Source organism: Actinobacillus delphinicola, from assembly GCF_900638385.1.
GTDB lineage: Bacteria > Pseudomonadota > Gammaproteobacteria > Enterobacterales > Pasteurellaceae > Actinobacillus_C > Actinobacillus_C delphinicola.
In genome coordinates this window covers 980,417-1,095,759 of the sequence record NZ_LR134510.1, presented here as the reverse complement: position 1 = coordinate 1,095,759, position 115,343 = coordinate 980,417, and the positions used below count along the sequence as shown (strand labels likewise).

The following is a 115,343-nucleotide window of genomic DNA, read 5'->3' as shown; positions in this document are numbered from 1 at the left end:
TTAATTGCTCAAAAATTGCCAAACGCTCATCATCTCCCATAATTGCTTCAGAAACAATTCGTCCAGCTAATCCTGTTAAGGCCACGCCGTGTCCAGAATAACCATGAGCAAAATAAATATTCGGTGCAATACGACCAAAATGTGGAGTTGAATTTACTGTCATATCAATCGGACCTTTCCATTCATAATCCACTTTTACACCTTCTAACTGAGGAAATACGCGTAACATACCTTTGCGCATTGCCGCACTTAATGGCTGATTAGCATCAATATCACTACCGAATAACAAACGATTATCTGCACTTAATCGATAATAATCTAAAAGAAGATTGTTATCGCAAACGCTCATACCATTATTGATAAGACTATCGGCAACAGTTTGGCTAAGTGGCTCTGTTGCAATAATGCAACTTTCAACTGGTAAAATTTTATTCGCAATACCATGATGAACACTTTTCGGTAATTCAGTGATATATGCATTTGTTGCTAAAACCACATCTTTACAGGTTACTTTTGCTTTTGCCGTAATAACTTCTGCTCTTAAATGCTGTTGTTTAATATCTAAGACAGGTGTTTGCTCATAAATTACAACGCCTAGATCAAGACATGCTTTTGCTAAGCCTAAACAATAATTAAGTGGATGCAGATGACCAGAATTACTATCAAAAAGCCCACCAACATAGATATCACTACCTAGATGTTGTTGTAATTGGCTTTTATCCCATAATTGCATATTTTGATAGCCAAAACGTTCATGACTTTCTTTCTCAATCGCAATAAGATCGTCCATGCGACGATTATTTAATGCTAACGTTGCATATCCTTTCTTCCAATCACATTGAATATTAAAGTCTTTAACCCGTTCATCAATGATATCAATGGCTTCCAATGACATATCCCATAACTTGTGTGCCTTTTCTTCACCCACATGTTTGATATACTCATCAATGCCTTCTTCAAAACCATTGATCGCTTGTCCACCACTTCGCCCCGAAGCCCCAAAACCAATTCGAGCTCCTTCTAGTACGATAACGGATTTCCCTTTTTGTGCTAACTCCAATGCAGCTGATAAGCCAAAGAATCCTGCGCCTACTACACATACATCCGCACTTGCATCTTTTGTCAAAGCGGGACAAGTAATAGTTTGATTCTTGGTGTCAAAATAATAAGAACGGTAATGTTCCTTATTTGCAAATTCCAACATAAATGATTCTCAAGGTTTAATAAAAAATAGCGGCAAAAAATGGTACTCCCTTTCATTAATATGTCAATTTTTTATGAGGCAATCTAAAAAAGATCTGTTATACTTCGCGACAACGGTGGTATTTACAAAAAAATTCCACCTTTTTTACATAAATTCAACAATCGCCATTGAGCGTAGGAGAAAATAAAATTGAAAAAATTTATTTTAAAAGGCATGAAATCCTTAATGCTCACAGCGTGTGCATTAGTTGCTGTTAATGCGTCTGCCGCTGATAACGATCTTTACGTGTACAACTGGACAGACTATATTCCGTCTGATCTTGTAAGTAAATTCACTAAAGAAACTGGCATTAAGGTCATCTACTCTACTTTTGAGAGTAACGAAGAAATGTATGCAAAATTAAAACTTTTAGCTAAAGATGGCGAAGGTTATGATCTTGTATTCCCTTCAAGTTACTACATTGATAAGATGGCTTCTGAAGGTTTATTACAACCTATCGATCACAGCAAAATCCCGAATTTCCACTATATTCCAAAAGAATTTTTAAACCAAAGTTTTGACCCGAATAACAAATATTCGCTCCCTTACACTTATGGTTTAACTGGTATTGGCGTAAATAGCGCTTATATCGACCCTAAAGATGTGACCAGTTGGGCTGATCTATGGAACCCAAAATACAAAGGTCAAGTATTGCTAACAAATGACGCACGTGAAGTATTCCATATTGCTCTATTACTTGATGGCGACTCACCAAATACTCGCAATCCAGATCAAATTAAAGCGGCGTATGAACGTTTATTAAAATTAATGCCTAACGTTCTTGTATTTAACTCTGATAGCCCTGAAGTACCATTCGTACAAGGCGAAGTAAATATCGGTATGTTATGGAATGGTTCTGCGTATCTTGCAAACAAAGAAGATCCAGATATCAAATTCATTTATCCAAAAGAAGGGGCTATCCTTTGGATGGATAACTATGCGATTCCATCAACCGCGAAACACGTAGCCAATGCATATAAATTCATTAACTTCCTACTTCGTCCAGAGAATGCGAAAGAAGTGATTGAACGCATGGGCTTCTCAATGCCAAATAATGGTGTTAAAGCATTGTTAACACCTGAACTTGCTAACAACCCAATTCTATTCCCACCAAAAGCACAGGTTGAAAAAGGGGTTGTACAAGCAGACGTAGGTCCTGCGGTTGCAATCTACCAAAAATATTGGGAATTATTAAAAGCACAATTTGATAAGTAACCCATAACTTAACACCACAAACGCCTCGTTAGATGAGGCGTTTTTTTTAGATAAAAAATCACGCCTAATTTTTCGGAAAAATTTTTTATTTTTTCCTATTTTAAATATATCTTCCCACCCTACTTCCCTCATAAATTTAAAAATACATCACACCCCGCTTTTCTATAAAATTTTTATCCATAAACAAAAATCCCTGTAAGTTTACACCTACAGGGATTTTCTTATTTATAAATCGAAATTATAGGAATAAGTGTGCGAATAGCAAGCAGAAGCCTAAACTAAACGCCATACTTAATAAGCCTGGTAACATAAAGCTATGGTTAAACACATATTTTCCAATGCGTGTCGTACCCGTGGTATCAAAGTCGATACTTGCGATAATTGGACCATAGTTTGGAATAAAGAAGTAACCATTTACTGCAACAAACACCCCAATCAAAATTGGCGCAGGAATACCAATTGCAATAGCGATTGGGAATAAGGTAGCAACAGTTGCACCTTGGCTATTTACAAGCACAGAAAGAATAAACAGTGCAAATGCAAATGCCCATGGTGCCACTTCTACAAGGCTAGATACGGCTTCTTTTACTTCTGGAAGGTGTGCTTTCATTAAGGTATCACCTAACCATGCGATACCAAAAATCGCAATAACCGCACGCATACCTGCATGGAAAACTGAACCTTGTGTAATCGCATTGCCATTTGGCTTACAAATACCAATAATAATTGCTGCGACACTTAGCATGATAATTTCAATGCTGTTTGCCATACCCATTGGTTTTCCATCAAAATATGGACGAAGACTTGGAATGGCACCCATTAAAACGACCAATACCGCACCTAAAATAAATAACCAAAATGAAATTTTAGCGTTTGTACCAAGTTTTTCATCTTTAATATCATTAGTATCAAAATTTTCTTCTACATAACGTGGATCTTTAAGTAATTTTTGATATTCAGGGTCATCTTTTAATTCTTTCCCCATTTTATTCACAAAAATACACGCACAGAAAAGACCTAAAATAGTACCAGGAATGGTCACGCAAAGCACATTGCCTAATGTGATGCCCTGCGGTTCTAAGAAAGCTACAACCGCTACAACCGCTGCTGCAATTGGGCTAGCTACGATCGCAAATTGGGAAGCGATTACGGCCATTGATAATGGACGTTCTGGACGAATACCGTTATGACGGCTCACTTCAGCAATAACTGGTAGTACAGAATAAGCTACGTGACCTGTACCCGCCATAAAGGTAAATAACCAAGTTACAGCAGGCGCTACAAAGGTAATGTATTTTGGATTTTTGCGAAGCATTTTAGTTGCGATACGGATCATATAATCCAAACCACCCGCAGCTTGCATCGCTGCTGCCGCAGATACCACGGCCATAATCATCAACATTACGTCAATTGGCAATCCACCAGGTTGAAGTTGGAAACCGAAACACAGAATCGCGAGCCCAACGCCCCCCATAACACCAAGCCCAATCCCACCTATTCGGGCTCCCAGTAAGATACACAATAGCACCAGGGCAAATTGTATATAAAACATTAATGACATAAATTTCTCCTAAGTATGACTTTATAAAAAATAATAAAAAATACCTCATTGAGGTGTACAAAATTATAGCCTAATTTCCCCCTTCCTTTGTAATAAAAATCAACTTTTACAAAATTTTAAGCAACAATTATGCCATTTTTTTGAATAAAATTTATTAATCATTAGGGTTAAAATAATTCATATCTTCCAATTGTTTATTTTTTAATCTGTTACTTTTTTTCTATTATGAGAATTGATAGAATGAGCGAATTTTTACAGATAAAAGCAACCTATGTTATTACCAACTGAACAATACGATACGCTTCTCAAGCAAAAAGCAACGAAACTTCAAAACTTACTTTCCCCCTTCAACGCCCCTATTCTTACTATTTTTGCCTCAGCACCAGAACATTTTAGAATGCGTGCTGAATTTCGCATTTGGCATGAAGGTGACGATTTGTTCCATATAATGTTTGATCAACAAACTCGCCAACGTAAACGTATAGATAGTTTTCCTCAAGGTAGCTTATTAATTAATAAGATGATGCAGGCAATCATCCCACTTCTAAAAGAAAATGATGTATTACGCCATCGTCTTTTTCAAATTGATTACCTCAGTACCCAAAGTAATAAAATTATTGTCAGTCTGCTTTACCACAAAACCCTAAATGAAGAATGGGAAAAGGCGGCTACAGCGCTACGTATACAATTACAAAACCAGGGTTTTGATTTACAGCTTATTGGACGTGCTAGCAAACAAAAAATTTGCCTCGATCACGATTATATTGATGAAGTATTGAATGTGAATGGACAAGATTACATTTATCGTCAAGTAGAAAATAGTTTTACTCAACCCAATGCAGGAATTAACCAAAAAATGCTTGGCTGGGCTGTAGATTGTACAAAAAATAGTACGCAGGATTTACTCGAACTTTATTGCGGAAACGGTAACTTCTCTATCGCTCTTGCACAAAATTTCCGTAAAGTTTTAGCGACTGAAGTAGCAAAACCAAGTGTTGAGGCTGCACAATTTAATATTGCGGCAAACCATGTAGAAAATTTACAAATCATTCGCATGTCTGCCGAAGACTTTACCCAAGCCTTGAATGGCGTACGTGAATTTAATCGTTTACGTGGGATCAATCTTAAAGATTACGAATGCAATACGATCTTTGTCGATCCGCCTCGTGCTGGCTTAGATCCTGACACAGTAAAATTGGTTCAGGGTTATGAGCGTATCCTTTACATTTCTTGCAACCCATACACATTGTGCGAAAACCTCGAAACGCTTTGTCAAACCCACCGTATTGAAAAAGCTGCCTTATTCGATCAATTCCCTTATACTGATCACATGGAAACTGGCGTATGGCTCATCAAAAAAGCATGATTCAATTAATTTGCGAAACAACACGCCCCGATATTCGTGAAAATTTTTATACTTTGTGCGAAAACAAAGGATTAATCCACGATCCAGAGGCCGTGTTAGCCCTCGTGCAAACCGATGAACATTTAGAATTGCGTAAATTGGATGAACCCAAACTCGGTGCAATTTTTGTTGATTTTATCCATGGTACGCTTGCTCACCGCCGTAAATTCGGTGGTGGACGTGGTGAAGCAATTGCCAAAGCAGTGGGCATCAAAAAAGGGGAACTTCCAAGTATCATTGATGCGACAGCTGGTTTAGGTCGCGATGCCTTTGTACTTGCCGCATTGGGCTGCCCTGTAAGACTTGTTGAACGTCATCCAGTCGTGTGGTTACTCTTACAAGATGGACTACAACGTGCCTACTTGGATGAAGAATTAGGCGAATTTTTAAAACAACATTTGCAACTTCTTCCTGTTCACCATATTAAGGAATTGGATCCATCTACAGATTCAGCCGATGTGGTTTACCTTGATCCAATGTTTCCACATAAACAGAAAAGTGCATTAGTAAAAAAAGAAATGCGTGTATTCCAACATTTAGTTGGAGCAGATTTAGATGCCGATGAATTATTGGACCCTGCGCTTAATTTAGCAAAATCTCGGGTTGTGGTTAAACGTCCAGATTATGCTCCTTATATTAATGCGCAACGTCCAACCGTTTCTCGGGAAACTAAGAACCATCGTTTTGATATCTATGTAACAAAATAATTAGGTCAATTTTGCTTATTTTTAAACCGATAAGAGCAGAGATTTCTGCTTTAGGGAATTTTCCCGTATTTTCGCTGACAAAAGAAATGAGCATCCTAATTTTTCTAAAAGGAGAATAGAAATGAAAATGTTAAAAACTGCATTAGTGATTGCCCTGGCTGCGGGTTCTGCCTCTGCAACGTTTGCTGCAGATGATATGTCTGCCAACAATATGCTAGACATTGTGAGCTTCCGTACCGCTGTTAACAAGGAAGTAAAACACAATTACTGGCAAGCAACCGTTTTCACGCAAACGCAAAGCGATACTCTTGCAAAAGCCAATACCCAAGTTAACCAAACCCTACAAAAAGCCCTTGCTACGTTAAAAAATGAAAAAGATGTACAGGTGAAAAATAATGATATTTATAGCCGTGTTCATTACAACGACAAAGATAAGCAAGATGGCTGGATCGTAAATGGGAATTTAACCCTTCGTAGCGATAGTAGCGAAGCATTATCAAAAGCCCTAACGGATCTAAAAGGTACTATGGCGGTACAAGGTATGCAATCTGGCGTATCAAAAGCAAAACTTGCTAAATTAGATAACGAACTTATTCAAAAAGCGCTTGCTCAATTTAAGAAAAAGGCAGAGTTCATCACTGAAAGTATGGGTGCTAAAGGTTATAAAATAGTCTCAATTAACATTAATAGTCCGATGTCAGATAGCTATAACCCTCCATACATGTTCGCAGCAAATCTTCGTAGCAGCAACAGTGACACACCTGTGATGGGTAACCAAACCACCGACATTAAAGCAAGCATTGATGCGCAAATTCAACTCATTTTAAAATAAGTTGAAGAAGGTAAAATAATCAAATAAAAAGTGGCGTTTCCGATGGAAGACGCCACTTTTTTCGTAAAAATTTATGCTAATTAGGCTGGCAAAAATGGTAACTTAGTAAAGTTAATTCTTGCCATACATTTTGATTAAAGTCTTGTTTCACGGCACGTTCTAAGACAGCAAGTTCTTGAATAATTTCAAAAATTCTACGATATGTAAAACGCTTTGCTGCTTGAAGCAATAAATTCCGTCTATTTTGCCAAATACGTAATTCATCAAAACGAGCCCGTGCACCACTTAAATCAAGTGGCATATCCATATTGAACGTAGAATAAGGCTGCGTGATTTGCAAAAGCATCATGATCTCACGTTGCAAACTTCTTAACAGAATGACAGGTTGCGTATCATCTTGTTGTAATGCAGATAAAATCTGTTTTGCGCGAAGAGCATCTCCTGAAAGTAACGCATCTACCCACTGATAAACACTAAATACGGCAGACTGCTCTATCACTTGCTGAACCCGTGGTAATGTAATTTTACTCGCAGGATAAAGTAAACTTAAAAGCGATAATACTTGCTTTAATGCCAGTAAGTTTCCTTCATAGTTATAACACAGCAATTGGATACTTTCTTGATCGAAGGCTAATTCTAATTGACGTGCCCGAATACTAATCCACTGTGGGAGTGCCTCTAATGTTGGTGTTTGGCAATTTACCAACCAACTTTGTGGAGCAAATTTTTCTAAGGCGACTACCCACTTTTGCTTTTCTACATTTTTATTAAATTTTGGTAAATGTAAAATTAACAAACAATCTTCATTTAGGTGCTCAATCAATACCTGTAATTGATTTTGTATTGCCGCATTAAGATTTTCGGGTAATTGCAAATAAATAATTTGCCGCTGAAAAAATAGCCCCATAGATTGAACGCGCTCAAGAATACTGTCCCAATCTGTCGTATTCTCAATCGTTTGACGATATTTTTCATCGAATCCCTGTTCAGAGGCATACTGGCAAAGCATATCTTCAGCTTCAATCAGCAATAAAGGATCACTACCAGTCAAAATACATACTGGCGGTAATCCTTTCTGTAATGCAAAGCTGAGTTGATCGCTTGCAATTCTTCTCATGCTATTTTTCCACTTTATTTACTACAAGGCTTGGTTTTAATTTATCTTTTAATGCCATTAAACGATTAATTAATTGTTCCGCTGCTTGTCGTTGCATTTGCTTCCAAAGCACATCTTTTTGAGTGGTTTTTGCTAACGCTTCTTGTGGACTATCAAAGAAATTATGTACAACTTGTGTTGAAAGTGGATAACTTTCACCATTTGGCATAATAATACGTGCATTTGCTTTCACAACTAACAATTGTTCAGCTTCTTTCCCTGTTGCGAAAAGCGCTGAAACATCACTACTCTCTGTCATGCCATCAAGATAGAATGTTGGTACATCTTTTGTATTCTTATCAACAAGCTGAATCGCATTTAAACGTAATGTTTGGCGCATAATTCGAGCCATGTCCGAATACTTATCACCTGTTTCAAATTTCATCGTACGCAATTCTGGCGGTAACATTTCACCAGTTTTAAATTGAAAGCCACACGCACTTAGTACAGAAAGAAAAATACCAAGAAGGGCAATTTTGACTTTATTTCGCATAAATTTCTCTCGTTAATATGCTCGGTTAATAACCCTAAATCAGATAATTTTATAAGGGTAGCGATCACTCACTACCCTTAACAGTTTTATTGAATACAGCCTTATTTAGCAACGATGCTAATTAATTTACCTTTTACAAAAATGACTTTCAGTACATTCAATCCTTCCAAGAATTTTTGTACGTTTGCATCATCTAATGCAAGGGCTTTAATCGCATCTTCTTCCATATCGGCTGGTACAGTCAATTTCGCACGTACTTTACCATTTACTTGCACAACAATGATCTTCTCATCATCGATCATGGCTTTTTCATCTGCCTCAACCCATGGTGCAAAATCAACGGTACCTTCGTTACCAAGTTCTTGCCAAAGTTTGAAACAGATATGTGGCGTAATTGGTGAAAGCATACGCACAACGGCATTTAATGCTTCGCCCATTACGGCTTTATCTTGATCACTTTCCAATGGTGCTTTGGTAAGTTTATTCATTAATTCCATCACCGCAGCAATTGCAGTATTGAATGTTTGGCGGCGACCAATATCATCCGTTACTTTAGCGATAGTTTTATGGAGATCACGACGTAATGCTTTTTGATCTGCATTAAGAGCAGCTGGATCAAGAGCAACAGTGGCTGGATCTTTTTGGTAAGTTGCGGCTAGATTCCATAAACGACGTAGGAAACGGTTAGCCCCTTCTACACCTGATTCTTGCCATTCCAATGTCATTTCTGCAGGTGCTGCAAACATCATAAATAAACGCACAGTATCGGCACCATATTTTTCCACCATTTCTTGTGGATCAATACCGTTATTTTTAGATTTAGACATTTTGGTCATACCGCTATGTACAAGCTCACGCCCCTCACGATCTACAGCTTTAATGATACGACCTTTTTCATCACGCTCTAATAATACTTCAGTTGGAGATACCCAAATGCGTTCATTAGTTGGGCTGGTATAATAGAAGGCATCCGCTAATACCATCCCTTGGCAAAGTAATTTTTTCGCTGGCTCGTCAGAAGTAACAAAACCTGCATCACGCAATAATTTATGGAAGAAACGGAAATATAATAAATGCATTGTTGCATGCTCAATACCACCGATATATTGGTCAACTGGCAACCAATAATTCGCTTCTTCTTTGTCTAACATTGCTGTATGGCATTGTGGGCTGGTGTAACGTGCATAGTACCAGCTACTTTCCATAAAGGTATCGAAAGTATCCGTTTCTTTAAATGCTTTTTGACCTTGATATGTCGTTTCTGCCCAAGTTGGGTCAGCTTTAATAGGGCTAGTCACGCCATCCATTACCACATCTTCTGGAAGGATAATCGGTAAATCTTCTAATGGTGCGGGTACCACTTTGCCATCTTCAAGGGTAAGCATTGGAATTGGCGCACCCCAGTAGCGTTGACGAGAAACACCCCAGTCACGTAAACGGAAGTTTACTTGACGTTGACCAACGTGCATTTTTTCTAATTTTTCAATAATTCCAGCACACGCTTCTTCAAAGTTTAATCCATCAAACTCTGCAGAATGGATGAGCAAACCATGCTCAGTATAAGCTTTTTCAGAAATATCCAATTCACTACCATCTAATGGACGAATAACAGGATTAATCTCTAAGCCGTATTTTTTCGCAAATTCATAATCACGTTGATCATGCGCAGGTACTGCCATTACTGCGCCTGTACCATAATCCATTAATACGAAGTTAGCGACCCAAACTGGTACACGTTTACCAGTAAACGGATGCTCAACATAGAAGCCTGTCGGCATGCCTTTTTTCTCCATCGTTGCTAATTCAGCTTCTGCAACTTTGGTATTTTTACATTCATGGATGAAAGCTTGAAGTTCTGGATTATTTTTTGCTGCCTCTTCTGCAAGTGGATGACCCGCTGCGATAGATACATAAGATACGCCATAGAAAGTATCTGGGCGTGTCGTATAAACTGTTAATGTTTTATCACTATCAGCAAGTTTAAAGGTGATTTCCGCCCCTTCACTGCGACCAATCCAGTTACGTTGCATCGCTTTTACCATGTCAGGCCATTCTGGTAAGTTATCTAGGCCACCAAGTAATTGATCTGCATAATCAGTAATTTTAATAAACCATTGCGGAATTTCTTTTTGTTCTACCGGGGTATCACAACGCCAACAGCAACCTTCGTGCACTTGTTCATTTGCAAGTACGGTTTCATCATTTGGGCACCAGTTTACGGTAGAGGTTTTTTTATAAATTAAACCTTTACGATAAAGTTCAGTGAAAAACCATTGTTCCCATTTGTAATATTCTGGACGACAAGTTGTCACTTCACGGCTCCAGTCAAAACCGAAACCTAACATTTTTAATTGATTACGCATGTAATCAATATTTTCGTAAGTCCATTTTGCTGGTGCAGTTTTATGCTTGATCGCCGCCCCTTCCGCTGGCAGACCAAAGGCATCCCAACCCATTGGTTGTAATACATTTTTACCTAGCATACGTTGGTAACGTGCAATTACGTCACCAATCGTGTAGTTACGCACATGTCCCATGTGTAAACGACCTGACGGATACGGAAACATGGCGAGGCAATAATATTTTTCTTTAGTCGTGTCTTTAACTGCTTTAAATGTTTGGTTCTCTCTCCAAAACGTTTGTACAGCGGGCTCAATTAGCTCGGGACGATATTGTTCTTGCATAAAAATTTTAACCTTCAATAAAAAATCGCAGGGAGTCGCGATTTAACGATAAAAAATAACGTATAGAATAGCGTAAAATAGCCGAAAATCCTAGAGAATGCCGATGAAATACGCAGATTTATTCACGCCCCAATTTTCGTAAAAATTTTTACGAAAATTGGGGCGTAATTTTTAGAATTAACGTGCACCAAAAATAGCCGTACCAATACGCACCATTGTCGATCCGCATTCAATCGCTATTTTCATATCGCCTGACATTCCCATTGAAAGGGTGTCAATATTTTGTTGGGGAAAACTATTTTTAAGCTCAGCAAATAATTTTTCCATTTTCTTAAATACTGTTCGTTGCATATCAATATCTTCTGTAGCAGCTGGAATCGCCATTAAACCACGCAAACATAAGTTCGGTAGCTGCACAATTTCTTGGGCAAGATTGAGCATCTCCTGTGGCTTTATACCCGATTTACTTGCCTCGTCACTAATATTAATTTGAATCAGTACATTAAGTGGCTTTTGAGTCATTGGTCTTTGTTCACTTAATCTTTGTGCTATTTTCAATCTATCAATTGTCTGACACCAATCAAAATTTTCAGCCACTAAGCGGGTCTTATTAGATTGCAATGGACCAATAAAGTGCCATTCAAGCTGTATTCCTTTATCACGGAAATATTGAATTTTTTCAACACCTTCTTGGACGTAATTCTCTCCAAATGCATGCTGACCTGCTTCGTAAGCTGCTTCAATATCGCTTGTTGGTTTAAATTTACTTACCGCAAGAAGGTGTACATTTTTTCCAGAACTATAATCCTTAATTTCCTGACGGATCTTCAAAAGATTTTGTTGTATTGTCATACAGCTTCCTCCACTTAAAAGTTGATATCTTACATACTGGAAACAAATTATAGCTCATTTTTTTTAAGAAAAAATACAATATCGTTTTACTCAATTTTTTGGGCATATTCCACTGTTTTTACAAATAAAAATTTATAAATATATTTCACAATCCGTCAGTTATTTTTAATTTATTGTCTTTTTTATACATATATTTAATATTTAATAAAATATAACGATAATAAATAAAGAATTTATATATAAACAGAATAATAATGATGATAAATAGTTAACAATTAAAAATAATTATAAATAGTTATATTAATTATTTTTAATAGGTTTTATTAATCGAAATATACAAATATATAATATGATTACAATCACTATAAATAAATATCTTTTATTCCTAAATTTACTTGATTTTATAAATATAAAGTGATACTTATTTAACCAATTGAGTATATGAAAAATATATAGATCTATTTTTAAACGTAGTTTTTTGAATTACGTAACACTTAAATTTAATAGTTTTTAATAAATTTTGGAGGATAAACATGGCAACCTCGACAGTGAAAAAAATAGGTTTCTTAGGCTTAGCATCAATGGTTTTTGGATCTATTGTCGGCGGAGGAATATTTGATATTCCACAAAATATGGCAGCCCAATCTGCATTAGGGCCAGTTCTCATTGCATGGCTTATTACGGCAATTGGTATGTTCGCATTAGCATGGACATTTAAAATATTGTCTGATGAGCGACCTGACCTGGCAATCGGTATTTTTGCCTATGCACGTCAAGGATTTGGTCGATATATTGGTTTCAACTCGGCGTGGGGATATTGGTTAGCTTGCATTGCGGGAAACGTTGCTTTTGCAATAATGGTTAACGATTCGCTCGGTCACTATTTCCCTATTTTTCTTAAACACAGTTGGCCAACCTTTGTCCTTGGGCTCGCCTTTATTTGGTTCTACAATTTTCTTGTCCTTGCTGGTATCAAGCAAGCTGCAGCAATCAATACCATCACAGTTATTATTAAATTTATTGCGTTAATCGGTATTATCGTGGCAATGATTATTGTTACGCATATTGATTGGTTCCATGTTGACTTCTGGGGTAAACAATTACACTTAGGTCCAATTTGGGAACAAATTAAAGCACCAATGCTGGTTACTTTATGGTGTTTTATCGGGATTGAAGGGGCAGTAGTAATTTCTAACCATGCACAAAATCCAAAACAAATTGGTCCTGCCACTGTCGTTGGATTTTTGATTGCCCTTGGACTTTATGTCGTTTTATCCATTCTCCCATACGGAATTATGGCACAACCAGAAATTGCTAAACTCACCGATCCTTCTACCGGTTATATCTTGCAAACCCTTGTTGGTAATTGGTTCGTAGATTTCGTTACAATTTCTGTTCTCATTTCAGTTGGTGGTGCTTGGGTAGCTTGGACAATTTTGATGGCTCAACTTCCATTTGCCGCAGCTAAAGGTGGTACGCTTCCAAAAGTATTTTCAACAGAAAATGATAAAGGTGTGCCTGCAGGTTCTTTATGGATTTCTAGTATTGTTATGTCAATTTTTATGGGCGTAGCCCTACTCGCTAAAAATGTCTATTTAGCAAGTATCAATATTACTAGTGTCATTATCCTTCCATGCTACTTGCTAAGTGCCATGTATCTATGGCAACAAGCTCAGCAGAAAAAACTTTTTATTAATAATAAAAAACAACGCTATATCGCTTTATTTACAGGAATCTCAGCCACTATTTACTGCTGTTGGTTACTTTATTCTGCTAACTTAGCTTATCTATTAGCAGCAACACCATTATATGCAGTAGGTATTGTGCCATTTTGGCTTGCTGGTCGTGAAGAGGGTAAAAAATTCAATCAAATTTTTACTAAAGTAGATGCTATTCTTGCATTCATTATGATTGCATTAGCAATACTTAGTATTTACTTACTCTACACAGGTATCATCGTATTATAAATGTATAACTAATTAATAATATTAAGTATTTAGGTCCTATTGGATGAATATTCTCTTTTGAAGAAAAACTTGAGAGGCGGTTTATCTTAGATAACGCCCCTCCTTTTACAGGCTGCTAATACATCTTTCAAGATCAAATAGCAAAAAACAAAGACACATCACATGTGCTTTTATAGGAGAATGCTTATGGCAATTGTAAAAAACTTTCGTGTAGGTAAATGGTTACCGAAAGATGATCAAGTCTTAAATAATTGGTTAAAAAATATTACCAAAGAAGCAGAAACGGCGAATGAGAATCGCACGCTTCTCCCACCCGTTCAACTTTTTAAAGATCTTTTGGACGCTAAACCTCATCTAAAGAAATTATTAGAAGAGGCATTTGCTGAAGTTCCAAATACCCCTGAATATGCTATTGATGCGTTCGGTTATCCTGCAATCCATAATTTGGATCAAATGTATAAGCTCATTAATTTAATCATCCAACGCCCACCAGCATATTATGATAATGGGTTAATTGGTTGTCCTATCAATGCTTTATTTAACTGGGCTATGGGTACAAAAGCAGGCGAAGAATTTTTCTTAAATGCTGAAGTTAATGATGCTTTCCGTGCTATTTTAGATTATTGGGGACAATATCTTATGTCGCCCGCATCAGCGTGTGCATTAAATACTTCACCTACGGGATGGTTATGTCCATCTGCAATTGAAGAAATGAATAAATCTGCCTATGGAACAAGTTTTACTGAACTATTCCAATGCAAAAGCGATAAGGTTGAAGAAAAATTTGGTTTCACCTCATGGGATGATTTCTTTACTCGCCTATTCAACAAAGACGTTCGCCCTATCGCAGCTCCAGACGATTCTAAAGTAATTGCAAACGCTTGTGAGTCCGCACCTTATGAAATCGCAACAAATGTAAAAAAACACGCCCCTTATTGGGTTAAAGGTCAACCTTACTCTATGGCGGATATTTTTGATGATGAAGAACTTACCGATCAATTTGTAGGTGGTACTATTTATCAAGCTTATCTTTCTGCCCTTAGTTATCACCGTTGGCATGCACCAATCACTGGAACAGTGACCAAAGCCTATATTGTTCCAGGTATGTATTATCAAGCAAGCTATTCTGAAGGTTTAATTGCTGGTAAAGATAAAGATCCAGCTAGCCCAGATTGGTCCGAAGCCTATCTTGCTGAAACATCACCTCGTGCTATTGTTGTTATTAAGGCAGATGATCCAGATATTGGTTTGGTTGCGGTAATCCCGATCGGTATGGGTGAAGTATCTACCTGTCAATTGGAAGTCAAAGAAGGGGATCATGTAACGAAAGGTCAAGAAATTGGTATGTTCCATTTTGGTGGTTCAACCCATATTCTTGTTTTCCAACCTCAAGTCGAAGTCGAATTTGATCTCCATGGTCAAAAACCTAACTTAGAAGCAGTAAATATTCCTGTTTGTTCTAAAATTGCAACAGTGAAAAAGAAAACAACATCTGCATAATTGTTAGCTGAAAATAATAGAAGCTGCCAACGATAATATATCATTGGCAGTTTATAATTCTATGATGTTATACACGCCCACTAAACTTTTTAAAGAATAATCTTAATTTTCCAAGTACACCATTCGCTTTGTGGACACTCCGAATCCCACTCTCGGACAAGGATTTTTTCATAATAACTTGTCCATGTTCCGATAGACAAGTAAGAGGAAGACGCAATGTAGGGGACGCAATCAATCCAATTTCATAAGCAGCCCATTTAACTGGAATAGGATTACTTTCGACAAATAAATTCTCGTGCAAAGGCATTAGTTTTTGGTTAATTTTATCCGCATCATCTATTGCACCAGATAACGCCAATTCACACATTTGTGCCATTTCAGAAGCAGCAATATTATTCGTTACAGAAATAACACCTTGCGCACCATTTTTAATACTTTCCAAGCCTGTTGCATCATCACCACTTAATACGATGAAATCTTCACCTGCTAATGCTTTAATTTTTTGAACTCTACTTACATCACCTGTCGCCTCTTTAATTCCAATAATATTATCTATTTTTGACAAACGACCTACTGTCTCAGGTAATAAATCAACCCCTGTCCGTCCTGGTACATTATATAAAATCTGTGGCAGCTTACTACTTTCAGCAATTGCTCTAAAATGTTGATACATCCCTTCTTGCGTTGGTTTATTATAATATGGCGTTACAGTTAAACATGCATCAATACCAACATTTTCAAGTTTACGTGTTACCTCTATAGCTGCACGTGTAGAGTTTTTACCTGCACCCGCTATGACTGGTATTCGTTTTGCAACATATTCAACGACTTTTTTAATTACATTCAAATATTCATCGTCCGTCATTGTTGCTGCTTCACCTGTCGTCCCCATCACGACAATCCCATGTGTGCCAGAATTGATGTGATATTCCACAAGCGATTTTAATGTTACAAAATCAATCTCACCATTCGTATTCATTGGTGTAATGATTGCCGTCAAACTACCATAAAATAAAGGTAATTTTGTATTCATAAATGCTCCTTCAAAGTATTTTTTATGATTAAGAACAGGATTGAATTAGGATCGCAAAATCTTTATTTTTTGCAATTAATTTTTACAAAATTCAGAATTTATTCTGAAATAAAAAAATATTAGTCAGAAATACTAATTTTTAAGCATTCTGAAAGCCTTTCTTATTGCAGTTATTTTTTTTTAGTGTAATCTTCTCGGCTACATCTGTAGAGGTTGCGATTGTTATTAGTAATTTTTAAGAGTGGATAACGTTGACGAGAAGTAAAAGGAACAATCGCCGAGATTATTTGGAAGTCATTCCAAATGGTTGGGGGCATCACCGAAAGGTCTGTCACTGTCATAGTCTACATACAACTATGGAGCGCTACTGATTAGGTAAGATTTAATCTCTTGCCCTTTTTCTTCCATTTTAGTATCAATAAATCTAAGAAAGATTCAGTGGTTCTCCCTTACTAAAAAGGAAGAACAAAATGACACTTATCGACTATTCAAATAGTGCATGGTCGATTGCTCCAGCTGTTTTAGCGCTGGTCCTAGCAATCGCTACTCGCCGTGTAATTTTATCATTAAGCGCTGGTATCCTTGCCGGTGCTATTATGTTAGTTGGTCTTCGCCCAATTAATACCGTTACTTATCTCGTAAATAGTGTGGTTTCTCTCGCTTATAAAGGGGAATCATTCAACTGGAATACGATAAACATTGTTATTTTCCTATTACTACTTGGAATATTAACCGCGCTTTTAAGTGAATCAGGTAGTAATCAAGCTTTCGCTAACTGGGCAACTAAACATATAAAATCTCGCCGAGGCGCAAAACTGATGGCTGCCTCATTGGTATTCATTACCTTTATTGATGACTATTTCCACAGCCTTGCTGTCGGCGCAATCGCACGTCCAGTGACAGATAAATTTCATGTTTCTCGAGCAAAACTTGCCTATACACTTGACTCTACGGCAGCACCAATGTGTGTGCTTATGCCTGTATCAAGTTGGGGTGCCTACATTATCACATTAATCTCTGGATTACTTGCTTCCTACGCTATTACTTCTTATACGCCAATGGGTGCATTTATTATGATGAGTTCAATGAACTACTATGCACTATTCTCAATTGTCATGGTTTTTATTGTAGCTTATTTCTCCTTTGATATTGGTCCAATGGTCAAATATGAACGTGAAGCAGCTACACAAGTTGATGAAAATAATGAACTTGAGACAACCCGTGGTCATGTGCGTAATCTCATATTACCAATTATTGCTCTTTTATTGGTAACTATCACGGCGATGATTTTAACAGGTACTTTTGCCTTACATGAAGCTGGAAAGCCTTTTACCTTATTAGGTGCCTTTGAAAACACGACAGTAGGTATATCTCTAGTTATTGGCGGTAGCTGCTCTGTATTGACAGCCACTATTTGTGTTTTCAAAGATAAACTTGTGAATAAACGTATATATTGGAAAGCTTGGGGATTAGGTATCCGCTCAATGTCTGGTGCAATTTTAATCTTAATTTTCGCATGGACAATTAATAATGTTGTAAGTGATATGAAAACTGGGGTGTACCTATCTCACCTTATTTCAAGTAGTTTACCAATCGCTGTTATTCCCGCACTTCTATTCTTGCTTAGTGCAATTATGGCATTTTGTACTGGTACTAGCTGGGGAACTTTCGGAATTATGCTACCAATTGGTGCAGCTATTGCCGCTACTGCTTCTGTAGAACTTATGATCCCATGCTTATCAGCGGTAATGGCTGGGGCTGTTTGTGGCGATCACTGTTCACCAATTTCAGATACTACAATTTTATCATCAACCGGAGCACGTTGTGATCATATGGTACACGTTATGACTCAATTACCTTATGCAGCAACCGTAGCTTTTGCAAGTTTTATGGGATACCTAGCAATCGGTTACGCTGTCATTGAAACGCATAGTACTCTTGGAATTGCAAGTGCTCTTGGTTTTAGTACTACCGCAGCTGTAATGATTGGTATTATCTTATTACTCAAAAAACGAGATTAAATAATAAATTTATCTTGAAAGGCAAAGGCTAACCTTTGCCTTTTTTTATTTTTTAGCGTTAAATAGACACTCTCTTTTAATTAACAGGATAATCCATGCAAATTTTTGCTCCTATCTATCAGAAAACATTACAATTATCAAAACATCGCCATGCCCCATTTTGGTTGGGACTTGTAAGTTTTATTGAGGCTATTTTCTTTCCTATTCCACCTGACGTTATGCTTATGCCAATGTCCATGACTCAGCCACAAAAAGCGGTTCGTTTCGCTTTTATCGCAGGAATTTTTTCTACATTAGGTGGTATGATTGGATATGCAGTTGGATATTTTGCAGCTGATTGGGTTACTGAGATAATGCAACATTTTGGTTATGGTAATCAATGGCATACTGTCATGGGGTGGTTTGATAAATGGGGCATTGTTATCGTCTTTGTTGCAGGTTTTTCACCTATACCCTACAAACTTTTTACTCTTTCTACAGGTGTAATGCAAATGGCATTTTTTCCTTTTGTCATTGCCGCATTTATTTCTCGTATGGCACGTTTTCTACTTGTTGCTAAACTTGCAGCCTGGGGTGGTCAGCGCTTTGCTGACAAATTACAACGGTTTATTGAGATTATAGGCTGGTCCGTTGTACTACTTGCTATCATTGCAATTATCGTCATTCGTTAATTTTAAATTAAGTACGCTAATTTATTAGCGTGCTTAAATTTACCTATTAAGATAATCAAAAAATAAACCCTCAAATAATTTTTTAACCAATATTTAACATTTGTTTTAATAATATAAAATATTGTTCCCCCTCTTACCTCACAATACTATCTTATTAAAAAATAAGGTTTTTTCATCTATTTTAATCAAAAAAACACTCAATAAAAAGCCAATTATTCACCATTAGTAATTACATTTTTTTAAAAAAAATGTACTTATTAACCGCTTATCCTATTGCCCATAAATAGTTAGTAAATTACAATAAATAGGTAGATAAAATCACTCAATTACATTGTGGCACTTTTTTCTTTGATTTAATCAAGCCTTTTTTATACACATTAATTTAACAATTAGCCTGTTCCCCATAGCTTTTTAGATCGGAGGAAAACTAACAATGAGTGAACCCATTTATAGATATGTTTATTTATCAACTATTTCTGAAGGTTACATGTCTTAAGCAAACTATTTTTTGTTGTAATTTATGGAGATAATATGAAAAAGACTGTTATTGCACAAGCAATTGAATTCTATTGTTCTAGACGCTATAAAAGAAATTTTAACCATTTTTTAAAATTTACTTTTATGGCTTCCCTTGCTACTTTCATTGCGAATAGTGTTTACGCTGACGATGGCGTGTTATCCCAAGATCAAAATAATAATATTTATGTAAATTCATCCTCCGGGAATGCTGGTACTATCAATGGGGGTGGTGGAAACGTAATCATTAATACTGATTCTGAAAGCAATATATCAGGTGGAACTGCCAATACCATTATTGGTGGTCAAAATTTGAATATTAATGGTTCGCAAAACAATCTTAATACTCTGCTCGGCGGGAATAATAATACAATAGATGCTGATAATAATGGTAATACTATTGGAAACTCTGCCATCATTGCTGGACAAGATAATGATATCAAAGATAATTCTCTAAGTAATGCGATCATAGGCGGAAACAACAATACTGTAGGGGATAGTAATGCAACAACTACCCAACGTAGCGTTATCCTAGGCGGGGATCATAGTGTTGTTACTGGTGTAGGTTCTGCCATTGTGGCCGGCTCAACAAACCAAATAACTAATGCAGGCTCAACCAGCTCTATTGTTGGCGGACAAAATAATATTATTACAGGCACAGGTGATCCTACTGACAATAATATTAACAGTATGTCCATTATCGGCGGTGCTCAAAATAAAATTGATGAAGCAGGAAATACGGGAATTTTCTCTGGTTACAACAATACTATCGGTAAAAATGCAACTAACTCTGTAATTATTGGTGGAACGAAAGGGCATATTGGTGAAAATGCCCATGATAGTATTTCTATAGAAGGCGGATATATAGAAGGAGATACGGATTCTATTCCAGGTGCAGCCCAAAATAGTCAGGGAATCGGGCGATTAGGTAGAGGCCCCGATGGTAGTTGGAATATTCCTGCTGCTCCCGCACATGATAGTATAGCAATTGGGCGCCAATCTACTATTCTTGCACCTAACAGTATCGCTATCGGTGCAGGTAGCCAAGCTAATATGATGATGGGAAATCCTCATGACGATAAAAGCGGAGCTGCAGTAGCTATTGGTTTTAAAGCTAAAGCTGATTCAAGTAATGACGTTGCTATTGGCTCCTACTCTGAAGCGCAAAGAACCACTCGCACAATTGATAGAGTTTATCATGAAGCAGGCCCTAATCCTCATACCCATGTCCGCGATACCGTATTTGGTCCTGAACGTATGTTTGGTAATGATAAAAGTGATATTTTAGCAAGTACGTCTGGACTACTCGGTGCTGTTGCAGTCGGATCTCCTGGTGCGAATGGTAAAGAAAAAACACGCCAAATTACTCATGTTGCTGCAGGTGGAGATTTAACCGATGCAGTAAACGTTGCACAATTGGGGGCAGTTGCACACTTTTCAGAACGCGGTTTTGATATTACTGCCGACAAAGCAGACACTACTAAAAGCGTAGATACCACCTACAATACACCAAACAAAAATGTTATTAACGGTGATACTATAAATTTCACCGGAAAATCTGGCGTGGCAACCAATTTTGATCCACAACAAGGCGACGTTGTTACCAGTACAACAACAAAACTTACCCAAGACAGCGCTGGTAATAATATCAAAATTCATACTATCAATTTCGATCTCAACAAAATCACAGACGAAAGTCAGATCACTGCCGATGAAACTCATGTCATTTCTGCAGGTGCTGCCTTTAATGCAATTAAAAACTCTAAAACAACGCTTACTACTCAAAATGATAGCGGTTTAAAACTCACTCCAACAATCGGTGACGGAATGATAGGAAATAGTTATGCAATAAATCTTGATTTCCCATTCATTACCAATCACTTAAAAATGAATTATGAGGTTAATAATACTGGTAATAGTTCAGTAAGCCTCGCCCATGGTTTTGACTTTACAGGTGATAACAATGTTACGATTAAAGATGGTAGCAATGGAGAGATCCAATTTTCATTAAATAAAAATATTACCGTAGAGGATACCGTACAAGGAACCACAATCCAAGCAGGGAACAACCAACTAAACGCCAATGGATTAACTGTTAATAATGTAACAGGACTTGCAACCAACCAAATTGATAACACCGGTAATCCTGCTAACGGAGCAACCGCAGCCGATGCCGTATCTATCGGTAGCCTCACCTCTTATGTCGGTAATAAACTAGCAGGGCAAACGATTAGCTATAGCGCTAACGGCCAAAATGCACAAACAACGACCCTATCACAAGGCTTTAATTTCCAAGGCACACAAGACCAAACTGAAATTTCTACCGAAAAAGATGGCGTGGTTAAAATTGGTTTAGCGCAAAAATTAACAGACACTATCGCTAAAAATACTGCAACGGCAACGGCAGCCCAAAATACCGCAAATACTAATGCGAAAAATATTGGTAACAATACTCAAAGTATTGCTACAAATACTGGTAACATCGCTAAAAATACGAATGCGGTAAAAACCGCTCAAGATGCTGCAAATACCAATGCGAAAAATATTGGCAATAATACTCAAAGTATTGCTACAAATACTGGCAACATCACTAAAAATACGGATGCGGTAAAAGCCGCTCAAGAGGCTGCAAATACTAATGCGAAAAATATTAGTAACGATGCCGATAGTATCGCTAAAAATACCAATAGCATTTCTGACAACAGTAAAAATTTAGCAAGCCTCGGCAAAACATTAGACACCTTGCATTCTGCTGCAGATAAAGGTATCGAATTTACCACTGCAAATGGTACTAAAACCGTTAAATTAGGTGAAAAAGTTAATATTGCTGGCGATAGTAATATCCAAGTTTCTGCGAATACTAGCGGTTTAAACATTAGCTTAAACAAAGACTTAAATGTAGATAGTATTACTGCGAAAAATACAATTACTGCTGGATCTGTATCTGCCAAAACCGTTTCCGCAACAAATGGTGCAACACTCGGTCAAATCCATATTAATGGTAATAAAGTTACTGGACTGGCAACTAACCAAATTGATAACACCGGTAATCCTGCTAACGGAGCAACTTCATCCGATGCCGTATCTATCGGTAGTCTCACATCTTATGTAGGAAACAAACTAGCAGGACAAACGATTAGCTATAGCGCTAACGGTCAAAATGCACAAACAACAACCCTATCACAAGGCCTTAATTTCCAAAGCATACAAGACCAAACTGAAATTTCTACCGAAAAAGGTGGCGTAGTTAAAATTGGTTTAGCGCAAAAATTAACAGACACTATCGCTAAAAATACTGCAACGGCAAACGCAGCCCAAAATACCGCAAATACTAATACGAAAAATATCGATAATAATACCCATAGCATTACTACAAATACTGGCAACATCGCTAAAAATACGAATGCGGTAAAAGCCGCTCAAGATGCTACAAATACTAATGCGAAAAATATTGGTAACAATACTCAAAGTATTGCTACAAATACTGGCAACATCACTAAAAATACGGATGCGGTAAAAGCCGCTCAAGATGCTGCAAATACTAATGCGAAAAATATTAGTAACAATGCCGATAGTATCGCTAAAAATACCAATAGCATTTCCGACAATAGTAAAAATTTAGCAAACCTCGGCAAAACATTAGACACCTTGCATTCTGCTGCAGATAAAGGTATCGAATTTACCACCGCAAACGGTACCAAAACCGTTAAATTAGGTGAAAAAGTTAATGTTGCTGGCGATAGTAATATTCAAGTTTCTGCGGATACCCATGGCTTAAACATTAGTTTAAACAAAGACTTAAACGTAGATAGTATCACTGCGAAAAATACTGTAAAAGCAGAAAACGTCTCTACTACTACGATTTCTGCAAGTAATGGCGCAACACTCGGTCAAATCCATATTAATGGTAATAAAGTTACTGGACTGGCAACTAACCAAATTGATAATACTGGTAATCCTGCTAACGGAGCAACCGCAGCCGATGCCGTATCTATCGGTAGTCTCACCTCTTATGTAGGAAACAAACTAGTAGGGCAAACGATTAGCTATAGTGCTAACGGTCAAAATGCACAAACAACGCCCCTATCACAAGGCTTTAATTTCCAAGGCACACAAGACCAAACTGAAATTTCTACCGAAAAAGGTGGCGTGGTTAAAATTGGTTTAGCGCAAAAATTAACAGACACTATCGCTAAAAATACTGCAACGGCAAACGCAGCCCAAAATACCGCAAATACTAATGCGAAAAATATTGGTAACAATACTCAAAGTATTGCTACAAATACTGGAAATATCGCTAAAAATACGAATGCGGTAAAAACCGCTCAAGATGCTGCAAATACTAATGCGAAAAATATTGGTGACAATACTCAAAGTATTGCTACAAATACTGGAAATATCGCTAAAAATACGAATGCGGTAAAAACCGCTCAAAATGCTGCAAATACTAATGCGAAAAATATTAGTACAAATACCAATAGCATTTCTGACAACAGTAAAAATTTAGCAAACCTCGGCAAAACATTAGACACCTTGCATTCTGCTGCAGACAAAGGTATCGAATTTACCACCGCAAACGGTACTAAAACTGTTAAATTAGGTGAAAAAGTCAATGTTGCTGGCGATAGTAATATCCAAGTTTCTGCGAATACTAGCGGTTTAAACATTAGTTTAAACAAAGACTTAAATGTAGATAGTATTACTGCGAAAAATACAATTACTGCTGGATCTGTATCTGCCAAAACCGTTTCCGCAACAAATGGTGCAACACTGGGTCAAATCCATATCGATGGTCAAAATATTACTGGACTTAACGGTGCACAAGATATTAAAGACAGTAAAGATAAAAGTGCGGCAGCAAGTATTGGAGGAGTCCAATCTGCGATAAAAAATGCAGTATCTGGCTTAACCAATCAGGGCTTAACCTTTGCTGGTAACACTGGTAAGACTAAGATTGAACTAGGTAATATCGTCAACATCAAAGGAGCATCTACTCTACTTAAGGGAGAAACGCAGGGGGCAAATAATATCAATGTTACGGCAAGCTCAAATGGTTTAGCCATTACCCTTAACCCTAATGTTACCGTAGATGGATTAACCGCTAAAAGTGTAATCATCAAATCTGGTGGTAAAGTAACGGGCTTAGCAACTAATCAAGACTTTACAAATACTCAAGATGCACAGGACGCAGCATCTGTTGGTAGTGTCAAAAATTATGTAGATCAAGTTCTTACTGGTGATAAAGGTATTGCTAATGAGAAACTCACTTTTACTGACGGTAAAAACTCAACCTCTATTAAATTAGGTGGCTCAGTTAACGTATCTGGTGATAGTAATATCAACGTTAATACTAAAAATGGTATCCATATCTCATTAAACAAAAATGTAGCCGTAGATAGTATCAAAGCAGGTACTAATTCATTTAATAAAGACGGGCTAACCGCAAATAAAATTAGTGGCAATATCCTTGAAGGTACAACAATCAAAGGAACAACCATTACGGCTAGCAATGGTAAATTAACGAGTATCTTAACAAGCGATGGGCTTACAGCACCTAAAGTTACCATCACTAACGGGGGATCAGTAACTGGTCTTTCTACGAGCCAATTTACAAATGGAACTACAGCTAAAGGTGTAAATAATACAGATGCCGTATCCATTGGAAGTGTTATTTCTTATGTAGGTAGTAAACTTGCTAATCAAACGATTAGTTATGGTGCAAATGGACAAAAAAATAACCAAACTACTACATTCAACAAAGGCTTTAATTTCCAACAAACCGATGGTGAAACTACTGTTTCTGTTGCACCTAATGGAGTTGTTAAAATTGGTTTAAATCAAACATTTAAACAACAGGTAACTACAAATACATCAAATATTAAAGATCTTCAAGAACAAGTTACAAGAGATAATCAAGGCCTCCACGCAGCAATTGATAAAACAAATCAAGCTGTTGCTCAAAATGCAAAAGATATAAAGACAAATAAAGCTAACACAGATAAAGCGATTGATGAAAACAAAACCGCTATTGGCGAAAACAAATCAGCAATTGGTGACAACAAAACTGCTATCGGCGAAAACAAATCAGCAATTGGTGACAACAAAACTGCTATCGGCGAAAACAAATCAGCAATTGGTAACAACAAAACTGCTATCGGCGAAAACAAATCAGCAATTGGTGAAAACAAAACCGCTATCGGTGAAAACAAATCGGCAATTGGTGAAAACAAAACTGCTATCGGTGCAAACAAATCAGCAATTGGTGAAAACAAAACCGCTATCGGTGCAAACAAATCAGCAATTGGTGAAAACAAAACCGCTATCGGCGAAAACAAATCAGCAATTGGTGAGAATAAAACTGCTATCGGTAAAAACACTTCGGCAATTGGTGAGAATAAAACCGCTATCGGTAAAAACACTTCGGCAATTGGTGGGAATAAAACTGCTATCGGTGCAAACAAATCAGCAATTGGTGATAACAAAACCGCTATCGGTAAAAACACTTCGGCAATTGGTGAGAATAAAACTGCTATCGGTAAAAACACTTCGGCAATTGGTGATAACAAAACCGCTATCGGTAAAAACACTTCGGCAATTGGTGAAAACAAAACTGCTATCGGTAAAAACACTTCGGCAATTGGTGAGAATAAAACTGCTATTGGCGAAAACAAATCAGCAATTGGTGACAACAAAACTGCTATCGGCGAAAACAAATCAGCAATTGGTGAGAATAAAACTGCTATCGGTAAAAACACTTCGGCAATTGGTGAGAATAAAACCGCTATCGGTAAAAACACTTCGACAATTGGTGAGAATAAAACTGCTATAGGCGAAAACAAATCAGCAATTGGTGAAAACAAAACCGCTATCGGTGCAAACAAATCAGCAATTGGTGAGAATAAAACCGCTATCGGTGCAAACAAATCAGCAATTGGTGAGAATAAAACTGCTATAGGCGAAAACAAATCAGCAATTGGTGAAAACAAAACCGCTATAGGTAAAAACACTTCAGCAATTGGTGAGAATAAAACCGCTATCGGTGCAAACAAATCAGCAATTGGTGAGAATAAAACTGCTATAGGCGAAAACAAATCAGCAATTGGTGAAAACAAAACCGCTATCGGTAAAAACACTTCGGCAATTGGTGAGAATAAAACTGCTATAGGCGAAAACAAATCAGCAATTGGTGAAAACAAAACCGCTATCGGTAAAAACACTTCGGCAATTGGTGAGAATAAAACTGCTATCAGTGCAAACAAATCAGCAATTGGTGAAAATAAAACTGCTATCGGCGAAAACAAATCAGCAATTGGTGAAAACAAAACCGCTATCGGTAAAAACACTTCGGCAATTGGTGAGAATAAAACTGCTATCGGTGCAAACAAATCAGCAATTGGTGACAACAAAACTGCTATCGGCGAAAACAAATCAGCAATTGGTGAAAACAAAACCGCTATAGGTAAAAACACTTCAGCAATTGATGAAAACAAAACCGCTATCGGTGCAAACAAATCAGCAATTGGTGAAAACAAAACCGCTATCGGTAAAAACACTTCGGCAATTGGTGAGAATAAAACCGCTATCGGTGCAAACAGATCAGCAATTGGTGAGAATAAAACCGCTATCGGTAAAAACACCTCTGCAATTGGTGATAACAAAACCGCTATTGGTAAAAACACCTCTGCAATTGGTGAAAACAAAACGGCTATCGGTGCGAACAAATCAGCAATTGGTGAGAATAAAACCGCTATCGGTAAAAATGCCTCTACAATAGGTGAAAACAAATCAGCGATTAGCGCGAATAAAACAGCTATTGCTGGAAATACCTCTGCGATCGCTGCTAACAAAAAGGCGACGGCAGAAGAAATTAATGCGCTTAAAGATCAAGTAGGTAAAAATAATGGTAATTTGCAAACACAAATTAACCAAAATAAACAATCCTCAAGCAAAAATGCAAAAGCAATTGAAGATAATAAGACAGCAGCCAAAATAGCTGAACAAAATTTACAAAATCAAATAACCCAAAACCAAAAATCAAATACTGATCGTTATACTCAGTTGCATGGGCTAATTGTAAATAATCAAGGAAAGATTACTCACGTTGAAAATACCATTAAACAAAGCAACATAACAATTGCTAAAGGTCTAAATTTCAGTGGCGATCAAGGTAAAACAGTTAACCGTCAACTAGGTGAAACTTTCAACATTAATGGAGACAAGCAAAATATCTCCACAACAACTACAGCAAATGGTGTAGAAGTAAAATTAAATGATGATGTGAAAGTAAAACATAGCCTTACTGTCGGTAATAATACCGTTATTAATGATAAAGATGGTATAAAAACTAACAAGGTCGTAACTGGTGATACAACTATGGATAGTAATGGTGTAAGGGTTCAGGATAAGACTGGTGCATCCGCAAGTATTTCTGCAAAACAAGGCGTGACTGTTCATGGTCATAACGGTTCACAAGTTACAATTAAATCTAATAGTATCAGCTTTAGCAAGGATCATCATGGTACAATTCATAATGTCGATGTTGATGTAAATGATCCAACTTCTGTGGCAAATGTTGGTTATGTCAATAAAGCGATGGTAGCTAATGCCGCCGCAAATCAAGCATTAAATCAACGAATGGATGACTTAGATCATCGCGTTAACAAAATGAATAAAGATCTCCGTGGTGGGGTTGCAAGTGCCATTGCTATGGGATTCCTACAAACACCAGCCCTTGCCTCTCAAAGTATGGTGTCTGCTGCTATAGGAACATACCATTCACAAGAAGCAGTAGCCGTTGGTTATGGACACCGCTCTGATGACGGTAAAATGTCATTTAAGGTTGGCTTTAGCGTAAATACTCGTAAAGACCTCGGTGCAGGTGCGGGTATTGGATACGCCTGGTAATGAATAATAAAATAAAAATACCGCCAAATGGCGGTATTTTTTTATTTTCTCGATATACAGCTTTGTTCTGCTATTTTCCAATACAAAATGAACTAAAGATATTGCCGAGAAGATCATCGGACGTAAATTTCCCAGTGATCTCTCCAAGATCATTTTGTGCTAACCGTAATTCTTCTGCTAACAACTCACCTGCATGGAATTCAACAAGCTGAACAAGTCCCATATCTAGATGGATTAACGCATTATTAAGTGCTTCTAAATGGCGACGACGAGCGATAAAGCCCCCTTCAGTCCCACTTTGGTAGCCCATGGTTTGTTTTAAGTGATCACGTAAAAGCTCCACACCATGCCCCGTTTTAGCGGAAAGATGTAAAACCTTCATATTATCGAGATCAGCAAGCCCAGTTTGCTCGCCGCTTAAATCAGATTTATTGCGAATGACTGTCACTGGAATATGGTTTGGGAGTTTTTGTAAAAATTCTACCTGCATATTTTCTAGAGTTTGGGTTTCATCAGTACTGTCTAGCATTAATAAAATCGCATCAGCTTGCTCGATTTCTTGCCAAGCACGTTGAATACCGATCTGTTCAACTGCATCAGTCGCCTCACGTAAACCTGCAGTGTCAATGATGTGTAATGGCATGCCATCTAAATGAATATGCTCATGCAGAACATCTCGAGTTGTACCTGCGATATCTGTTACAATCGCTGCATCACGTCCCGCTAAAGCATTTAATAAACTTGATTTCCCTGCATTCGGACGACCAGCAATCACGACTTTCATCCCTTCACGTAAGATGCTACCCTGTTTTGCCTCTTGCTGAACGGCTTTCACTTGCCCAATAATTTCACGCAATTTACGTTCGATTTTACCGTCCGCAAGAAAATCAATCTCTTCATCAGGAAAATCAATACTCGCCTCTACATAGGTACGCAAGTAAATTACATTCTCAACTAATTCATTGATTTTATGAGAAAATTCACCTTGTAAGGATTTTAATGCAGAACGAGCTGCTTGTTCTGAGTTAGCATCAATTAAATCGGCAATAGCCTCTGCCTGTGCCAAATCTAATTTATCATTTAAAAATGCCTGCTCTGAAAATTCACCAGGTCGAGCTAAACGAATACCATCAATTTGTAAAATACGTTTTAACAACAAATCAAGAATTACCTGACCGCCGTGTCCTTGCAATTCAAGAACATCTTCACCAGTAAAAGAAAAAGGCGCTTTAAAATAAATCGCAATCCCTTGATCTAATACGGTTCCATCTGCTTCTTTAAAAGATAAATAATCTGCTTGGCGTGGCTTCGGACATTTTCCTAAAACTTCTTCCGCGACTTTTGTCGCAAGAGGACCAGAAACACGCAAGATACCAATCCCACCACGACCAATCGGTGTCGCTTGCGCAACAATTGTTTCTTTCATTATAACGTTCCTTTTTACATAAATTTTTCCGATTTTAGTGGCGTGTTTTAAGCCAATTTCTCGAAAAAACAAAATTTTTAGATAAAAAGAAAGGTATCTTTAGATACCTTCCTTCGTATTACTTAGCCATTATTTCGCTTTCTTTTTACGAGTATGTAACCCTTTTTTCTCAAGTTCACGATAAATAATTTGCTGTTGAGTAATGGTAATTAAGTTAGACACTAACCAGTATAGTACCAAGCCTGCAGGGAAGAACAGGAAGAATACTGTAAACACAACTGGCATGTAAGTCATAATTTTTTGTTGTGTCGGATCTGTTGTTGGGGTTGGCGACATTTTTTGTAAGAAGAACATCGATACACCCATTAAGATCGGTAAGATGTAATATGGATCTGGCGCAGCTAAATCTTGAATCCAACCAAAGAATGGCGCATGACGTAATTCAACCGCTTCCATAAACATATAGTAAAGTGCGATAAGAATTGGCATTTGTAAGAAAATTGGCAAACAACCACCAAGTGGGTTTACTTTTTCTTCACGATACAAACGCATCATTTCTTGGCTCATGCTTTGTTTATCATCGCCGAAACGTTCACGCATTTCTTGAATACGTGGTTGTAACATACGCATTTTTGCCATTGAGGTATATTGCGCACGTGTTAACGGATAAAGCAACGCTTTTACGATAATAGTCACGATGATAATCGCAATACCCCAGTTTTTAACAAGGCTATGAATGAAGTTAAGCAATGAGAATAATGGTTTAGAAATGAACCATGCCCAACCATAATCAAGTGTTAATTCTAAGTGGTTTGCCACTTTTTCCATTTGATCTTGTAATTTTGGTCCAGTCCAAAGTTTAGTATTAATAACTTTATCGCCGCCCGCTGGAATAGTTACCATTTGACCACGGAAGCCAATGATACCTACATTTTCTTTTTCATTAGTGAAGGTATAAAGTTCGTTATTTTGATCTTGTGGTGGAATCCATGCAGAAACAAAGTAGTGTTGTAACATCGCAACCCAACCCACTTTTGTATTCACGGCAAGATTTGATTCTTGCATATCTTTGAATGAATATTTTTTGTAGTTAGTTTCTGATGAAGAATAAGCACCACCCGTATAAGTCGGCATTACAAAAGTACTTTTGCTCTCAACTAAAGTGTGTTTTAACTGAGCATATGGTTCCACTTCGATAGCATGATCGGTATGGTTAGCAATATTGTAATCTACACCTACCACGTATTGATTCGGTTTTAATACGAATGTTTTTGTATAAGTTACACCATCTTTTGTGAAAGTAAACGGAACACGAAGTTCTTGTTGACCTGGCATTAATTTGAAATTATCACCATTCACTTGATAAAGCGCACGACCATTTACATTATCGCTACCGTTTTTACCAATTAAGCCACTTTGAGCAATATAAATTTCTTTATTGTTGTCTTGTAAAAGAGTAAATGGCTGTTTTGAATGTAAAGTTTGGCTATATTTTAAAAGTTGAGCATCAACAATATCGCCACCTAAAGTATCGACTTTTAAACGGAATACGTCATTTTCTAACGTAATAATACGCCCCTGTTGAGTAGCAGGTGCAGCAAGATCAGCGACTGTATTCACAGAAGATGAAGCGGCTGGAACATTTTCTGAAGTTTGTGTTTTTGCTGTTTCTACCGGTTTCGGTGAATGGTAATCCACATTCCACTCTTGATAGATGAGGAATGAAAGAAAGAGCAGCGCCAAAAGAAATAGACTACGTCTTGAATTCATCGTTTTTTCTCTTTTTTGTTAGGGTGAATATTAGGCGGTACGGGATCATAACCACCGTCGCATAAAGGATGACATTTTAATATACGTTTTAATGTAAGCCAACAACCTTTTACTACCCCATGTATTTTTAATGCTTCAATTGCATACTGGGAGCAAGTAGGGACAAAACGACAACGTGGTCCAATTAATGGGCTAATGACTAACTGGTAACCTCGAACTAAGCCGACTGCGATTTTCGTGCCAAGCGAATATGTCTTTGCCATAATTTATCCAACATCTTTGTTAATGTAGGGTTATCAATCTTCCCTATTCCCGCTTTTGCCACCACTACAAAGTCACATGCCGGAAGTTGATGTTGATGTAAACGGAAATATTCACGACACAAACGTTTGATACGATTACGGTCATGAGCACGTTTAAGATGTTTCTTCGGAACAGCAAGACCAAGACGTGGAATATCTAAATTATTAGAACGAGCAAGAATAGTTATTTCAGGCGTACTCGCACGTTGCGGAGCTTGAAAAACGTATTTAAATTGAACGGGGGTTAACAGACGTAACCCCCGATTGAAATCTAACTTAACCAAAGCGATAACGCTATACTATTAAGCTGATAAAGATTTACGACCTTTAGCACGACGACGAGCTAAAACTTGACGGCCGTTTTTAGTTGCCATACGAGCACGGAAACCGTGAGTACGGTTACGTTTTAAAACTGATGGTTGAAATGTACGTTTCATAAATTAAATCTACCTAAATGAATTTACTATATGTTAAGCAATGCTTAATATAATAGAAACAAAAGTTAATCAATAAAGAACGGCAATTTTAATGGGAAAATGTCCATTCGTCAAACAAGAAATAAACAAAAAGCGAGATTTCCCGCTCTTTGTTTAAAATTTTACAGGATTATAAAGTTTTTACCTATCTTCATCAAGCAACCTTTTTTACTTTTTTTCCGTGTTTATTAAAGATCTTTTTGTAACTTTATTGTAAAATCTACGATTACTTCACACTTTATTAGTGTATTTTTTCATACTTTTTTAATGTTTCGCTAGCAAAACCCATTTAATGAATATGATATCGCCAACTTTATGGCAAGACTGCCACTTACCTTTACAAGACCAGCTATCTATTGAAGATTTCAATATGTGGCTAAAACCGTTACAGGCGGATTACGTAGAAAACCACACGATGCTTCTCTATGTTCCTAATCCTTTTGTAAAAAAACACGTGGATACGCAGTATCTTTCACTTATCACTAATTTATGTCGCGCGTTGACCAATAATGAAAATTTTTCTGTTGAAGTGTTAGTGGGAGAAAAACCTAAAACAACAGTGCAAGCTATTGAACAAGAAGAATCTAAAAAAGTAACGGTTCAAAATGAAAAAAATAATTTCCGTTCTAATTTAGATCCTAACTATGTTTTTGAAAACTTTGTAGAAGGTAAATCAAACCAATTAGCAAGAGCTGCTGGCGAACGAGTTGCTAGTAATCCTGGTGATAAAATGTCTAACCCTCTTTTCCTTTATGGCGGTACAGGTTTAGGTAAGACGCACTTATTGCATGCCATCGGTAATCAAATCATGCAAAGTAAAGAAAATGCACGTGTTATTTATCTGCATGCAGAACGTTTTATGCATTCTTATATCAAGGCACTTAAAGATAAAAAAATGCCTGATTTTAAAGAGTTTTATCGTAATCTTGACGCTTTATTAATTGACGATATTCAATTTTTTGCTAATAAAGAAACAACACAAGAAGAATTCTTCCATACTTTCAATGCACTTTTGGAAAATAACCGCCAAATTATTTTGGTTTCAGATCGCTATCCGAAAGAAATTGAAAATATTGAAGATCGCTTAAAATCTCGCTTTGGTTGGGGGCTGTCAGTACCCATTGAGCCACCAGATTTAGAAACCCGTGTTGCGATTCTTTTGAAAAAAGCAGAAGAACGTAACTTCAATTTACCGATTGAAGTCGCAACTTTTATGGGGCAAAAGCTACGCACTAATGTCCGAGAATTAGAAGGGGCATTAAATCGTGTACAAGCCAATGCTGAATTTACAGGTAAATCAGTTACGATCGATTTTGTGCGTGATGCATTGCGTGATTTGCTTGCATTACAAGATAAATTAGTTACTATCGAAAATATTCAAAAAATTGTTGCGGAATATTATCGAATTAAAGTTTCCGACTTAAAATCTAAAAGTCGCAAACGCACTGTTACGCGCCCACGTCAACTCGCTATGGCTCTTGCCAAAGAATTGACCAATCGCAGTCTGCCAGAAATTGGCAAGGAATTTGATGGTCGTGATCACACCACGGTTTTACATGCTTGTAAAAAAATAGCGGAACTACGTGAAGAAGATCCAAATGTACAAGAAGATTGGACGAATCTTATTCGTACTTTATCTGTATAACGCCATGAAGAGGATACAAAATGCAATTTATTATTTCTCGTGAGAGTTTATTAAAACCATTACAACAAGTTTGTGGCGTGTTAACGAGTCGCCCAACCGTTCCCGTTTTAAACAATGTCTTATTAAAAATTAACGGTAACCAACTATCTATTACTGGTACAGATCTTGAAGTAGAACTTTCTACCCAAACTACCCTTATTTCAGCAACAGAAGATGGGGTTTACACCATTCCTGGGAAAAAACTGCTCGATCTCTGCCGTAGCTTTCCAGAAGATGCAGAAATTACCGTAAGTTTTGAAGAAGAACGTGCAGTAATCCGTTCTGGTCGTATTAAATTTGCCCTCTCTACCCTACCTGCGGAAGAATATCCAAATCTTGCAGATTGGCAGTCAGAGGTAGAATTTAATATTCCACAAAATCGTCTCCACCATCTTATTGATGCAACGCAATTTTCTATGGCAAACCAAGATGCGCGCTATTTCCTTAATGGGATGAAATTTGAAACTGAAGGTAATCTTCTTCGCTCGATCGCAACAGATGGACACCGCCTTGCCGTATGTACGATTGCCTTAGAACAAGAATTACCAAACCACGCAGTCATCGTCCCACGCAAAGGGGTATTAGAATTATTACGTTTGCTAACCAATAGCGACAATCCAACTCTAGTGCAAATTGGTACAAACAATTTACGTGTGAATTTAGGTGAAATTACCTTTACTTCAAAATTAATCGATGGGCGTTATCCTGATTATCGTCGTGTATTGCCACGCAATGCAACGCATATTATTGAAGGAAACTGGGAAGTACTACGTAGTGCTTTCGCACGTATGGCAATTTTGTCAAATGATAAAGTGAAAGCCGTTCGTCTTCTTATTAGCGAAAATCAATTAAAAATCACTGCTACCAACCAAGAGCAGGAAGTGGCAGAAGAAATTGTCGACGTAACTTATCAAGGCGAAGATATGGAAGTGGGCTTCAATGTTGCGTATCTCTTAGATGTGATGAATGCACTAAAATGCCAGCAAGTTCGTTTCCGCTTAACTGATGCCACCTCAAGCTGCCTTATCGAAAATATTGAAGACGATAGCGCAGAATACGTCATCATGCCAATGCGCATCTAATTTATGTCTATCTCCCGTATTATTATCCAAGACTTTAGAAATTTAGCGGCTGTGGATCAAAGCTTTGATCCCAGCTTTAATTTCATTATTGGTGATAACGGGAGTGGTAAAACCAGCCTTCTCGAGGCACTCTTCTATCTAGGGCATGGGCGCTCATTTAAAAGTAGCGTACAAAACCGTATTATCCGCAATCAACAACCCTCATTTACCATTCATGGTCGTATTCAAGAACAACATCATGAATGGTCTGTCGGTTTACAAAAATTGCGTCAAGGCAATACGAAAATGAGGATTAACGGTGAAGAGGCAAAAAAACTGGCTGATCTCGCTCATCTTCTTCCCATTCAAATTATCACACCTGAAGGGCTTAATTTATTAAATGGCGGACCGAGTTTTCGTCGAGCTTTTTTAGATTGGGGACTCTTCCACCACCATACTGATTTTTTTCATGCATGGAGTAAACTAAATCGCCTCTTAAAACAACGTAATGCTGCCCTCCAGCAAATTCGTTATTATCAAGAGCTTCTCCCATGGGATAAAGAATTGTGTGAACTTGCCCATCAAATTAGCCAATGGCGTGAAGCCTATGCGCAGAGCTTACAAGCTGCCATTTTACAAAGTTGCCAGCTCTTTCTCCCTGAAGTCGAAATTCAGGCAAGTTTCTATCAAGGGTGGGGAAAAGAGGAAGATTTTGCGACTATTCTTGCTAAAAACTTTGAACGAGATAAGCAGTTAGGCTACACCTATTCTGGTCCGCATAAAGCTGATTTTCGTTTTCGCGCAAGTGGCTTGCCTGTTGAAGATTTCCTATCGAGAGGACAGCTTAAATTGCTTATGTGTGCGTTACGCTTAGCGCAAGGCGAACACCTTATGCAACAAAAAAATCGTCATTGTATTTTTTTAATTGATGACTTTGCCTCTGAACTTGATGAGAAGAAACGCGCACTCCTTGCAGAGCGATTACAACAAAGCGGATCCCAAGTTTTTGTTACGGCGATCCATCATGATCAATTAAAACAAATGCAACCAGCCCAATCACAACGCTTTAGTATTAAAAATGGTGTGCTTCAGCCCCTATAATCACAAAAAATTTTACGAAAATTGGGGCGTAATTAGTGAAAATACTAATGCAAAATCTACATCGGCTGAATTAATTCAAGAATAATGCCATCTGGATCACGGAAATAAACCGCTTTACTTTTTCCAAGGTTTTCTTTTGAAAAATCAAAAAATTGCGGTTCAGAAAGAAATTCTACCCCTTTCGCAGACAGTTTTTGATAACAATCCTCAATGTCTTCCACATAAAAACATAATTCAGAAATGCTGGTTTGCAACAAATCAGGTGTTGCTTTTTCACAGATAGGATGAATAAATTGAATAAGTTCAACTGGTGGCGCACTCAATTCATCACTTCCATTTAAGTAAGCCACGTCAGCAATACAGCCTTCACAACGAAAAAGTTTATCCGTTGCTTCACCTTGCATACGCATCTGTCCAATAAATTTTAATCCAAGTACATCACGATAAAACGCAATAGAACGCGTTAAATCACTAACCGTGAAACCAATATGTAAGACCTGTTTTAACATAACACCTCAACTTAGATAAAAAATTGCCCGATTCTCATAATTTTTTACGAAAATCGGGGCGTATTAATAATAATTAGTAATAAGAATGCTCGCCACGTTCATGTTCAGTCGCATCTTTTGTACCCGTTAATTCACCTGGGAATTGGCTGAGTAACTCTTTTTCCACACCATCTTTCATGGTAACGTCCGCCATTGAGCAGCCGTTGCAGCCACCACCAAATTGTAAAATAGCCACGCCATCTGCGGTAATATCGATTAAGGTGATACGCCCGCCGTGGCTCGCTAATTGTGGGTTAATTTGAGTTTGGATCACGTAATCTACACGTTCAATTAAAGGTGCGTCATCCGCCACTTTTTTCATTTTTGCATTAGGTGCTTTTAATGTTAATTGTGAGCCTAATTCTTCTTCAACAAAATCAATTTCTGCATCTTCCAAGAATGGCAGGCTGATTTCATCTACAAACGCAGAGAAATTATCGTAAACCATTTCTGTATCGGTATCTTCTACTGCATTCGGTGGGCAGTACGACACGCCACATTCTGCATTAGGTTTACCAGGGTTAACCACAAAAATACGAATATTCGTGCCTTCTTCTTGATGAGCGAGTAATTTTTGAAAATGTGCTTGTGCAGCAGCTGAAATTCTGATGTTATCCATAGATATGCCTTAGGTTGTAATAGTTGATCTTTTTTATCAGATTATTAGAGACAATTTTAACCGTGCTACTGAAAAATGCAACGTAATAATTTAAGTACGAGCTAGTACCCAGATCATAATTTCTTCTACGCCTACTGTTTTAAATAGGCGACACATTTCCATTATGGTAGCCCCTGTTGTAAACACATCATCTACAATGGCAATACGTTTATAGCGGGCAACCTTCTTTTTCAAGCTAAAAGCCCCATCAATATTTTTCTTACGTCCTTTGGACGTTAAGCCCCGTTGAGTAGGCGTGTGTTTATGCCGTATTATCCATTCTGATTCGACTTTAATCTGTAACCATTTACCAAGCTGATTTGCAAGCAATTCACTTTGATTATAGCCACGATGCCATTTTCTTTTGTGATAAAGAGGAACAGGGATAATCACTTCTGGCATCGCAAAGTAACATTCACGCCGTGCATTTTTTATTTCTAAAAGTAATAAGCGTGCTAGGGTTTTATCTAAATAATAAGCTTGGTGAAATTTAAATTGGTAGATTAAATCTGATAAAGGGGAAGATAATTCACCAGCACGAATTAAACACTCCCAATTATATTCGGGACTGCACTTTCCACACCAATTCGTATAGTAAGGCGTTTTATTACCGCATCCCATGCAATAAGGGGGGTGGACAATGGCTTGCTGGCAAAAAGAACACAATCCATTTTTGGGTAAATGAATAGGACGATGACATATCCAACAACAAAAAATAGGCAACATTTTATTTCTCTGATAAATTCAGAAAAATAGTCTAATAAAATAACTTACTGAAGAATTTCATTATTTTTATCCGATCCTTGTCGCAATAATGCTAAAATTTTTCTTATTTTTATCACATTAAGGAGCCGTTCATATGGGACTTTCAAAAATTACAACGCAAGTTAAAGCCGTATTTTTTGATATTGATGACACACTTTACATGAAAACCACAGATACGCTACCTGAGAGCGTTATTCCTGCTTTAAAAAAATTAAAAGATGCAGGAATTATCGTCGGCATTGCAACTGGTCGTGTTGAAGCAGCCTTTCCCGAAAAAATTCGCCATCTTATTCAAGAAGTCGGTATTGACACTTTAGTGACTTCAAATGGTCAATTTGTCCAATGCCAAGGGAAAGTACTTCGCAATGCAGCAATTCCCAACTCCATTGTAAAACCTGTTATTGATTTTTTCCGCAAAAATCAAATTGATTACGCCGTGATTAACAATGATAAACTCGCCGTATCAACCCGCTCTCCTCGTGTTATTGATGCGTTAGATCCTATTACGCTAAATTACCAAGTCGATCCTTTATATTATGAAAATCATCCAATTTTACAGATTTTATCTTTCACCGATGAGTCGCAAGATCCTTTATTATTAAATTCTGGTGTATTTTCAACACTTAAACTGGTCCGCTGGCATCCTTATTCAATGGATATTTTTGAAACATCTGGTTCTAAAGCACGTGGTATTGAAACGGTTGTTCAATATCTTGGCTTTGGTATGGAAAATGTGATGGCATTTGGTGATGGGCTAAATGATTTAGAAATGCTAAGTGAAGTAGGTTTCGGCATTGCAATGGGAAATGCGCATGAAGAATTAAAACCCAAAGCAGATTTCATTACCAAAGCCGTTTATGAGGATGGAATTGAACATTTCCTTACTAAAAGCGGACTCATCAAATAAATATATTTTTTAAACTACTCTCTTTTTCCCTATTAATGCTAGAATAACAAAATTTATGTATTAAAGGGAAAAAGATTGTTTATGACCACCCCGTCCAATGCCACGATTTTTGTGATTAATCTTGCTAAATCGCAGGACCGTCGTCAAATGATCATGGATAAATTCGCCGCACTATCAGAAACTGTAAATTATCAATTTTTTGAAGGTGTGTACGGACAAGCAACACCAGATCATCCGCTTTTTAGCAAGCACAATGCGGCAAAACGCTTACTACGTAAAGGTAGTAAAACAACTCTTGGTCAATTAGGTTGTTTTGCAAGCCATTATTTATTATGGCAAAAATGTGTCGAACTCAATCAAGGAATTATCGTAATGGAAGACGATGCTATTTTATTAGATAATTTCCTCAATACTTATCATTTTGTTAACTCACCTAATAATACTTATGAGTTTCTATGGCTATGTAAGTCCTACAATAAATCTAAATCAAAATTAATAAAGCATGAACCTACCTTTCATCTTGAAGTAAAACGTTTCTACAAAGGCTGGGGAAATGCAGCTTGCTATTATTTAACGCCACAAGCTGCTAAAAAATTACTAGATTACACTAAAGAGTGGATCTTTGATGTAGATATTTCAATGGACCGTTACTATGAAAATAAATTAGATTTTTATGGCGTTCTTCCTCCATGTGTCACGCAAGATACGCAGTTAGAAAGTAATATTCCGCATAATAAGTGTGCAGAATCAAGAACATTGCTGATAAGACTACGTCGCGAATACTTTGCAACAATGGATCGAATTCATCGCATGATTTATAACCTAACTCACTAATCCTAATCAAATAACGCCTAACATTTAAACGTAGGCGTTATTTTTTAACCTTATTTTGTTCATATTTCTTCATTTGAAGAAAAAAATGTGATCAACTTCAAAAATCTTCAATAATTCTTAGCAAAAAATGGATTTTTGCTCCATAATTCACAAGTTTTTTGAAAAAGGAATCACATATGAATATTTTTAAAGAAGCACCGGATCTTCCAGTGACCAAATCTAAAGAGGAAATTGATAAAACATATCGCTACTGGCGCTGGCAATTAATGATTGTCAGTTACATCGGATATGCGGTTTTCTACTTCACTCGCAAAAGTTTTAACTTCGTTATGCCAGATATGCTTCAAGATCTTGGTTTGCATAAAGCCGATATCGGGATCATGGGGACAGCATTTTATCTTACTTACGGGGTATCAAAATTTATCTCAGGAATGCTAGGGGATCGTTCAAATCCTCGCTATTTCATGGGTATTGGTTTAATGATGACAGGGGTTGTTAATATTCTGTTCGGGATGAGTTCTTCTGTTTTCATGTTTGTTACTCTTTGGATTATCAATGCGTTCTTCCAAGGTTGGGGTTGGCCACCGTGTGCAAAACTCTTAACCAGTTGGTATTCGCGCAATGAACGTGGTCTTTGGTGGGCATTTTGGAACACCTCACACAACGTAGGTGGCGCATTAATTCCAATTCTTGCTGGTGCAATTGCAATGGCATGGGGTTGGCGTTACGGTATGATTATTCCAGGCGCACTTGCTATTGTTATCGGGATTGTTTTATGTCTTGGTCTACGTGATCGTCCAACCAGCATGGGGTTACCAACCGTTGGTCAATGGCGTAACGATGAAGCAGAAAAGAAACACGAAAGCGAAGGTATCGGGTTATCTGCTTGGGAAATCCTACGTGAATATATCTTTAAAAATAGCATTATCTGGGTTCTTGCCTTCTCTTATTGCTGTGTATATATCATCCGTACAGGTATCAATGACTGGGGTAACTTATACTTAATGGAAACCCACCATTACGATATCTTAAAAGCGAATGCGACCGTATCCTTCTTCGAAGTAGGTGGGTTCTTAGGTGCATTATTTGCAGGTTGGGGGTCAGACAAAATTTTTAAAGGAAACCGCTCACAAATGAATATCATCTATGTGTTTGGTATCATTGCCGTTGCGCTTGCTTTATGGATTATCCCAACACATAACTACTATGTGATGTCTAGTTTGTTCTTCCTAATGGGCTTCTTTATCTTCGGTCCACAGTTTATGATCGGTATGGCAGCAGCTGAAATGTCACATAAACATGCAGCAGCTACAGCAACTGGTTTCGTAAGTTTATTCGCTTACGGTGGTGCAGCAATTTCTGGTTATCCGTTGTCTTTAATTATTCAACACTTCAAATGGCATGGATTTTTCAGCACATTGTTCATTATCTCCGTCGCAAGTGCAGCACTATTAATTATTGTTCCAGTTTTACAACGTCGTCACGCACGTAAACAAAAATTAGCAGTAGCTAAATAATCCTCCACGCCCCGATTTTCGCAAAATTTTTAAGGAAATTGGGGCGTCCTTCTCTATCCCCTCACTATTGCTCTTATATTATCACGTGCCAAAATGTATCAGGCTCATCTATCATAGATTATTCATTAGATTAGGTAATAATCTCCGCCATAAATAAGTAAGCAAAATGGGACACCTACCATTAGTGAGTGCAGTTCTCACCTTTCCTAATAACATCAAATAAATCGTCGCCAATATAGGGAAAAAGAGAAAACCAAAAAAGAGGATAAAAAAGGGGCGACAACGCCGATAACTAGAATATAGCTAAGCATTTCTGCGCCTCATTAATCAAAACTCATCAAGACAATCTTAAATAAATTCAGAAACTTTTTAAATCACCTATTTATCCGCTTTATCGTTTCATAAGAATAATCGAAAGGTGTAATTCTGATACAAAAACGCCCCGATTTTCCATAAATTTTTCGGAAAATCGGGGCGTAATAGGATCTTTAATGATAAAGATTAACGTTGATAAATGGTTTCCACACCTTCTTCGTCTTCTTCATCCCAGTCATCATCCCAATCGTCATCATCGTCTTCAAATTTTGCCAATTGTTCTTGATGATAGTCATCCCATTTGAATTTCACTTCTTCACTTTCTTGTTCTGCAGTTTCTGCTTCTACTGGATGCGCTTCAATGAAATCCATAATTTCGCGACATAAATTCGGTACATTTTGTCCTGTCGCCGCAGAGATACGATAAACTTTTTCTTCGCTATCTTCATCAATGCCAAGGCGAGTTAATACGTCTGCAATGCGTTCTTGTGCTTCTTCTTCAGTTAATGTATCCACTTTATTGAAAACTAACCAACGTGGTTTTTGCGCAAGTTTTTCACTATATTGTGCAAGCTCGCCTTCAATAATCGCAATATTATCCGCAGGATCACTTTCATCAATCGGATTAATATCCACTAAATGAATCAATACACGGCAACGTTCTAAATGTTTCAAGAAACGAATACCAAGCCCTGCACCATCAGCAGCCCCTTCGATTAATCCTGGAATGTCTGCAACAACAAAACTACGTTGCGCATCCACTTTTACCACACCAAGGCTCGGTACCAATGTAGTAAATGGATAATCCGCTACTTTTGGTTTTGCTGCAGATACTGAACGGATAAAGGTAGATTTCCCTGCATTCGGTAAACCAAGCATCCCCACATCTGCAAGGAGCATTAATTCTAATTTAATATCACGTTTTTCACCTGGTGTACCATTCGTTTTTTGGCGTGGAGTACGGTTTACTGAAGATTTAAAACGTGCATTACCAAGACCGTGATATCCCCCTTTTGCAATCAGAATTTTCTGACCGTTTTTAGTTAAATCGCCGACGATTTCTTGGGTATCATTATCGATTGCACGTGTACCAACTGGCACGCGTAAGGTAATATCTTTGCCTCGTTTACCTGTACAATCACTACCACGGCCATTTTCACCACGTTCTGCAGCATAGCGTTTTTCAAAACGGTAATCGATTAATGTATTAAGGTTTTCATCAGCTTGTAAGTAAACGTCACCGCCATCACCGCCGTCACCGCCATCAGGACCACCTTTTGGAATGTATTTTTCACGACGAAAACTGACGCAGCCGTTACCGCCATCACCTGCTTCAATGCGCACTAAGGCTTCATCAATAAATTTCATTTTTTCTCCTTAACTCTTTGGCTTAATAAATTTGTGGCCAATCGCAGACATTAATGCACCTGCCACCACCACTGCTGCGCCTAAATAACTAATAAAATTTAAATTTTCCATCTTAAAGATACTTGGTGCCCACCAAGAAAGTAATGCGGAAAATATCATTGTAAAAATTGGAATCTGTGTTGTAACTGCACTCACTTTGGCTACATCCCAGCGGTTAAGCGCCTCCGCATAGCAACCATAGCCAATTAATGTATTTGCACAACAGAAAATTAAACAACCCATTTCTAATGGCGTTAGATTCCCTACTTGTGAAGGATGAGATGCAGGTGTAAAAATTACGAAACACCCGATATAAATCATTAATAAGATTTGTTGTGCTTTAAATTTAAAGAGTAATATTTTTTGTGAAATACCATAAATTACCCAAACTAGAGCGGCAGACAGCCCAATTAACACACCTTTAAAATAAACGCTTAAGTGTAAAAAGTCATTTAAATGTTGGTTAAAGAACAAACCTAAACCAAGAATTAATAAACCTAACCCTATTTTTTGAGTGACGTACATCCGCTCTTTAAATAAAAATACACCTGCTAATAACATCAAAAAAGCTGCAACAGGAGTCAGAATTTGACTTGTTGTCGGTAGAATATATTGTAATGCGGCATTAAATAGATAAAAATTACCCGCAAGCCCTAAAACACCTAATAGTAAAAACCACCAATAACGTTGGTGAATATGTCTTAAATTCGGTAACTTACCTTTAACGCCCAAACAAATTAATAATACAATTGCGGCAGTAGAAAAACGATACCAAACTATCGTTTGAACATCCATACCTTTTAAAACTTGTTGAATCGCAATAGGTAATGCCCCCCACATCATACCTGTGGTAAGTGCAAGAAAGAATCCTGAAATAGGACGTTGTCCTTGTGACTGTGCCATAGTTGACCTTTTACTTCTTTTATTTTCGTTTTTATGATGGGATACAACTTGTAAATTTGTTATTTTTACAAATAACAAAAGCCCCACAAATTTGTGGGGCATTTTTTATTCGTTCAATCGTAAATTATTCAGTAACAATACTTACGTATTTGCGATTTTTTTCGCCTTTTACTTCAAATTTAACTTTACCGTCAGCGGTTGCGAATAAAGTGTGATCGCGACCCATACCAACGTTGTTACCAGCGTGGAATTTAGTACCACGTTGACGAACAATAATGCTTCCTGCTAAAACAGATTCGCCACCGAAACGTTTAACGCCAAGACGTTTAGCTTCAGAATCACGACCGTTACGAGTTGAACCACCAGCTTTTTTAGTTGCCATCTACTTGATCTCCTCTGAAATTATGCTTGAATCCCAGTGATTTTCACTTCTGTGAACCACTGACGATGACCTTGTTGTTTACGGCTATGTTTACGACGACGGAATTTAACGATTTTAACTTTATCGCCACGTCCGTGTGCTACAACTTCTGCCACTACTTTACTACCAGCAACTACTGGTGTACCGATTTTAACGTCTTCACCGTTTACAACCATTAATACAGAATCGAATTCAACGGTTTCGCCGGTTGCTTTTTCAAGTTTTTCTAAGCGAATCACTTGACCTTCGCTTACACGGTGTTGTTTACCACCACTTTGGAAAACTGCGTACATAAATACTCCGCTTTATATGTGCCAGTAATGTAATATTCATCTAGCACTTCAAAATTTATACAAAATAGGTCGCAAATTCTACGGAAAAATGACTTTCTTGGCAAGTGATTATTTAATCTAAATGAAAAAATGTTGTTTTTTAACTCTTTCCTTTTAGTTCAATTCAAAAATCAAGTACAATGCATTACAATTTTTTTACAAATAAAGAATTTATTTCATATGAGCGATTTAAAAAACTTAATGGATCTCACGGAAATCCAAGCATTAATTCACGATGATATGGGTATCGTAAACGAAACCATTTTATCGCAATTAGATTCCCAAATACCTCTCATAAATCAAATCGGATTCTACATCATTCAAAGCGGTGGAAAACGCATCCGTCCGATGATTGCCTTACTTGCTGGGCGAGCCTTAAATGGGGAGAGTAAACGTGTAAGCAATTGCGCAGCATTCGTGGAATTTGTCCATACTGCAACACTTTTACATGATGATGTTGTTGATGAATCCGATTTACGCCGTGGAAAACCGACTGCTAATGCTGAATTCGGCAATGCTGCTAGCGTATTAGTCGGCGATTTTATCTATACTCGTGCATTTCAAATGGTTGCTGAACTTAACTCATTACGTATCCTACATGTCATGTCTGATGCGACTAATGTTATCTCAGAAGGAGAAGTTCAACAATTAATTAACTGCAACAACCCTGAAACAACAGAAGCAGATTATATGCGCGTTATTTATAGCAAAACTGCTCGTCTTTTTGAGGTTGCTACCCAATGTGCAGCTATCGTTGCGGATGCAACAGATGAACAAGAAAAAGCATTACAAGATTATGGTCGTTATTTAGGAACTGCTTTCCAATTAGTTGATGATGTGTTGGATTATAGCGCCACCAGCCAAGCGCTTGGTAAGAATATCGGTGATGATCTTGCAGAAGGTAAACCGACATTACCTTTATTGCATGCTATGCGTCATGGTAACGAACAACAGGCTAAAATGATTGCAGAAGCAATTGATCAAGGCGGAAAACGTGAAATTCTTCCAGAAGTTTTAACTATTATGGCTGAACATCACTCTCTTGATTATGCTATGCAACGTGCTCGTGAAGAAGCTCAAAAAGCAGTAGATTCAATTAAATGTTTACCTGAGTCACCTTATAAACACGCATTAATTTCTCTAGCATATATTTCTGTAGATCGTCATTACTAATGAAAACACAATCTGAATTTATTCGTCCAAAACTTATTCTACCTGAAGGGTATGATAAATTACTCCTTCATTCTTGCTGTGCGCCCTGTTCGGGTGAAATTATGGAGGCTGTTGTTGCTTCAGAAATTGATGTAACGATCTTCTTTTATAATCCTAATATTCACCCACAACGTGAATATGAAATTCGTAAAAATGAGCATAAACGTTTTGCTGAAAAATGGAACATTCCATTTTATGATGGTGATTACGACCGTAAAGAATGGTTTGAACGTATTAAAGGATTAGAAAATGAACCTGAGCGTGGTAAACGTTGCACCAAATGCTTTGATATGCGTTTAGAACGTACAGCGCTTTTTGCACATGAACATAATATTCCCGTGTTTACGACAAGCTTGGGTATTTCACGTTGGAAAGATATAAACCAAGTAATGGGAGCCGCAAGAAGAGCGGCAGCACGTTATGATGACGTTATCTTTTGGGACTACAACTGGCGCAAAGGTGGTGGCTCGCAACGTGGTGTAGAAATTAGTAAACGCGAACGTTTTTATAAACAAGAATATTGTGGTTGCGTCTATTCGCTACGTGATATGAATAAATGGCGCGAACAAAAAGGCTGGGCACCAATTGAAATTGGTGAACTTCATTATGGTGATGAGTAATTAACTTTCTTACCATTACCAATCATTAGACATAATTTTACTATAAAATGTGTACTTATTTTGCTCTTGTTCGTATAATAGGCAAACGCATTGAATTGATAATTTTATGTCATTAACTTTTGAGGGATTTTTTATGAAATTTAATAAATCATTCTTAACTGTAGGTATTCTTGCAGCAACGATGACCTTGGCTGCGTGTCACGATGAAAAGGCTCAAAATACCCCATCAACATCAACCCAAACTCAACCAACAACCACTGCTACGGCAACTCCAGAAAAAGCGGCAGTAACGCCACTTGTAAAATTCAATCAAACTGTACAAATTCAACCTATTTCTTATACTTTGTCTAAAAAAGATGGTAAAGAAATGTTAGCGTATAACTACACCATCGTTAATAAAAGTACAGAAAGCCTAAAAACAGTAAAATGGTATGGCATCGTGACATTAGGAAAAAATCTCATTGATATTTTCTCCGTACCGGTAAACTTTGAAAAACCACTGCCTGCACATTCCCAAGTAAGTATTGCATTTAATAAACCACTTGCTTCTTACACGCCTGCTGTTCAGAAAGAATTTTTAAATAGTAAAAAATTACAACTCAATTTAACCACCGTTGCTGGAGAAATTGCGTTCTCTAATGCACAGGTACAACCTATCCTTGTAACCACGGATAAAGCTGTTCAAGATGAACTTAAAGCCATCTTTGCACAAGCTAAAAAAACTAAATAAGCTATTCAAAAATAACTTCCGAAATCAATAAAGGTGGCGTTCGACCACCTTTAATTTTCTACACCCAATTTACCTAAGATCTATGTTATTATCATAAAAATTTAATTACCCAATAACTGATTATTATGGAAAACGCTGCAGAAAAAATTCTTAATCCTAAAGTAAAACTCATCACGATCAGTGAAGATGAATCAGGACAACGTATTGATAATTTTCTCATGACACACCTTAAAGGTGTCCCTAAAAGCCTGGTATATCGCATCTTACGTAAAGGTGAAGTACGAGTAAATAAAGGTCGAGTAAAACCAGAATATAAACTTCAAGCTAATGATATCATTCGTGTGCCACCAGTTCGTGTTTCTCAGAAAGAAACTCCACAAATTTCAACTAAGTTAAATAAAGTAAGTCAATTGGAAGATTGTATCCTTTATGAAGATGAGGTTATGCTGGTCATCAATAAACCATCTGGCATGGCAGTGCATGGAGGAAGTGGCGTAAATTTTGGTGTAATTGAAGCCTTAAGAGCCTTACGCCCACAAGCACGCTTTCTGGAACTAGTACACCGCCTAGATCGAGATACATCTGGTATTCTGCTGGTCGCTAAAAAACGTTCAGCATTACGTAATCTTCATGAACAATTACGAGAAAAACGTGTACAAAAAGACTATCTTGCCCTCGTAAGAGGTCAATGGCAATCTCACGTAAAAAGCATCCAAGCACCGTTGCTTAAGAATGAACTTGCTAGTGGTGAGCGTGTAGTCAAAGTGAGTGAGCAAGGAAAACCCTCTGAAACACGTTTCAAAATTGAAGAACGTTATCAAATTGCAACTCTTGTAAAAGCCAGTCCTGTTACGGGGCGTACTCACCAAATTCGTGTCCATACGCTACATGCAGGGCATCCTATTGCCATGGATCCCAAATATGGTGACAAAGAGTTCGATAAGAAAATGGCAAGTTTTGGCTTAAATCGTTTATTTTTACACGCATTTGAAATTGTCTTTTTCCACCCAAAAACCGAAGAACCAATGCGAATTAAAGCGCCATTAGATAATGCGCTTAAAGCAGTGCTGAACAAACTTCGTAGTGCATAATATAATCATATCCTGCATAAATTTTTCGGAAAATCAGGGCGTGAAAAAAAGATCTTAATAAAAAGGCGATGTGTCTATAAGCACATCGCCTTCTTCTTATTCCCAGTCTAATCTAAGAACATACAATTTTTACTGCCAAACCACCTTGAGATGTTTCACGGTATTTTGCATTGATATCTTTACCAGTTTCATACATGGTTTCAATTACATCATCCAATGATACGCGTGGGCTTGAAGTACGACGTAATGCCATTCGGCTTGCATTAATGGCTTTTACTGAGGCAATCGCATTACGTTCAATACAAGGAACTTGTACTTGGCCGCCAACTGGATCGCAAGTTAGTCCAAGATTATGTTCCATCGCAATTTCTGCTGCATTACAAATTTGTTCGGCATTACCACCTAAAATCTCCGTTAACCCTGCTGCTGCCATTGAGCACGCTACTCCAACTTCCCCCTGGCAACCCACTTCTGCACCAGAGATAGAAGCATTCATTTTATAAAGTGATCCAATCGCACTACATGTCAATAAATAACGGGCAACCGTTTCTTCAGTAACAGGTTCAATAAACTTATTGTAGTATGCTAATACTGCAGGTACGATACCACACGCCCCATTTGTAGGTGCAGTCACAACTCGTCCTCCAGCCGCATTTTCCTCATTCACAGCAAGTGCATACATATTAATCCAATCAATAATACTCATTGGATCTTGCGATAAAGATTGATTGGCATGCAATAATCGAGATAATGCTGCCGCACGGCGTGCTACTTTAAGTGGTCCTGGCAAAATACCTTCTGTCTTCATCCCACGATCTAAACATTCTTGCATCGTACGATAAACTGTTTGAATATGCGCATTCAGCGCTTCTTCACCATGGATGGCAATCTCATTCGCTCGCATAATACTTGATAATGATAAACCAGTTTCATGGCTATGTTTAAGAAGATCGACTGCTTTTTGATAAGGGTAAGGAACTTCTACAGGATGATCATCTTCTTGCCCAAAATGTGCTTCATCCACGATGAAACCACCGCCAATGGAATAATAAGTTTCTGCTAAAATGACATGATTCCCTTCTTCTCCATCATGATAAGCAATCAATTGCATCGCATTTTCATGACGAGGTAAAAACTCGCTATGAAAAATTAAGTCATCATTAAAGTCAAACTTAACGATCTTTTTACCTTGAGCTATCGGTAATTCTGCTGTTTTTTTTACATTTTCAATAAAACGAGGAATAAGATTTAAATCCACATCATGTGGCAAATAGCCTGCAAGCCCCATGATGATCGCAATATCTGTATTATGTCCTCGCCCCGTCATAGATAAAGAACCATAAACATTTGCCTGTAAATGGTTAACTTTATCAAATAATCCTTTTTCAATTAATAAGTCAACAAATGCTTTCCCAGCTTTCATTGGTCCAACTGTATGCGAACTAGATGGTCCAATACCAACTTTAAACATATCAAAAATACTTATCATAATTTTTCCCTAAAATATCCCCTCCAAATATTGAAGGGGAATGTTATCAAAATACTTCAGCCTGAATAGATACTAACTAAAATAATTTATAAATAACAGCTGTAATTGCTAATGTCCCCATAACAGTTACAAACACATTACTCCATTTTCCTGAATATTTACGCATCGCTGGAATTTTTGCAATCGCATACATTGGCATAATAAAGAGAATCATTGCAATAAATGGTCCACCTAATGATTCAATAATACCAAGAATACTTGGATTAAGAATCGCCACTCCCCAAAGAGTGAAGAAGAAAAGCACAGCCGTATATTTATGTAATTTTTTACGATCAATATCTTTCTCTTTGTGAGCCATTTGGATATATAGACCTTCAATACCTTCACGCGCACCTAAATAGTGACCAAAGAACGAGCTTGTGATAGCTAAGAAAGCAACAAGTGGACCAAAATAACTAATATACGGATTATCAAATTTATTTGCCAAATAAGATAAGATACTAATATTTTGTACCTTCGCTTCATGTAGTTCCGCTGGTGTTAAACTTAGAACACAACTGAAAACGAATAACATAACAAATACTAACAATAATGTTGAGGTACCTTTTTCAGTAAAGGTTGCATGTTTTTCAGCCGCAACAGAATTACCATAATGTCTTTCTAATGAAAGAGAAAATTGTGAAATAGCCGGTGAATGATTAAAAGAAAAGACAATAACTGGTAAAGTGATCCACAGCGTACCTAAAAAGTCTGCTGCTCCAGGCACCTGATGTAACATGCTTGTATTCCATTGTGGAATAAGATAAAGCGAAAGTGCAAACAAAATAAGAATAAGCGGATAAACTAAGTACTCGGTAATTTTAAGCATTAGTTTTTCGCCCATTAACATAATACTAATCAAGATCCCAATTAATACACCAGATAGAATCCAACGTGGCGGCGCTACTAAATGTAATTGATGAACAATAAAAGATTCAACGGTATTAGTTATCCCATTACCATAAATAAGTAAAATTGGAAAAATAGCAAAAAAGTAGAGGAAAGTAATTAATTTACCCGCCGTTTTACCAAAATAATCTTCAGCAACCAATGTAATATCAGCACCTTTTTTAGGTGATGATAAAACAAATCTTGCCAAACCTTGATGAGCATAATAAGTCATTGGTCCTGCTAATAATGCAATAATAACTAGCGGCCAAAAACCACTTTTCCCTGCATTGATAGGAAGAAATAAAACACCTGCCCCTACCGCAGTACCAAATAAGTTGAGCATCCATAACGCATCAAACTTATTTAACTTAATATGTTTATTTTGAGAAAAACTAACCCCTTTCTCATTTTTTTCTAAAACAGCAGATTGCTCTTGCATAAACTCCATCCTTTGATCTTAAAATCAATTTATAAATCATATAGTAGGATAATATAGAAGTTTGATTTTAGCTTAAATGGAAAATATAGTAATTTGTGACAACGATCATATTATTTACTAACTTTAGATTAAATAAGAATCGCTTAATATGAGTAGAAATTCGAATTTTTATCTAATTTAACAAATAAATAACGAATATTAAAAATAAAGGAAATAAGATAGTTTAATTTTTAAAAGTAGATAAGAAATAAAGTATTGAATATTAAAATATTTAGAATTGATGAGAAATTACGATATTAATTAAATTAAGGAAAGTTAATCTGATTTAAATGGCAGGGGCGGAGAGGCTCGAACTCCCAGCATTCGGTTTTGGAGACCGACGCTCTACCAATTGAACTACGCCCCTAAAAGAATTGGCGGAATGGACGGGATTCGAACCCGCGACCCCCTGCGTGACAGGCAGGTATTCTAACCAGCTGAACTACCACTCCGCATATAAGGTTATTGGCAGCGACCTACTCTCGCATGGAGGAGCTCCACACTACCATCGGCGTAACAACGTTTCACTTCTAAGTTCGGCATGGAATTAGGTGGTTCCATTGCACTATTACTGCCAAATTATTCTTTTAGCTTACTTATAAAATAAACTAAAAGAATAACTAAGGAACCTGGCGGTGTCCTACTCTCGCATGGAGGGACTCCACACTACCATCGGCGTTACAGCGTTTCACTTCTGAGTTCGGCATGGGGTCAGGTGGGACCACTGCACTTTCGCCGCCAGGATTATTCTTTATAATCTGTCTTTTCGTCGTTCTTTACTTAACGTTTATTTGCGTTTTACTTTCTCTTCGCTTCGTTAAGTCTTTAAAATCTTCACTGAAAACCGACTTTCTTTCAAATCTTTTCTCTAAAAATATTTGAGTGTTGTATGGTTAAGCCTCTCGGGCAATTAGTATCTGTTAGCTCAACGCCTCACAGCGCTTACACATCAGACCTATCAACGTCTTAGTCTCAAACAACCCTTACCGACTTTAAGTCGGGGAGAACTCATCTCTTGGCAAGTTTCGTGCTTAGATGCTTTCAGCACTTATCTCTTCCGCATGTAGCTACCCAGCAATGCCTCTGGCGAGACAACTGGAACACCAGTGATGCGTCCACTCCGGTCCTCTCGTACTAGGAGCAGCCCCAATCAATTCTCCAACGCCCACGGCAGATAGGGACCGAACTGTCTCACGACGTTCTAAACCCAGCTCGCGTACCACTTTAAATGGCGAACAGCCATACCCTTGGGACCTACTTCAGCCCCAGGATGTGATGAGCCGACATCGAGGTGCCAAACACCGCCGTCGATATGAACTCTTGGGCGGTATCAGCCTGTTATCCCCGGAGTACCTTTTATCCGTTGAGCGATGGCCCTTCCATGCAGAACCACCGGATCACTATGACCTACTTTCGTACCTGCTCGACTTGTCTGTCTCGCAGTTAAGCTTGCTTATACCATTGCACTAACCTCACGATGTCCGACCGTGATTAGCAAACCTTCGTGCTCCTCCGTTACTCTTTGGGAGGAGACCGCCCCAGTCAAACTACCCACCAGACACTGTCCGAGTACCCGTTTCAGGTACGTCGTTAGAACATCAAACGTTAAAGGGTGGTATTTCAACAACGACTCCACAAGAACTGGCGTTCTCGCTTCATAGTCTCCCACCTATCCTACACATTAAAATTCAAGGTTCAGTGTCAAGCTATAGTAAAGGTTCACGGGGTCTTTCCGTCTAGCCGCGGGTACACCGCATCTTCACGGCGATTTCAATTTCACTGAGTCTCGGGTGGAGACAGCCTGGCCATCATTATGCCATTCGTGCAGGTCGGAACTTACCCGACAAGGAATTTCGCTACCTTAGGACCGTTATAGTTACGGCCGCCGTTTACTGGGGCTTCGATCAGGAGCTTCGCTTGCGCTAACCCCATCAATTAACCTTCCAGCACCGGGCAGGCATCACACCCTATACGTCCACTTTCGTGTTTGCAGAGTGCTGTGTTTTTAATAAACAGTTGCAGCCAGCTGGTATCTTCGACCGGATTCGCCTTCGTCCGCGAGGGACTACAACTACCACCGGCGCACCTTCTCCCGAAGTTACGGTGCTATTTTGCCTAGTTCCTTCACCCGAGTTCTCTCAAGCGCCTGAGTATTCTCTACCTGATCACCTGTGTCGGTTTACAGTACGATTTATAATAACCTGAAGCTTAGTGGCTTTTCCTGGAAGTGTGGTATCAGTTACTTCACAACCGTAGTTGCTCGTCATCACTTCTCGGCGTTAAGAATATCCGGATTTGCCTAGATATTCCGCCTACCGGCTTAAACCATCTAATCCAAAAGATGGCTAACCTAACCTACTCCGTCCCCACATCGCAGTTATTACAAGTACGGGAATATTAACCCGTTTCCCATCGACTACGCTTTTCAGCCTTGCCTTAGGGGTCGACTCACCCTGCCCCGATTAACGTTGGACAGGAAACCTTGATCTTCCGGCGAACGAGTTTTTCACTCGTTTTATCGTTACTTATGTCAGCATTCGCACTTCTGATACGTCCAGCATACTTCTCAGTACACCTTCATCCGCTTACAGAACGCTCCCCTACCCAACAGACTTACGTCTGATGCCGCAGCTTCGGTGCTATATTTGAGCCCCGTTACATCTTCCGCGCAGGCCGACTCGACTAGTGAGCTATTACGCTTTCTTTAAATGATGGCTGCTTCTAAGCCAACATCCTAGCTGTCTAAGCCTTCCCACTTCGTTTCCCACTTAATATAGACTTTGGGACCTTAGCTGGCGGTCTGGGTTGTTTCCCTCTCCACGACGAACGTTAGCACCCGCCGTGTGTCTCCTGAGTATCACTCTTTGGTATTCGGAGTTTGCATCGGGTTGGTAAGCCGGGATGGCCCCCTAGCCGAAACAGTGCTCTACCCCCAAAGGTGTCCGCTCAAGGCTCTACCTAAATAGATTTCGGGGAGAACCAGCTATCTCCCGGTTTGATTGGCCTTTCACCCCCAGCCACAGGTCATCCGCTAATTTTTCAACATTAGTCGGTTCGGTCCTCCAGTTAGTGTTACCCAACCTTCAACCTGCCCATGGCTAGATCACCGGGTTTCGGGTCTATATCTTGCAACTAGTCGCCCAGTTAAGACTCGGTTTCCCTACGGCTCCCTTATTCAGTTAACCTCGCTACAAAATATAAGTCGCTGACCCATTATACAAAAGGTACGCAGTCACCACACGAAGTGGCTCCCACTGCTTGTACGTACAGGGTTTCAGGTTCTATTTCACTCCCCTCACAGGGGTTCTTTTCGCCTTTCCTTCACAGTACTGGTTCACTATCGGTCAATCAGGAGTATTTAGCCTTGGAGGATGGTCCCCCCATCTTCAGACAAGATAACACGTGTCCCGCCCTACTTATCGTAAGCTCAGTACCACAAAAGCGTTTTAAGATACGGGACTATCACCCTCTATGATTGAGCTTCCCAGCTCATTCTCCTAACGCTTTTGCTATCACTTACAGGCTCTTCCGCTTTCGCTCGCCGCTACTAACAGAATCTCGGTTGATTTCTTTTCCTCGGGGTACTTAGATGTTTCAGTTCTCCCGGTTTGCTTCTCTTTCCTATATATTCAAAAAGAGATGATAGATTCTTCATCTATCGGGTTTCCCCATTCGGATATCTCGGGTTATAACGGCTCTTATCGCCTTACCCAAGCTTTTCGCAGATTAGCACGTCCTTCATCGCCTCTGATTGCCAAGGCATCCGCCCTGTACGCTTAGTCACTTAACCATACAACCTCAAATATTTTCATATTAAGATTGCGATTAACAACTCGACTTATGCTGCCTTTTTCAGCATAAGATTTTTAACTACTCAGACTTTACTTGAAAGTCTCTTTAGTTTTCAGCTTGATTTTAAATTTTTAAAGAACAATTAAGACAATAAAATATCTTTAAATGGCGTCCCCAAGGGGATTCGAACCCCTGTTACCGCCGTGAAAGGGCGATGTCCTAGGCCTCTAGACGATGGAGACAACATTTAAAGATACTTTTAAAACTTTAATACGACATCGTATCTTTAAAGTCTTGTCTTTTGTTGTTTACAACTACTAAAACAATCTGTGTGAGCACTCACTGTCGCTTCATTTTGGTAAGGAGGTGATCCAACCGCAGGTTCCCCTACGGTTACCTTGTTACGACTTCACCCCAGTCATGAATCATACCGTGGTAAACGCCCTCCCGAAGGTTAAGCTATCTACTTCTGGTACAACCCACTCCCATGGTGTGACGGGCGGTGTGTACAAGGCCCGGGAACGTATTCACCGCGACATTCTGATTCGCGATTACTAGCGATTCCGACTTCATGGAGTCGAGTTGCAGACTCCAATCCGGACTTAGACGTACTTTCTGAGATTCGCTCACCCTCGCAGGCTCGCTGCCCTCTGTATACGCCATTGTAGCACGTGTGTAGCCCTACTCGTAAGGGCCATGATGACTTGACGTCATCCCCACCTTCCTCCAGTTTATCACTGGCAGTCTCCTTTGAGTTCCCGGCCAAACCGCTGGCAACAAAGGATAAGGGTTGCGCTCGTTGCGGGACTTAACCCAACATTTCACAACACGAGCTGACGACAGCCATGCAGCACCTGTCTCATGGTTCCCGAAGGCACCCTCGTATCTCTACAAGGTTCCATGGATGTCAAGAGTAGGTAAGGTTCTTCGCGTTGCATCGAATTAAACCACATGCTCCACCGCTTGTGCGGGCCCCCGTCAATTCATTTGAGTTTTAACCTTGCGGCCGTACTCCCCAGGCGGTCGATTTATCACGTTAGCTACGGGCACCAGACCTAAAGCCCAATCCCCAAATCGACATCGTTTACAGCGTGGACTACCAGGGTATCTAATCCTGTTTGCTCCCCACGCTTTCGCACATGAGCGTCAGTATATTCCCAAGGGGCTGCCTTCGCCTTCGGTATTCCTCCACATCTCTACGCATTTCACCGCTACACGTGGAATTCTACCCCTCCCTAAAATACTCTAGCGACCCAGTATGAAATGCAATTCCTAGGTTAAGCCCAGGGCTTTCACACCTCACTTAAGTCACCGCCTGCGTGCCCTTTACGCCCAGTTATTCCGATTAACGCTCGCACCCTCCGTATTACCGCGGCTGCTGGCACGGAGTTAGCCGGTGCTTCTTCTGTGGCTAACGTCAAGTCAACGTGCTATTAACACGCCAACCTTCCTCACCACCGAAAGAACTTTACAACCCGAAGGCCTTCTTCATTCACGCGGCATGGCTGCATCAGGCTTGCGCCCATTGTGCAATATTCCCCACTGCTGCCTCCCGTAGGAGTCTGGGCCGTGTCTCAGTCCCAGTGTGGCTGGTCATCCTCTCAGACCAGCTAGAGATCGCTGACTTGGTGAGCCATTACCTCACCAACTATCTAATCCCACTTGGGCTCACTTCATGGCATGTGGCCTTGCGGTCCCACACATTTAATCTCTCGATATTACGCGGTATTAGCTACAGTTTCCCGTAGTTATCCCCCTCCATGAAACAGATTCCCAAGCATTACTCACCCGTCCGCCACTCGTCAGCAAAGAAAGCAAGCTTTCTTCCTGTTACCGTTCGACTTGCATGTGTTAAGCCTGCCGCCAGCGTTCAATCTGAGCCATGATCAAACTCTTCAATTCAAAGCTTGATTCGCTCAATAAGCTGACAAAAAGTCTTTCATTTAAAATGAATTTCTAGTTTGACACTCATTAAGACTTAGTTAAATTATTTAAACAAAGTCAATCAACAAGTGCCCACACAGATTGTCTAGTTAGTTGTTAAAGAACAAAAAACAACGACGCGAGAAGTAAATTCTTGTTAACAACGTCGCGTCGTTGTGTGGGGCGTATTATAGATATTTTGAAAACCTTTGCAAGCACTTTTTTAATTTTTTTTAAATTTTTTTGAATTTTATTTGTTTTTATTAAAAAATATCCAATTTCTGAATCAAAACCGCTCTATTATTAACCATTATGCAGTAGTTATCTCCCGAAAAAAGATCTTTTTATCCGTAATAATCATGTCTAGTGGCACATCCCATCCTTCTGCAGGTATCTGTGAAACTTCCTGCCAACTGTATGCTAACCCTACTGTTATCGTTTTTTCCCTTTTAGAGCGTAACGTGCGATCGTAATAGCCACCACCCATGCCTAACCTTTCACAATTTTTGTCAAACGCAACCAATGGTACAAAAATAATATCTAATTCACCATTTACCTCTATAGTGTTCCCACTATCTTCTAATTCTGGAATTCCAAATTGGTTTTTTATGAGTTTACTATCTCTGTCATAAGGTCTAAAAATTAAATCATTTTCAGGTGCTCTTATAATAGGTAGATAAACATGAATATTCTCTTTCCACAGATATTCAATTAGTGCTTGTGTTTGAACTTCCCCTTTCACAGAAAAATAAATAGCAATATTCTTTGCTTTATATTGTTCTATAATAAAAATCGTTTTTTGAAAGATAGAGTAACTTGCTAATTGAATATCAAGTACATTTTGTTTTTTACGATAATTTAACAAAACCTGTCGTAATTGTTGTCGTGATAAGCGATTAGAAACGAGAAGAGGAAGAGTAGGTTGTAACATATAAGAAGGGATCCCCCAAGGTGCCGTTGCGGAGTTAGTCCTTGAACCCGTAGGTCCAAGGGAGTCGGTCCAGATTGTTTTCAGGTTTCTTACTACGAGGTAAGCCTACACACCAACATCTAAAAGATCAACTCAGAAGATTTTAATTATCGGCTCAGGGACAGCATCCACTGGCGCACACCTCAGGATCTGAATTAATACTAGCTTAAATTAAGATTGAACTCTAGTTTAATTTTAATAAAAATGTTTCCTTTTGCAAAATTTAGGCAAATCGCTCACTATTTTTCTGTAAATTAACCTGTTCAAGGGAGCTATCTAGTTGTTGTATACGTGCAGCGATAATATCTTCCACGCTTTTATGTTTTTCTTTAGCCTGCATTAACTCATAACTTAAATTCAATGCGACAATAGACAATACGCGTTCTGTACTTAAAATACCGGTTCTTTCTTTCATTTTTAATACACGCTCATCTAAATCTTGGGCGGCTTGTCTTAAGAAATCATGCTGCTCAGCTGGACAACCTAAACGTAAAACTTGTCCTAAAACTGTCACTTCAATAGGAGAGGTAGACATAGATGCTCCATAAAATAAACTAAAATTTTTTCTATTATGCCATACTCTCAACAAAAATCGGTATAAAAAACTTAACTTTATCATGACTTCTTATATTTTTTTGCTTTCTTTACAATGCTAAACTAATCCAAATTTAGGGAGATAACCATGAGTAAAAAAATTTCATACACAACACTAAATACGCAATTAAAACAAGCTGGCATTCCGATGACGGCTTCCGAATTGGATGGTTTTTTGTCTGGTTTATTATGCGGAAATGTAAAAGATAAAGACTGGCAAACCTTACTCTTTCAATTTACAAACGATGATCATACCTATCCAACCAGTTTATTAAATGATGTCACCTCTTTATATAAACAAATTAAACAATCTCTTGCGGATATTGGAGAATTTAATTTTCAACTGTTATTACCTAACGAAGAAGAAAGTGTTTTTATTCAAGCAGATGCATTATCTGAATGGGTAAATCACTTTTTACTCGGCTTAGGGATCGTATTACCCTCCCTTGATAAAGAAAAAGGTGATATCGGTGAAGCATTAGATGATTTACAAGATATTGCGCGCTTAACTTATGAACCTGATGAGAATGAGAATGAACTCATGGAAGCATTAGAAGAGGTGAAAGAATATGTTCGCACACTCGTAATGCTGTTCTACACACATTTTTGTGGTGTATCCCATGTGCCAGATGAAACACAACATATACATTAAATAAGGAGTCAATATGGATTTAGCTTATTTAAATCAAATTCCAGCAGAAGAATTTATACAACGTCGTCAACGCGTTTTTGAACAAATGCATGATAACTCAATTACTGTTCTATTTTCTGCCTGTGAGCAAACTCGTAACAATGATTGTACTTACCCTTTCCGTCAAGAAAGTAATTTTTGGTATCTAACAGGATTTAATGAGCCTGATAGTGCTTTAGTGATGATAAAAAAAGACGGGCATACAGAAACATGTCTTTTTTTACGAGCCAAAGATCCTCTTATGGAAACTTGGAATGGTCGTCGCTTAGGTGTCAACGATGCCCCCTCCCAGTTAAATATTGATAATGCCTATACCATCGAAGATTTCCGCAATAAATTTGCAACATGGGTTAAAGAAGAACATTTTGATACACTTTATATCAAAACTCATCAACAAAAACATGCTATCCCTAATGCCGATTTTTGTCGAAATCTATTTGTAAACAAACAAATCATCGATCTTTCACATATTTTAGACGAAATGCGTCTATTTAAATCCCGTAATGAAATTGCCCTCATGCAACAAGCAGGACAAATTAGTGCGCTGGGTCATATTCGTGCGATGAAAGAAACTCGTCCAAATCGTTTTGAATACGAAATCGCTAGTGAAATGTTACACGAATTTAATCGCCATGGCGCCCGTTATGAATCATACGGCAGTATCGTTGCTGGCGGTAATAATGCATGTATTTTACATTACACTGAGAACGATCAACCTTTAAAAGATGGAGATTTATTACTTATTGATGCAGGCTGTGAATTTGCGATGTATGCAGGCGATATCAGCCGTACTTTCCCTGTAAATGGTAAATTTAGTGATGCGCAACGTGATCTTTATAACCTTGTTTTAGACATCCAGAAATATGCTATTAAACATCTTATTCCTGGTAATTGCATCCAAGATGTAAATGATGCCATTGTCCGCATACTTGTTGAAGGATTAGTAAAATTAGGCATTATGCAAGGTGATGTGGATGAACTAATTAAAACTGAAGCCTACCGTCAATTCTATATGCATGGCCTTGGTCACTGGCTCGGATTAGATGTTCACGATGTCGGTAGCTATTCAAAAAATTGCGATAATGGCGATCGTAACAGCAAACGCCGAGATCGTCCATTAGAAATCGGTATGGTTCTTACAGTTGAACCTGGTATTTATATCTCAGAAAATGCCGATGTCCCAGAAAAATATAAAGGAATTGGTATTCGTATCGAAGACAATCTCCTAATGACAGAGTATGGTAACAAAGTCCTTACTTCTGCCGTTCCAAAAGAAATTGATGAAATTGAAGCATTAATGCAGAACACTTAATCATATCACGCCCCAATTATCCTAAAAATTTTTACGAAAATTGGGGCGTATTTTTAATTCAACATAAAATGAATTGGAATGACAAAGGTATCACTCACGCCTTTCGGTTTCAATCCAATTGGGCGTGCCTGTTGAGCCGCTTGTAAAGCCGCTCTATCAAGATCACCATTTCCCGATGTTTTCTCTATGCGAATATCATATAACTCACCACTTTGTTTAAGCATAAAGCGAATCAATACTGTTCCCTGCCGACGCATCATTCTTGCTCTTAAAGGATAACGCTTTTGCTTTTCAATTTCTGTCCTAAGCGCGTTTTCATATGCCGCAATTTCATCGATCTGAGGTCCATTGCCAACAAGTTTGGGATTATGGCCTCGTGATTTTGAGTTACTTGTTGCCTGAGAGGTAATTTTCGCTTGAGAATCTACTCGTTTCTTAGCCTTAGACATATCTTTAACTCGTTGATGGTGAGTTGTTTTTTTCTCTTCTTGTTTTGATAATTTTTTCTTTTCAGGATCTAATGGCTTTTTGGTCGGTGTTTTATCTTTAGGCTGTTCAACTTCTGGCTTAATCATCGGATCAGGAACTTCAAATTTATTCTCTGATGCTTTAGGTTGTATTGAAGTCCTTTCTTGAATGGGTTGAGGATCTTCTACTACCATACCTTGGATCATCTGCATCGAAATATGTGTCGCTACAACAGGAGCTTTGAAACCATGCGAACCACGACTATGAATAAGTACTAGCCATATTCCCAATAATATGATCCCATGAAAAAAGAATGAACCTAAAAAGCCAATTAGGGAACTTCGTCTCATTACCTTGCCTTTTCTTTCATCGTAACAATTGCAACATTTTTAATGTTATATTTTGCAAAAATATCTGTAATCGTAACAAAGGCTTGAAAAGGTGAACGAGAATCTACTTTTAGTGTTACTGGTTGCCCGTTTTCCCAATGTTTAGCGACATCATCAAGTTCTGCTAAAGTAATCGGTTTATCATTTAAATAAACTTCACCCTTTTGCGTAATTGTTAATAATTTTGCTAAATCATTCGCTTTGAATTTGACTTCTGTGCTGGCTTTAGGCACATCCACCTGAATCTTACCTTGTGAAATAAAACTCGCTGTTACTAAAACAATAGTTAAAAGTACCAGCATAATATCGATAAATGGAATGATATTAATCTGATCAAACTTTTTCATTAATCACTCCACTTTGAGATAAAGCCTTATATTTCATACGGTTAACTTCTACTTTTCGTACTAAGCCGTTATAAAAGACCATTGATGGAATAGCAACTAAAATACCAACAGCTGTTGCTTTCAAAGCAAGTGACAAATTCAACATAATCGTCCCAGCTTCAATATCTCCGCCTGCATTTCCTAAATTATAGAAAGTTAGAAGAATTCCAATAACAGTTCCAAGTAATCCCACATAAGGCGCATTTGATCCAACAGTAGAAATAATAGTGAGATTTCGCGTTAAATCGATATCTAAATCATAAATATTTGAATAATTTTCAACCTTAACTTTAGATAGAAAAGTATAACGTTCAATCACAAACCAAATCATAAGAAAACTCATTATTCCTAATGTTCCAAGAATAATCAGATCGGTATAATTTTGTAAAAAAGAAAAGAAAAGCTGCATCGAAATATCCTTTAAAATTTATTATAGAATAATGAATAATACAATTAGAATTAAGAATAGTTCGCAATTATATAGAAAGCTGATGAGAAATGCACATAGAAATTAAGGCTATAAATAGATAAGATTTTCAAAAACAAAAAACCCGCTATGAAAGCGGGTTTTTATTAAAAAATGAATTATTCAGCTTTTGCTTCTTCTGCAGCAACTTCTGGACGATCAACTAATTCAATGTATGCCATTGGTGCGTTGTCACCAGCACGGAAACCACATTTTAAGATACGAGTGTAACCACCCGCACGATTTGCGAAACGTGGACCTAATTCATTAAATAATTTTGCAACAGTTTCTTTGTTGCGAATTCGTGCAAATGCTAAACGACGATTTGCAACGCTATCTACTTTAGCTAATGTAATTAACGGCTCAACTACCATACGTAATTCTTTAGCTTTTGGTACAGTAGTTTTGATGATTTCATTACTTACTAATGCACTTACTAAATTACGGAACATCGCTTTACGATGACTGCTATTACGATTGAGTTGACGACCACTCTTACGATGGCGCATAACCTTATCCTTCTTAGAAAAATTTTCAGCCTAAATTAAGATTAGTCTTCAGACAAACCTTGAGGTGGCCAATTTTCAAGACGCATACCAAGTGATAAACCACGAGAAGCCAATACGTCCTTAATTTCAGTAAGAGATTTCTTACCAAGATTAGGCGTTTTTAATAATTCAACTTCTGTACGTTGTACAAGATCACCGATATAATGAATTGTTTCTGCTTTCAAACAGTTAGCAGAACGAACTGTCAATTCTAAATCATCAACAGGTCGTAGCAGAATAGGATCAAATTCTGGTTTTTCTTCTTTAACTTCTGGTTGACGAACATCACGTAAATCAACGAACGCTTCAAGTTGTTCTGCTAAAATTGTTGCAGCGCGACGAATAGCTTCTTCTGGTTCAATAGTACCATTTGTTTCAAGCTCAATAACTAATTTATCTAAATCAGTACGTTGCTCAACACGTGCCGCTTCAACATCGTAAGCAATACGTTCAACTGGACTATAACATGCGTCAACAAGTAGACGACCGATTGGTCGATCTTCGTCTTGACTATGTACACGGCTAGATGCTGGTACATAACCACGGCCTCGTTGAACACGAATACGCATATTAATTGATGCATTTTCATCAGTTAAATGACAAATAACGTGATCTGGATTAGCAATCTCAACATCATTGTCTTTAGCAATATCCGCAGCAACAACAGGGCCGATTCCAGACTTGTTTAACGTAAGAAAAACATCGTCTTTATTATTCTGCAACTTAATCGCTAGACCTTTTAAGTTTAGAAGCACTTCAATAATATCTTCTTGAACACCTTCTTTACTACTGTACTCATGCAATACACCATCAATTTCTACTTCAGTTACAGCACAACCTGGCATTGAAGATAATAAAATTCGACGTAATGCATTACCTAGCGTATGACCAAATCCTCGTTCTAACGGTTCTAAGGTCACTTTAGCTTGAGTTGAACTCATTTGTTCAATATCAACTAAATGTGGTTTTAAAAATTCTGTAACAGAACCCTGCATTTTATCCTCTCTTTGCTACGATGAAACTTTATTATTTAGAATAAAGCTCAACGATCAGATGTTCGTTAATATCTGCTGATAAGTCAGAACGTTCTGGAATACGTTTGAAAACACCTTCCATTTTTGCAGCATCTACTTCTAACCAAGTTGGTTTTTCTTTTTGTTCTGCAAGTTCCAATGAAGCTTTAATACGAGCTTGCTTTTTAGATTTCTCACGAATAGCAATTACATCATCAACGGAAACCTGAAAAGATGGAATGTTAACTACACGACCATTTACAACGATCGCTTTGTGGCTCACTAATTGGCGAGCTTCAGCGCGAGTTGCTGCAAATCCCATGCGATAGACAACGTTATCTAATCGTTTTTCTAATAATACAAGTAAGTTTTCACCTGTATTACCTTTAAGACGGTTTGCTTCTTTATAGTAATTACGGAATTGACGTTCTAAAATGCCGTAGATACGACGAACTTTTTGTTTTTCACGTAATTGATTACCATAATCAGACAAACGTGCTTTTTGTGCACCGTGTTGACCTGGTGCTGTTTCAATTTTACATTTTGTTTCAATCGCGCGTACACCTGACTTAAGGAATAAATCAGTACCTTCACGACGGCTTAGCTTGAGCTTAGGACCCAAATATCTTGCCATTTTCTTTCTCCAATTTTCCTATTACGCCATTAAACACGACGTTTTTTCGGTGGACGACAACCGTTATGTGGGATCGGAGTCACGTCCGTGATGTTCGTAATTCTAAATCCTGCTGCATTTAATGCACGAATTGTTGATTCACGACCAGGACCTGGACCTTTCACCATAACTTCCAAGTTCTTAACGCCAAAATCTTTAACGAGTTCAGCACAACGTTCTGCAGCAACTTGTGCAGCGAACGGAGTAGATTTACGAGAACCACGGAAACCTGAACCACCTGCAGTTGCCCATGCAAGAGCGTTACCTTGACGGTCAGTAATAGTTACGATTGTGTTATTGAAAGATGCGTGAATGTGTGCAACGCCATCTACAACTTGTTTTTTTACACGTTTACGTGTACGAACTGGTGTTTTAGCCATTTAATTTACCCCGACTATTTCTTGATCGGCTTGCGTGGACCTTTACGGGTACGCGCATTCGTTTTAGTACGTTGACCACGTACCGGTAAGCTACGACGATGACGAACACCACGGTAGCAGCCTAAATCTAATAGACGTTTAATGTTAAGTGTTACTTCACGACGTAAGTCACCTTCAACGGTAAATTTACTAACTTCGTCACGCAGTTTATCAATCTGCTCTTCAGACAATTCGCTGATCTTCACATCTTCAGGGATTCCAGCAGCAGCACAAATAGCTTTTGCTCGAGTTTTCCCGATACCGTAGATAGCTGTTAAAGCGATTACAGTGTGTTTTTGATCAGGAATGTTAATGCCTGCAATACGGGCCACTATGCACTCCTATTTTTGATGATTAATTTGATATACTGATCTTGAAAAGCCCGTTTCAGGATACTCAAACAGTATATCAAGGATGTAAATGAGCTGAGCATTATATATGCTCAGCAGGTTCTTTGCAAGAAAAAATGTCAATTAACCTTGACGTTGTTTATGTTTAGGGTCTGAACATAATACACGTACAACCCCTTCACGTTTAACAATTTTACAGTTACGACACATTTTCTTAACGGAAGCACGAACTTTCATTGCTTATCCCTTCTACTAATAATGGACTATTGTCCGAAACCTGTAAGGTTTGCTTTTTTCAACGCAGATTCATATTTAGTTGACATTAAGTAACTTTGAACCTGTGCGATGAAATCCATAATAACGACTACAACGATCAACAAAGATGTTCCACCAAAGTAAAACTGAACATTCCAAGTTGACATTAGAATATAAGGAACCAAACACACGAATGTTACATATAGACCGCCAATTAAAGTCAAGCGAGTCATAATTTTATCAATGTAACGTGATGTTTGTTCTCCTGGTCTGATTCCAGGTATAAAAGCACCTGATTTTTTTAGATTTTCTGCGGTATCTCTTGGGTTGTACTGCATTGCAGTATAGAAGAAACTGAAGAAAATAATCGCAATACCATATATAATTAGGTATAAAGGTTGTCCTGGATGAAGTAACAACGATAAGTCACTTAACCATCCCCATCCTGCTCCTTCACCTAACCAAGAAGATAAGGTTGCTGGGAACAAGATAATACTTGATGCAAAGATAGCAGGAATAACCCCAGCCATATTCACTTTCAATGGTAAATAACTTGTTTGTCCACCTACGATTTGACGACCTTGCTGACGTTTTGCATACTCAATGCGAATTTTTCTTTGACCTCTTTCTACAAATACAACGAAATAGGTTACTGCGAAAACCACTACAGCGATAAGTAGTAAAACCAAAGGATTCATCTGGCCTTGACGAGCCTGCTCAATTGTATGACCAATGGCTGCTGGTAATCCTGCAACAATCCCTGCAAAGATAATTAAAGAAATACCATTTCCAATTCCACGTTCTGTAATTTGTTCACCCAACCACATTAAGAACATCGTACCAGTTACTAAACTGATAACCGCAGTCAAGTAGAAACCAAAACCAAGATTAGGAACAAGCCCTGGAAGCATATTTGGTAATCCAGTAGAAATACCGATCGCTTGAATAGTACCGAGAACTAAAGTCAGATAACGCGTATATTTACTAATCTTCCGACGTCCAGCCTCGCCCTCTTTCTTTAATTCAGATAATGCGGGATGTACCGCTACCAATAGTTGAATAATGATAGAAGCCGAGATATACGGCATTATTCCTAATGCAAATATAGAAGCTCGGCTTAAAGCACCACCAGAGAACATGTTAAACATTTCAATGATGGTACCTTTTTGTTGTGCAAGTAATTGAGCTAAGACGGCAGCGTCAATACCAGGTACCGGAATAAAAGACCCAATACGGAAAACGATAAGAGCACCTAATACAAAAAAGATTCTTTTTTTAAGTTCATCTGTACCATTCTGAGTACTGCGACTTTGATAACCTGGTTGCTTTGCCATATCTTAATTATTCCTCAATTTTACCGCCAGCAGCTTCAATTGCTGCTTTTGCACCTTTAGTTACTCGTAAACCTTTTACAGTTACTGCTTTGGTGATTTCGCCAGAAAGAATAACTTTTGCAAATTGAATATCTTTAGTAAAGATATTCGCTGCTTTAAGTGTATCTAAAGTGATTACATCACCTTCAACTTTCGCTAATTCATCTAGTCGTACTTCAGCTGTTACTGCAGCAATTTTTGAAGTAAAACCAAATTTTGGTAAGCGACGGTATAAAGGCATTTGACCACCTTCGAAACCGCGACGAACACCGCCACCAGTACGAGATTTTTGTCCTTTATGGCCTCGACCACCGGTTTTGCCTAAGCCAGAACCAATACCACGTCCAAGACGTTTCTTGCTGTGCTTAGAACCTTCCGCAGGAGATAAAGTATTTAAATACATTAAATTACTCCTCTACTTTAAGCATGTATGAAATTTGGTTAATCATACCACGTACTGCAGGCGTATCGATTAGCTCAACAGTGTGATGCATATGACGGATACCAAGACCACGTAATGTTGCTTTATGCTTAGGTAAACGAGCAATAGAACTACGAACTTGAGTTACTTTAATAGTTTTTGCCATGATTATTTACCCCAAAATTTCATCAACAGTTTTGCCACGTTTTGCAGCAACCATTTCTGGTGATTTCATGTTTGCTAAAGCATCAATTGTTGCACGTACAACGTTGATTGGGTTAGTTGAACCGTACGCTTTAGAAAGTACGTTACGCACACCAGCAACTTCTAAAACTGCACGCATTGCACCGCCTGCGATGATACCAGTACCTTCGCTAGCTGGTTGCATAAATACGCGAGAACCAGTGTGAGTCCCTTTGATAGGGTGTTGTAAAGTGCCTTCATGTAAAGCAACTGTAACCATGTTACGACGTGCTTTTTCCATTGCTTTTTGGATCGCTGCTGGAACTTCACGTGCTTTACCGTAACCAAAACCTACACGACCGTTACCATCGCCCACTACTGTTAAAGCAGTGAAACTCATGATACGACCACCTTTAACGGTTTTTGATACACGGTTTACCGCGATTAGCTTCTCTTGCAGTTCACCAGCTTGTTTTTCGACGTTTGCCATCTAAAATTACCTCTATTAGAACTGTAGACCAGCTTCACGAGCTGCGTCCGCTAATGATTGGACACGACCATGATATTTAAAACCAGAACGATCAAAAGCAACATCTTTGATGCCTTTTGATAATGCTCTTTCGGCAACGGTTTTACCAACTAATTTAGCAGCATCTACGTTACCTGTATATTTAACTTGCTCTTTAATTGCTTTTTCAACAGTTGAAGCAGAAGCAAGCACCTCTGATCCACTCGCTGCGATCACTTGTGCATAGATATGACGTGGAGTACGGAATACTACTAAACGAGTAGCACCTTGTTCTTTCATCATATGGCGAGCACGAGCTGCACGGCGGATACGAGCTGATTTCTTATCCATAGTGTTACCTTAAATTATTTTTTCTTAGCCTCTTTTGTACGTACAACTTCATCATCGTAACGTACACCTTTACCTTTGTAAGGTTCTGGGCGACGATAAGCACGAATATCTGCAGCAACTTGACCAACAAGTTGTTTATCAGCGCCTTTTAATACCACTTCAGTTTGTGAAGGGCATTCAGCAACGATACCCGCAGGTAGTTTGTGCTCGATAGGGTGAGAATAGCCTAAGTTTAATGCAATTACATTACCTTTAACTTGTGCTCTGTAACCAACACCCACCAATTTTAACTTCTTAGTGAAGCCTTCAGTAACACCAATAACCATTGCGTTAACTAATGCACGAGCAGTACCTGATTGTGCGTTAGCTTCTGCCATACCTTCACGTGGAGCGAAAGTTAATTGGTTATTTTCTTCTTTAACTTCAACTGAGTTATGAATTTTGCGAGATAACTCGCCGTTTTTACCTTTTACTGTTAATAGCTGTCCGTCAAGTTTTACTTCAACGCCGGCAGGAATATTAACAGGTGCTTTTGCGACACGAGACATTTCCTACTCCTTAAGCTACATAACAAATAACTTCACCGCCTAAACCTGCTTCACGAGCAGCACGGTCAGTCATTACACCTTTTGATGTAGAAATTACAGCGATACCTAAACCGCCCATAACGCGTGGTAATTCATCTTTACGTTTATAAATACGTAAACCTGGACGACTTACACGTTGGATACTTTCTACAACTGGTTTACCTTGGAAATATTTTAAAGTGATTTCCAATTCAGGTTTTTTACCTTCTAAAACGTTTACGCTTTCGATAAAACCTTCTTCCGCTAATACGTTGGCAATCGCCACTTTTAGCTTGGATGAAGGCATACTGATCGCAACTTTGTTCGCAGCCTGACCGTTACGAATACGAGTCAACATATCTGCGATAGGATCTTGCATACTCATTGTGCTTTTTCTCCGATTCCAAATTAAAGTGGTAAATTACCAACTTGCTTTTTTAAGTCCAGGGATTTCGCCACGCATTGCTGCTTCACGAACCTTAATACGACTTAAACCAAATTTACGTAAGAAACCATGTGGACGACCTGTTTGACGGCAACGGTTACGTTGACGACTTGGGCTAGAATCACGTGGTAAAGTTTGTAATTTTAATACAGCTTCCCAACGTTGTTCGTCAGTAGAATTTACATCAGAAATGATTCGTTTTAATTCTTCACGTTTTGTGTAGAATTTTTCAGCCAATTTAACGCGTTTTACATCGCGTGCTTTCATTGATTGTTTAGCCATGTGTCACCAACCTTACTTACGGAATGGGAAATCAAAGGCAGCAAGTAATGCACGACCTTCTTCATCATTTTGCGCAGTAGTGGTAATAGTAATATCTAAACCACGAATACGATCTACTTTATCATAGTCGATTTCTGGGAAGATGATTTGCTCACGCACACCCATACTATAGTTACCACGACCATCAAAAGATTTCGCATTTAATCCACGGAAGTCACGAACACGTGGAACAGCGATTGTAATTAAACGTTCTAAGAACTCCCACATACGTTCGCCACGTAGTGTCACTTTACAACCGATTGGATACCCTTGACGGATTTTAAAGCCAGCAACTGATTTGCGAGCTTTAGTAATTAAAGGTTTTTGACCACTGATTGCTGCTAAATCCGCAACTGCGTTTTCTAGCAATTTTTTATCGGTCAATGCTTCACCCACGCCCATGTTAAGGGTAATCTTTTCGATTCGTGGGACTTGCATGACAGATTTGTAGCCGAATTTTGACTTTAACTCATTCACTACATTTTCTTTGTAGTAATCATGCAGTTTCGCCATCGCGTTACTCCAGTTTGTTAAATTAATTCATTGTTAGATTTGAAGAAACGTACTTTTTTGCCGTCTTCGAATCTAAAACCTACACGGTCAGCTTTGTTAGTTTTAGGGTTAAAGATAGCAACATTTGACGCATCAATTGGAGCTTCTTTCTTCACTAAACCACCTTCTTTTCCTAATTGAGGAATTGGTTTTTCAGCTTTAGTGATGATGTTAACACCTTCAACAATTACTTTACCGTTTGGTAAAACTTTAGTGACCTTGCCACGTTTACCCTTGCTTTTACCAGCAAGAACGATTACTTCATCTTCTTGACGAATTTTGTTAGCCATTTTCACTTCTCCTTACAGTACTTCTGGTGCCAAAGAAATGATCTTCATGAATTTTTCACTACGAAGTTCACGAGTCACTGGTCCAAAAATACGAGTACCGATTGGTTGCTCAGTATTATTATTTAAAACAACACAGGCATTGCCATCGAAGCGAATGACTGATCCATCTGGGCGACGAACACCCTTCTTGGTGCGCACAACTACTGCTTTTAATACATCACCTTTTTTAACTTTACCGCGAGGAATTGCTTCTTTCACAGTAATTTTAATGATGTCACCAATAGCAGCGTAACGACGGTGCGATCCACCTAGAACCTTGATACACATTACACTGCGAGCGCCTGAGTTATCAGCTACGTCGAGCATAGTCTGTTCTTGGATCATCTTAGTACTCCGCTAATATTGAAAAAGAACCCTTTCGGGACGATTTATTATTGGCCTTTATATACCAATAAGGCTGAGCATTATGCACGAGTTAAGCACACAATACAAGCAAAAATTACAAAAATCCTCGAGTTATGTTATCGTTATCGCAATTACGACTTGTTCGTAAAAATGCAATGAAAATAAAAAGGTGCTCTAGTCTATCCCTCTTAACTCAGCCCCTTTTATATTCAGGCAATTATCGATACTAAGAAGGAGCAATTTATGTCTATCGTACTTATCGCAACTATCCGTGCTAAAGCAGAATTTAGAGATGAAATCAAAACCGCCTGCGAACAAATGGTAAAACCGAGCCTTGCTGATCGTGGCTGCGAAGCTTACCGTTTACATCTTAATACAAAAGATGCCAATGAATTTGTATTTTACGAAGTGTGGCAAGACGCAAGTGCCATCGAAGCCCACAATCAATCTGCTCACTTCCAAAAATTCTTAAGTGAAATCGATGGGAAATGTGAATCCGTGGAAATTAAAGAATTGGCATTGATTTAAAATAAAATTACGCCCCGATTTTCGGGGAAATTTATATTCTCCAAGGTCAAACAAGGAAAATTTTTTAAAATTTTCCTTGTTTAAAATAAACTCGTTAGGTAATTCATGTATTAAAAATAACTACCCTATGGTAGGGTATTCTTTTAGAACTCTAAAATAACGTTTTAAAATTATATCATTTCTTTATATTCCATAATCCTTGTTCACCAAATAATTTGCTATAACAACGATACATCATAGTAAATTCTACTTCTCCTATACAAGAATCTTCCCATAATGGATACATATTTTTTTCTCTATATTTAGTATATATTATTTTAAAAGTAGTCTTCCAATGTTGAATATTAGCCTTACTCATTGACTTCGACTGTTCCAATCTTTCATTAAGTTGTTTATATTCTGCCAAGAGTTTATTTTTATTGTTCATGGCAGTATCCATTTTATCTTGAATACTATTCAGCTCATCCTGACGTTCTTTGACTGCATTTTGCCAATACTTATCAGTTGTATTTTTGGACAGTTCTTGCTTAGCATAAGTTAAATCCCATTTAGCTCTTTTTAAATATCTTTGATAATCATTATTATTTAATAAAGATTGCTCCCTATAAATATTATTATTTAACTCAGCTAATTTATGTTGAATATTTTCATACTCTTCTATATTGATATACGCTAAAGAATTGTTATTTAATAATTGCTTAACTTCATTAAAGAAAGTACGTCTATTTTCATATTTCTCTACAAATGTAGGATTTTTTAAAATAATAGGATAATGAGTATGCTTGATTAGGTAATATAAATTATCTTGGCTTAACTTAGTGGCAAATAAATTAGAAGATGGTACCGCATTGATTAACGTTCTATGTATATTTATAAAAATTTCTTGCACCCAATGAAGTGATGCCTTACTTGCATTTTTACCAACATAAGGATCCATAATAAAACGCCAATCATTTAGTGTTAATCCTATATTCTTTTCACTTAATTCCATCGTTTCTTTGATTAAATTATCAATAATATTAACCATTTCATTTTGCGGTAATTCATTGATATTTTTAGGTAATCTTGATGGTAAACTAGCCACAAATTCGATATAGTTTTCTCTATCTTTTTCTGTATGACGATTAGCCTGTTGTTTTAAATAACCAACAACTGATTTTAAATATTGTTCTTGCCCCATGCCAGATTTATAAACAGGTATAGATACCCCATCTGAATCATTACAAGCTGATAACCCTAAAATAATAATGGGTAAGATACATTTTTTCATTTATTTATCTCCAAAAATTCAATTGCTTGGCTAATATGTTTAAACATTTCTTGATCATGATTAATGATTGCCTTCTGTAATAGACCAGATAAAAGGAGTTTCCCCATCTCATCATCTAAATAAAATGGAACAAGCTTTCCACGTGAGCTTGGATATCTATCATCCCATTGTAAGCCCAGTACTTCACGTCCATAATACAACCCGCTGATCAGTGTCAACCCATCATTAGTTGAGTATATTTTTTTGCAATTTATCCAAAAAGAAGCATAATTTTTTTCCATTACTAAGTCCTTAATTAAAATTTAATTTTTTATAGCAAGCTTATAAAGCTCATACTACCTATTTAGCTACTCATAGTAGTAATAAATATTCATTCACTTACTATTACCTAACAAAATAATGATTTTAATACAGCCTTTGTTATCTCTTTTATGTCAATAAAAGAGATAAGAAGTATACTTCTTATGAAAATTGTTTAAAAAATGAAGGGTAGAAAATGATAGGGGATGTGATTCAAAGTCTATTGAAAATAAATTTTGAGAATAAAAAAGCTCAGCCGAGGCTGAGCTTCTTATTTTGCATCGTTGAAAATTAAGCGATAACTGCTTTTTCAACTACACGAACTAAAGTCCAAGATTTAGTTTTAGAAACAGGACGACATTCCTTGATTTCTACAACATCACCCATTTTAGCTTGGTTTTCTGCGTCGTGTACGTGTAATTTAGTAGTACGACGGATGAATTTACCATAAAGAGGGTGTTTAACTTTGCGTTCAATCGCTACTACAATGGATTTATCCATTTTGTCGCTAACTACGCGACCTTGTAAAGTACGAATTTGATCTGTCATTACTCACCCGCCTTTTCGGTTAATACAGTTTTAACTTGTGCAATGCTACGACGCACTTGTTTTAACTGATGAGTTTGTTGAAGTTGACCTGAAGCTAATTGCATACGCAATTTGAATTGTTCACCTAAAAGGTTTAATAATTCAGCTTGAAGTTCTTCAACAGTTTTTGTACGTAATTCTTGAGCTTTCATTACATCACCGTTTTAGTTACGAACGTTGTTTTGATTGGCAATTTAGCAGCTGCTAATGCAAATGCGTTACGTGCCACTTCTTCAGAAACTCCGTCCATTTCATAAAGAACTTTACCCGGCTGGATTAAAGCTACCCAGTACTCAACGTTACCTTTACCTTTACCCATACGGACTTCTAATGGTTTTTCAGTAATTGGTTTGTCTGGGAAAATACGAATCCAGATTTTACCTTGACGTTTTACTGCACGAGTCATAGCACGACGAGCGGCTTCAATTTGACGTGCGGTAATACGACCACGACCAACTGCTTTTAAACCGAAAGTACCGAAACTAACCTCTGTACCGTGAGCGATACCGCGGTTACGACCTTTCTGAACTTTACGGAATTTTGTACGTTTTGGTTGCAACATTTAACAATTCTCCTTACTTACGACCTTTGTTACCACGATGTGCTTTTTTAGGTGCGCTAGGTTTTTCTGATTGTTTTGCAACGGCAGCCATTCCACCAAGAATTTCACCTTTGAAGATCCATACTTTAACGCCGATAACGCCGTAAGTTGTATGAGCTTCTGCAGTGTTATAATCAATGTCAGCACGTAAAGTGTGTAGTGGTACACGACCTTCACGGTACCATTCGCTACGCGCGATTTCTGCACCGCCTAAACGACCGCTAACTTCTACTTTGATACCTTTAGCACCTAAACGCATTGCACTTTGTACAGCACGTTTCATTGCACGACGGAACATTACACGACGTTCTAATTGAGATGCGATACCTTCAGCAACAAGTTTTGCATCAAGTTCAGGTTTTTTCACTTCAGCAATGTTGATTTGTGCAGGAACACCAGCAATTTTAGCTACTTCATTACGTAATTTTTCTACGTCTTCGCCTTTTTTACCGATTACGATACCTGGACGTGCTGTGTGAATAGTAACACGGATGCTTTTTGCTGGACGTTCAATAGTGATCGCTGAAACAGAAGCATTCGCTAATTTTTTATTTAAAAATTGACGTACTTTGAAATCGCCTTCTAAGTTGTCAGCAAAATCATGTGTATTCGCGAACCAAGTAGAGTTCCAAGGTTTAACAATACCTAGGCGAATACCATTTGGATTGACTTTTTGTCCCATAGTAATCTCCTACTTAATTAACGATCAGACACAACCACTGTGATGTGGCTTGTACGTTTTAAAATACGATCTGCACGACCCTTCGCACGTGGCATAACACGTTTCATTGAAGGACCTTCGTCTACGAAAATTTTCGCAACTTTAAGATCATCGATATCTGCGCCATCATTGTGCTCTGCATTCGCAATAGCAGATTCAAGCACTTTTTTCACTAAAGCTGCTGCTTTTTTGTTAGTGAAAGTTAAAATTTCTAACGCTTGCGCTACTTTTTTACCACGGATCATGTCCGCAACAAGGCGGGCTTTTTGCGCGGAAGTGCGAGCGTAACGATGTTTAGCAATAGTTTCCATCTTTTACTCCCTTACTTCTTAGCCTTTTTATCCGCAGCGTGGCCGCGATATGTACGAGTCGGTGCAAATTCACCAAGTTTATGACCGATCATTTCGTCGGAAATATAAACTGGAACGTGCTGACGACCATTATGGACTGCGATGGTCAATCCAATCATTGATGGAATGATCATTGAACGACGGGACCAAGTTTTGATTGGTTTTTTATCCCCGCTTTCCACCGCCTTCTCTACCTTCTTCAACAAGGGTAGGTCAATGAAAGGACCTTTCTTGAGAGAACGTGGCATGGTTTACCTCTATTATCTGATTAAAATTATTTACCACGACGACGTACGATGTATTTATCAGTACGTTTGTTATGGCGAGTTTTCTTACCTTTGGTTTGAACGCCCCAAGGAGTAACTGGATGTTTACCGAAGTTACGACCTTCACCACCACCGTGTGGGTGATCAACAGGGTTCATTGCGGTACCACGAACGGTTGGACGAATACCACGCCAACGGTTTGCACCAGCTTTACCAAGTGAACGAAGCATATGTTCTGAATTACCTACTTCACCGATGGTTGCAGTACATTCAGCTAAAACTTTGCGCATTTCGCCTGAACGAAGACGTAAAGTTACATAGTTACCTTCACGAGCGATAATTTGTACATAAGCACCTGCAGAACGAGCAATTTGTCCGCCTTTACCAGGTTTTAATTCTACGTTATGTACAGTTGTACCAACTGGGATAAGACGCATTGGTAATGCATTACCTACTTTAATAGGTGCGTTAATACCAGCTTGGATTTGATCTCCAACGCTTAAACCTTTAGGTGCTAAGATATAACGGCGTTCACCATCTTTATAAAGCACTAAAGCGATGTTTGCGCTACGGTTTGGATCGTATTCTAAACGTTCAACAACCGCAGGGATATCAAGTTTATTACGTTTAAAGTCAATTAAACGATAGTGTTGTTTATGACCACCACCGATATGACGAGTAGTGATACGACCTAAATTATTGCGACCACCAGTTTTAGATTTAGTATCTAAAAGGGCTGCGAAAGGTTTACCTTTATATAATTCAGTGTTAACAACTTTAACAACGTGGCGACGACCAGGGGAGGTCGGCTTGCATTTAACGATAGCCATTTTGCTTACTTCCTCCTAATTACTCTGCTGCGCCTTCAACGAAGTCCAAAGATTGGCCTTCTGCAAGGGTAACATAAGCTTTTTTCCAGTCGCTACGACGACCCATTTTAGCACCACGGCGTTTAGTTTTACCTTTAACAACCACAGTACGTACAGAGTCAACTTTCACTTCAAATAATTGTGCTACTGCTTGTGCAATTTCAGCTTTATTTGCGTCTAAAGCAACTTTGAAAACGATAGTATTTGATTTTTCAGCGTTATTTGTTGCTTTTTCAGAGATATGTGGTGCGTTTAACACTTTTAGCAAACGTTCTTGTTGAATCATGCTAACATCTCCTCAATTTGTTTTACTGCATCAACAGTCATTACAACTTTATTGAAAGCGATAAGACTTACTGGATCAATACCTTGTGCATCACGAACGTCTACTTTGTATAAGTTACGTGCTGCTAAGAATAGATTTTCATCAAGGCTTGCAGTGATAATTAATACATCATCAAGATCAAGTTCTTTTAATTTGTTTACAAGAACTTTAGTTTTTGGTGCGTCGATTTCAAATTTTTCAACAACAACTAAACGATCTTGACGAACAAGTTCAGAAAGGATGCTTTTGATTGCACCGCGGTACATTTTTTTGTTCACTTTTTGGCTGTGATCTTGTGGTTTCGCTGCGAAAGTGATACCACCTGAACGCCAGATTGGTGATTGAGCATCACCAGCACGTGCACGTCCTGTACCTTTTTGACGCCATGGTTTTTTACCAGATCCTGCTACTTCTGCACGAGTTTTTTGAGCACGTGTACCTTGACGAGCACCTGCTGCGTATGCAACAACTACTTGATGGATAAGTGCTTCATTGAACTCACGTCCAAAAGTAGTTTCAGAAACAGTTAATGCATTTTGTGCATCTTTTACTACTAATTCCATTAATTACTCCTAGACTATGCTTTCACTGCTGGTTTAACAATAACATCACTATTAGTTGCACCAGGAATAGAACCTTTAACTAATAATAAATGTTTTTCAGCATCAACACGAACAACTTCAAGAGATTGAACGGTTACACGTTCAGCACCTAAGTGTCCTGCCATTTTTTTACCTTTAAACACACGACCTGGAGTTTGGTTTTGACCAATAGAACCAAGCACACGATGTGATAAAGAGTTACCGTGAGTTGCATCTTGAGTACGGAAGTTCCAACGTTTAACACCACCTTGGAAACCTTTACCTTTAGATGTACCAGTAACATCAACTTTTTTAACATCTGCGAAGATGTCAACATTAATTTCTTGACCTAAAGTGAATTCTTCACCTTCAGTACGAAATTCCCATAAACCGCGACCAGCTTCAACTGTTGCTTTTTTGAAATGACCTGCTTCAGGTTTAGTTACACGGCTAGCTTTTTTAGTACCAGTAGTAACTTGAACAGCAGTATAGCCATCGTTTTCAAGAGTTTTCACTTGAGTAACACGGTTGGGTTCGATTTCGATTACGGTAACAGGTACAGAAACACCGTCTTCATTGAAGATACGGGTCATACCTACTTTACGACCGACTAAACCAATCATTGTAATAACCTCTTAATTAACCTAGGCTGATCTGCACGTCTACACCTGCAGCCAAATCTAAACGCATTAACGCATCAACAGTTTTTTCTGTTGGCTCAACAATATCAACTAAACGTTTGTGTGTACGGATTTCGTATTGATCACGTGCGTCTTTATTAACGTGTGGAGAAATCAACACGGTGAAACGTTCTTTGCGAGTTGGCAAAGGAATCGGTCCACGAACTTGTGCACCAGTACGTTTAGCTGTTTCAACGATCTCCGCTGTTGATTGATCGATTAAACGATGATCAAAAGCTTTTAAGCGGATTCGAATTCTTTGGTTCTGCATTAGACCAGAGCTCCAATAAATTTAGCTAATAAAAAAACCGAACCACCAAACTTGAAGGATTAATTTCAAGGGGGCCGATTTACCTAATCTATTGTCCCCAAATCGGGAACGTTTTATTCAACACGACTACTTCCTGTGTTGGACGTTTAGTAAATGATCACACTAAACGGCTTAAAAAAGCTTGCTGATAATATCAGAAATAGCTAAAAAAGCAAGCACTTTATTCAGTTAATCGGCAAAGTTCTCACTGTTTGCTTTTTATAAAAAAATGCTTTTGCTTTTATGTTAATAAGGCTTTAAGGTGTACGCACCATTCTTTCTTCTAGGGATATTATGAAAAAACGTATCTACATTGCTTATACTGGTGGCACAATCGGGATGAAGCCATCAGCGCAAGGTTATATTCCCGTTGCTGGTTTCTTGCAAGAAACCTTAAAAAATATGCCAGAATTTCATCGTGATGAGATGCCGTATTACCATATTCATGAATATGACACCTTGATTGACTCTTCCGATATGAGTCCGTTACATTGGCAGCAAATTGCTCAAGATATTAAACATCACTATGATGATTATGATGGCTTTATAATATTGCATGGGACGGATACGATGGCTTATACCGCCTCTGCGTTGAGTTTTATGTTAGAGGATCTTGAAAAACCCGTCATCATCACGGGTTCGCAAATTCCTTTAGCAGAACTCCGTTCAGACGGTAAAATCAATCTATTAAATGCATTGTATATTGCAGCGAATTATCCAATTGCAGAAGTCAGTATTTTCTTTGAACATTCGCTGTTGCGAGGCAATCGTAGCCGTAAAGTAGATGCCGACGGTTTCAATGCCTTTGGTTCACCAAACTTCCCTCCTCTTTTAGAAGCAGGTATTCAAATTCAATTAAAAGCAGGGAAAATTACCGAAAAAGTAGGAAAACCGCTAAAAGTTGCGTCAATAAGTTCACAACCTATAAGTTTAATTAGCCTCTATCCAGGTATTAGTGCAGAAATGATTAAAAATGCACGCCAACGTCCCGTTAAAGCCGTAATCTTACTAAGTTATGGCGTAGGCAATGCGCCTCAAGATCCTGTACTTTTATCTGAATTACGTTCAACCGTTGAACAAGGTATTATCGTTTTAAACTGTACACAATGTTTGCGTGGTCGTGTCAATATGTCAGGTTATGCAACAGGCAATACGCTCCAAGAAATCGGAATTATTTCTGGCAACGATATGACTCCTGAGGCAGCTTTAACAAAATTACATTACCTTCTAAGTCAGAACTTAGATGCAGATACGATTAAAGCCAAACTATTAGAAGATTTACGTGGTGAATTAACAATCGAACATATTTAAGAAAATAGAGAGGCGCATTTATAACACGCCTCAATTTTCGTTAAAATTTATGCTTTATTGTACAGCATTCTCTGTCGTTACAGGTTCTTCGTTTTCCACATCTAACATTTCTAATAAATGTGCGCGATCGCCTTCAGATTGGACCATTTCTAGTTCAGGCATAGATTTATTCGCACGATTCGAGAGTTTTTGGAAACGCTCTGCTTTGCCAATAATGCCTTGTTTTCCCGCGAATGCTACAACCGTATCATTGTATTGGTTGCTTGCGGTATTTAAGGTATTACCTAAACGTTTAAGGCGATCAACTACTGTGCATAATTGGTTATATAAATCCCCTGCTTGGCGACTAATTTCCGCTGCCTCTTGGTTACCTTTCTCAAGACGCCATAGATTCGCGATGGTACGCAAAATTGGCATTAAGGTTGTGTGCGATACCATAATGACATTTTTTTGATATCCGTAATCAAAAATTGTTGGGTCATTACGTAGTGCCTCAATATACGCAGGTTCTAAGGCAATAAACATTAAAACAAAATTCGGACTATCCATGCCTTTTAATGCACTGTAATTTTTCTTACTTAAATCATCAATGTGATTACGTAATGCTTTACAGTGTTCATTAAGGAAACCTTGACGTAAGCCATCACTTTCAGCGCTTACAGCACGTTCATAGTCAACTAATGACATTTTGCTATCAATCACCATGTGTTTATTATCTGGTAGATGTAGCACAAAATCAGGATATTGTTTTTTACCCTCATCGTTAGTGAAATATTCCTGTGCAACATAATGAACACCTGGTTCAAGCCCTGCCATTTGCAAGGTTTGTTCAAGTTGAATTTCACCCCAGTTGCCAAGTGCTTTTTTATTTCCTTTTAAGGCAGAAGTAAGATTATTTGCCTCTTGGCTCATGCTTAAGCCCAATTCAAACATCTTCTTAATTTCAGCCTCAATACCTGCGTTACCTTTCAAACTTTCAGAATGAATTTCATTCACGCGTTTTTGGAAACTATCAATTTGCTCACGGAACGGTTTTAATAAATCCGTCATCGCCACTTGATTTTGTTGGCTGAATGTTTGGGATTTTTCTTCTAGAATTCGATTCGCTAAATTTTGAAATTCAATCGTTAACTGCCCTTTGCTTTCTTCGACATTTTTCTGTAATTCCGCAAAATGGGCAGCTTTTTCTTCTAATGTCGTTTTAAGTTCAGTTAATTCATTTTGTAAGCGGCTGTTTTCACGCAAAAGCTCATCAACATGAATTTCATGTTTTTCGATAGTCTGTTGTTTCTCAGTTAATTGTTGAGAAAAACTATCTGCTTTACTTTTTTCAGTGCTAAATTGCCCGTTTAACAACGCCATTTGACCATTTAAACGTTGAAGCTGACTATGTTGTTCTTGCAATTTTTGTTGATGTTTACGCAAATAATCATCACGTTCTTGTAGGCGAACTTGTAGCCCCTCTGCTTCAGTTGTGCTTTTAATTGCACGTTGTTCGCTTAATGTTTTTTCTTGCAATGCCTCTGCAAGTTCTGCTTTTAATTTTCCCTTACTACGCCAAGTAAAAATCCATAGTAAAAAAAATAAAATAATTGCGCCCCCGCCTAGCGAGAAAATTAACACTAAATCTTGAGTGCTAAGCTGAAGGTGTTCAATAAACTCTTGCATTTTTTCTCCGTGTTTACTCAAAAACAAAATCTTATTATGGATGCTGGATATATTTTAGCATTGCTTACCCTAAACCATACTGTATAAAAAGTTTATTTTATAGTCAATCAATGCGTATTCTATCCGTTTTGCTAAGATTTTAAGCTTTTTCCTGTAATTTTTTTAATTGATACAAATAAGTCAGTGCTTGTTTCGGGGATAGTTCATCGGGATCGAGTCGTTCTACCGCTTCCCATAAGGCCAATTTCCCTTCATCCTCTGCCATTAATCCTAATTCCCCTTGTGTTTGCTCAAGTGGAATGGATAAATCAATTGGCGAAACCGCCTGACTTTCTAATTGATGTAATTTTTGTTGCGCTAGTTTTATTACATGTTGTGGTACACCCGCTAATGCCGCAACCGCAAGACCGTAGCTTTTGCTTGCCGCCCCTGCTTTAACAGCATGTAAAAATGCAATACCATTTCCATGTTCTATCGCTTCAAAATGAATATTTTCCACGCCATTTAACTGTTCTGGTAAACTGGTCAATTCAAAATAGTGGGTAGCAAATAATGTCAGTGCTTTTTGATTAGCGAGATAATTCGCACATGCCCAAGCGAGGGAAAGTCCATCATAAGTTGATGTGCCTCGCCCAATTTCATCGATTAAAACTAAACTTTGTGCCGTAGCCTGATACAAAATGGTTGCCATTTCACTCATTTCGACCATAAAGGTGGATTGTCCTGAAGCTAAATCATCCGCTGCCCCAATTCGAGTAAAAATACGATCTAACTCACCAATTTTTGCTGAAGTCGCTGGAACAAAACTCCCGATATGAGCCATCAATGCAATCAGTGCAGTTTGACGCATATAGGTACTTTTACCGCCCATATTCGGACCTGTTATTACAAGAAGATGGCGTTGGCTATCTAAATGCACAGAGTTAGCAATAAAAGGTGCATCTAAAACTTGTTCGACAACAGGATGACGTCCATCTTCAATGTACACTGCATTGCCACTACAAAATGTAGGACGTACATAGTGTAAGGTTTCTGCACGTTCCGCTAAATTGTTCAATACATCCAAGGTTGCTAAGGCTTCAGCAGTTTGTTGCAATGCCGTAATATGCGGGCAGATCGTATCGAAAATTTCTCCATAAAGTTGTTTTTCAAGTGCAAGGGCTGCCCCTTTCGCTTTCAATACCTTATCTTCATAGACTTTTAATTCAGGAATAATGTAGCGCTCTGCATTTTTTAACGTTTGACGGCGTACATAGTGTAAAGGTGCCTTATGAGCTTGCCCTTGGCTAATTTGAATATAATAGCCGTGTACTGCATTAAAACCGATCTTTAAGGTATCGATTCCCGTTTTCTCACGCTCTTTAATTTCAAGTTCTTCTAAAAAGTCGGTCGCCCCTTGCGCTAAACTGCGCCATTCATCTAATTCAGCATTATAACCTTCGGCAATTACCCCACCATCACGGATAAGTAATGCAGGATTTTCCATTAATGCATTTTCAAGTAAGGTATAAATTTCAGAAAAATCGCTTAACTGTGCCAATAATTGCTCAAATTGTGGTGAATTTTCTAGAGTTTGACGAATATCAGGCAACTGAGCCAATGCAGTACGTAAGCGTGTAAAATCACGAGGGCGTGCAGAACGTAAAGCAATTCGTGTCAGAATACGCTCCATATCGCCAACTTGACGCAGTAATGGCGCAAGCTCTGAATAAAAATCTTGTTCGATTATCGTGGCGATAATATCTTGGCGCTGCAAAAGAGTTTGGCGATGGCGAGTTGGTTGATGTAGCCAACGTTTTAACATACGACTTCCCATCGGGGTGGCCGTTTTATCTAAGACAGATGCCAAGGTATGATCAACACCCCCACCCAAATTCTGTGTAAGTTCTAAATTCGCACGGGTAGCGGTATCAAGTTGAATAAAGGTAGAACGATTTAATAAACCAATGCTTTGAATATGCGGTAAATGCCCACATTGTGTATCACGAGCATATTGTAATAAACACCCCGCAGCACATAAGCCAAGAATCGCTTTTTCCACGCCGAAGGCTTTTAAATTCTGTGTTCCAAATTGACGGTTTAATAAGGTGATTGCAGTACTTAATTCAAATTCCCAGATTGGGCGACGGCGTAACCCTCTGTAGCGTTCCAACAGTGCCATTTCGGTAAAATCTTCGCAATAAAGCAATTCAGCTGGCTGTAAGCGCTGTAATTCTTCAGCTAATTGAATCGTATTAGCCACTTCACAAATCTGGAAACGTCCTGATGTCATATCTAAAGTAGCAAGCCCAAATTGTCCTTTTTCTTCGTAGATCGCCGCAATTAGGTTATCTTGACGTTCAGTTAATAATGCTTCATCACTCACCGTGCCTGGTGTAACTACGCGTACAATCTTTCGCTCAACGGGTCCTTTGCTGGCAGCGGGATCGCCTATTTGCTCACAAATAGCCACACTTTCGCCCAATTTAACTAATTTCGCCAAATACCCTTCTACGGCATGATAAGGCACACCCGCCATAGGAATTGGTTCGCCTGCAGATTTTCCACGCTGAGTTAGGGTTAAGTCTAATAACTCGGCTGCCTTTTTCGCATCATCATAAAAAAGCTCATAAAAATCGCCCATACGATAAAACAGTAAAATATCAGGATTTTCTGCTTTCAAACGTAGGTACTGCTGCATCATCGGCGTGTGTTTTTCTTGGGTGCTCATATCAAATCCTATTGGGCTAAAAATGTTTTGTATTATACAAGATTTTAAGGCGTTACGAAGGCTGAAAAGTCTTTTTCTCTAAAACATACCCACATCGTTTAAATTTCAGTACAATAACGGTACTTTTGTACTTTTATAAAAAAGGAAAACCTATGATTATTGTTACAGGTGGTGCTGGCTTTATCGGTAGTAACATTGTTAAAGCCTTAAACGATATGGGTCGTCGCGATATTTTAGTAGTTGACGATCTAACTGATGGAACCAAATTTTTAAATCTTGTTGATCTTGATATTGAAGACTACATGGACAAAGATGATTTCATTGCGTCAATTATGGCGGGTGATGATTTTGGTCCTATTGATGTCATTTTCCATGAAGGTGCGTGCAGTGCAACGACTGAATGGGATGGTAAATTTATGATGCAAAACAACTATGAATATTCAAAAGAGTTGTTACATTTCTGCTTAGATCATGAAATTCCATTCTATTATGCGTCTTCTGCGGCGACTTATGGCGATAAATTAGATTTTATCGAACAACGCCAATCTGAAGGTCCATTGAACGTTTACGGTTATTCTAAATTCTTATTCGATGAATATGTGCGCCGTATTCTTCCTCATGCAAATTCTCCAGTTTGTGGTTTTAAATATTTCAATGTGTATGGTCCACGTGAACAACACAAAGGGTCAATGGCAAGTGTTGCTTTCCATTTAAACACCCAAATTCTTAAAGGGGAAAACCCTAAACTTTTCGCAGGTAGTGAAAAATTCTTACGTGACTTTATCTATGTGGGCGATGTTGCTGATGTAAATATTTGGTGCTGGCAACATGGCATTTCTGGTATCTATAACTTAGGTACAGGTAAAGCACAAAGCTTCAAAGATGTTGCTGATGCGGTTGTGGCTTTCCACGGGAAAGGACACATTGAAACTATCCCATTCCCAGAACATCTAAAAAGCCGTTATCAAGAATATACTCAAGCCAACATGGATAAACTCCGTGCAGCGGGCTACGATAAACCGTTTAAAGATGTTAAAACTGGCGTAACAGAATATATGGCGTGGTTAAATAAAAAATAACTCACCACGTTTTAGATAATAAAAAAGCGGTCACCTGTTTCAGTTGACCGCTTTTTTTATTTGTTTTCTTGAATTTTAGCAACAACTGTCGCTACCCAACTTTGTGGCAAGTGGCGTGCTAAAAATACGGCAATCTTATTTAATACACCTGGAATAACAATTTTTTTATGACTGCTTAAAAGTGCTTGTGCCACTTCATCTGCGGATTGATTTTTAAAACGATGGAAAAGTTTGGAATCTTCTAACTGGCTGGCTTTTTCAAACTGCGTGGCTGTTGGACCTGGTGCCAATAACCGAACTTGAATATTGGTATGACGCAATTCATATACCAATGCTTCGGTAAAAGAGGTCACAAAGGCTTTGGTCGCATAATAGACACTCATTTTAGGTCCTGGCATAAAACTCGCTACAGAAGATACATTAATGATTTCTCCGCAATTTCTTGCCTGCATATCAGGAAGAAATAGTTTAGTTAACGTAACCAAGCTACTAATATTTAACTGAATCATGTCTAATTCTTTATCTAAATCTGTTTCGCTAAAATCGCCAAATAATCCAACGCCTGCATTATTAATCAAGCGCTCTACAACAAGCCCTCTAGCTTTCACAAACTCATAAATCTGGACAGGATTATTCGGTTGGGAAAGATCAGCCTGAAAGATTTCACATTGCGGATATTTTTGTTGAAAGGCATGCAATGCATCAAATCGGCGTGCCACAAGAATTAGTTTAACTTGTTGGCGTGCAAGTTTTTCCGCCAAAGCTAAGCCAATACCTGATGTTGCCCCTGTAATCAAGGTGTAACCCTGTTCCATTTTTTCCTCGCTAATGCAATCACGCCCCAATTCCCCAAAAAATTTATGGAAAATCGAGGCGTGATGAGTTTATCTTAACGCAAACATTACATACCAAGAACAAAACAATCTACTTGAGAATGAATGCGATCTCGTACTTGTTGTGCTTGATCGCGACTTCCAATCGGTCCTACAAAAATACGATACCAATTTCCGCCACGCTTAATATGTGCGGTAATGCCAAGCATCGCTAATTTCGCACGACGACTTTCAGCTTGTGAAGCCTGATCAAATGCACCACATTGCAAGCCAAAATTACCGCTCGCAACCTTTGTTACAGGAGTGGCTGCACGAGTCGGGGTATCCGCACGTTGTGTAGTGTGGTTAGCATCCGCTTTTTGCCCAAGTACCGACCATAAACTTTGCGATTTATCCGCAGGTTTCTCCGCTTTTTTCACGCGATTGTCAGGTTTAATCGTTGTCACGGGTGCATTATTGGTTTTAGGTGCAACGTTTGGCGTTGATGTCGTTACAGGTTTATCATCAACAAAACCATTATCCTGAGTCGTCACTGATGCAGGCGGTAATGTATTAATGGTTCTCGTTTCTAATGCTTTGATATAGCTCCATTTTTCCTCTGGTGGAGGCGGAAGTGGTGCCTGTGGTTGTGGTTTTTTCACTTCCACTTTCTCCACATGTGGCGTACTGGATTTTAGAAAATAAAGCCCAGCCCCTACCACTACAATGATAAGCACAACTAAACCCCAAATTACACTCGGATTTTTGGTTGCATTTTTTTTCTTTGATTTTGTTGTTCGTGTGGACTTTTTCTTTGCCATCTCTTACTCTTTTAATAAATTCTGATAATTTTTTTAATTCTACTTAAAAAAATTTTTGCTTGCTAGCCTAACTTGTTATTTTTTAAACATTAACTAAAATCTTGCGGATCTACATCTAAATGCCAACGTACCTTATGCGTCATAAACTGATCATGGGGAAAGCGTTGTAATACCCTTTGCAAATAAGCACGCTGTGGATGTTGTAACAATAATTGCCAACGATACTGTCCTGCTTTTTTCGCCATTGGTGCAGGCATCGGCGGTAATACTTGTAAGCCTGGGATATTTTGTTGCTGAAAAAATACCGCTACGGCCTCAAGCAATTTTTGTGCTTCCGCATTATCCCGACTTTGCGCCTTAAATAAGGCTTGAGCCATATAAGGCGGAAGTCCTACTGCATGGCGCTGTTTCAATGCCATTTGCGAAAACTCTTCATAACCTCTGGTTAAAAGCGTTTGCAACAACGGATGATCAACAAAATGCGTTTGCAATACGACTTCTCCCGCTTTCTCTGCTCGCCCTGCTCGCCCCGCTACTTGGACATAAAGTTGGGCTAATTGTTCCTCAGCGCGAAAATCGACAGAGAATAAAGCACCATCAATATCCAATAATGCCACTAAGGTCACCTCTGGGAAATGGTGCCCTTTGGCCAACATCTGGGTACCAATCAAAATTTGGCTTTGCCCTTGTTTAATCAAATTTAGACGAGATTCCAATTGCCCTTTGCGTGCAGTACTATCTCGATCGATACGTGTAATCGGGGTATCAGGAAAAAGTTTCTGTAAATTTTCCTCTAACTGCTCCGTTCCTAAACCCGTAGGAATCAAATAAGTTGAACCGCATTCTTCGCATTGCATCGGAATAGTTTTCTGGTTACCGCAATGATGACAACGTAAAACACGTTGTTTTTGATGATACGTCATTGGTTTTTCACAATGTTTACACTGTGCAATCCAACCACACTCATGGCAAAGAATGATTGGCGAAAACCCACGGCGATTTAAAAATAATAATACCTGATTGCCTGCAGCTAAATGTTCTTTAATTTTATTAATTAATGCGTCCGATAGCCCCTGTTGTACACGTTGCTTTTTCATATCAATAACAAAATGGTGCAATGCCGTTCCTTTTCCTGCCCGTTTTTTTAATGTTAAACGGCGGTATTTGCCAACTTCTACATTATTGAGTGTTTCTAAGCTCGGGGTGGCTGAACCAAGCAAAATTGGAATATCTAAAATTTTGGCATACATCACGGCTAAATCACGCCCATGATAACGCCACCCTTCTTGTTGCTTGAAAGAACGATCATGTTCTTCATCAATGATAATGGCCCCTAAATCTTTAAAAGGCGTTAATAAAGCAGAACGTGTCCCAATTAAAATTGCACTTTGTCCTGTCCGCATTCGTTGCCATACATTTAGCCGTTCCGTATCATTAATATTTGAATGAATCACATCAATCGCAACATTAAAACGTGCTTTAAAGCGCTGTACGGTTTGTGGGGTCAATCCGATTTCTGGCACTAATACGAGTACCTGCTTACCTCGTTCTAAAATCGTTGCGATATATTGCAAATAAATTTCCGTTTTCCCTGATCCCGTCACGCCCTCTAATAGCCATGGTTGAAAGGTAAATTGTTTTTCAAGTAAACCTAATGCAATCGCCTGTTCTGAATTTAACCGTAAAACATTATTTTGTTGCACAATCGGCAATTTTTCTAACTTTTCTTGCCATGTTTGCGTATTTTCGTGAATTATTTTCTCTTGAATAAATCCTTTTTTATACAATTTTGACCAAATCGCACTCGCCACTCCATTATTCCCTTTCTCTTGAGGCTGCGTTTGGCAAAGTAATAAGGCTTCTCGCTGTTTATGTGCAGTTTTTAATTTATTTTCCGCAAGCGCTGTTTCGCCTTCGGAAGTGATAACCCAGAACGTTTTTTCATTATTCGGTAACGGATTCGGTTGGCGTAATTTGACAGGTAAGGCACAGTTTAACACTTCGCCCCACGGGGATTGATAATAGTCCGCCCCCCATTTTAATAATTTCCATAAAGGCGCAGGAAATAAATTTTCATGATCCAACGGATCTAAAATCGCTTTTAGCTGTTCTGTGGCTAAGTCGGTTTTTTGTGGAAAACCTACAACCACGCCCACTAATTTATGCGAGCCGAACGGAACAAAAACCCGTGCACCAACCACGAGATCCGTGTCGTCATCGCAAAGATAATCAAACTCACAAAATAATGGAACTGGCAATGCCACTCGAACTAACGCCATACGTTTTCCTAATCAAACTTAGTAAAAGTCCTATTTTAGCAAATTTTTCCAAAACGAGAATTTTATCCAAATTTAAAAAAGGAAAACACGCCTCAATTTTCGTGAAAAATTACATAAATTTTGCAGAAAATCGGGGCGTGATCAGAAAAAATTAAATCGTTGCCATCGCTTTTGGACGGATAATGGCGTAAATCACACCTGTTACGATACTACCAATGGCAATTACACTCAGATATAAAAGCGGTTGCGATACAAAAGGAATCACAAAGAGCCCACCGTGTGGTGCTTGCAAAGTGATACCAAATACCATGGATAACGCCCCTGCGGTTGCCCCACCAAGAATAGCACTGATGATCACTCGAATAGGATCTGCCGCAACAAATGGTAATGCACCTTCTGAGATAAAACATAATCCAAGCACAAAGGCTGCATTGCCTGCATCACGTTCATTTTGCTCAAATTTTTTGCGAGCAAGCCACGTCGCAATCGCCATACCAATCGGTGGAACCATCCCTGCTGCCATCGCCGCTGCCATTGGCGTGTACACACCTGAGGTTAAAAGCCCAACTGAGAAAGTATAGGCCGCTTTATTCACAGGACCGCCCATATCTACGCACATCATTGCGCCAATGATTAATCCCAATACTACCGCATTTACGCTATTTAACGTAGTAAGCCAGTGTTTTAGCGATTCCATGATACTGGCGACAGGGGGATTGATAAGGTAAACCATTAATAAGCCGACAATAAGCGTGCCTAAAAATGGCAAGATTAAAATCGGTTTTAATGAGGCAAAACTTGCTGGCAACTGAATGATTTTATTCAGCCATTTCACGGTATAACTTGCTAGGAAACCAGCCACGATACCGCCTAAAATCCCTGCCCCTCCCGTAGTGGCAAGCATCCCGCCAATTAAACCGACAGCAAGCCCTGGACGATCCGCAATAGAGTAAGCCACATAAGCAGCAAATACTGCAATCATTAAATGGAATGCAGCGCCACCACCGATATCCATTAATGCTTTTGGTAAACCACCCGCAATATTGGGATCTTTAAAAGCATCAAATCCAAACATAAAGGAGATGGCAATGAGTAAACCGCCTGCTACTACCACTGGCAACATATAAGACACGCCAGTCATCAAATCTTTGTAAATCCCAGTATGTAATTTTTTAGATTCAGGTTTAGTAATTTGTTGGGTTTCGCCACCAGCAGTTTCATACGGTTTAGCTTCTTGCCACGCTTTTTTAAATTCGTCAGCAGTATGTTTTAATGCGGCACCTGTACTGGTTTTATATAAAGGTTTACCTCGGAATTTATCTAAATCTACATCAATATCTGCAGCAACAAAAACTAAATCGGCACGTTTAATGTCTTCAGGTGTAACTGCATCATTGGTGCCAATTTGTCCTCGTGTTTCTACCTTAATTTGCCAGCCTTGGCTTTCCGCATAACGTTCTATCGCTTCTGCCGACATAAAAGTATGTGCCACCCCCGTTGGGCAAGCGGTCACCGCAATCACAAATTTTTCTTTTTCTGAAGGCGAATGTTCTTTGGCTTGTGAATTTAATGTATCTGAAAAAGTTTGAATCGCTTGCCATGCTTTTTGAGGATCGTTAAAAGCGCTTTGTAAATCTAAAACGCCTCCAATTTTTCCGTGTGCTTTAGCGGGAATATGATTATCAAATAACACAACGACATCACTTTGTTCAACAGGGACGATGGTATTCCCTGCCGAAGTTAAGACGGGTTGTAAACGTGCATTGAGTAAGGCAATGCGTCCTTCTCCTAAATAGGAGGGATAATAAAGTGCAATTTTCATAGTATGACCCTAATAATTTAATAGAAAATGAGAAGATTGAACAAAAGGCAGCCGTTTTTTTACTTCATCGGACTGCCAATCAATTCCTGAAGATTCGACAACTAAGGTCGCAATAACTACGGCGTGTTTTAATGCCACTTCAATATCGCTATGTTTATCTAAAAAGTAGGCGATAAAACTAGCCAGTAAACTATCACCAGCCCCAGTAGTACTGATCACCTTTTTACACGGTAATACGGCATGGTAAATTTCATCATTGTGGCGACTAATTAAATATGCACCTTTTTCACCGCCTGATAGCAAAACGTACTGGGTATATTCTTGGCATATTTTTTTTGCCAAACGGCATTGTTCTTCAATTGTGGTAAGTTTGCTATTTCCTGCTAAAACCTGTAATTCTTCAGAATTAGGTTTAATAAGAATCGGTTTAGCTGCAACAGCCAATTTCAATGCGGCTTTACTGGTATCAAGCACCCAATGCACCCCTTGTCGTGTAAGCTCATGACACCATTCCGCAAACATTTCCGCCGATACGCCTTGTGGTAAAGATCCACAAATCAAGACACAATCAAACCTTTCGTGCCAATCTTGGCTCCGTTCGCAAAGCAACGCCCATTGCTCTGGTGATACTTGGAAACCTGTAAAATTGAGATCAGTTGTATCGCCTGCACTTGTAATTTTGATATTTGTTCTAGTTTGCCCGTCAAGGTAAATGAACTCATCGCTAATCTGATTCTCTTGAAAAAGTTGCTGAAAAACACCTACATTTTCCCAACCAAGAAAACCTGTTGCCGTCACTTGTACATCGAGTTTTCTCAATACTTGTGCGACATTAATCCCCTTCCCCGCAGGATGCTGTGACAAGGTTTTTATACTATTCACATCACCAATACGTAATATTTCTGTCACCCCAACTAAATCAATGGCAGGATTCAAGGTTACTGTTAAAAATCGCATATTACTCCCCTAATCCATCGTTAATGGCTGCTTCTAGCGCTTGCAATGCTTCCGCTGCTTGTTCCCCTTTCGTTTTAATATGCAGATGCTGATTTTTTTGCGTACCTAATGTCAGCACTTTCATTAAATTTTTACCGTTCACAAAGTCTGTTCCATTATCTGGATTAGCAATCAGAATTTCGCATGGGAATTGTTTGGCAATTTTGACAAGTAATGTAGCTGGTCTTGCGTGTAATCCTTGTGGATTTTTGATGAGGAATGTTCCTTCCAGCATTCCATCACCAGTTTCTACAAGGGGCTCTCCTTTGTATAGTTTTTCTAAAATTGTGATCATTTCGTTTTTATCGGCACGCTGCAATTGCTGAAGTATTTGGGGTGTTAAAGCGCACAATAGTGAATTGAGCTGTTCATCTATTTGAGCGACAGTGAAAAGCATTTTCCCTGTTTCGCTTTTCGCAATGCTTATTCCGTTTTCTAAATTACCGATTGCACTATCGTTTAAAAAGCAGTTCTCGCCTAAATACAACGATTGATGTGCCATAACATCACTTAAAAAATGCTCATTGCAATAACCCTGCTGTTGCAGATGACATACATTTTCGGCAGTTAAGGTAAGTAAATTATCCGTAGTTAAATGGGTGGTAATTAAGGCTGGGGTGATAGAGGGTTTAGAGGTTTGAAAGTAATGAATAAAATCTGTCGGCGTTCGAGCTAAAATCAGTCGTTGAATGCGTTGTTCATCACTAAGTAGTCCCGTCAATTTTCTGAGTAACGTGAGATGTTCTTCAGATTTTGCCGCAATACCAATCACGATAAAAGCTTTTTCATTCGGCGACCATGCAACACCTTGCGGAAATTGAGCAATGACAACCCCTGTTTTCTTGACTAATGGACGACTTTCCAAGGTACCATGTGGAATAGCAATTCCATTGCCTAAATAGGTGCAAGTTTGCTCTTCCCGTGCCATCATTGCTTGAGCATAACCTTCCTCAACATAGCCTAATTCTTGTAAACGCTTTGCAATATGCGCAATAGCACTTGCTTTATCGTTCGCCACTTGTTGCAGAAGTAAATTTTCACTCGAAATTTCAAACATTTTATTCATTTCCTTCATAAATACATCAAATACAAAAATTATATTTATTTTAGAATGATTAAAAAGTGAGCCATTTCACATTTTCAATAATCTATTGAAAATAAAACATAAAAAAACCCCGTATCTCTATTTAATCAAAATACGGGGTAATAATTCGTTTACTGAAATAAATTAGTGATTAATTAATACGTTAATACCAGCGCCACCAAGAATTAGCCATGCGAAAAGAATAATACCAAGGATAAGCGGTTTAATCCCTGCATTTTTAATTGCACTAATATGAGTAGTTAAACCAAGCGCAAACATTGCCATAGTTAAAAGAAGATTGTCTAACCATACCATGTTTTTTACGGTTTCCGCCCCAAATGGTACCCAAGTGTGAAGTGCAACAACACCGATGAAAATAAAGGCGAACCATGGCACTTGTACTTGACGTACTTTTTGTCCAAAGGTAATTTTTTCACCGTTTTCACCTTTTCCAACAAGGAAGAAAGATAAAATTAACAAGAACGGTGCCAACATCATTACACGAATCATTTTGGTAATTACCGCAGTCCCTGCCGCTGCTGGGCTTACTGCGTTACCTGCAACCACAACTTGCGCAACTTCGTGAATTGTTGAACCTTCATAAATGCCGTATTGGCTGTCGTTAAGCCATTGATGTAACCATCCCATGTGATAGAACATTGGGTAAATCAACATCGCTGTGGTACCGAATACAACCACTGTTGCAACAGCAATCGTTACTTTATAAGACTGAGCTTTTAAGACAGGTTCAGTCGCAATAACTGCCGCTGCACCACAGATACTTGAACCTGCACCAACAAGGATACTGGTTTCTTTATCCATTTTAAAAACTTTAATACCTAACCAACATGCGAGTAAGAAAGTTGAAGAAAGGGTTAAGATATCGGTTAAAATTGCATCAACACCAACATTTTCCACTTGAGTAAAGGTCAATTTGAACCCATATAGCATAATCGCTAAGCGTAATACTTGCCCTTTTGTGTAACCTACGCCAAGATTTAGAATACTGCCTGATTGTGGATAAACGGTATTTCCAAGTACGATCCCAAGCAAAATAGCAAGGGTCAATGAAGATAAACCGAAGTTATGTCCACCCGTCCAGTGCGGTAATTCAGCCACAAACCACATAGAGAAAAGACTTGCGATTAATGCAAAAATCAAGCCTGATATGTGGGGAACTTTAGGGATATAAGCTAAAGCAGCTTGTTTTGTTTTCATAAAATAATTCCTATATAAATCTATAAGCGTGGCAAGTATACTCTTTTTATTTGTAAAATTTTAACATTTTTTAAACATTTCATAAAAAAGGAAAGACAAACCCTATAAGTTTGTTACAATACCTTGATTCTATTAGCAAACGTGAGGTAACACATGAAAGTTACAAAAGATAAAGTAGTAAGCATTGCTTATCAATTACGCAACCAAGATGGTGTTTTAATCGACGAAGCACCAGCAAACCAACCTTTAACTTATTTACAAGGTCACAATAACCTTATTATTGGTCTTGAAAACGCACTAGAAGGCAAAGATGTTGGTGAAAAATTTGAAGTTCGCGTAAAACCTGAAGAAGGTTATGGTGAATACAGTGACATGATGGTACAACGTGTGCCAAAAGCTGCATTTGAAGGTGCGGTTGAAGAACTCAAACCAGGTATGCGTTTTATTGCTGAAACTGATCGTGGGCCACTTCCAGTTGTTATCACAGCAGTAGAAGGCGATGAAGTAGTTGTTGACGGCAACCATATGCTTGCTGGTCAAGAATTACTATTCAACGTAGAAGTTGTAGAAGTTCGTGACGCAACTTTAGAAGAATTAGCACACGGTCATATCCACGCAGCACCTGCTCAAGATGGATGTTGTGGTGGTCATGGTCATCATCACCATGAAGCCGATCACGAATGCTGTGGTGGTCACGGTCATCATCATGAAGAAGATCATGAATGCTGTGGCGGTCACGGTGAAGGTAAAGGCGGTTGTGGTTGCAGCCACTAATCTTCATAGATTCTGTGATAAAAAAGCGATGAGTAAAATCATCGCTTTTGTTTTTAATACACGCCTTTAAAGCGGTAACGTAATTTACGCATAAAGCGTTTATAATGAATAACACAGGTTACAGATTTAAATTTATCCGCCCATTCAGAGGGAACAGGTAAAACATCTTTTACTTGTTTTGCATAACGACTAAAAATTGTTGCTCCTAAAGATACCGCTTCTGGCATCCAAGGTTTTACATGTCCTGTACTATGATAAATTGCAATTGGCATGCTGCAATTAGTATTACCTAAAAATACCTTTACTTTATCCCATTTTGTTACACACTTACGAGTATCAGTTTGGAAATTATAACGTGCATCTACGCATATCTTACTATCGTTAAAAATATAATTAAGGATATCTTGATCCTGACAAGTAAAATTTGGAAATTTTGTAATAAAATCAGAAATATCCTCTTTTAAATTTCGCGTACGCCATATTTCTAAATTCAAAAGCATTACGCCAGCATTAAAATAAACATCCTTAGAAGATAATCCTATTGTCGTTTTATATTCTTTATTTCCAATATTAAATAAAATATCAGGTACAACCGCTAAAGCATTAGCGCCAAAATCAATATAATAAAATGAGGATAAATTCGCATTGACGATTAAATCAATATCCATATACAAGATTCTATCAAGATCAATAGGTAAATAATCAACCGCAAATAATCGAGCATAGGTTACTGGACTAATATAACTAATGGTCTTAGGTAAATTCTCAAATTGCTGAGGATCAATCTCAATAAAAGTTATTTCACTACCTTGTTTTTGACAAAACGCTTTCAGATACTTTTGAGAAGATTGAGAAATATTTAATGAAAGTACATAAAAATGGACTGATTCTTCTGGATGGTTTTTAATAATACTTAGTGCAACAACACTGAGATAAGGAACATAATTTTCATCACAATTAAAAAGGATATTCATGTTTTTTTCCACTTATAAATAATTCTGAAATTATACTGTTTTTTAATCTCAGTGTCACAATAATGAACAACGCCCCAACTTTCATAAAATTTTATGAAAATCGAGGCGTGATTTATTTTTTAACTTTTTCTTTAAAGAATATTTGCGTATTGTTCGGTGATTACTTGAGGCCATACGCTTGATTGCACTTCACCGATATGGTGTTTGTGTAATAACAACATCGCAAGGCGAGATTGTCCGATACCGCCACCAATTGAAAGAGGTAATTTACCGCTAACAAGATCTTGGTGCCATGCATATTGTAAACGGTCTTCATCACCAGTAAGAGCCAACTGAGTACGTAAAGCTTTTTCATCAACTCGAATACCCATTGATGAGATTTCAAATGCACGTTCTAAAATTGGGTTCCACACGAGAATATCGCCGTTTAATCCCTTATATTCGCCTTCTGATACGGTTGTCCAGTCATCATAGTCTGGCGCTCGAAGATCATGAGGTTTACCATCTGATAACGCACCACCAATACCAATCAAAAATACTGCACCATATTCTTTACAAATCGCATTTTCACGTTCTTTATCAGACATACCTGGAAAACGTTTTACAAGATCTTCACTTTGAATAAAGGTAATTTTTTCTGGTAAAAATGGCGTTAATTCAAATTTTTCGGCTACCGCTTGTTCCGTTTCACGCATTGCGGCGTAAATACTTTCCACTGTTTCTTTTAAATAACTTAAATCACGGCGTCCTGTCGGAATCACTTTTTCCCAATCCCATTGATCTACGAATACACTGTGTGTTTGATCAAGACTATCTTCATCTGGACGCAATGCTTTCATATGTACAAATAGCCCTTCACCTTCTTTGAAAGAAAAGCGTGCTAAAGTATGACGTTTCCATTTAGCTAAAGAATGAACCACTTCAAAAGTTGCCTCTGGAATTTGTTTTACATTAACTTGAACCGCTTTTTCTGTCCCAGAAAGATTATCTTGAATACCATTACCTACTTGACTTAGAATTGGTCCTTGTACTTCCACAAGACCTAAATGTTCCATTAATTTTTGGGTAAAAGTATTTTTAGCAAAGCTAATTTCTTGTTGTTGTAAAATAAATGATTTTTTCATATTCTTTACCTACATCTATATTTTTAGGTTGTCTTATAATTTTTAGAAATTATTTAGAAAAATGTGACACATGTCAAACATTGACATAAAGAAATACGTTATCATTTAGATAATATTTAAAATATTAAATAAATTTTAAATATTATTCATTTTTATTCATTTAAAGGAAGGGAGTAAGGGTAAAATGCTTAATCTCGATGATTTAGATAAAAAAATTTTAACTGTTTTAGTAAAAGACGCACGCACGCCTTATGCCGAAATGGCGAAAAATTTTGGCGTAAGTCCTGGTACTATCCATGTGCGAGTGGAAAAAATGCGCCAATCTGGCATTATTCAAGGCACAAAAATCAAAATTGATGCGCAACGCCTGGGGTACGATGTTTGTTGTTTCATCGGGATTATCCTAAAAAGTGCAAAAGATTATGATAAGGTGATTCAACAATTGGAGCGTATCAATGAAGTTGTAGAAGCCTATTACACTACGGGTAACTACTCTATCTTTATCAAAGTGATGACGCACACTATCGCCGAACTACATTCCGTTCTATCCTCCAAAATTCAACTAATCGAAGAAATTCAATCAACTGAAACTTTAATCTCTATGCAAAATCCAATTTTGCGAGATATTCAACCATAAATTTAATTATTAAGGAGTTCATCATGAGTGAAGTATTTCATCTAGGTTTAACTAAAGCGATGTTAGATGGCGCAAAAGTGGCTATCGTTCCTGGTGCACCTGAACGTGTAGAACGTATCGCTCGCTTACTTGATCGTCCACAAAAATTAGCAAGTACCCGTGAATTTACATCTTGGCTAGGTTATATCGAAGATAAAGCAGTAGTAGTTTGCTCAACGGGTATTGGAGGTCCATCTGTTTCTATTGCCGTAGAAGAATTAGCACAACTTGGCGTACGTACTTTCTTACGTGTCGGTACCACAGGTGCAATTCAACCAGATATCAACGTAGGTGACTTACTTGTAACGACAGGTGCTGTTCGTTTAGATGGCGCAAGTTTACACTTCGCACCGCTTTGCTATCCAGCGGTTGCGAATTTTGACTGTACTGAAGCACTTTATAAAGTGGCAAAAGAAAGTGCAACCACGCACATTGGTATCACAGCATCTTCAGATACTTTCTATCCTGGTCAAGAACGTTACGACACATACACAGGTAAAGTTTGGAAAGACTATCAAGGTCGTTTAAAACAATGGCAAGAACTTCATGTAATGAACTTTGAAATGGAAAGTGCAACCCTCTTCACTATGTGTAGTGCAATGGGATTACGCGCGGGTATGATTTCTGGCGTTATCGTAAACCGTACTCAACAAGAAATTCCTAACGAAGAAACCATTAAATCTACTGAACAAAAAGCAATTGAAGCAGTAGTAAAAGCGGTCGCTTTATTAGTGTAATAGATTCTCAAATTTGAGATATAGAAATGCCTCGTTTTTGCGAGGCATTTTTTTATATGAATCGTTAAATAAAGAATGCGTTTGGTTGAAAAAGTTTTTCCACTTCAGGCACGTATTTTTTATCATTGATATACACAATAACGTGATCGTTTTCTTGGATAGTGACTTTACGTTTCGCGATAATGACTTCACCATCACGCACAATCGCTGCAATAACCGTACCAATTGGTAATTTTAGCTCTTCTATTGAACGTCCAATCACTTGGCTGGTTGTCGGATCGCCATGTACTACAATTTCATCGGCTTCCGCTAAACCATGACGCATAGAAATCGCATTCACCACATCTCCTTTACGCACATAACTCAACATCGCTGAAACCGTGGTTTGTTGCGGAGAAATCGCAATATCAATTGTCCCGCCTTGTACAAGGTTTACATACGCCATACGTTGGATTAATACCATCGCATTTTTCGCACCTAAGCGTTTAGCTAAAAGTGCTGCCATGATATTGGTTTCATCATCACTGGTTAAACACAAAAATACATCTGTTGCTTCAATATTTTCTTCAAATAACAATGATTCATCAGATGGATCGCCTTGGAACACTAAGGTTTTAGATAAGTCTTCGGCTAATTGCATTGCACGTTTTGGATTGCGCTCAATTAATTTTACGTTACATTGATTTTCTAATTTTTTCGCCACACCAATTGCAATATTGCCGCCACCAATAATCATGATACGTTTATATGGGCGTTCTAAACGTTGCAACTCAGACATAATGGCTTTGATATTTTCAGTCGCACATACGAAAGTAATTTCATCCCCTGCTTCAACAATTGTCGAACCTTGCGGACGAATAATCTTATCATTGCGTTTAATCGCAACAATGCGTGAATCAATATGCGGTAAATGATCTTTTAATGCGGAAATCGGTGAACCGACCAACGGACCACCATAGTAAGCGCGTACCACGACAATACTGATTAAATCATTTGCTAAGTGCGAAATTTGCAATGCACCTGGATAGCTGATTAAGCGTGTAATCTCTTCAACCACTAAACGCTCAGGTGAAATAATATGATCAATTGGAATCACATTATTTTGAAAAAGCTTATCTTTTTCACGTAAATATTCTGAATTACGAATACGAGCAACCTTAACTGGCGTATTAAAAAGTGTATAAGCCACCTGACAAGCAATCATATTCACTTCATCTGAACTTGTCACGGCAACCAATAAATCGGCATCGGCTGCCCCTGCTTGACGAAGAATGGAAGGAGATGATGCCATCCCTGCCAATACTCGCAAATCATGCTTGGATTCTAAATTATCTAAGGTATTTTGATCATTATCGACAAGGGTAATGTCATTGTCTTCACCCACAAGATTTTCTGCGAGTGTTGAACCTACTTGTCCAGCACCTAAAATAATAATTTTCATAGCCTATTTACTCTCTTTGCTGTGCTTTTTCAATTTTGCATAAAAGAAACCATCACCACCGTCTGGTTGTGGTAAAAATTGTTGCCCTACGCTTTCAGCAGTTTGTCCTGCAAAAGGTAACATCACAAGTTCAGCATCAGGATGTGCTTTTAAAAAACGTTCAATTTGTTGACGATTTTCTTGTGCAAGCACAGAACAAGTTGCATAAAGCAAGGTGCCATTATCTTTTAATAATGTCCACATTGCCTCTAAAATTTTATACTGTAATGCGACAAGTTGAGGAATATCTTCAGGTTGACGTAACCATTTAATATCTGGATGACGACGAATTACCCCCGTTGCTGAACATGGCGCATCAAGGAGAATTTTATCGAACTGAGGTTTATTTTTCCACCAAGCTTGTGGATTACTCGCATCCGCGCAAATAATCTCAGCACTTTGTTTTAAGCGTGCTAAGTTTTCTCTGACGCGTTTTAAACGGTTTTCCTCCACATCCAATGCCACAACTTGTGCTTCAGGTGCCAGTTCTAGAATATGCGTTGTTTTTCCCCCTGGTGCGGCACAAGCATCTAGAATAAGCTCACCATTTTGTGGCTCTAATAAGCGCGCAGCCCATTGCGCATGCACATCTTGAACGGTTACATCCCCTTCATCAAAGTTCGGTAATTTTTGAACCCCACATGCCTCGAGTAAACGTAATGCTTGTGGATGCAGATCGGTTGCGGTTTCAATCCCATTTGCTTGCAAAGCTTGACGATAATCATCCCGTGCAATTTTTGCATTAACCCTCAACCACATTGGGGGTTTTTGATTATTCGCCTCAATAATCTCACGCCAATTTGGATAAACTGGTTTAAGCAAATTAATAAACCAATCTGGATGCATGGTGTGCCAGTGCTTATCCGCTTTTGTAAGAATTTCTTCTTTTTCACGTAAAAAACGACGCAAAACGGCATTAACCAAAGCACGCATATTATCGACTTTTAATGACTTAGTCGCATTGACGACTTCATCTACTGCCGCAAATTCTGGAACACGAGTATATAAAATTTGGTAAAGACCCACCAACAATAAACATTGCACAATGCGGGTTTTTCCTTTCAGTGGCTTATCTAAAAGATAGGTTAGAATTTTTTCTAAGCGAGGTAGCACTCGGGCAACACCAAAGGTGATTTCCTGTAATAAAGGAAAATCTTTAGCTGGCACACGATTTTGATATTCGGGTAAAAGTGCAGACAAGGACTGCCCTTGCTGCATTTTTAGTAAAATTTCTGCAGCTAAGGCGCGTACATTACACGCCTCATTTTTCGATAATTTTTTTGTATTTTTCATCACGGGACGCGATGGTTTCTTTTTACTGCTATTCATTTTTGCGTGTCCATTAAAGATTATGCAAGAATCTCGCCAACATTAAACCACGCCGCACGACCATTTAGAAAATCTTGTGCACTCATCGGTTTTTTGCCCGCAGGTTGCAATTCCAATAGATTCAACACGCCATTTGCGGTGGCAATTTGAATACCATTCTTATCTGCTTTTAAAATTTTTCCAACAGTTGCGTTTTGATGTGGCAACACTTCCGCTTTCCAAATTTTAATACTTTGCGGATTACCTTTTTCGTCCTGTGTATTTAGATATGCCATTGGCCATGGATTAAATGCACGGATATTACGTTCTAACTGGTCAGCAGAAAGTTGCCAATCTAACTTCGCTTCTTCTTTACTCAGTTTTTTTGCATGTGAAGTCTGGCTTTCATCTTGTTGTTCTGGAACAAATTTATCTGTTTCTAAGGCATCCAAAACTTCAATTAACGCAGAAGGGGCAATCTGTGCCAATTTGTCATATAGACTCCCTGACGTATCATTAGCCGTGATATCACAATACACTTTATGGAGCATATCACCAGTATCCAAACCTTCGTCCATTTGCATAATGGTAACACCAGTTTGTGCGTCTCCTGCCCAAAGGCTACGTTGGATAGGCGCTGCGCCACGCCATTTCGGTAAAATTGAACCGTGTACGTTTAGGCAACCTAAGCGTGGTGCATCTAATACGGCTTTCGGTAAAATTAATCCATACGCAACCACCACCATGACATCTGCATTCAATGCAGCAAGCTCTGCCTGCGCTTCTTCATTACGCAAAGTTTTTGGCTGGTAAACAGGAATATTATGTTCCAACGCTAGCTGTTTTACTGGGCTTGCGGTTAATTTTTTACCACGCCCTGCTGGTTTATCAGGTTGCGTATAAACGGCAATGATATTGTGATTTGTTTTTAAAAGGGCATCCAAATGCTGTGCGGCAAAATCAGGCGTACCCGCAAAAATAATATTTAATGGTTTCATAGGTGCTACGTTAAAAAATAAATAAAATGATTAAAATACAATAAATTAGCGCTATTTTTGATGGCGACTAATTTGTTTTTGTAACTTCGTTAATTTCTCTTTAATACGATTGCGTTTTAAAGGAGAAAGATAATCAGCAAAAACGATACCTTCTAGGTGATCCATTTCGTGCTGAATACAGATCGCTAATAACTCATCCGCTTCAAGTTCAAATTCTTCACCTTTACGGTTTAAAGCACGAATCTTAACTTTTTCTTTACGTGGAACAAAGCCATTAAAGCCAGGTAAAGATAAGCAACCTTCTTCAATACCCGTTTCCCCTTCTGATTCGATGATTTCAGGGTTAATTAAAACTAATTGATTTTGTTTGTCGCCTTCAATATCAATTACGATAAGACGTTTATGAAAATCTACTTGCGTTGCAGCAAGTCCGATGCCTTGTTCTTCGTACATCGTTTCAAACATATTATCAATAAATTCATCAAGTTCCGGTGTAAAATCTTCTTTTGTCATCGGAGTCGCAACCGTTTTAAGGCGCTCATCCGGATAAATTAAAACATTTAATAAAGCCATTTTCTTTTCCTAATAAAATAAAAACGTATCAACTGTACGCTAAATTCCGTCAAAAATACAATAGGTATCCCCTATTATAAACAAAAATATTGTAAAGTCTTACCTTTTAAAAAAGGAAAACTTCCGAACACATTTTATCGCTGGCTCGGAAGTTTTAAGAGTTGATTAATTTATAATGAATTAGAATTTATAGCCAATATTTAATTTAAAGTTACGTCCTGCACCGTTCATCAAACTAAAGGCTGGGCGATAACTTTGATCAAATAAGTTATCAATTGAGAAATCAATACGTAAATCTTTAAGCGTACCGTCTTTCGGTGCGTAAGTTGTATGGATTTCGGTTAAAGTGTAATGCTTAAACGGTGTACCATCACCCCAGTTGCGTTCATAAGTTGATGAAACACGGTTTTGATTGCGGTGATAAGTCACAATAGTTCCTACGTTAAACACATTTGGAATGAAGTAATAATCTGCACTGACACTTAATTTATTCGCAGGGATATTATCAAGTGGATCGCCTACATTCACGCTTTTTAAGAATAAATTATTGTGATCAGTTTCTGTTACCTTACCGTACATTTGACCATAACTCACCCCTAAACCAACATAATCATTACGATAATGTGTGCCTACTTCAAAACCAGTAATGCGTGCTTTTGGCAAGTTAACATATTCTGCCACCGCCATTTGTTCCCCAAAGGACAAGTGCGGTTCAATCATATTTTTGATGTCATTACGGAAAAATGCCGCACTCCAATCCCATTTATCTCCAGAAGTGAAAACATCTTGGAAATGGAAATTTGCATCAATTTCTTTATTACGTGCAATTTCAGGTTTTAAATGTACATTTGGATAAAGTTGGGCTGGATAAGCATCAACTTTTGGATGATGTTCTAGTATTTTATTTACCTGCGCCGTTAATTGAGGTAAACGGCTTTGTGCAATCTTCTCTGCTTGTGCTGCTGGTACGCCCTGTTTCTTCATTCCTTGAATCATGCCCTGCAACATTCCATTTATCATTTGTTGTTTAATCCCATTTTGCATAGAAATAGGATCAAGTTTTATTCCAAAGAGATAACCATTTGCAAAGCTTTCTTGTAATGATGGCGCACGGAAAGCCTCATTATATTTAATTCCTAGAGTGAAAAATTCCGCAGGTTTCCATGTCACCGCAAAGGATGGTGAATAGTGGTGATCTGTCAACTTCGGATCATTTAATTTATCTTCAGGAATAATTTGTGGAATTGGGCGCATAGATTTTGATGGTAAAATCGTTACTGATTGAAAATGACCTTCTGCCTTAGTGCGATAATGATCGTAACGAATACCTGGAGATAAAACTAAACTTTTATTGAATAATGGAACATAACCTTGTAAGAATACGCCAGTATTATCAGATTTTCCGTTATAACCACTTGGTCGATATTTAGATTCAAAAACATTCACATTTTTTTCACGAACGGTATTGATTTTATTATGTGCAAAATCCACACCGTAAGTTAAATATAACCAATCAAAATCTGATGAATTACGGATATTAAAGCCATTTGTCACATATTTCGTTTTATCGTTGACGTTATCTACTAACCAATGTTCACGCTCAACGGTATGATTACGATATAACGTAACGTGGCTATCAATATATTTAGACTCTGGATCGAAAGCATAATCTAACGTTGTATTTTGATCAGTAATAGTCTGATGACTCAATGGTGAATATTTATAATTTACCATGTGTAAACCATTACGGGCACCGTGTGCTAACTCCATAAACTGTTTAAACGTTAATCCTTTTGTCCCAACTGGTGTATCTTGTGCCAATTTACCATTTAATAAATTATTATCATTTGGTGAAGTTTGACTAATACGTACAAGGCGGTGAGAAACCGTGACGCGGTTTGCATCATCAATCTGCCAGCCTAATTTAGCTAATCCGCCTTTTTGAATATAGCCACTATTTGGCAAATGTTGTCCATCGCCTAAACGTAAATTATTAGCATGGTTATAGAATCCACCAAGTAATGCATCAAAATTATCATTTGCAGCATAAACCATTGCTGATGTTTCAGAAAGTTGGTTTGCACTGTGATAACCTTGATTCACTTTCGCACCAAAATCCTGCCCATCATCTAATAAATCCAATGCTGTTGGTGTCCGCATTGCTACCACACCACCAAGGGCACCATTACCCCACAACGTAGAGGCAGGTCCTTTAATCACTTCAACGCTTTGTACCATTGACATTGGTAAGAAATAAGAACCACGGTTTTTTAATTCAAAGTTTTGTTTAACACCATCAATAACTTGTGCTACTCGGTTACCTGTTAGCCCACGAATATCTGGTTTTTGATTAATAGCTCGATCTCCACCTTCAATACTCATATTAGGCACATTTTTTAAGGCTTGTGCGACACTTGAAGCTTGAGCTACTTGAATTTGATTGTTATCTAAAACAACTGTTTTATTCGCTTCTTTTGCATAAGTACTCGCATCCCTCAACGCAACAACTGAAATTTCATTAAGTGTCGTTGGGGTATCATCAGCCATGGCAATGGCTGGCATAGTTAAGAAAAGAGCAGTATAAATTTTAGATAACTTCATATAGTCTCCAGGTAAAACAAAACATTAATTTATCCTTGTTACAATAAAGTAATTTTATCTGAAAATATTACAGATAAAACGATATTTATTGTAATCACTTGATTTATATCAATTTCCGTTTTGATACAAATGAGAATTATACTTATTTGTAAAAAATAAGCAATATTTCTAACGATGCTTTTTTGGAAGCCTTAAAGAAAAATAAGCATTACCCTAGATATTTATTAATATTCTGTTAGAATTATTAGAATATTCACAAAATGTTCGGATGAAGGTAGCTGGAGAGTGGGGAGTACCCCACGCCGACGAGGTAAAATCTTTCAGGCGCGAATTTTCGCATTGGACTGTTACTGGACGAACCCTTGGAGAGATCCGCATAAGTTTTAAAGCGGACGCCGAAGGCGCAAAAAGACGATTTTCGTTTTTCAAACGCTCAGGCAAAAGGACAGGGGCAGGAAAAATTTTCAAAAGTATGCATATTTCACTTTATGCAATCCTTTCTTTTTTAAATTCTCTTACTGCCTTGTAAATTTTGATTCATTACGAGGACTCGAATGACTGTTACATCTTTTTTTCAAGCTATTGATAGCTTTGTATGGGGACCACCGTTATTAGTACTTCTAGCAGGAACGGGGATTTATTTCACTATCCGTTTAGGTTTTCTGCAAATTTTCCAATTACCACGTGCGCTTTACTATTTATTTAACAAAGAACCTGGCGCAACAAAGGGTGATGTGTCCGCTTTTGCTGCTTTATGTACTGCCCTTGCCGCCACGATTGGTACAGGTAATATCGTAGGGGTTGCAACTGCTATTCAAGCAGGGGGGCCAGGCGCATTATTTTGGATGTGGATCGTTGCCTTATTTGGTATGGCAACCAAATATGCAGAGTGTTTATTAGCTCTAAAATATCGTATCCGTGATAAACAAGGCTTTATGGCTGGCGGTCCAATGTATTACATTGAGCGTGGGCTTGGTCTACCATGGCTTGCAAAGGCGTTTGCTATTTTTGGTATTTTGGTGGCTTTTTTCGGAATTGGTACTTTCCCTCAAGTAAATGCCATTACGCATGCTATGCATGATACATTCCATGTTCCTGTTATTATTTCTGCGATTGTTATCACCGTTTTAGTCGCCATGATTATTCTCGGAGGGGTAAAACGTATTGCCACAGTATCCTCTGTCATCGTACCTTTCATGGCAATTTTCTATGTAGGTACAGCGATTACGATTATTGTTCTTAACTGGCGTGCCTTACCCGCTGCAATTTCACTAATCATTAAATGTGCATTTGAACCACAAGCTGTCCTAGGCGGTGCATTAGGCTACACCGTACTTCGAGCCATTCAATCTGGCGTATCTCGTGGTATTTTTTCAAATGAATCAGGACTAGGTTCTGCGCCAATTGCAGCAGCAGCGGCTGAAACTAAAGAGCCAGCACGCCAAGGCTTAATTTCAATGACAGGTACATTCCTTGATACCATTGTTGTTTGCTCAATGACAGGTATTGTGCTTATCCTTACAGGGGCTTGGAATACGGGCTTACATGGTGTTGAAGTCACTAACTACGCATTTAGCCACGGTTTAGGACATGCGTTTGGTGCAAGTATTGTGACTATCGGTTTACTTTTCTTCGCATTCACCACTATCTTAGGTTGGTGCTACTATGGTGAACGTTGTTTCGTTTATCTTGCGGGTATTAAAGGCATCAAAGTTTATCGTAGTATTTTTATCATCCTTGTCGGCGCAGGTGCATTTTTAAAACTTGATCTTATTTGGATATTAGCTGATATCGTGAATGGGTTAATGGCAATTCCAAATTTAATTGCACTTGTTGGTTTACGCAAAGTCGTTGTAAAAGAAACGCAAGATTTCTTTGCCCGCATTGCGGAACAAGAAAAAAATAAGGAACAAGAGTTAGCTATTGATTAATTTTCAATGAGGAAAAAGTTTTTTATTTTTCCTCTTGAAATAGTCAAAAATCGGGTTTATTTTAAAGATGAATTTGAAATGATAATCAACATAGAAGGAGAATATCATGAAAGTTGATATCACCAGTAAACAAATGGAAATCACTCCTGCCATCCGCCAATACGTTGAATCTCGTCTTGAAAAACTCGAAAAATGGCAAACTCCGTTAATTAATCCTCATTTCATTCTACATAAAGATCCACAAGGTTTTTCTGTTGATGCTAATATTGGCACTGTTCACGGTGAACTCGTTGCCCATGCAGAAGCGAAAGATATGTATGAAGCCATTAATTTAGTAGAGGAAAAACTCGCTCGCCAATTGAATAAGGCTCAACATAAAAGTGAATCTTTCCGTAAAGAAGAACGTTTAAAAGATGAATTTGAAGGTAAAAACCCTTTCTAATTTTATAAGCGTTTCATAGATATTATTCGCTGTACCCGCAGGAATTGCGGGTATTTTTATAGCATTTAAAACACGCCCCGATTTTCTAAAAAATTTATGGAAAATCGGGGCGTGATATTATTTATTTTACAAATCCTAAAGCGTGTTCTAAAACCTCAACACCTGCGCCCACTTTATACGCATTTTCACTTAAGTGGCGACGATATTGTTTCGCTCCTTTGCAACCTTGAAATGCACCTAATAAACTGTTTGTCATATGATTTAGTTTCACACCTTGTGATAACTGTTCCTCAACATAAGGTAACATTTTCTCGATCGCCTCTAGCGGAGTAACAATCGGTGCACTTTCATCAAATAACATATGATCAACATAACCTAAAATAGATGGGTTTTGGTAAGCCTCTCGCCCCACCATCACGCCATCAACATGTTGAAGATGTTGCTTCATTTCATCTAATGTTTTAATGCCACCATTAATCGCAATCCAAAGATGTGGAAAATCACGTTTCAATTGGTAAACACGTTCATAATCTAATGGTGGAATATCACGATTTTCTTTAGGACTTAAACCAGACAGCCAAGCTTTGCGAGCATGTACAATAAATTCCTCACAGCCTGCTTGTGCCACTTTTTCAATAAAATCTGTCAAAAATGGGTAACTATCAAGATCATCAATCCCAATTCGCGTTTTCACGGTAACAGGAATCCTCACCTCAGCTTTCATCGCCGCAATACAATCTGCAACAAGAGGGGCATTCCCCATTAAGCACGCACCAAATGCGCCATTTTGTACACGATCAGATGGACAACCAACATTGAGGTTAATTTCATCATAACCTCGTTCCTCCGCTAATTTTGCACATTGTGCTAATGCTTTCGGATCACTTCCTCCTAGTTGAAGAGCAACAGGATGTTCTGCTTCTGAGAAAAGGAGATGATCATATTTTGCGTGCATAATGGCACCCGTTGTTACCATTTCGGTATATAGCAACGCATGTTGACTAAACTGACGATGAAAATAACGACAATGTCTTGTCGTCCAATCAAGCATAGGGGCGACAGAAAATCGCCCTCGGTAAAATTGTTGTGTCATAAAAGAAAATTATGCCTTTTGTTGAGCTTCGTTATTATTTTTAAGTTCACTTTCTTCTTTAGCAAGTTCTTGTACACGTTGGCGGAATCGTCCCGCTGCAAAATGATAGAAAGGTTTTGGATTAAATTGGCGGGAAATAATTGATGCGCCAATACTGCAAAGTAACATCCAGAATAGAACAGGTTGACTACCTGTCATTTCCATTACTACGACACTTGCTGTAACAGGTGATTGTGTTGCGCCTGCCAAGAAAGCTGCCATACAAATAAGCACAAGTAAACGTTGATCAATGATGCCGCCAGTTAAAGACCAAATTTGCATCCCAATCCCCGCACCTGTTGTTAAACAAGGAGTAAAAATACCACCTGCAACGCCTGACCAATAAGTTCCTACTGTTGCAAGTAATTTCCAGATACCTAAATTTTCAGCCACGGAGTTGCCATCTAATGCCTGAGCGACGACGCCGTAACCTGTACCATAGGTTTGACCTTGTGCAACAGTACCAATTGCAGCCAAAAGAAGCCCTAATCCAAATGCAACCATAACAGGATGGCGACGCAACCAACCTCGAATACGTGCTGGAGAAAGTGCTACAACACCTTTCGCAAGTAATTTAGCAAATAATCCACCTAATACACCGCAGATCACACCACAGCCAGCTACCCACAAAATAAAATAAGGTACATCGACCGCCCCATGATAATGTGGGAAATAAGGGTTATTCCCTGCAATAGCAATTAAGATAAAACCACACGCAAGAACACCAAGTAAAATTTTACGTTCCCAACGTAAAGCTACGCCACGTCCTAATTCTTCAATCGCAAACATTACCCCTGCTAGAGGTGCATTAAATGCAGCGGCTAAACCGCCTGCAGCCCCTGTTGCAATTAATTCATTTGCGGTTAAACCTGAAAAAGCCAGACCATGACGGCGACAGAAGTTTCCCCATGCCAACATAACCGCAGCCCCAACTTGTACAGATGGACCTTCACGACCCACAGAACCACCAATTATCATTGCGAGAAATGTAAGTGGAATTTTCCATAATGTTTGCCAAAATCTGACTAAATAACCTTTATACGGACCATGTGGCAGATTAATTGAAGCGATAACCTGCGGAATACCACTTCCTGATACGAAAGGGGCATATTTGCGTGTAAACCATGCCAAAATCGCTAAACCTATTGGTAAAACGACCCAAACTGCACGTGGATATTTAGCAACCCAAGAATGATTTAATGCTAATCCCCAGTTAGCCAATTGAGCGAATCCGAAAGAAACGAGCGCAACGAGCGCTGCCCCAATAAGTAAACAAGTAAACTCCACGCTTTTATGGGATATTCGATGACTTTGACGTTTTTTCTTGCGGACGTATTGACGAAATTTTGGTGAAAATATTCTCATGTTATAAACGAATTTAATTTTTAATATAAAAACTATAAGCTTCTATCTTGTTAGATAGAAGCTTATCCTGTCATTAGATATGTTTTAGTTCTTTAACATTTGATGCGGCATTTGCTGGCACCATATTTTTTAAATTATCTTCTCGAAGTTGACGTGCAAGTTGAGGTTCGCCATTTTGTTCGAAGGCAAATACAGCCATTGCGACATCATTTTCTTGCATTTCAGCTTTATCTTTCAATAATTCGCTAAACATATGACTTGCTTTCGCATAGTCACCCGCACGAACGTAAAGATAAGCTAAACTACGGTGAAGATCATCTTTAAAGGTATTCGCATGCGGTAATTGTTTTTCTAAAACACGCTGTAATTTGGAACTTTCAATATCTTTTAAACGAATAATTTGCTGTTGTAGTGTTTGGTATAACGCTTTTCCTTCTGATTCGGTTGTTTTGGCTGCATCTAAAATCAGGTTATATGCATTTTCTTGATCACCGTTATCTAACAATCGTTTAGCCATCCCCACTTTCATTTCATATCGACCACGACGTTGACGGCTTTGATCTTTCCACCAGGCAAGGAGTCCTTTTACCCCACCCTCTTTTAATTTTTCGTCTAACAAACCATTTTCAACTTCCTGTTCAAGCGCATCATACGTTTTACTATCATACATGCCAGAACGTTCTACTTGATCTAAAATTCGGTCAAGCGCCGCATATGCGTGGTCATGTTGGTAAATTTCAATTGCCAATGACAAAATTTCTGGATTGTTGTGGCTAATTTTTAAAAGTCCTTCAACAGTAGAACGTGCTTCTTCCCATTTTTGTTGGGCAATTAAAATCTTAATACGTGCAATTTCTACTAATAAATTGTTCTCGCCTGTAATCCCTGTAGCCTCTTTAAGATAACGATTAGCAGACAAGTCATCACCCGCTTTTTGGGCAGCTTGTGCCGCCTTAATCAAATTCAGAACAGGCTCATCAGAATACATCGCATTGCTACCAATTAAACGTTGTGCCTTACGATAATTCCCTTCACCAAATGCCATTAAACCTTCTAGGGTTTGGCGTTGAGCTTTACTACGTTTACGGCGTGAAAACCAAGTATAAGATGAACGACTTAATCGGAAAAAACGAGATAAAACCCATTCAATAATATAAACTGCCGCTAAACTCGCTACGAATAAAATCACGAGCATAGTAATTGATAATTCATAACGATAATTTGCAGTTTCAATTAAAACATAGCCTTGCTTGCCTGCAATATAAGGAGCACCCAAAATTCCAGCAAGTAAAAGCAACATAAGGAATAATACTTTAAACATTGCTTAACTCCTTATAAATTTGTCGCCTGTGGATTAGCCGAATCTAACAGTTTATTCATCAAATTCATGCTAGTTAATGTCGTTGGTAAATCCATTGCAACATTTTCATCTTGTAATTTTTGAACTGTCGCTAAGAATTGTTTAACCACGGGTTCTTTCATATCAAAATAGTGTTTTGTCCAATCTGCTACAAGTTGTAAAGATTGTTTATAAACCCCTTCTTGATGGCGTTCTACTGCAATTGTTGCAATTTGCAAACGTAAACGCAGATTTTCACGCAAGTAGATTTCTTGACGTGGGGTTAATAATTCCTGACTGTGCGAATTTCTTGGAGTAACACGGATAAATTTATCCATAAACGAACCAATAGACTTTTTAATATTCTCTTTCCAATCTTTCACTGAATGGCTTAATTGGTTGTCATCCTCATGACGTAAACTTAATGGCATCAAATCTGATACTTCGGCAGTTAAATCAGAAAGACTTGCCATAATTTTATTTTCATCAACAACTTTAACCGCCATCAATGTACGTAAATCTTGAGCAATCGCAGCACGTACCGAGAGCGCACTTGGGTCATCAATTTGTGCAAGCGTACGATCTGCAGCATGTAATAACGCAATAGTTGATGGCACATCATCACTAATGACTAATTTTTGATACGCGTTATTTAACAAATAATTTGCTTCTGCCAATTTCCACGCTTTAGGATGCGTATCTTTCATTCCTGAATTTAAGCGATTAATTTGAATTTGTAATGCGTTAATTGCTTGATTCTTAATCTGAAGTTCATCATTCAAATTCGCTATTTTATCTTGCAATGTTTCATCATTTTTTTGTAAATCTTGCACAGTATTAGTGACTGTGTTCAATTGCTTAGATAAAGGAGATCCGTCTTGTAACTTTTGAGAAATCTGTGCAATCTGTGTCGTTAATTGATTAATTTGGCTATCAGATTGTTGATCATTTTGCTGAATAAAATAATAGCCTCCAGCCCCAATGCCTAAGCTCAACAAAATTGCTAAAATTGCTAATGCCGTACCACTTCCTTTTTTTGTTTTTTGCTTTGATTTTTGATCCGGTACGCCACGATTTTCGTCATTTTTTTTCATTTTTTCTGCTTGTGGTTTCGCTTTAGCAGCCGTATCCGCTGGTGCTATCACATTTTTATCCGCTTTATTATCTTGCGGGGAATTATTTTCTTTCGACATTAGAATTCTCCTCTAGGAATGAAGAAATTAGGTAGGCATAATTTACAATATTAAACTGTGGTTATCCTAGCATTTATCCATATGAATGTCAGTTTTCTCTTTAGGCTTTTATGAAGTTTTTCTTGTGCTTTATGCCGACAAGGGTACAATCTTTCCTTTTTTAGATGAAAGATAAACTATGTTAGATATTGTATTATACGAGCCAGAAATTCCTCAAAATACTGGGAACATCATTCGCCTTTGCGCCAATACAGGATTTAGACTTCATCTCATCGAGCCGCTTGGCTTCCGTTGGGATGATAAAAAATTGCGTCGTAGCGGTTTGGATTACCATGAATACGCAGACATTAAACATTACAAAAACTATGCTGAATTTCTAGAACTCGCCCAACCAAAACGCATTTTTGCCATGACAACAAAAGGGCTCCCCTCTCCAAGTCAGGTCCATTTCCAAGCGGGTGACTTTTTAATGTTTGGTCCTGAAACACGTGGTATTCCAAAGGAAATCTTAGATACGTTTCCTATTGAGCAAAAACTACGTATTCCAATGATAGCAAATAGTCGTAGTATGAATTTATCTAACTCCGTTGCTGTGGCAGTTTATGAAGCATGGCGACAACTTGGCTTTAATGATGCCGTCAACTATGATCCAAATTTTAATACGGAGGCTTAATGACAACAGATTTTCGATTAAACTATCAAAAGACTCACTTTTTAATTAGTGCGCCCAATATTAAATCTATGCCACCTGAACAAGGAATTGAAGTCGCATTTGTTGGGCGTTCTAACGCGGGTAAATCGACTGCATTAAATGCGTTAACTAAACAAAAAAACTTAGCCCGTACCTCAAAAACACCAGGACGTACTCAACTTATCAACGTATTTGAAGTTGAACCCGATTGTAAACTTGTCGATCTTCCTGGATATGGCTATGCTGCCGTGCCTGAAAAAATGAAGATCCAATGGCAACGATCTTTAGGTGAATATTTACAAGAACGTGAATGTTTAAAAGGGATCGTCGTGTTAATGGATATTCGCCACCCATTAAAGGATCTCGATCAACAGATGATCGAATGGGCAGTAATGGCAAATAAATCTGTTCTTCTATTACTCACAAAAGCAGATAAATTAAGCCAAGGCGCACGCATTAAACAAGTTAAAATGGTTCGCGAGGCGATTTTACCGTTCCAAGGGGACATTGAAGTAGAAGCTTTCTCTGGTACCAATAAAATCGGGATTGATAAACTTTCTGCTAAACTCAACAGTTGGTTTTCACCTGTGACTGCCTATTTAGCAGAAAAAGAATAATAAATTCAAATGGATATTGTTAAATATCCATTTTTATTTTATGCGTGAAGAGCCGTTTTTACTTGCTCTGCAATATCATGCAACATGGCATAACGTTTACGATACATACTGCGTTTTTTACTTGGAATTTCCTCTAAATCACGACTTTCTAATGCCAGTGGTAATTCCCAATATGCTTTCAACGTCCCTTTACTTTCTCCAAAAATGGCATCGTAATCCACCACAAAGCTACTTGATTTAATAAAGCGAGATTTATTTTGATATTTTTGTGGAATCCCCAATAAGCGAGAATAGCCTAATGCATCCGTAACCATTTTCATCACTTCTACCATCAAATAAGCGGGGCGTAAACCATGGCATACTTTTGTTAATTGCTTAACCATTTCTTTTGAACCTTCTTGGTTAGGTCCTTGAATGACCGCAATCAGTAACGCGTCCTCAATTTTGCCAAAAGTGAGTAAATAAATAAGTTCATCATTCGCCTTATGGAAAAGCTCAATATTCCAAAATCCTTCCATTGGCTGGAACGTATTAATCCCTAAACGAAGTTCATAATCGTCCATCACCGTTGCCAGCACAATATTTTTTTCAAGAACCGAATCTGCGCCTAATTGTGCCAATCTTTCTGGTAAAAACCGTAAATTTTCACACATTTCCTGTAATCGTTTTTTTCCACTAAAACGTTTATCTAGAAAACGATGAGCAATTGGATAACTGAAATTAGGACGAGCATTTAAAAGAGGAATTAAATACGGATTTTGATTTACAAAACGTTCAAATGCTTTAATTCTGCTACGA

Annotated in this window: 107 protein-coding genes, 3 tRNA genes, 4 rRNA genes, 1 other RNA gene, 1 pseudogene and 3 riboswitches (2 of these 119 running past the window's edge); of the genes and pseudogenes, 31 read left to right on the top strand and 85 right to left on the bottom strand. The window is 38.2% G+C overall.

All coding sequences use genetic code 11. From position 1 onward, the window contains the following. Positions 1 to 1,204 carry the 5' portion of an NAD(P)/FAD-dependent oxidoreductase gene (locus EL259_RS05170; protein WP_126599624.1) on the bottom strand. The gene continues 92 nt to the left of window position 1, outside the view, so only the first 1,204 of its 1,296 coding nucleotides appear in the window; the start codon lies at positions 1,202 to 1,204; its stop codon lies beyond the left edge, outside the window. A 189-nt stretch (positions 1,205 to 1,393) separates the two neighbouring features. On the opposite strand from EL259_RS05170, the gene EL259_RS05165 reads away from it, so the two are divergent. Continuing rightward, positions 1,394 to 2,458 carry an extracellular solute-binding protein gene (locus EL259_RS05165; protein WP_172594222.1) on the top strand — a complete coding sequence of 355 codons (1,065 nt, stop codon included), beginning with the start codon at positions 1,394 to 1,396 and terminating at the stop codon, positions 2,456 to 2,458. 238 nt (positions 2,459 to 2,696) lie between these two features. Here the strand turns inward: EL259_RS05165 and EL259_RS05160 are convergent, their stop codons facing one another. Then, positions 2,697 to 4,019: an anaerobic C4-dicarboxylate transporter gene (locus EL259_RS05160; RefSeq protein ID WP_126599622.1), complete on the bottom strand. Its 1,323-nt coding sequence runs from the start codon at positions 4,017 to 4,019 to the stop codon at positions 2,697 to 2,699. Positions 4,020 to 4,290: 271 nt separating this feature from the next. Between EL259_RS05160 and trmA the strand changes: the two genes are divergently transcribed. The 3 genes from trmA to EL259_RS05145 all read left to right on the top strand — a co-directional run bounded on the left by trmA (position 4,291) and on the right by EL259_RS05145 (position 6,963). Next, positions 4,291 to 5,385, top strand: coding sequence for a tRNA (uridine(54)-C5)-methyltransferase TrmA (gene trmA / locus EL259_RS05155; RefSeq protein WP_126599620.1), 1,095 nt, complete (start codon positions 4,291 to 4,293; stop codon positions 5,383 to 5,385). After that, positions 5,364 to 6,131 carry a class I SAM-dependent methyltransferase gene (locus EL259_RS05150; protein ID WP_126599617.1) on the top strand — a complete coding sequence of 256 codons (768 nt, stop codon included), beginning with the start codon at positions 5,364 to 5,366 and terminating at the stop codon, positions 6,129 to 6,131. The genes trmA and EL259_RS05150 overlap by 22 nt, the downstream gene beginning before the upstream one ends. Before the next feature lie 121 nt (positions 6,132 to 6,252). Continuing rightward, positions 6,253 to 6,963 carry an SIMPL domain-containing protein gene (locus EL259_RS05145; protein ID WP_126599615.1) on the top strand — a complete coding sequence of 237 codons (711 nt, stop codon included), beginning with the start codon at positions 6,253 to 6,255 and terminating at the stop codon, positions 6,961 to 6,963. A 76-nt stretch (positions 6,964 to 7,039) separates the two neighbouring features. Here the strand turns inward: EL259_RS05145 and holA are convergent, their stop codons facing one another. From holA to EL259_RS05125, 4 genes are all read right to left on the bottom strand, one after another. Beyond that, complete coding sequence (gene holA, locus EL259_RS05140) at positions 7,040 to 8,080, bottom strand: DNA polymerase III subunit delta (RefSeq protein WP_126599614.1); 1,041 nt, start codon at positions 8,078 to 8,080, stop codon at positions 7,040 to 7,042. A gap of 1 nt (position 8,081) precedes the next feature. After that, a complete protein-coding gene (locus EL259_RS05135; protein ID WP_126599612.1) occupies positions 8,082 to 8,612 on the bottom strand; it encodes an LPS-assembly lipoprotein LptE in 531 nt (176 codons plus the stop codon). Positions 8,613 to 8,713: 101 nt separating this feature from the next. Further along, positions 8,714 to 11,296 carry a leucine--tRNA ligase gene (gene leuS, locus EL259_RS05130; RefSeq protein ID WP_126599610.1) on the bottom strand — a complete coding sequence of 861 codons (2,583 nt, stop codon included), beginning with the start codon at positions 11,294 to 11,296 and terminating at the stop codon, positions 8,714 to 8,716. Between the two features lie 177 nt (positions 11,297 to 11,473). Next, positions 11,474 to 12,148, bottom strand: a complete 675-nt coding sequence (locus EL259_RS05125; protein WP_126599608.1) for a YggS family pyridoxal phosphate-dependent enzyme — start codon at positions 12,146 to 12,148, stop codon at positions 11,474 to 11,476. 533 nt (positions 12,149 to 12,681) lie between these two features. Between EL259_RS05125 and EL259_RS05120 the strand changes: the two genes are divergently transcribed. Then, the gene (locus tag EL259_RS05120) at positions 12,682 to 14,115 is read left to right on the top strand and encodes a basic amino acid/polyamine antiporter (protein WP_126599606.1); all 1,434 of its coding nucleotides are present in this window, start codon (positions 12,682 to 12,684) and stop codon (positions 14,113 to 14,115) included. Positions 14,116 to 14,301: 186 nt separating this feature from the next. Continuing rightward, positions 14,302 to 15,615 carry a phosphatidylserine decarboxylase family protein gene (locus EL259_RS05115; RefSeq protein ID WP_126599604.1) on the top strand — a complete coding sequence of 438 codons (1,314 nt, stop codon included), beginning with the start codon at positions 14,302 to 14,304 and terminating at the stop codon, positions 15,613 to 15,615. A 142-nt stretch (positions 15,616 to 15,757) separates the two neighbouring features. On the opposite strand, the pseudogene dapA reads toward EL259_RS05115, so the two are convergent. After that, positions 15,758 to 16,648, bottom strand: a pseudogene (dapA, locus tag EL259_RS05110) (4-hydroxy-tetrahydrodipicolinate synthase); the annotation flags it as partial. Positions 16,649 to 16,847: 199 nt separating this feature from the next. Continuing rightward, positions 16,848 to 17,023, top strand: a riboswitch (Lysine riboswitch). 95 nt (positions 17,024 to 17,118) lie between these two features. Between dapA and EL259_RS05105 the strand changes: the two are divergent. From EL259_RS05105 to EL259_RS05095, 3 genes are all read left to right on the top strand, one after another. Next, entirely contained in the window at positions 17,119 to 18,669 is a 1,551-nt protein-coding gene (locus EL259_RS05105) for a Na+/H+ antiporter NhaC family protein (protein WP_126599601.1), read from the top strand. 95 nt (positions 18,670 to 18,764) lie between these two features. Continuing rightward, entirely contained in the window at positions 18,765 to 19,340 is a 576-nt protein-coding gene (locus EL259_RS05100; protein WP_126599599.1) for a YqaA family protein, read from the top strand. A gap of 531 nt (positions 19,341 to 19,871) precedes the next feature. After that, the gene (locus EL259_RS05095) at positions 19,872 to 28,760 is read left to right on the top strand and encodes a YadA-like family protein (protein WP_126599597.1); all 8,889 of its coding nucleotides are present in this window, start codon (positions 19,872 to 19,874) and stop codon (positions 28,758 to 28,760) included. Between the two features lie 70 nt (positions 28,761 to 28,830). Here EL259_RS05095 and mnmE read toward each other — a convergent pair whose 3' ends face one another. The 5 genes from mnmE to rpmH all read right to left on the bottom strand — a co-directional run bounded on the left by mnmE (position 28,831) and on the right by rpmH (position 32,695). Continuing rightward, positions 28,831 to 30,186, bottom strand: coding sequence for a tRNA uridine-5-carboxymethylaminomethyl(34) synthesis GTPase MnmE (gene mnmE, locus EL259_RS05090; protein WP_126599595.1), 1,356 nt, complete (start codon positions 30,184 to 30,186; stop codon positions 28,831 to 28,833). A 129-nt stretch (positions 30,187 to 30,315) separates the two neighbouring features. Further along, positions 30,316 to 31,956: a membrane protein insertase YidC gene (yidC, locus tag EL259_RS05085; RefSeq protein ID WP_126599593.1), complete on the bottom strand. Its 1,641-nt coding sequence runs from the start codon at positions 31,954 to 31,956 to the stop codon at positions 30,316 to 30,318. Continuing rightward, positions 31,953 to 32,219 carry a membrane protein insertion efficiency factor YidD gene (yidD, locus tag EL259_RS05080; RefSeq protein ID WP_126599592.1) on the bottom strand — a complete coding sequence of 89 codons (267 nt, stop codon included), beginning with the start codon at positions 32,217 to 32,219 and terminating at the stop codon, positions 31,953 to 31,955. Before yidD ends, yidC begins: the two co-directional genes overlap by 4 nt. Continuing rightward, the gene (gene rnpA, locus EL259_RS05075; protein ID WP_126599590.1) at positions 32,174 to 32,542 is read right to left on the bottom strand and encodes a ribonuclease P protein component; all 369 of its coding nucleotides are present in this window, start codon (positions 32,540 to 32,542) and stop codon (positions 32,174 to 32,176) included. Before rnpA ends, yidD begins: the two co-directional genes overlap by 46 nt. An 18-nt stretch (positions 32,543 to 32,560) precedes the next feature. Further along, positions 32,561 to 32,695 carry a 50S ribosomal protein L34 gene (rpmH, locus tag EL259_RS05070; RefSeq protein ID WP_007241546.1) on the bottom strand — a complete coding sequence of 45 codons (135 nt, stop codon included), beginning with the start codon at positions 32,693 to 32,695 and terminating at the stop codon, positions 32,561 to 32,563. Positions 32,696 to 33,026: 331 nt separating this feature from the next. Between rpmH and dnaA the strand changes: the two genes are divergently transcribed. The 3 genes from dnaA to recF are packed head-to-tail and all read left to right on the top strand — an operon-like array spanning position 33,027 to position 36,580. Continuing rightward, on the top strand, positions 33,027 to 34,379 hold the full coding sequence (dnaA, locus tag EL259_RS05065) for a chromosomal replication initiator protein DnaA (RefSeq protein ID WP_126599588.1): 1,353 nt from the start codon (positions 33,027 to 33,029) through the stop codon (positions 34,377 to 34,379). A gap of 20 nt (positions 34,380 to 34,399) precedes the next feature. Next, positions 34,400 to 35,500, top strand: coding sequence for a DNA polymerase III subunit beta (gene dnaN / locus EL259_RS05060; RefSeq protein ID WP_126599586.1), 1,101 nt, complete (start codon positions 34,400 to 34,402; stop codon positions 35,498 to 35,500). A 3-nt stretch (positions 35,501 to 35,503) separates the two neighbouring features. Further along, positions 35,504 to 36,580, top strand: coding sequence for a DNA replication/repair protein RecF (gene recF, locus EL259_RS05055; protein ID WP_126599585.1), 1,077 nt, complete (start codon positions 35,504 to 35,506; stop codon positions 36,578 to 36,580). A gap of 56 nt (positions 36,581 to 36,636) precedes the next feature. Here the strand turns inward: recF and EL259_RS05050 are convergent, their stop codons facing one another. From EL259_RS05050 to EL259_RS05040, 3 genes are all read right to left on the bottom strand, one after another. Beyond that, complete coding sequence (locus tag EL259_RS05050; protein ID WP_126599583.1) at positions 36,637 to 37,089, bottom strand: VOC family protein; 453 nt, start codon at positions 37,087 to 37,089, stop codon at positions 36,637 to 36,639. 73 nt (positions 37,090 to 37,162) lie between these two features. Beyond that, a complete protein-coding gene (gene nfuA / locus EL259_RS05045) occupies positions 37,163 to 37,747 on the bottom strand; it encodes a Fe-S biogenesis protein NfuA (protein ID WP_126599581.1) in 585 nt (194 codons plus the stop codon). A gap of 90 nt (positions 37,748 to 37,837) precedes the next feature. Continuing rightward, on the bottom strand, positions 37,838 to 38,512 hold the full coding sequence (locus EL259_RS05040) for a ComF family protein (protein WP_126599579.1): 675 nt from the start codon (positions 38,510 to 38,512) through the stop codon (positions 37,838 to 37,840). A gap of 133 nt (positions 38,513 to 38,645) precedes the next feature. On the opposite strand from EL259_RS05040, the gene EL259_RS05035 reads away from it, so the two are divergent. From EL259_RS05035 to uhpC, 3 genes are all read left to right on the top strand, one after another. Continuing rightward, entirely contained in the window at positions 38,646 to 39,458 is an 813-nt protein-coding gene (locus EL259_RS05035; protein WP_126599577.1) for a Cof-type HAD-IIB family hydrolase, read from the top strand. Between the two features lie 81 nt (positions 39,459 to 39,539). Continuing rightward, positions 39,540 to 40,292, top strand: coding sequence for a glycosyltransferase family 25 protein (locus EL259_RS05030; RefSeq protein WP_126599575.1), 753 nt, complete (start codon positions 39,540 to 39,542; stop codon positions 40,290 to 40,292). A 176-nt stretch (positions 40,293 to 40,468) separates the two neighbouring features. Next, positions 40,469 to 41,809 carry an MFS transporter family glucose-6-phosphate receptor UhpC gene (gene uhpC / locus EL259_RS05025; protein WP_126599573.1) on the top strand — a complete coding sequence of 447 codons (1,341 nt, stop codon included), beginning with the start codon at positions 40,469 to 40,471 and terminating at the stop codon, positions 41,807 to 41,809. Between the two features lie 501 nt (positions 41,810 to 42,310). Here the strand turns inward: uhpC and cgtA are convergent. The 4 genes from cgtA to rplU form a co-directional block, all read right to left on the bottom strand. Continuing rightward, positions 42,311 to 43,492: an Obg family GTPase CgtA gene (gene cgtA / locus EL259_RS05020; RefSeq protein WP_126599571.1), complete on the bottom strand. Its 1,182-nt coding sequence runs from the start codon at positions 43,490 to 43,492 to the stop codon at positions 42,311 to 42,313. Between the two features lie 9 nt (positions 43,493 to 43,501). Then, positions 43,502 to 44,434: a DMT family transporter gene (locus tag EL259_RS05015; RefSeq protein ID WP_126599569.1), complete on the bottom strand. Its 933-nt coding sequence runs from the start codon at positions 44,432 to 44,434 to the stop codon at positions 43,502 to 43,504. Positions 44,435 to 44,558: 124 nt separating this feature from the next. After that, entirely contained in the window at positions 44,559 to 44,816 is a 258-nt protein-coding gene (gene rpmA, locus EL259_RS05010; RefSeq protein ID WP_005701175.1) for a 50S ribosomal protein L27, read from the bottom strand. A 20-nt stretch (positions 44,817 to 44,836) separates the two neighbouring features. Then, positions 44,837 to 45,148 carry a 50S ribosomal protein L21 gene (gene rplU / locus EL259_RS05005; RefSeq protein ID WP_126599568.1) on the bottom strand — a complete coding sequence of 104 codons (312 nt, stop codon included), beginning with the start codon at positions 45,146 to 45,148 and terminating at the stop codon, positions 44,837 to 44,839. 240 nt (positions 45,149 to 45,388) lie between these two features. On the opposite strand from rplU, the gene ispB reads away from it, so the two are divergent. The 4 genes from ispB (at position 45,389) to rluC (ending at position 48,840) form a co-directional block, all read left to right on the top strand. Beyond that, on the top strand, positions 45,389 to 46,360 hold the full coding sequence (gene ispB, locus EL259_RS05000; RefSeq protein ID WP_126600866.1) for an octaprenyl diphosphate synthase: 972 nt from the start codon (positions 45,389 to 45,391) through the stop codon (positions 46,358 to 46,360). Further along, positions 46,360 to 47,019 carry an epoxyqueuosine reductase QueH gene (locus EL259_RS04995; protein WP_126599566.1) on the top strand — a complete coding sequence of 220 codons (660 nt, stop codon included), beginning with the start codon at positions 46,360 to 46,362 and terminating at the stop codon, positions 47,017 to 47,019. Before ispB ends, EL259_RS04995 begins: the two co-directional genes overlap by 1 nt. Positions 47,020 to 47,152: 133 nt before the next feature. Next, positions 47,153 to 47,749, top strand: a complete 597-nt coding sequence (locus EL259_RS04990; RefSeq protein WP_126599564.1) for a hypothetical protein — start codon at positions 47,153 to 47,155, stop codon at positions 47,747 to 47,749. Positions 47,750 to 47,874: 125 nt separating this feature from the next. Beyond that, positions 47,875 to 48,840 carry a 23S rRNA pseudouridine(955/2504/2580) synthase RluC gene (gene rluC / locus EL259_RS04985; protein ID WP_126599562.1) on the top strand — a complete coding sequence of 322 codons (966 nt, stop codon included), beginning with the start codon at positions 47,875 to 47,877 and terminating at the stop codon, positions 48,838 to 48,840. Between the two features lie 112 nt (positions 48,841 to 48,952). Here the strand turns inward: rluC and EL259_RS04980 are convergent, their stop codons facing one another. The 12 genes from EL259_RS04980 to EL259_RS04925 form a co-directional block, all read right to left on the bottom strand. Beyond that, a complete protein-coding gene (locus tag EL259_RS04980) occupies positions 48,953 to 50,329 on the bottom strand; it encodes an L-serine ammonia-lyase (RefSeq protein WP_126599560.1) in 1,377 nt (458 codons plus the stop codon). A 76-nt stretch (positions 50,330 to 50,405) separates the two neighbouring features. Further along, positions 50,406 to 51,602, bottom strand: coding sequence for an HAAAP family serine/threonine permease (locus tag EL259_RS04975; RefSeq protein ID WP_197721300.1), 1,197 nt, complete (start codon positions 51,600 to 51,602; stop codon positions 50,406 to 50,408). A 426-nt stretch (positions 51,603 to 52,028) separates the two neighbouring features. Beyond that, positions 52,029 to 52,104, bottom strand: a tRNA-Trp gene (locus EL259_RS04970). 8 nt (positions 52,105 to 52,112) lie between these two features. Beyond that, positions 52,113 to 52,189: transfer RNA gene (locus tag EL259_RS04965), tRNA-Asp, on the bottom strand. 11 nt (positions 52,190 to 52,200) lie between these two features. Further along, positions 52,201 to 52,316, bottom strand: a 5S ribosomal RNA gene (rrf, locus tag EL259_RS04960). A 48-nt stretch (positions 52,317 to 52,364) separates the two neighbouring features. Beyond that, positions 52,365 to 52,480: ribosomal RNA gene (gene rrf / locus EL259_RS04955) — 5S ribosomal RNA — on the bottom strand. Positions 52,481 to 52,626: 146 nt separating this feature from the next. Then, positions 52,627 to 55,527 (bottom strand): 23S ribosomal RNA (locus EL259_RS04950). A gap of 168 nt (positions 55,528 to 55,695) precedes the next feature. Continuing rightward, positions 55,696 to 55,771: transfer RNA gene (locus tag EL259_RS04945), tRNA-Glu, on the bottom strand. Between the two features lie 117 nt (positions 55,772 to 55,888). Continuing rightward, positions 55,889 to 57,431, bottom strand: a 16S ribosomal RNA gene (locus EL259_RS04940). Together the 16S, 23S and 5S rRNA genes with 3 tRNA genes alongside form the textbook arrangement of a ribosomal RNA operon. A gap of 331 nt (positions 57,432 to 57,762) precedes the next feature. Next, complete coding sequence (locus EL259_RS04935; RefSeq protein WP_126599556.1) at positions 57,763 to 58,383, bottom strand: 5-formyltetrahydrofolate cyclo-ligase; 621 nt, start codon at positions 58,381 to 58,383, stop codon at positions 57,763 to 57,765. 8 nt (positions 58,384 to 58,391) lie between these two features. Continuing rightward, a non-coding RNA gene (ssrS, locus tag EL259_RS04930) (6S RNA) lies at positions 58,392 to 58,575 on the bottom strand. A 70-nt stretch (positions 58,576 to 58,645) separates the two neighbouring features. Beyond that, positions 58,646 to 58,957, bottom strand: a complete 312-nt coding sequence (locus EL259_RS04925) for a cell division protein ZapA (RefSeq protein ID WP_126599554.1) — start codon at positions 58,955 to 58,957, stop codon at positions 58,646 to 58,648. A 147-nt stretch (positions 58,958 to 59,104) separates the two neighbouring features. Here EL259_RS04925 and EL259_RS04920 point away from each other — a divergent pair, with 147 nt between their 5' ends. Beyond that, positions 59,105 to 59,668 (top strand): YecA/YgfB family protein, encoded by a 564-nt coding sequence (locus tag EL259_RS04920; protein WP_126599553.1) that lies wholly within the window; start codon positions 59,105 to 59,107, stop codon positions 59,666 to 59,668. A 13-nt stretch (positions 59,669 to 59,681) separates the two neighbouring features. Continuing rightward, the gene (pepP, locus tag EL259_RS04915; protein WP_126599551.1) at positions 59,682 to 61,019 is read left to right on the top strand and encodes a Xaa-Pro aminopeptidase; all 1,338 of its coding nucleotides are present in this window, start codon (positions 59,682 to 59,684) and stop codon (positions 61,017 to 61,019) included. A gap of 53 nt (positions 61,020 to 61,072) precedes the next feature. Here the strand turns inward: pepP and EL259_RS04910 are convergent, their stop codons facing one another. From EL259_RS04910 to rplN, 20 genes are all read right to left on the bottom strand, one after another. After that, entirely contained in the window at positions 61,073 to 61,837 is a 765-nt protein-coding gene (locus tag EL259_RS04910; RefSeq protein ID WP_126599549.1) for a TonB family protein, read from the bottom strand. Beyond that, positions 61,837 to 62,223, bottom strand: coding sequence for a TonB system transport protein ExbD (exbD, locus tag EL259_RS04905; protein WP_126599547.1), 387 nt, complete (start codon positions 62,221 to 62,223; stop codon positions 61,837 to 61,839). The genes EL259_RS04910 and exbD overlap by 1 nt, the downstream gene beginning before the upstream one ends. Then, positions 62,210 to 62,671, bottom strand: coding sequence for a TonB-system energizer ExbB (exbB, locus tag EL259_RS04900; protein ID WP_126599545.1), 462 nt, complete (start codon positions 62,669 to 62,671; stop codon positions 62,210 to 62,212). Before exbB ends, exbD begins: the two co-directional genes overlap by 14 nt. 176 nt (positions 62,672 to 62,847) lie before the next feature. Then, the gene (gene rplQ, locus EL259_RS04895) at positions 62,848 to 63,237 is read right to left on the bottom strand and encodes a 50S ribosomal protein L17 (protein WP_126599543.1); all 390 of its coding nucleotides are present in this window, start codon (positions 63,235 to 63,237) and stop codon (positions 62,848 to 62,850) included. Between the two features lie 41 nt (positions 63,238 to 63,278). Further along, positions 63,279 to 64,271, bottom strand: a complete 993-nt coding sequence (locus EL259_RS04890; protein WP_126599541.1) for a DNA-directed RNA polymerase subunit alpha — start codon at positions 64,269 to 64,271, stop codon at positions 63,279 to 63,281. Between the two features lie 31 nt (positions 64,272 to 64,302). Next, positions 64,303 to 64,923 carry a 30S ribosomal protein S4 gene (gene rpsD / locus EL259_RS04885; RefSeq protein ID WP_126599540.1) on the bottom strand — a complete coding sequence of 207 codons (621 nt, stop codon included), beginning with the start codon at positions 64,921 to 64,923 and terminating at the stop codon, positions 64,303 to 64,305. 29 nt (positions 64,924 to 64,952) lie between these two features. Beyond that, positions 64,953 to 65,342: a 30S ribosomal protein S11 gene (rpsK, locus tag EL259_RS04880; protein ID WP_126599538.1), complete on the bottom strand. Its 390-nt coding sequence runs from the start codon at positions 65,340 to 65,342 to the stop codon at positions 64,953 to 64,955. 14 nt (positions 65,343 to 65,356) lie between these two features. Beyond that, a complete protein-coding gene (rpsM, locus tag EL259_RS04875) occupies positions 65,357 to 65,713 on the bottom strand; it encodes a 30S ribosomal protein S13 (RefSeq protein ID WP_126599536.1) in 357 nt (118 codons plus the stop codon). Positions 65,714 to 65,854: 141 nt separating this feature from the next. Continuing rightward, positions 65,855 to 65,968 (bottom strand): 50S ribosomal protein L36, encoded by a 114-nt coding sequence (rpmJ, locus tag EL259_RS04870; RefSeq protein ID WP_005625868.1) that lies wholly within the window; start codon positions 65,966 to 65,968, stop codon positions 65,855 to 65,857. 26 nt (positions 65,969 to 65,994) lie between these two features. Beyond that, complete coding sequence (secY, locus tag EL259_RS04865) at positions 65,995 to 67,320, bottom strand: preprotein translocase subunit SecY (protein WP_126599534.1); 1,326 nt, start codon at positions 67,318 to 67,320, stop codon at positions 65,995 to 65,997. A gap of 7 nt (positions 67,321 to 67,327) precedes the next feature. Next, on the bottom strand, positions 67,328 to 67,762 hold the full coding sequence (gene rplO / locus EL259_RS04860) for a 50S ribosomal protein L15 (protein WP_126599532.1): 435 nt from the start codon (positions 67,760 to 67,762) through the stop codon (positions 67,328 to 67,330). 4 nt (positions 67,763 to 67,766) lie between these two features. Further along, complete coding sequence (gene rpmD, locus EL259_RS04855) at positions 67,767 to 67,946, bottom strand: 50S ribosomal protein L30 (protein WP_126599530.1); 180 nt, start codon at positions 67,944 to 67,946, stop codon at positions 67,767 to 67,769. Between the two features lie 6 nt (positions 67,947 to 67,952). Further along, the gene (gene rpsE, locus EL259_RS04850) at positions 67,953 to 68,453 is read right to left on the bottom strand and encodes a 30S ribosomal protein S5 (protein WP_126599528.1); all 501 of its coding nucleotides are present in this window, start codon (positions 68,451 to 68,453) and stop codon (positions 67,953 to 67,955) included. A 15-nt stretch (positions 68,454 to 68,468) separates the two neighbouring features. Continuing rightward, entirely contained in the window at positions 68,469 to 68,822 is a 354-nt protein-coding gene (rplR, locus tag EL259_RS04845) for a 50S ribosomal protein L18 (RefSeq protein WP_126599526.1), read from the bottom strand. Between the two features lie 14 nt (positions 68,823 to 68,836). Next, positions 68,837 to 69,370, bottom strand: a complete 534-nt coding sequence (gene rplF / locus EL259_RS04840; protein ID WP_126599525.1) for a 50S ribosomal protein L6 — start codon at positions 69,368 to 69,370, stop codon at positions 68,837 to 68,839. Positions 69,371 to 69,380: 10 nt separating this feature from the next. Next, on the bottom strand, positions 69,381 to 69,773 hold the full coding sequence (gene rpsH / locus EL259_RS04835; protein ID WP_126599523.1) for a 30S ribosomal protein S8: 393 nt from the start codon (positions 69,771 to 69,773) through the stop codon (positions 69,381 to 69,383). Between the two features lie 36 nt (positions 69,774 to 69,809). After that, complete coding sequence (rpsN, locus tag EL259_RS04830) at positions 69,810 to 70,115, bottom strand: 30S ribosomal protein S14 (RefSeq protein WP_126599522.1); 306 nt, start codon at positions 70,113 to 70,115, stop codon at positions 69,810 to 69,812. A gap of 12 nt (positions 70,116 to 70,127) precedes the next feature. After that, positions 70,128 to 70,667, bottom strand: coding sequence for a 50S ribosomal protein L5 (gene rplE / locus EL259_RS04825; protein WP_126599520.1), 540 nt, complete (start codon positions 70,665 to 70,667; stop codon positions 70,128 to 70,130). Positions 70,668 to 70,684: 17 nt separating this feature from the next. Further along, entirely contained in the window at positions 70,685 to 70,996 is a 312-nt protein-coding gene (gene rplX / locus EL259_RS04820; protein WP_126599518.1) for a 50S ribosomal protein L24, read from the bottom strand. A gap of 12 nt (positions 70,997 to 71,008) precedes the next feature. Further along, a complete protein-coding gene (rplN, locus tag EL259_RS04815) occupies positions 71,009 to 71,380 on the bottom strand; it encodes a 50S ribosomal protein L14 (protein WP_126599516.1) in 372 nt (123 codons plus the stop codon). A gap of 264 nt (positions 71,381 to 71,644) precedes the next feature. Between rplN and EL259_RS04810 the strand changes: the two genes are divergently transcribed. Then, complete coding sequence (locus EL259_RS04810) at positions 71,645 to 71,929, top strand: putative quinol monooxygenase (RefSeq protein ID WP_126599514.1); 285 nt, start codon at positions 71,645 to 71,647, stop codon at positions 71,927 to 71,929. Between the two features lie 175 nt (positions 71,930 to 72,104). Here the strand turns inward: EL259_RS04810 and EL259_RS04805 are convergent, their stop codons facing one another. From EL259_RS04805 to rpsJ, 13 genes are all read right to left on the bottom strand, one after another. Further along, entirely contained in the window at positions 72,105 to 73,199 is a 1,095-nt protein-coding gene (locus EL259_RS04805; RefSeq protein WP_126599512.1) for a hypothetical protein, read from the bottom strand. After that, complete coding sequence (locus EL259_RS04800) at positions 73,196 to 73,480, bottom strand: hypothetical protein (protein ID WP_126599510.1); 285 nt, start codon at positions 73,478 to 73,480, stop codon at positions 73,196 to 73,198. Before EL259_RS04800 ends, EL259_RS04805 begins: the two co-directional genes overlap by 4 nt. Positions 73,481 to 73,790: 310 nt before the next feature. Beyond that, a complete protein-coding gene (gene rpsQ, locus EL259_RS04795; RefSeq protein WP_126599508.1) occupies positions 73,791 to 74,048 on the bottom strand; it encodes a 30S ribosomal protein S17 in 258 nt (85 codons plus the stop codon). Continuing rightward, complete coding sequence (rpmC, locus tag EL259_RS04790; protein WP_126599507.1) at positions 74,048 to 74,239, bottom strand: 50S ribosomal protein L29; 192 nt, start codon at positions 74,237 to 74,239, stop codon at positions 74,048 to 74,050. The genes rpsQ and rpmC overlap by 1 nt, the downstream gene beginning before the upstream one ends. Beyond that, on the bottom strand, positions 74,239 to 74,649 hold the full coding sequence (gene rplP / locus EL259_RS04785) for a 50S ribosomal protein L16 (protein WP_126599505.1): 411 nt from the start codon (positions 74,647 to 74,649) through the stop codon (positions 74,239 to 74,241). The genes rpmC and rplP overlap by 1 nt, the downstream gene beginning before the upstream one ends. 13 nt (positions 74,650 to 74,662) lie before the next feature. Continuing rightward, positions 74,663 to 75,370, bottom strand: coding sequence for a 30S ribosomal protein S3 (gene rpsC / locus EL259_RS04780; protein ID WP_126599503.1), 708 nt, complete (start codon positions 75,368 to 75,370; stop codon positions 74,663 to 74,665). A 17-nt stretch (positions 75,371 to 75,387) separates the two neighbouring features. Beyond that, a complete protein-coding gene (gene rplV / locus EL259_RS04775; protein ID WP_126599501.1) occupies positions 75,388 to 75,720 on the bottom strand; it encodes a 50S ribosomal protein L22 in 333 nt (110 codons plus the stop codon). Positions 75,721 to 75,731: 11 nt separating this feature from the next. Then, on the bottom strand, positions 75,732 to 76,007 hold the full coding sequence (gene rpsS / locus EL259_RS04770; RefSeq protein WP_126599499.1) for a 30S ribosomal protein S19: 276 nt from the start codon (positions 76,005 to 76,007) through the stop codon (positions 75,732 to 75,734). A gap of 26 nt (positions 76,008 to 76,033) precedes the next feature. Further along, positions 76,034 to 76,855: a 50S ribosomal protein L2 gene (rplB, locus tag EL259_RS04765; RefSeq protein WP_126599497.1), complete on the bottom strand. Its 822-nt coding sequence runs from the start codon at positions 76,853 to 76,855 to the stop codon at positions 76,034 to 76,036. A gap of 19 nt (positions 76,856 to 76,874) precedes the next feature. Next, positions 76,875 to 77,180, bottom strand: coding sequence for a 50S ribosomal protein L23 (rplW, locus tag EL259_RS04760; RefSeq protein WP_126599495.1), 306 nt, complete (start codon positions 77,178 to 77,180; stop codon positions 76,875 to 76,877). Continuing rightward, entirely contained in the window at positions 77,177 to 77,782 is a 606-nt protein-coding gene (gene rplD, locus EL259_RS04755; protein ID WP_126599493.1) for a 50S ribosomal protein L4, read from the bottom strand. Before rplD ends, rplW begins: the two co-directional genes overlap by 4 nt. 14 nt (positions 77,783 to 77,796) lie before the next feature. Beyond that, on the bottom strand, positions 77,797 to 78,423 hold the full coding sequence (gene rplC / locus EL259_RS04750; RefSeq protein ID WP_126599491.1) for a 50S ribosomal protein L3: 627 nt from the start codon (positions 78,421 to 78,423) through the stop codon (positions 77,797 to 77,799). A gap of 16 nt (positions 78,424 to 78,439) precedes the next feature. Continuing rightward, entirely contained in the window at positions 78,440 to 78,751 is a 312-nt protein-coding gene (rpsJ, locus tag EL259_RS04745; protein WP_001181005.1) for a 30S ribosomal protein S10, read from the bottom strand. A 333-nt stretch (positions 78,752 to 79,084) separates the two neighbouring features. Between rpsJ and ansA the strand changes: the two genes are divergently transcribed. After that, positions 79,085 to 80,101, top strand: coding sequence for an asparaginase (gene ansA / locus EL259_RS04740; RefSeq protein WP_126599490.1), 1,017 nt, complete (start codon positions 79,085 to 79,087; stop codon positions 80,099 to 80,101). Between the two features lie 54 nt (positions 80,102 to 80,155). On the opposite strand, the gene rmuC is transcribed toward ansA, so the two are convergent. Next, a complete protein-coding gene (gene rmuC, locus EL259_RS04735; RefSeq protein ID WP_126599488.1) occupies positions 80,156 to 81,769 on the bottom strand; it encodes a DNA recombination protein RmuC in 1,614 nt (537 codons plus the stop codon). 139 nt (positions 81,770 to 81,908) lie between these two features. Then, on the bottom strand, positions 81,909 to 84,479 hold the full coding sequence (mutS, locus tag EL259_RS04730; protein WP_126599486.1) for a DNA mismatch repair protein MutS: 2,571 nt from the start codon (positions 84,477 to 84,479) through the stop codon (positions 81,909 to 81,911). Between the two features lie 152 nt (positions 84,480 to 84,631). Here mutS and rfaD point away from each other — a divergent pair, with 152 nt between their 5' ends. Continuing rightward, positions 84,632 to 85,558: an ADP-glyceromanno-heptose 6-epimerase gene (rfaD, locus tag EL259_RS04725; RefSeq protein ID WP_126599483.1), complete on the top strand. Its 927-nt coding sequence runs from the start codon at positions 84,632 to 84,634 to the stop codon at positions 85,556 to 85,558. Positions 85,559 to 85,614: 56 nt separating this feature from the next. Here the strand turns inward: rfaD and EL259_RS04720 are convergent, their stop codons facing one another. The 7 genes from EL259_RS04720 to EL259_RS04690 all read right to left on the bottom strand — a co-directional run bounded on the left by EL259_RS04720 (position 85,615) and on the right by EL259_RS04690 (position 94,590). Then, the gene (locus tag EL259_RS04720; RefSeq protein WP_126599481.1) at positions 85,615 to 86,373 is read right to left on the bottom strand and encodes an SDR family NAD(P)-dependent oxidoreductase; all 759 of its coding nucleotides are present in this window, start codon (positions 86,371 to 86,373) and stop codon (positions 85,615 to 85,617) included. 86 nt (positions 86,374 to 86,459) lie between these two features. Continuing rightward, positions 86,460 to 87,191, bottom strand: a complete 732-nt coding sequence (locus EL259_RS04715; protein ID WP_126599479.1) for an SPOR domain-containing protein — start codon at positions 87,189 to 87,191, stop codon at positions 86,460 to 86,462. Positions 87,192 to 87,280: 89 nt separating this feature from the next. Beyond that, entirely contained in the window at positions 87,281 to 89,470 is a 2,190-nt protein-coding gene (priA, locus tag EL259_RS04710; RefSeq protein ID WP_126599477.1) for a primosomal protein N', read from the bottom strand. Positions 89,471 to 89,621: 151 nt separating this feature from the next. Continuing rightward, complete coding sequence (locus tag EL259_RS04705) at positions 89,622 to 91,292, bottom strand: fructose-specific PTS transporter subunit EIIC (protein WP_126599475.1); 1,671 nt, start codon at positions 91,290 to 91,292, stop codon at positions 89,622 to 89,624. 9 nt (positions 91,293 to 91,301) lie between these two features. Then, the gene (locus EL259_RS04700; protein WP_126599473.1) at positions 91,302 to 92,249 is read right to left on the bottom strand and encodes a 1-phosphofructokinase; all 948 of its coding nucleotides are present in this window, start codon (positions 92,247 to 92,249) and stop codon (positions 91,302 to 91,304) included. A gap of 1 nt (position 92,250) precedes the next feature. Then, complete coding sequence (gene fruB, locus EL259_RS04695; RefSeq protein WP_172594220.1) at positions 92,251 to 93,345, bottom strand: fused PTS fructose transporter subunit IIA/HPr protein; 1,095 nt, start codon at positions 93,343 to 93,345, stop codon at positions 92,251 to 92,253. Positions 93,346 to 93,516: 171 nt separating this feature from the next. Next, positions 93,517 to 94,590, bottom strand: a complete 1,074-nt coding sequence (locus tag EL259_RS04690) for a YeiH family protein (RefSeq protein WP_126599469.1) — start codon at positions 94,588 to 94,590, stop codon at positions 93,517 to 93,519. 153 nt (positions 94,591 to 94,743) lie between these two features. Between EL259_RS04690 and slyD the strand changes: the two genes are divergently transcribed. Beyond that, the gene (gene slyD / locus EL259_RS04685; protein WP_126599467.1) at positions 94,744 to 95,364 is read left to right on the top strand and encodes a peptidylprolyl isomerase; all 621 of its coding nucleotides are present in this window, start codon (positions 94,744 to 94,746) and stop codon (positions 95,362 to 95,364) included. 53 nt (positions 95,365 to 95,417) lie between these two features. Here the strand turns inward: slyD and EL259_RS04680 are convergent, their stop codons facing one another. Together EL259_RS04680 and asnA are read right to left on the bottom strand one after the other, a co-directional pair. Beyond that, a complete protein-coding gene (locus tag EL259_RS04680; RefSeq protein WP_126599465.1) occupies positions 95,418 to 96,338 on the bottom strand; it encodes a glycosyltransferase family 8 protein in 921 nt (306 codons plus the stop codon). 131 nt (positions 96,339 to 96,469) lie between these two features. Beyond that, positions 96,470 to 97,462, bottom strand: coding sequence for an aspartate--ammonia ligase (asnA, locus tag EL259_RS04675; RefSeq protein WP_126599464.1), 993 nt, complete (start codon positions 97,460 to 97,462; stop codon positions 96,470 to 96,472). A 184-nt stretch (positions 97,463 to 97,646) separates the two neighbouring features. Here asnA and asnC point away from each other — a divergent pair, with 184 nt between their 5' ends. After that, the gene (asnC, locus tag EL259_RS04670) at positions 97,647 to 98,099 is read left to right on the top strand and encodes a transcriptional regulator AsnC (RefSeq protein WP_126599461.1); all 453 of its coding nucleotides are present in this window, start codon (positions 97,647 to 97,649) and stop codon (positions 98,097 to 98,099) included. Positions 98,100 to 98,122: 23 nt separating this feature from the next. Further along, entirely contained in the window at positions 98,123 to 98,875 is a 753-nt protein-coding gene (gene udp / locus EL259_RS04665) for a uridine phosphorylase (protein WP_126599460.1), read from the top strand. A gap of 64 nt (positions 98,876 to 98,939) precedes the next feature. On the opposite strand, the gene trkA is transcribed toward udp, so the two are convergent. The 5 genes from trkA to EL259_RS04640 form a co-directional block, all read right to left on the bottom strand. Further along, complete coding sequence (gene trkA, locus EL259_RS04660; RefSeq protein WP_126599458.1) at positions 98,940 to 100,316, bottom strand: Trk system potassium transporter TrkA; 1,377 nt, start codon at positions 100,314 to 100,316, stop codon at positions 98,940 to 98,942. 3 nt (positions 100,317 to 100,319) lie between these two features. Then, positions 100,320 to 101,648 (bottom strand): 16S rRNA (cytosine(967)-C(5))-methyltransferase RsmB, encoded by a 1,329-nt coding sequence (gene rsmB / locus EL259_RS04655; protein ID WP_232019019.1) that lies wholly within the window; start codon positions 101,646 to 101,648, stop codon positions 100,320 to 100,322. Between the two features lie 56 nt (positions 101,649 to 101,704). Continuing rightward, positions 101,705 to 102,661 (bottom strand): methionyl-tRNA formyltransferase, encoded by a 957-nt coding sequence (gene fmt / locus EL259_RS04650; protein ID WP_126599454.1) that lies wholly within the window; start codon positions 102,659 to 102,661, stop codon positions 101,705 to 101,707. A gap of 51 nt (positions 102,662 to 102,712) precedes the next feature. Continuing rightward, positions 102,713 to 103,234 carry a peptide deformylase gene (gene def / locus EL259_RS04645; RefSeq protein ID WP_126599452.1) on the bottom strand — a complete coding sequence of 174 codons (522 nt, stop codon included), beginning with the start codon at positions 103,232 to 103,234 and terminating at the stop codon, positions 102,713 to 102,715. Positions 103,235 to 103,414: 180 nt separating this feature from the next. Continuing rightward, positions 103,415 to 105,835, bottom strand: coding sequence for a TonB-dependent receptor domain-containing protein (locus EL259_RS04640; RefSeq protein WP_126599450.1), 2,421 nt, complete (start codon positions 105,833 to 105,835; stop codon positions 103,415 to 103,417). Between the two features lie 268 nt (positions 105,836 to 106,103). Next, positions 106,104 to 106,192, top strand: a riboswitch (glycine riboswitch). A gap of 2 nt (positions 106,193 to 106,194) precedes the next feature. Then, positions 106,195 to 106,287, top strand: a riboswitch (glycine riboswitch). Positions 106,288 to 106,389: 102 nt separating this feature from the next. Here EL259_RS04640 and EL259_RS04635 point away from each other — a divergent pair. Together EL259_RS04635 and hpf are read left to right on the top strand one after the other, a co-directional pair. Beyond that, positions 106,390 to 107,766, top strand: a complete 1,377-nt coding sequence (locus EL259_RS04635) for an alanine/glycine:cation symporter family protein (RefSeq protein WP_126599448.1) — start codon at positions 106,390 to 106,392, stop codon at positions 107,764 to 107,766. Positions 107,767 to 107,872: 106 nt separating this feature from the next. After that, positions 107,873 to 108,208, top strand: coding sequence for a ribosome hibernation-promoting factor, HPF/YfiA family (hpf, locus tag EL259_RS04630; protein ID WP_126599446.1), 336 nt, complete (start codon positions 107,873 to 107,875; stop codon positions 108,206 to 108,208). Between the two features lie 121 nt (positions 108,209 to 108,329). Here hpf and dusA read toward each other — a convergent pair whose 3' ends face one another. The 4 genes from dusA to EL259_RS04610 all read right to left on the bottom strand — a co-directional run bounded on the left by dusA (position 108,330) and on the right by EL259_RS04610 (position 113,237). Further along, positions 108,330 to 109,301: a tRNA dihydrouridine(20/20a) synthase DusA gene (dusA, locus tag EL259_RS04625; protein WP_126599444.1), complete on the bottom strand. Its 972-nt coding sequence runs from the start codon at positions 109,299 to 109,301 to the stop codon at positions 108,330 to 108,332. Between the two features lie 9 nt (positions 109,302 to 109,310). After that, positions 109,311 to 110,705 (bottom strand): chloride channel protein, encoded by a 1,395-nt coding sequence (locus EL259_RS04620; protein ID WP_126599442.1) that lies wholly within the window; start codon positions 110,703 to 110,705, stop codon positions 109,311 to 109,313. A 73-nt stretch (positions 110,706 to 110,778) separates the two neighbouring features. Continuing rightward, the gene (locus EL259_RS04615) at positions 110,779 to 112,026 is read right to left on the bottom strand and encodes a heme biosynthesis HemY N-terminal domain-containing protein (RefSeq protein WP_126599440.1); all 1,248 of its coding nucleotides are present in this window, start codon (positions 112,024 to 112,026) and stop codon (positions 110,779 to 110,781) included. Positions 112,027 to 112,037: 11 nt separating this feature from the next. Then, on the bottom strand, positions 112,038 to 113,237 hold the full coding sequence (locus tag EL259_RS04610) for a uroporphyrinogen-III C-methyltransferase (protein ID WP_126599438.1): 1,200 nt from the start codon (positions 113,235 to 113,237) through the stop codon (positions 112,038 to 112,040). A gap of 178 nt (positions 113,238 to 113,415) precedes the next feature. Between EL259_RS04610 and trmL the strand changes: the two genes are divergently transcribed. Together trmL and yihA are read left to right on the top strand one after the other, a co-directional pair. Beyond that, a complete protein-coding gene (gene trmL / locus EL259_RS04605; RefSeq protein WP_126599436.1) occupies positions 113,416 to 113,910 on the top strand; it encodes a tRNA (uridine(34)/cytosine(34)/5-carboxymethylaminomethyluridine(34)-2'-O)-methyltransferase TrmL in 495 nt (164 codons plus the stop codon). Next, positions 113,910 to 114,545, top strand: coding sequence for a ribosome biogenesis GTP-binding protein YihA/YsxC (yihA, locus tag EL259_RS04600; RefSeq protein WP_126599434.1), 636 nt, complete (start codon positions 113,910 to 113,912; stop codon positions 114,543 to 114,545). The genes trmL and yihA overlap by 1 nt, the downstream gene beginning before the upstream one ends. A gap of 38 nt (positions 114,546 to 114,583) precedes the next feature. Here yihA and EL259_RS04595 read toward each other — a convergent pair whose 3' ends face one another. Further along, positions 114,584 to 115,343: the 3' portion of a VirK/YbjX family protein gene (locus EL259_RS04595; protein WP_126599432.1), read on the bottom strand. It continues 107 nt past the right edge of the window; the window shows 760 of its 867 coding nt (coding positions 108-867); its start codon lies beyond the right edge, outside the window; it ends in the stop codon at positions 114,584 to 114,586.

Excerpts from the sequence above, each read along its gene's own strand:
- EL259_RS05160 (WP_126599622.1), bottom strand. The coding sequence starts at position 4,019 with ATGTCATTAATGTTTTATATACAATTTGCCCTGGTGCTATTGTGTATC.
- trmA (WP_126599620.1), top strand. The coding sequence starts at position 4,291 with ATGTTATTACCAACTGAACAATACGATACGCTTCTCAAGCAAAAAGCA.
- EL259_RS05150 (WP_126599617.1), top strand. The coding sequence starts at position 5,364 with ATGGCTCATCAAAAAAGCATGATTCAATTAATTTGCGAAACAACACGC.
- EL259_RS05145 (WP_126599615.1), top strand. The coding sequence starts at position 6,253 with ATGAAAATGTTAAAAACTGCATTAGTGATTGCCCTGGCTGCGGGTTCT.
- holA (WP_126599614.1), bottom strand. The coding sequence starts at position 8,080 with ATGAGAAGAATTGCAAGCGATCAACTCAGCTTTGCATTACAGAAAGGA.
- EL259_RS05135 (WP_126599612.1), bottom strand. The coding sequence starts at position 8,612 with ATGCGAAATAAAGTCAAAATTGCCCTTCTTGGTATTTTTCTTTCTGTA.
- leuS (WP_126599610.1), bottom strand. The coding sequence starts at position 11,296 with ATGCAAGAACAATATCGTCCCGAGCTAATTGAGCCCGCTGTACAAACG.
- EL259_RS05125 (WP_126599608.1), bottom strand. The coding sequence starts at position 12,148 with ATGACAATACAACAAAATCTTTTGAAGATCCGTCAGGAAATTAAGGAT.
- EL259_RS05120 (WP_126599606.1), top strand. The coding sequence starts at position 12,682 with ATGGCAACCTCGACAGTGAAAAAAATAGGTTTCTTAGGCTTAGCATCA.
- EL259_RS05115 (WP_126599604.1), top strand. The coding sequence starts at position 14,302 with ATGGCAATTGTAAAAAACTTTCGTGTAGGTAAATGGTTACCGAAAGAT.
- EL259_RS05105 (WP_126599601.1), top strand. The coding sequence starts at position 17,119 with ATGACACTTATCGACTATTCAAATAGTGCATGGTCGATTGCTCCAGCT.
- EL259_RS05100 (WP_126599599.1), top strand. The coding sequence starts at position 18,765 with ATGCAAATTTTTGCTCCTATCTATCAGAAAACATTACAATTATCAAAA.
- EL259_RS05095 (WP_126599597.1), top strand. The coding sequence starts at position 19,872 with ATGAAAAAGACTGTTATTGCACAAGCAATTGAATTCTATTGTTCTAGA.
- mnmE (WP_126599595.1), bottom strand. The coding sequence starts at position 30,186 with ATGAAAGAAACAATTGTTGCGCAAGCGACACCGATTGGTCGTGGTGGG.
- yidC (WP_126599593.1), bottom strand. The coding sequence starts at position 31,956 with ATGAATTCAAGACGTAGTCTATTTCTTTTGGCGCTGCTCTTTCTTTCA.
- yidD (WP_126599592.1), bottom strand. The coding sequence starts at position 32,219 with ATGGCAAAGACATATTCGCTTGGCACGAAAATCGCAGTCGGCTTAGTT.
- rpmH (WP_007241546.1), bottom strand. The coding sequence starts at position 32,695 with ATGAAACGTACATTTCAACCATCAGTTTTAAAACGTAACCGTACTCAC.
- dnaA (WP_126599588.1), top strand. The coding sequence starts at position 33,027 with ATGAATATGATATCGCCAACTTTATGGCAAGACTGCCACTTACCTTTA.
- dnaN (WP_126599586.1), top strand. The coding sequence starts at position 34,400 with ATGCAATTTATTATTTCTCGTGAGAGTTTATTAAAACCATTACAACAA.
- recF (WP_126599585.1), top strand. The coding sequence starts at position 35,504 with ATGTCTATCTCCCGTATTATTATCCAAGACTTTAGAAATTTAGCGGCT.
- EL259_RS05050 (WP_126599583.1), bottom strand. The coding sequence starts at position 37,089 with ATGTTAAAACAGGTCTTACATATTGGTTTCACGGTTAGTGATTTAACG.
- nfuA (WP_126599581.1), bottom strand. The coding sequence starts at position 37,747 with ATGGATAACATCAGAATTTCAGCTGCTGCACAAGCACATTTTCAAAAA.
- EL259_RS05040 (WP_126599579.1), bottom strand. The coding sequence starts at position 38,512 with ATGTTGCCTATTTTTTGTTGTTGGATATGTCATCGTCCTATTCATTTA.
- EL259_RS05035 (WP_126599577.1), top strand. The coding sequence starts at position 38,646 with ATGGGACTTTCAAAAATTACAACGCAAGTTAAAGCCGTATTTTTTGAT.
- EL259_RS05030 (WP_126599575.1), top strand. The coding sequence starts at position 39,540 with ATGACCACCCCGTCCAATGCCACGATTTTTGTGATTAATCTTGCTAAA.
- uhpC (WP_126599573.1), top strand. The coding sequence starts at position 40,469 with ATGAATATTTTTAAAGAAGCACCGGATCTTCCAGTGACCAAATCTAAA.
- cgtA (WP_126599571.1), bottom strand. The coding sequence starts at position 43,492 with ATGAAATTTATTGATGAAGCCTTAGTGCGCATTGAAGCAGGTGATGGC.
- EL259_RS05015 (WP_126599569.1), bottom strand. The coding sequence starts at position 44,434 with ATGGCACAGTCACAAGGACAACGTCCTATTTCAGGATTCTTTCTTGCA.
- rpmA (WP_005701175.1), bottom strand. The coding sequence starts at position 44,816 with ATGGCAACTAAAAAAGCTGGTGGTTCAACTCGTAACGGTCGTGATTCT.
- rplU (WP_126599568.1), bottom strand. The coding sequence starts at position 45,148 with ATGTACGCAGTTTTCCAAAGTGGTGGTAAACAACACCGTGTAAGCGAA.
- ispB (WP_126600866.1), top strand. The coding sequence starts at position 45,389 with ATGGATCTCACGGAAATCCAAGCATTAATTCACGATGATATGGGTATC.
- EL259_RS04995 (WP_126599566.1), top strand. The coding sequence starts at position 46,360 with ATGAAAACACAATCTGAATTTATTCGTCCAAAACTTATTCTACCTGAA.
- EL259_RS04990 (WP_126599564.1), top strand. The coding sequence starts at position 47,153 with ATGAAATTTAATAAATCATTCTTAACTGTAGGTATTCTTGCAGCAACG.
- rluC (WP_126599562.1), top strand. The coding sequence starts at position 47,875 with ATGGAAAACGCTGCAGAAAAAATTCTTAATCCTAAAGTAAAACTCATC.
- EL259_RS04980 (WP_126599560.1), bottom strand. The coding sequence starts at position 50,329 with ATGATAAGTATTTTTGATATGTTTAAAGTTGGTATTGGACCATCTAGT.
- EL259_RS04975 (WP_197721300.1), bottom strand. The coding sequence starts at position 51,602 with ATGCTCAACTTATTTGGTACTGCGGTAGGGGCAGGTGTTTTATTTCTT.
- EL259_RS04935 (WP_126599556.1), bottom strand. The coding sequence starts at position 58,383 with ATGTTACAACCTACTCTTCCTCTTCTCGTTTCTAATCGCTTATCACGA.
- EL259_RS04925 (WP_126599554.1), bottom strand. The coding sequence starts at position 58,957 with ATGTCTACCTCTCCTATTGAAGTGACAGTTTTAGGACAAGTTTTACGT.
- EL259_RS04920 (WP_126599553.1), top strand. The coding sequence starts at position 59,105 with ATGAGTAAAAAAATTTCATACACAACACTAAATACGCAATTAAAACAA.
- pepP (WP_126599551.1), top strand. The coding sequence starts at position 59,682 with ATGGATTTAGCTTATTTAAATCAAATTCCAGCAGAAGAATTTATACAA.
- EL259_RS04910 (WP_126599549.1), bottom strand. The coding sequence starts at position 61,837 with ATGAGACGAAGTTCCCTAATTGGCTTTTTAGGTTCATTCTTTTTTCAT.
- exbD (WP_126599547.1), bottom strand. The coding sequence starts at position 62,223 with ATGAAAAAGTTTGATCAGATTAATATCATTCCATTTATCGATATTATG.
- exbB (WP_126599545.1), bottom strand. The coding sequence starts at position 62,671 with ATGCAGCTTTTCTTTTCTTTTTTACAAAATTATACCGATCTGATTATT.
- rplQ (WP_126599543.1), bottom strand. The coding sequence starts at position 63,237 with ATGCGCCATCGTAAGAGTGGTCGTCAACTCAATCGTAATAGCAGTCAT.
- EL259_RS04890 (WP_126599541.1), bottom strand. The coding sequence starts at position 64,271 with ATGCAGGGTTCTGTTACAGAATTTTTAAAACCACATTTAGTTGATATT.
- rpsD (WP_126599540.1), bottom strand. The coding sequence starts at position 64,923 with ATGGCAAGATATTTGGGTCCTAAGCTCAAGCTAAGCCGTCGTGAAGGT.
- rpsK (WP_126599538.1), bottom strand. The coding sequence starts at position 65,342 with ATGGCTAAAACACCAGTTCGTACACGTAAACGTGTAAAAAAACAAGTT.
- rpmJ (WP_005625868.1), bottom strand. The coding sequence starts at position 65,968 with ATGAAAGTTCGTGCTTCCGTTAAGAAAATGTGTCGTAACTGTAAAATT.
- secY (WP_126599534.1), bottom strand. The coding sequence starts at position 67,320 with ATGGCAAAGCAACCAGGTTATCAAAGTCGCAGTACTCAGAATGGTACA.
- rplO (WP_126599532.1), bottom strand. The coding sequence starts at position 67,762 with ATGTATTTAAATACTTTATCTCCTGCGGAAGGTTCTAAGCACAGCAAG.
- rpmD (WP_126599530.1), bottom strand. The coding sequence starts at position 67,946 with ATGGCAAAAACTATTAAAGTAACTCAAGTTCGTAGTTCTATTGCTCGT.
- rpsE (WP_126599528.1), bottom strand. The coding sequence starts at position 68,453 with ATGGCAAACGTCGAAAAACAAGCTGGTGAACTGCAAGAGAAGCTAATC.
- rplR (WP_126599526.1), bottom strand. The coding sequence starts at position 68,822 with ATGGATAAGAAATCAGCTCGTATCCGCCGTGCAGCTCGTGCTCGCCAT.
- rplF (WP_126599525.1), bottom strand. The coding sequence starts at position 69,370 with ATGTCTCGTGTCGCAAAAGCACCTGTTAATATTCCTGCCGGCGTTGAA.
- rpsH (WP_126599523.1), bottom strand. The coding sequence starts at position 69,773 with ATGAGTATGCAAGATCCTATCGCAGATATGTTGACTCGTATTCGTAAC.
- rpsN (WP_126599522.1), bottom strand. The coding sequence starts at position 70,115 with ATGGCTAAACAATCAATGAAAGCACGCGATGTAAAACGCGTTAAATTG.
- rplE (WP_126599520.1), bottom strand. The coding sequence starts at position 70,667 with ATGGCGAAACTGCATGATTACTACAAAGAAAATGTAGTGAATGAGTTA.
- rplX (WP_126599518.1), bottom strand. The coding sequence starts at position 70,996 with ATGGCTAACAAAATTCGTCAAGAAGATGAAGTAATCGTTCTTGCTGGT.
- rplN (WP_126599516.1), bottom strand. The coding sequence starts at position 71,380 with ATGATCCAAGAACAGACTATGCTCGACGTAGCTGATAACTCAGGCGCT.
- EL259_RS04810 (WP_126599514.1), top strand. The coding sequence starts at position 71,645 with ATGTCTATCGTACTTATCGCAACTATCCGTGCTAAAGCAGAATTTAGA.
- EL259_RS04805 (WP_126599512.1), bottom strand. The coding sequence starts at position 73,199 with ATGAAAAAATGTATCTTACCCATTATTATTTTAGGGTTATCAGCTTGT.
- EL259_RS04800 (WP_126599510.1), bottom strand. The coding sequence starts at position 73,480 with ATGGAAAAAAATTATGCTTCTTTTTGGATAAATTGCAAAAAAATATAC.
- rpsQ (WP_126599508.1), bottom strand. The coding sequence starts at position 74,048 with ATGACAGATCAAATTCGTACTTTACAAGGTCGCGTAGTTAGCGACAAA.
- rpmC (WP_126599507.1), bottom strand. The coding sequence starts at position 74,239 with ATGAAAGCTCAAGAATTACGTACAAAAACTGTTGAAGAACTTCAAGCT.
- rplP (WP_126599505.1), bottom strand. The coding sequence starts at position 74,649 with ATGTTGCAACCAAAACGTACAAAATTCCGTAAAGTTCAGAAAGGTCGT.
- rpsC (WP_126599503.1), bottom strand. The coding sequence starts at position 75,370 with ATGGGACAAAAAGTCAATCCAAATGGTATTCGCCTAGGTATTGTTAAA.
- rplV (WP_126599501.1), bottom strand. The coding sequence starts at position 75,720 with ATGGAAACTATTGCTAAACATCGTTACGCTCGCACTTCCGCGCAAAAA.
- rpsS (WP_126599499.1), bottom strand. The coding sequence starts at position 76,007 with ATGCCACGTTCTCTCAAGAAAGGTCCTTTCATTGACCTACCCTTGTTG.
- rplB (WP_126599497.1), bottom strand. The coding sequence starts at position 76,855 with ATGGCTATCGTTAAATGCAAGCCGACCTCCCCTGGTCGTCGCCACGTT.
- rplW (WP_126599495.1), bottom strand. The coding sequence starts at position 77,180 with ATGATTCAACAAGAACGTTTGCTAAAAGTGTTAAACGCACCACATATC.
- rplD (WP_126599493.1), bottom strand. The coding sequence starts at position 77,782 with ATGGAATTAGTAGTAAAAGATGCACAAAATGCATTAACTGTTTCTGAA.
- rplC (WP_126599491.1), bottom strand. The coding sequence starts at position 78,423 with ATGATTGGTTTAGTCGGTCGTAAAGTAGGTATGACCCGTATCTTCAAT.
- rpsJ (WP_001181005.1), bottom strand. The coding sequence starts at position 78,751 with ATGCAGAACCAAAGAATTCGAATCCGCTTAAAAGCTTTTGATCATCGT.
- ansA (WP_126599490.1), top strand. The coding sequence starts at position 79,085 with ATGAAAAAACGTATCTACATTGCTTATACTGGTGGCACAATCGGGATG.
- rmuC (WP_126599488.1), bottom strand. The coding sequence starts at position 81,769 with ATGCAAGAGTTTATTGAACACCTTCAGCTTAGCACTCAAGATTTAGTG.
- mutS (WP_126599486.1), bottom strand. The coding sequence starts at position 84,479 with ATGAGCACCCAAGAAAAACACACGCCGATGATGCAGCAGTACCTACGT.
- rfaD (WP_126599483.1), top strand. The coding sequence starts at position 84,632 with ATGATTATTGTTACAGGTGGTGCTGGCTTTATCGGTAGTAACATTGTT.
- EL259_RS04720 (WP_126599481.1), bottom strand. The coding sequence starts at position 86,373 with ATGGAACAGGGTTACACCTTGATTACAGGGGCAACATCAGGTATTGGC.
- EL259_RS04715 (WP_126599479.1), bottom strand. The coding sequence starts at position 87,191 with ATGGCAAAGAAAAAGTCCACACGAACAACAAAATCAAAGAAAAAAAAT.
- priA (WP_126599477.1), bottom strand. The coding sequence starts at position 89,470 with ATGGCGTTAGTTCGAGTGGCATTGCCAGTTCCATTATTTTGTGAGTTT.
- EL259_RS04705 (WP_126599475.1), bottom strand. The coding sequence starts at position 91,292 with ATGAAAATTGCACTTTATTATCCCTCCTATTTAGGAGAAGGACGCATT.
- EL259_RS04700 (WP_126599473.1), bottom strand. The coding sequence starts at position 92,249 with ATGCGATTTTTAACAGTAACCTTGAATCCTGCCATTGATTTAGTTGGG.
- fruB (WP_172594220.1), bottom strand. The coding sequence starts at position 93,345 with ATGTTTGAAATTTCGAGTGAAAATTTACTTCTGCAACAAGTGGCGAAC.
- EL259_RS04690 (WP_126599469.1), bottom strand. The coding sequence starts at position 94,590 with ATGAAAACAAAACAAGCTGCTTTAGCTTATATCCCTAAAGTTCCCCAC.
- slyD (WP_126599467.1), top strand. The coding sequence starts at position 94,744 with ATGAAAGTTACAAAAGATAAAGTAGTAAGCATTGCTTATCAATTACGC.
- EL259_RS04680 (WP_126599465.1), bottom strand. The coding sequence starts at position 96,338 with ATGAATATCCTTTTTAATTGTGATGAAAATTATGTTCCTTATCTCAGT.
- asnA (WP_126599464.1), bottom strand. The coding sequence starts at position 97,462 with ATGAAAAAATCATTTATTTTACAACAACAAGAAATTAGCTTTGCTAAA.
- asnC (WP_126599461.1), top strand. The coding sequence starts at position 97,647 with ATGCTTAATCTCGATGATTTAGATAAAAAAATTTTAACTGTTTTAGTA.
- udp (WP_126599460.1), top strand. The coding sequence starts at position 98,123 with ATGAGTGAAGTATTTCATCTAGGTTTAACTAAAGCGATGTTAGATGGC.
- trkA (WP_126599458.1), bottom strand. The coding sequence starts at position 100,316 with ATGAAAATTATTATTTTAGGTGCTGGACAAGTAGGTTCAACACTCGCA.
- rsmB (WP_232019019.1), bottom strand. The coding sequence starts at position 101,648 with ATGAAAAATACAAAAAAATTATCGAAAAATGAGGCGTGTAATGTACGC.
- fmt (WP_126599454.1), bottom strand. The coding sequence starts at position 102,661 with ATGAAACCATTAAATATTATTTTTGCGGGTACGCCTGATTTTGCCGCA.
- def (WP_126599452.1), bottom strand. The coding sequence starts at position 103,234 with ATGGCTTTATTAAATGTTTTAATTTATCCGGATGAGCGCCTTAAAACG.
- EL259_RS04640 (WP_126599450.1), bottom strand. The coding sequence starts at position 105,835 with ATGAAGTTATCTAAAATTTATACTGCTCTTTTCTTAACTATGCCAGCC.
- EL259_RS04635 (WP_126599448.1), top strand. The coding sequence starts at position 106,390 with ATGACTGTTACATCTTTTTTTCAAGCTATTGATAGCTTTGTATGGGGA.
- hpf (WP_126599446.1), top strand. The coding sequence starts at position 107,873 with ATGAAAGTTGATATCACCAGTAAACAAATGGAAATCACTCCTGCCATC.
- dusA (WP_126599444.1), bottom strand. The coding sequence starts at position 109,301 with ATGACACAACAATTTTACCGAGGGCGATTTTCTGTCGCCCCTATGCTT.
- EL259_RS04620 (WP_126599442.1), bottom strand. The coding sequence starts at position 110,705 with ATGAGAATATTTTCACCAAAATTTCGTCAATACGTCCGCAAGAAAAAA.
- EL259_RS04615 (WP_126599440.1), bottom strand. The coding sequence starts at position 112,026 with ATGTTTAAAGTATTATTCCTTATGTTGCTTTTACTTGCTGGAATTTTG.
- EL259_RS04610 (WP_126599438.1), bottom strand. The coding sequence starts at position 113,237 with ATGTCGAAAGAAAATAATTCCCCGCAAGATAATAAAGCGGATAAAAAT.
- trmL (WP_126599436.1), top strand. The coding sequence starts at position 113,416 with ATGTTAGATATTGTATTATACGAGCCAGAAATTCCTCAAAATACTGGG.
- yihA (WP_126599434.1), top strand. The coding sequence starts at position 113,910 with ATGACAACAGATTTTCGATTAAACTATCAAAAGACTCACTTTTTAATT.